This window comes from Cobetia sp. 1AS1 (assembly GCF_029846435.1).
Classification (GTDB): Bacteria; Pseudomonadota; Gammaproteobacteria; order Pseudomonadales; family Halomonadaceae; genus Cobetia; species Cobetia amphilecti.
Genome location: NZ_JARWKU010000002.1, coordinates 288357 through 402534 on the forward strand (window position 1 = coordinate 288357; position 114178 = coordinate 402534).

General features: G+C 62.7%; 98 protein-coding genes, 3 tRNA genes and 2 pseudogenes (1 of these 103 running past the window's edge). 62 read left to right on the plus strand and 41 right to left on the minus strand.

What is annotated here, in order from left to right:
* Positions 1 to 256: 256 nt before the first annotated feature.
* Positions 257 to 1720 (plus strand): sodium-dependent transporter, encoded by a 1464-nt coding sequence (locus QD280_RS05025; RefSeq protein ID WP_279832597.1) that lies wholly within the window; start codon positions 257 to 259, stop codon positions 1718 to 1720.
* A gap of 143 nt (positions 1721 to 1863) precedes the next feature.
* Here the strand turns inward: QD280_RS05025 and lapB are convergent, their stop codons facing one another.
* From lapB to QD280_RS05040, 3 genes are all read right to left on the minus strand, one after another.
* Positions 1864 to 3042 carry a lipopolysaccharide assembly protein LapB gene (gene lapB / locus QD280_RS05030; protein ID WP_279838504.1) on the minus strand — a complete coding sequence of 393 codons (1179 nt, stop codon included), beginning with the start codon at positions 3040 to 3042 and terminating at the stop codon, positions 1864 to 1866.
* Positions 3043 to 3348 (minus strand): LapA family protein, encoded by a 306-nt coding sequence (locus tag QD280_RS05035; protein WP_054555462.1) that lies wholly within the window; start codon positions 3346 to 3348, stop codon positions 3043 to 3045.
* 242 nt (positions 3349 to 3590) lie between these two features.
* A complete protein-coding gene (locus QD280_RS05040; protein WP_043335630.1) occupies positions 3591 to 3887 on the minus strand; it encodes an integration host factor subunit beta in 297 nt (98 codons plus the stop codon).
* Between the two features lie 269 nt (positions 3888 to 4156).
* Between QD280_RS05040 and QD280_RS05045 the strand changes: the two genes are divergently transcribed.
* Positions 4157 to 4432 (plus strand): succinate dehydrogenase assembly factor 2, encoded by a 276-nt coding sequence (locus QD280_RS05045; RefSeq protein WP_043335628.1) that lies wholly within the window; start codon positions 4157 to 4159, stop codon positions 4430 to 4432.
* On the plus strand, positions 4392 to 5261 hold the full coding sequence (locus QD280_RS05050; RefSeq protein WP_279838505.1) for a hypothetical protein: 870 nt from the start codon (positions 4392 to 4394) through the stop codon (positions 5259 to 5261). The genes QD280_RS05045 and QD280_RS05050 overlap by 41 nt, the downstream gene beginning before the upstream one ends.
* Before the next feature lie 5 nt (positions 5262 to 5266).
* Here QD280_RS05050 and nadB read toward each other — a convergent pair whose 3' ends face one another.
* Positions 5267 to 6973: an L-aspartate oxidase gene (gene nadB / locus QD280_RS05055; RefSeq protein ID WP_279838506.1), complete on the minus strand. Its 1707-nt coding sequence runs from the start codon at positions 6971 to 6973 to the stop codon at positions 5267 to 5269.
* Complete coding sequence (locus tag QD280_RS05060) at positions 6970 to 8274, minus strand: FUSC family protein (protein ID WP_279832608.1); 1305 nt, start codon at positions 8272 to 8274, stop codon at positions 6970 to 6972. The genes nadB and QD280_RS05060 overlap by 4 nt, the downstream gene beginning before the upstream one ends.
* 571 nt (positions 8275 to 8845) lie before the next feature.
* Here QD280_RS05060 and QD280_RS05065 point away from each other — a divergent pair.
* Positions 8846 to 10237, plus strand: a complete 1392-nt coding sequence (locus tag QD280_RS05065; RefSeq protein WP_279838507.1) for a class II fumarate hydratase — start codon at positions 8846 to 8848, stop codon at positions 10235 to 10237.
* A 104-nt stretch (positions 10238 to 10341) separates the two neighbouring features.
* Here the strand turns inward: QD280_RS05065 and glpD are convergent, their stop codons facing one another.
* Positions 10342 to 11844, minus strand: a complete 1503-nt coding sequence (glpD, locus tag QD280_RS05070) for a glycerol-3-phosphate dehydrogenase (RefSeq protein WP_279838508.1) — start codon at positions 11842 to 11844, stop codon at positions 10342 to 10344.
* Positions 11845 to 12448: 604 nt separating this feature from the next.
* Positions 12449 to 13240: a DeoR/GlpR family transcriptional regulator gene (locus QD280_RS05075; RefSeq protein ID WP_107336310.1), complete on the minus strand. Its 792-nt coding sequence runs from the start codon at positions 13238 to 13240 to the stop codon at positions 12449 to 12451.
* Between the two features lie 471 nt (positions 13241 to 13711).
* On the opposite strand from QD280_RS05075, the gene glpK reads away from it, so the two are divergent.
* The 6 genes from glpK to QD280_RS05105 all read left to right on the plus strand — a co-directional run bounded on the left by glpK (position 13712) and on the right by QD280_RS05105 (position 17583).
* Entirely contained in the window at positions 13712 to 15244 is a 1533-nt protein-coding gene (gene glpK, locus QD280_RS05080) for a glycerol kinase GlpK (RefSeq protein WP_131432463.1), read from the plus strand.
* A 2-nt stretch (positions 15245 to 15246) separates the two neighbouring features.
* Positions 15247 to 15969, plus strand: a complete 723-nt coding sequence (locus QD280_RS05085; RefSeq protein ID WP_052384798.1) for an MIP/aquaporin family protein — start codon at positions 15247 to 15249, stop codon at positions 15967 to 15969.
* Positions 15970 to 16185: 216 nt separating this feature from the next.
* On the plus strand, positions 16186 to 16908 hold the full coding sequence (locus QD280_RS05090; protein ID WP_279838509.1) for an aquaporin family protein: 723 nt from the start codon (positions 16186 to 16188) through the stop codon (positions 16906 to 16908).
* Between the two features lie 357 nt (positions 16909 to 17265).
* Positions 17266 to 17342: transfer RNA gene (locus tag QD280_RS05095), tRNA-Val, on the plus strand.
* A gap of 37 nt (positions 17343 to 17379) precedes the next feature.
* Positions 17380 to 17456, plus strand: a tRNA-Val gene (locus QD280_RS05100).
* A 50-nt stretch (positions 17457 to 17506) separates the two neighbouring features.
* Positions 17507 to 17583, plus strand: a tRNA-Val gene (locus QD280_RS05105).
* A 114-nt stretch (positions 17584 to 17697) separates the two neighbouring features.
* Here the strand turns inward: QD280_RS05105 and QD280_RS05110 are convergent.
* From QD280_RS05110 to QD280_RS05130, 5 genes are all read right to left on the minus strand, one after another.
* Positions 17698 to 18747 (minus strand): alpha/beta hydrolase, encoded by a 1050-nt coding sequence (locus QD280_RS05110; RefSeq protein ID WP_279838510.1) that lies wholly within the window; start codon positions 18745 to 18747, stop codon positions 17698 to 17700.
* A gap of 164 nt (positions 18748 to 18911) precedes the next feature.
* Positions 18912 to 19400, minus strand: coding sequence for a GAF domain-containing protein (locus tag QD280_RS05115; RefSeq protein ID WP_279838511.1), 489 nt, complete (start codon positions 19398 to 19400; stop codon positions 18912 to 18914).
* Between the two features lie 218 nt (positions 19401 to 19618).
* Positions 19619 to 20437 (minus strand): MetQ/NlpA family ABC transporter substrate-binding protein, encoded by an 819-nt coding sequence (locus QD280_RS05120; protein ID WP_043335679.1) that lies wholly within the window; start codon positions 20435 to 20437, stop codon positions 19619 to 19621.
* A gap of 159 nt (positions 20438 to 20596) precedes the next feature.
* Entirely contained in the window at positions 20597 to 21250 is a 654-nt protein-coding gene (locus QD280_RS05125; protein WP_107336314.1) for a methionine ABC transporter permease, read from the minus strand.
* On the minus strand, positions 21231 to 22274 hold the full coding sequence (locus QD280_RS05130) for a methionine ABC transporter ATP-binding protein (RefSeq protein ID WP_192837611.1): 1044 nt from the start codon (positions 22272 to 22274) through the stop codon (positions 21231 to 21233). The genes QD280_RS05125 and QD280_RS05130 overlap by 20 nt, the downstream gene beginning before the upstream one ends.
* A gap of 719 nt (positions 22275 to 22993) precedes the next feature.
* Between QD280_RS05130 and QD280_RS05135 the strand changes: the two genes are divergently transcribed.
* The 10 genes from QD280_RS05135 to QD280_RS05180 all read left to right on the plus strand — a co-directional run bounded on the left by QD280_RS05135 (position 22994) and on the right by QD280_RS05180 (position 32813).
* Positions 22994 to 23605, plus strand: a complete 612-nt coding sequence (locus QD280_RS05135; protein WP_054557313.1) for a riboflavin synthase — start codon at positions 22994 to 22996, stop codon at positions 23603 to 23605.
* A gap of 300 nt (positions 23606 to 23905) precedes the next feature.
* Positions 23906 to 25207 (plus strand): NCS2 family permease, encoded by a 1302-nt coding sequence (locus tag QD280_RS05140; RefSeq protein ID WP_192837612.1) that lies wholly within the window; start codon positions 23906 to 23908, stop codon positions 25205 to 25207.
* Positions 25207 to 25752 (plus strand): adenine phosphoribosyltransferase, encoded by a 546-nt coding sequence (locus QD280_RS05145; RefSeq protein ID WP_043335609.1) that lies wholly within the window; start codon positions 25207 to 25209, stop codon positions 25750 to 25752. Before QD280_RS05140 ends, QD280_RS05145 begins: the two co-directional genes overlap by 1 nt.
* 171 nt (positions 25753 to 25923) lie before the next feature.
* Positions 25924 to 26421, plus strand: a complete 498-nt coding sequence (gpt, locus tag QD280_RS05150) for a xanthine phosphoribosyltransferase (RefSeq protein WP_043335607.1) — start codon at positions 25924 to 25926, stop codon at positions 26419 to 26421.
* 1 nt (position 26422) lies between these two features.
* On the plus strand, positions 26423 to 27142 hold the full coding sequence (gene ung / locus QD280_RS05155; RefSeq protein ID WP_279838512.1) for a uracil-DNA glycosylase: 720 nt from the start codon (positions 26423 to 26425) through the stop codon (positions 27140 to 27142).
* 15 nt (positions 27143 to 27157) lie between these two features.
* Positions 27158 to 28360, plus strand: a complete 1203-nt coding sequence (locus tag QD280_RS05160; protein WP_279838513.1) for a glycosyltransferase family 4 protein — start codon at positions 27158 to 27160, stop codon at positions 28358 to 28360.
* A gap of 193 nt (positions 28361 to 28553) precedes the next feature.
* The gene (locus QD280_RS05165; protein WP_279838514.1) at positions 28554 to 29165 is read left to right on the plus strand and encodes a sulfotransferase family 2 domain-containing protein; all 612 of its coding nucleotides are present in this window, start codon (positions 28554 to 28556) and stop codon (positions 29163 to 29165) included.
* Between the two features lie 196 nt (positions 29166 to 29361).
* Complete coding sequence (gene upp, locus QD280_RS05170) at positions 29362 to 29991, plus strand: uracil phosphoribosyltransferase (protein WP_043335602.1); 630 nt, start codon at positions 29362 to 29364, stop codon at positions 29989 to 29991.
* A 121-nt stretch (positions 29992 to 30112) separates the two neighbouring features.
* Positions 30113 to 31399, plus strand: coding sequence for a uracil-xanthine permease family protein (locus QD280_RS05175; protein WP_279838515.1), 1287 nt, complete (start codon positions 30113 to 30115; stop codon positions 31397 to 31399).
* Between the two features lie 190 nt (positions 31400 to 31589).
* Positions 31590 to 32813, plus strand: coding sequence for a glycosyltransferase (locus QD280_RS05180; protein ID WP_279838516.1), 1224 nt, complete (start codon positions 31590 to 31592; stop codon positions 32811 to 32813).
* Between the two features lie 553 nt (positions 32814 to 33366).
* On the opposite strand, the pseudogene QD280_RS17860 reads toward QD280_RS05180, so the two are convergent.
* The 3 genes and pseudogenes from QD280_RS17860 to QD280_RS05195 form a co-directional block, all read right to left on the minus strand.
* Positions 33367 to 33576: pseudogene (locus tag QD280_RS17860) on the minus strand (helix-turn-helix domain-containing protein); the annotation flags it as partial.
* A gap of 183 nt (positions 33577 to 33759) precedes the next feature.
* Positions 33760 to 36030, minus strand: coding sequence for a cache domain-containing protein (locus QD280_RS05190; RefSeq protein ID WP_279838518.1), 2271 nt, complete (start codon positions 36028 to 36030; stop codon positions 33760 to 33762).
* Positions 36027 to 37616 carry a sigma-54 dependent transcriptional regulator gene (locus tag QD280_RS05195; RefSeq protein ID WP_279838519.1) on the minus strand — a complete coding sequence of 530 codons (1590 nt, stop codon included), beginning with the start codon at positions 37614 to 37616 and terminating at the stop codon, positions 36027 to 36029. Before QD280_RS05195 ends, QD280_RS05190 begins: the two co-directional genes overlap by 4 nt.
* Positions 37617 to 38275: 659 nt before the next feature.
* Between QD280_RS05195 and QD280_RS05200 the strand changes: the two genes are divergently transcribed.
* The 10 genes and pseudogenes from QD280_RS05200 (at position 38276) to QD280_RS05245 (ending at position 47431) form a co-directional block, all read left to right on the plus strand.
* Complete coding sequence (locus tag QD280_RS05200; protein WP_279838520.1) at positions 38276 to 39199, plus strand: substrate-binding domain-containing protein; 924 nt, start codon at positions 38276 to 38278, stop codon at positions 39197 to 39199.
* 26 nt (positions 39200 to 39225) lie between these two features.
* A complete protein-coding gene (locus tag QD280_RS05205) occupies positions 39226 to 39900 on the plus strand; it encodes an ABC transporter permease (RefSeq protein WP_199852303.1) in 675 nt (224 codons plus the stop codon).
* Positions 39901 to 40018: 118 nt separating this feature from the next.
* Complete coding sequence (locus QD280_RS05210) at positions 40019 to 40831, plus strand: ATP-binding cassette domain-containing protein (protein ID WP_279838521.1); 813 nt, start codon at positions 40019 to 40021, stop codon at positions 40829 to 40831.
* 154 nt (positions 40832 to 40985) lie between these two features.
* Entirely contained in the window at positions 40986 to 41702 is a 717-nt protein-coding gene (gene mobA, locus QD280_RS05215) for a molybdenum cofactor guanylyltransferase (protein ID WP_107336326.1), read from the plus strand.
* A 515-nt stretch (positions 41703 to 42217) separates the two neighbouring features.
* The gene (mobB, locus tag QD280_RS05220) at positions 42218 to 42817 is read left to right on the plus strand and encodes a molybdopterin-guanine dinucleotide biosynthesis protein B (protein WP_054556297.1); all 600 of its coding nucleotides are present in this window, start codon (positions 42218 to 42220) and stop codon (positions 42815 to 42817) included.
* Positions 42814 to 44271, plus strand: a complete 1458-nt coding sequence (gene glp / locus QD280_RS05225; protein ID WP_279838524.1) for a gephyrin-like molybdotransferase Glp — start codon at positions 42814 to 42816, stop codon at positions 44269 to 44271. The genes mobB and glp overlap by 4 nt, the downstream gene beginning before the upstream one ends.
* Before the next feature lie 163 nt (positions 44272 to 44434).
* Positions 44435 to 45298, plus strand: a complete 864-nt coding sequence (moaC, locus tag QD280_RS05230; RefSeq protein WP_279838525.1) for a cyclic pyranopterin monophosphate synthase MoaC — start codon at positions 44435 to 44437, stop codon at positions 45296 to 45298.
* 1 nt (position 45299) lies between these two features.
* Positions 45300 to 45755 (plus strand): annotated as a pseudogene (locus QD280_RS05235) (molybdenum cofactor biosynthesis protein MoaE); the annotation flags it as partial.
* Between the two features lie 161 nt (positions 45756 to 45916).
* Positions 45917 to 46906 (plus strand): GTP 3',8-cyclase MoaA, encoded by a 990-nt coding sequence (gene moaA, locus QD280_RS05240; protein WP_054556294.1) that lies wholly within the window; start codon positions 45917 to 45919, stop codon positions 46904 to 46906.
* 240 nt (positions 46907 to 47146) lie between these two features.
* Positions 47147 to 47431 (plus strand): hypothetical protein, encoded by a 285-nt coding sequence (locus QD280_RS05245; RefSeq protein WP_043336782.1) that lies wholly within the window; start codon positions 47147 to 47149, stop codon positions 47429 to 47431.
* Between the two features lie 201 nt (positions 47432 to 47632).
* Here the strand turns inward: QD280_RS05245 and QD280_RS05250 are convergent, their stop codons facing one another.
* Positions 47633 to 49213 (minus strand): ribonuclease J, encoded by a 1581-nt coding sequence (locus QD280_RS05250; protein ID WP_279838801.1) that lies wholly within the window; start codon positions 49211 to 49213, stop codon positions 47633 to 47635.
* A 414-nt stretch (positions 49214 to 49627) separates the two neighbouring features.
* On the opposite strand from QD280_RS05250, the gene purU reads away from it, so the two are divergent.
* The 4 genes from purU to QD280_RS05270 all read left to right on the plus strand — a co-directional run bounded on the left by purU (position 49628) and on the right by QD280_RS05270 (position 54978).
* Positions 49628 to 50482 (plus strand): formyltetrahydrofolate deformylase, encoded by an 855-nt coding sequence (gene purU / locus QD280_RS05255; RefSeq protein WP_043336780.1) that lies wholly within the window; start codon positions 49628 to 49630, stop codon positions 50480 to 50482.
* 490 nt (positions 50483 to 50972) lie between these two features.
* Positions 50973 to 52481: a hypothetical protein gene (locus QD280_RS05260; RefSeq protein WP_279838526.1), complete on the plus strand. Its 1509-nt coding sequence runs from the start codon at positions 50973 to 50975 to the stop codon at positions 52479 to 52481.
* Entirely contained in the window at positions 52478 to 53833 is a 1356-nt protein-coding gene (locus tag QD280_RS05265; RefSeq protein WP_279832668.1) for a glycosyltransferase family 2 protein, read from the plus strand. The genes QD280_RS05260 and QD280_RS05265 overlap by 4 nt, the downstream gene beginning before the upstream one ends.
* Positions 53833 to 54978: an HlyD family efflux transporter periplasmic adaptor subunit gene (locus tag QD280_RS05270; protein ID WP_279838528.1), complete on the plus strand. Its 1146-nt coding sequence runs from the start codon at positions 53833 to 53835 to the stop codon at positions 54976 to 54978. Before QD280_RS05265 ends, QD280_RS05270 begins: the two co-directional genes overlap by 1 nt.
* A gap of 18 nt (positions 54979 to 54996) precedes the next feature.
* Here the strand turns inward: QD280_RS05270 and dinB are convergent, their stop codons facing one another.
* Both dinB and QD280_RS05280 read right to left on the minus strand, forming a co-directional pair.
* Complete coding sequence (gene dinB / locus QD280_RS05275) at positions 54997 to 56055, minus strand: DNA polymerase IV (RefSeq protein ID WP_153636234.1); 1059 nt, start codon at positions 56053 to 56055, stop codon at positions 54997 to 54999.
* A 164-nt stretch (positions 56056 to 56219) separates the two neighbouring features.
* Positions 56220 to 57566, minus strand: a complete 1347-nt coding sequence (locus tag QD280_RS05280) for a Na+/H+ antiporter family protein (RefSeq protein WP_279838529.1) — start codon at positions 57564 to 57566, stop codon at positions 56220 to 56222.
* Positions 57567 to 57895: 329 nt separating this feature from the next.
* Between QD280_RS05280 and QD280_RS05285 the strand changes: the two genes are divergently transcribed.
* Positions 57896 to 58513, plus strand: a complete 618-nt coding sequence (locus QD280_RS05285) for a YrbL family protein (RefSeq protein WP_043336773.1) — start codon at positions 57896 to 57898, stop codon at positions 58511 to 58513.
* 130 nt (positions 58514 to 58643) lie between these two features.
* Here the strand turns inward: QD280_RS05285 and bioA are convergent, their stop codons facing one another.
* A complete protein-coding gene (bioA, locus tag QD280_RS05290; RefSeq protein WP_279838530.1) occupies positions 58644 to 59954 on the minus strand; it encodes an adenosylmethionine--8-amino-7-oxononanoate transaminase in 1311 nt (436 codons plus the stop codon).
* A gap of 717 nt (positions 59955 to 60671) precedes the next feature.
* On the opposite strand from bioA, the gene QD280_RS05295 reads away from it, so the two are divergent.
* A complete protein-coding gene (locus tag QD280_RS05295; RefSeq protein WP_043336770.1) occupies positions 60672 to 61055 on the plus strand; it encodes a histone-like nucleoid-structuring protein, MvaT/MvaU family in 384 nt (127 codons plus the stop codon).
* A gap of 233 nt (positions 61056 to 61288) precedes the next feature.
* Here the strand turns inward: QD280_RS05295 and QD280_RS05300 are convergent, their stop codons facing one another.
* Together QD280_RS05300 and QD280_RS05305 are read right to left on the minus strand one after the other, a co-directional pair.
* On the minus strand, positions 61289 to 62113 hold the full coding sequence (locus tag QD280_RS05300; RefSeq protein ID WP_279838532.1) for an anti-sigma factor: 825 nt from the start codon (positions 62111 to 62113) through the stop codon (positions 61289 to 61291).
* Positions 62110 to 62688 carry a sigma-70 family RNA polymerase sigma factor gene (locus QD280_RS05305; RefSeq protein WP_225346982.1) on the minus strand — a complete coding sequence of 193 codons (579 nt, stop codon included), beginning with the start codon at positions 62686 to 62688 and terminating at the stop codon, positions 62110 to 62112. Before QD280_RS05305 ends, QD280_RS05300 begins: the two co-directional genes overlap by 4 nt.
* A gap of 324 nt (positions 62689 to 63012) precedes the next feature.
* On the opposite strand from QD280_RS05305, the gene QD280_RS05310 reads away from it, so the two are divergent.
* The 5 genes from QD280_RS05310 (at position 63013) to QD280_RS05330 (ending at position 67581) form a co-directional block, all read left to right on the plus strand.
* Entirely contained in the window at positions 63013 to 63897 is an 885-nt protein-coding gene (locus QD280_RS05310; protein ID WP_043334090.1) for an NAD(+) kinase, read from the plus strand.
* A gap of 16 nt (positions 63898 to 63913) precedes the next feature.
* Positions 63914 to 64990 carry a metallophosphoesterase gene (locus QD280_RS05315; protein WP_279832686.1) on the plus strand — a complete coding sequence of 359 codons (1077 nt, stop codon included), beginning with the start codon at positions 63914 to 63916 and terminating at the stop codon, positions 64988 to 64990.
* A gap of 327 nt (positions 64991 to 65317) precedes the next feature.
* A complete protein-coding gene (locus QD280_RS05320; RefSeq protein ID WP_279838533.1) occupies positions 65318 to 66223 on the plus strand; it encodes a rhomboid family intramembrane serine protease in 906 nt (301 codons plus the stop codon).
* Positions 66224 to 66361: 138 nt separating this feature from the next.
* A complete protein-coding gene (locus tag QD280_RS05325; RefSeq protein WP_131432440.1) occupies positions 66362 to 66637 on the plus strand; it encodes a DUF1315 family protein in 276 nt (91 codons plus the stop codon).
* Positions 66625 to 67581, plus strand: a complete 957-nt coding sequence (locus QD280_RS05330; RefSeq protein WP_279838534.1) for a DUF2797 domain-containing protein — start codon at positions 66625 to 66627, stop codon at positions 67579 to 67581. Before QD280_RS05325 ends, QD280_RS05330 begins: the two co-directional genes overlap by 13 nt.
* A 151-nt stretch (positions 67582 to 67732) precedes the next feature.
* Here the strand turns inward: QD280_RS05330 and QD280_RS05335 are convergent, their stop codons facing one another.
* Positions 67733 to 69328: a RimK family protein gene (locus QD280_RS05335; protein WP_347881953.1), complete on the minus strand. Its 1596-nt coding sequence runs from the start codon at positions 69326 to 69328 to the stop codon at positions 67733 to 67735.
* Positions 69329 to 69496: 168 nt separating this feature from the next.
* Here QD280_RS05335 and QD280_RS05340 point away from each other — a divergent pair, with 168 nt between their 5' ends.
* From QD280_RS05340 to pepN, 6 genes are all read left to right on the plus strand, one after another.
* Positions 69497 to 70138, plus strand: a complete 642-nt coding sequence (locus QD280_RS05340; RefSeq protein WP_279838535.1) for an N-acetyltransferase — start codon at positions 69497 to 69499, stop codon at positions 70136 to 70138.
* Positions 70139 to 70216: 78 nt separating this feature from the next.
* Positions 70217 to 70705, plus strand: a complete 489-nt coding sequence (locus tag QD280_RS05345) for a YajQ family cyclic di-GMP-binding protein (RefSeq protein WP_279838536.1) — start codon at positions 70217 to 70219, stop codon at positions 70703 to 70705.
* Positions 70706 to 71006: 301 nt separating this feature from the next.
* A complete protein-coding gene (locus QD280_RS05350) occupies positions 71007 to 71849 on the plus strand; it encodes a S1-like domain-containing RNA-binding protein (protein ID WP_175089419.1) in 843 nt (280 codons plus the stop codon).
* Between the two features lie 162 nt (positions 71850 to 72011).
* On the plus strand, positions 72012 to 73223 hold the full coding sequence (locus QD280_RS05355) for a glycerate kinase (RefSeq protein WP_279838537.1): 1212 nt from the start codon (positions 72012 to 72014) through the stop codon (positions 73221 to 73223).
* A 324-nt stretch (positions 73224 to 73547) separates the two neighbouring features.
* Complete coding sequence (locus QD280_RS05360; RefSeq protein ID WP_225996323.1) at positions 73548 to 73973, plus strand: YbaN family protein; 426 nt, start codon at positions 73548 to 73550, stop codon at positions 73971 to 73973.
* A gap of 99 nt (positions 73974 to 74072) precedes the next feature.
* The gene (gene pepN / locus QD280_RS05365) at positions 74073 to 76724 is read left to right on the plus strand and encodes an aminopeptidase N (RefSeq protein WP_279838538.1); all 2652 of its coding nucleotides are present in this window, start codon (positions 74073 to 74075) and stop codon (positions 76722 to 76724) included.
* Between the two features lie 172 nt (positions 76725 to 76896).
* Here the strand turns inward: pepN and QD280_RS05370 are convergent, their stop codons facing one another.
* The 10 genes from QD280_RS05370 to QD280_RS05415 all read right to left on the minus strand — a co-directional run bounded on the left by QD280_RS05370 (position 76897) and on the right by QD280_RS05415 (position 87549).
* On the minus strand, positions 76897 to 77184 hold the full coding sequence (locus tag QD280_RS05370; RefSeq protein WP_043334097.1) for a hypothetical protein: 288 nt from the start codon (positions 77182 to 77184) through the stop codon (positions 76897 to 76899).
* Between the two features lie 61 nt (positions 77185 to 77245).
* Positions 77246 to 79453, minus strand: coding sequence for an EAL domain-containing protein (locus QD280_RS05375; RefSeq protein ID WP_248377271.1), 2208 nt, complete (start codon positions 79451 to 79453; stop codon positions 77246 to 77248).
* Between the two features lie 233 nt (positions 79454 to 79686).
* A complete protein-coding gene (gene nth, locus QD280_RS05380) occupies positions 79687 to 80322 on the minus strand; it encodes an endonuclease III (RefSeq protein WP_043334098.1) in 636 nt (211 codons plus the stop codon).
* An 88-nt stretch (positions 80323 to 80410) separates the two neighbouring features.
* Positions 80411 to 81121: an electron transport complex subunit E gene (locus QD280_RS05385; protein ID WP_043334099.1), complete on the minus strand. Its 711-nt coding sequence runs from the start codon at positions 81119 to 81121 to the stop codon at positions 80411 to 80413.
* Complete coding sequence (gene rsxG, locus QD280_RS05390) at positions 81114 to 81893, minus strand: electron transport complex subunit RsxG (RefSeq protein WP_279838539.1); 780 nt, start codon at positions 81891 to 81893, stop codon at positions 81114 to 81116. The genes QD280_RS05385 and rsxG overlap by 8 nt, the downstream gene beginning before the upstream one ends.
* Complete coding sequence (rsxD, locus tag QD280_RS05395; RefSeq protein WP_153636224.1) at positions 81890 to 82930, minus strand: electron transport complex subunit RsxD; 1041 nt, start codon at positions 82928 to 82930, stop codon at positions 81890 to 81892. The genes rsxG and rsxD overlap by 4 nt, the downstream gene beginning before the upstream one ends.
* 91 nt (positions 82931 to 83021) lie before the next feature.
* Positions 83022 to 86021, minus strand: a complete 3000-nt coding sequence (rsxC, locus tag QD280_RS05400; RefSeq protein WP_279838540.1) for an electron transport complex subunit RsxC — start codon at positions 86019 to 86021, stop codon at positions 83022 to 83024.
* Positions 86021 to 86659 carry an electron transport complex subunit RsxB gene (rsxB, locus tag QD280_RS05405; protein ID WP_043334101.1) on the minus strand — a complete coding sequence of 213 codons (639 nt, stop codon included), beginning with the start codon at positions 86657 to 86659 and terminating at the stop codon, positions 86021 to 86023. Before rsxB ends, rsxC begins: the two co-directional genes overlap by 1 nt.
* 1 nt (position 86660) lies before the next feature.
* Entirely contained in the window at positions 86661 to 87242 is a 582-nt protein-coding gene (rsxA, locus tag QD280_RS05410) for an electron transport complex subunit RsxA (RefSeq protein WP_043334102.1), read from the minus strand.
* Between the two features lie 16 nt (positions 87243 to 87258).
* Positions 87259 to 87549 (minus strand): hypothetical protein, encoded by a 291-nt coding sequence (locus QD280_RS05415; RefSeq protein ID WP_279838541.1) that lies wholly within the window; start codon positions 87547 to 87549, stop codon positions 87259 to 87261.
* A gap of 29 nt (positions 87550 to 87578) precedes the next feature.
* On the opposite strand from QD280_RS05415, the gene QD280_RS05420 reads away from it, so the two are divergent.
* Positions 87579 to 88085, plus strand: a complete 507-nt coding sequence (locus QD280_RS05420) for a DUF3465 domain-containing protein (RefSeq protein ID WP_043334103.1) — start codon at positions 87579 to 87581, stop codon at positions 88083 to 88085.
* A gap of 125 nt (positions 88086 to 88210) precedes the next feature.
* Here QD280_RS05420 and metG read toward each other — a convergent pair whose 3' ends face one another.
* Positions 88211 to 90262: a methionine--tRNA ligase gene (metG, locus tag QD280_RS05425; RefSeq protein WP_279838542.1), complete on the minus strand. Its 2052-nt coding sequence runs from the start codon at positions 90260 to 90262 to the stop codon at positions 88211 to 88213.
* A 248-nt stretch (positions 90263 to 90510) separates the two neighbouring features.
* Between metG and QD280_RS05430 the strand changes: the two genes are divergently transcribed.
* Both QD280_RS05430 and QD280_RS05435 read left to right on the plus strand, forming a co-directional pair.
* Positions 90511 to 90984 carry a TerB family tellurite resistance protein gene (locus tag QD280_RS05430; protein WP_052384628.1) on the plus strand — a complete coding sequence of 158 codons (474 nt, stop codon included), beginning with the start codon at positions 90511 to 90513 and terminating at the stop codon, positions 90982 to 90984.
* A gap of 397 nt (positions 90985 to 91381) precedes the next feature.
* The gene (locus QD280_RS05435) at positions 91382 to 93001 is read left to right on the plus strand and encodes an alkaline phosphatase (protein WP_279838543.1); all 1620 of its coding nucleotides are present in this window, start codon (positions 91382 to 91384) and stop codon (positions 92999 to 93001) included.
* Positions 93002 to 93205: 204 nt separating this feature from the next.
* Here QD280_RS05435 and QD280_RS05440 read toward each other — a convergent pair whose 3' ends face one another.
* Complete coding sequence (locus QD280_RS05440) at positions 93206 to 93883, minus strand: cell wall hydrolase (protein ID WP_279838544.1); 678 nt, start codon at positions 93881 to 93883, stop codon at positions 93206 to 93208.
* Positions 93884 to 94502: 619 nt separating this feature from the next.
* On the opposite strand from QD280_RS05440, the gene QD280_RS05445 reads away from it, so the two are divergent.
* From QD280_RS05445 to QD280_RS05460, 4 genes are all read left to right on the plus strand, one after another.
* Positions 94503 to 95216: an RNA pseudouridine synthase gene (locus QD280_RS05445; RefSeq protein ID WP_159055855.1), complete on the plus strand. Its 714-nt coding sequence runs from the start codon at positions 94503 to 94505 to the stop codon at positions 95214 to 95216.
* Positions 95217 to 95378: 162 nt separating this feature from the next.
* A complete protein-coding gene (gene apbC, locus QD280_RS05450) occupies positions 95379 to 96215 on the plus strand; it encodes an iron-sulfur cluster carrier protein ApbC (RefSeq protein ID WP_276315243.1) in 837 nt (278 codons plus the stop codon).
* Positions 96216 to 96340: 125 nt separating this feature from the next.
* Entirely contained in the window at positions 96341 to 96907 is a 567-nt protein-coding gene (gene dcd, locus QD280_RS05455; protein ID WP_043334107.1) for a dCTP deaminase, read from the plus strand.
* A 327-nt stretch (positions 96908 to 97234) separates the two neighbouring features.
* Positions 97235 to 99220, plus strand: a complete 1986-nt coding sequence (locus tag QD280_RS05460) for an autotransporter domain-containing protein (protein WP_279838545.1) — start codon at positions 97235 to 97237, stop codon at positions 99218 to 99220.
* A 153-nt stretch (positions 99221 to 99373) separates the two neighbouring features.
* On the opposite strand, the gene purN is transcribed toward QD280_RS05460, so the two are convergent.
* Together purN and purM are read right to left on the minus strand one after the other, a co-directional pair.
* Positions 99374 to 100150 carry a phosphoribosylglycinamide formyltransferase gene (purN, locus tag QD280_RS05465; protein ID WP_054556275.1) on the minus strand — a complete coding sequence of 259 codons (777 nt, stop codon included), beginning with the start codon at positions 100148 to 100150 and terminating at the stop codon, positions 99374 to 99376.
* Positions 100147 to 101229, minus strand: a complete 1083-nt coding sequence (gene purM / locus QD280_RS05470; protein WP_054556274.1) for a phosphoribosylformylglycinamidine cyclo-ligase — start codon at positions 101227 to 101229, stop codon at positions 100147 to 100149. The genes purN and purM overlap by 4 nt, the downstream gene beginning before the upstream one ends.
* A gap of 312 nt (positions 101230 to 101541) precedes the next feature.
* Here purM and QD280_RS05475 point away from each other — a divergent pair, with 312 nt between their 5' ends.
* The 3 genes from QD280_RS05475 (at position 101542) to QD280_RS05485 (ending at position 103966) form a co-directional block, all read left to right on the plus strand.
* On the plus strand, positions 101542 to 102651 hold the full coding sequence (locus QD280_RS05475) for an AI-2E family transporter (RefSeq protein ID WP_043334110.1): 1110 nt from the start codon (positions 101542 to 101544) through the stop codon (positions 102649 to 102651).
* 40 nt (positions 102652 to 102691) lie between these two features.
* On the plus strand, positions 102692 to 103390 hold the full coding sequence (hda, locus tag QD280_RS05480) for a DnaA regulatory inactivator Hda (protein WP_043334111.1): 699 nt from the start codon (positions 102692 to 102694) through the stop codon (positions 103388 to 103390).
* A gap of 102 nt (positions 103391 to 103492) precedes the next feature.
* Positions 103493 to 103966 (plus strand): phosphate-starvation-inducible PsiE family protein, encoded by a 474-nt coding sequence (locus QD280_RS05485; protein ID WP_107336345.1) that lies wholly within the window; start codon positions 103493 to 103495, stop codon positions 103964 to 103966.
* Between the two features lie 111 nt (positions 103967 to 104077).
* Here QD280_RS05485 and QD280_RS05490 read toward each other — a convergent pair whose 3' ends face one another.
* The 3 genes from QD280_RS05490 to QD280_RS05500 all read right to left on the minus strand — a co-directional run bounded on the left by QD280_RS05490 (position 104078) and on the right by QD280_RS05500 (position 106676).
* The gene (locus QD280_RS05490) at positions 104078 to 104977 is read right to left on the minus strand and encodes a hypothetical protein (RefSeq protein WP_279838546.1); all 900 of its coding nucleotides are present in this window, start codon (positions 104975 to 104977) and stop codon (positions 104078 to 104080) included.
* 203 nt (positions 104978 to 105180) lie between these two features.
* Positions 105181 to 105618 (minus strand): secondary thiamine-phosphate synthase enzyme YjbQ, encoded by a 438-nt coding sequence (locus tag QD280_RS05495; RefSeq protein WP_279838547.1) that lies wholly within the window; start codon positions 105616 to 105618, stop codon positions 105181 to 105183.
* A 149-nt stretch (positions 105619 to 105767) separates the two neighbouring features.
* Positions 105768 to 106676: a LysR family transcriptional regulator gene (locus QD280_RS05500; protein WP_043334115.1), complete on the minus strand. Its 909-nt coding sequence runs from the start codon at positions 106674 to 106676 to the stop codon at positions 105768 to 105770.
* 718 nt (positions 106677 to 107394) lie between these two features.
* Here QD280_RS05500 and QD280_RS05505 point away from each other — a divergent pair.
* From QD280_RS05505 to QD280_RS05515, 3 genes are all read left to right on the plus strand, one after another.
* Positions 107395 to 109416 carry a TonB-dependent receptor gene (locus QD280_RS05505; RefSeq protein ID WP_279838548.1) on the plus strand — a complete coding sequence of 674 codons (2022 nt, stop codon included), beginning with the start codon at positions 107395 to 107397 and terminating at the stop codon, positions 109414 to 109416.
* 441 nt (positions 109417 to 109857) lie between these two features.
* Positions 109858 to 110319, plus strand: coding sequence for a flavodoxin domain-containing protein (locus tag QD280_RS05510; RefSeq protein WP_043334117.1), 462 nt, complete (start codon positions 109858 to 109860; stop codon positions 110317 to 110319).
* Between the two features lie 69 nt (positions 110320 to 110388).
* Complete coding sequence (locus QD280_RS05515) at positions 110389 to 110805, plus strand: hypothetical protein (RefSeq protein ID WP_052384630.1); 417 nt, start codon at positions 110389 to 110391, stop codon at positions 110803 to 110805.
* 140 nt (positions 110806 to 110945) lie between these two features.
* Here the strand turns inward: QD280_RS05515 and ppnN are convergent, their stop codons facing one another.
* Positions 110946 to 112358, minus strand: a complete 1413-nt coding sequence (gene ppnN, locus QD280_RS05520) for a nucleotide 5'-monophosphate nucleosidase PpnN (RefSeq protein WP_277876238.1) — start codon at positions 112356 to 112358, stop codon at positions 110946 to 110948.
* Positions 112359 to 112374: 16 nt separating this feature from the next.
* Positions 112375 to 112674 (minus strand): hypothetical protein, encoded by a 300-nt coding sequence (locus tag QD280_RS05525; RefSeq protein ID WP_043334118.1) that lies wholly within the window; start codon positions 112672 to 112674, stop codon positions 112375 to 112377.
* A gap of 307 nt (positions 112675 to 112981) precedes the next feature.
* On the opposite strand from QD280_RS05525, the gene QD280_RS05530 reads away from it, so the two are divergent.
* A complete protein-coding gene (locus QD280_RS05530; RefSeq protein WP_043334148.1) occupies positions 112982 to 113923 on the plus strand; it encodes a LysR family transcriptional regulator in 942 nt (313 codons plus the stop codon).
* 242 nt (positions 113924 to 114165) lie between these two features.
* Positions 114166 to 114178: the beginning of an acetyl-CoA hydrolase/transferase family protein gene (locus QD280_RS05535; protein ID WP_279838549.1), read on the plus strand. The gene runs 1724 nt beyond the window's last position; the window shows 13 of its 1737 coding nt (coding positions 1-13); its start codon is at positions 114166 to 114168; its stop codon lies beyond the right edge, outside the window.

Genomic DNA, 114178 nt, shown 5'->3' on the forward strand with positions numbered 1-114178 from the left:
GGGGAGGTTGCTTGTCAGGCCAGGGAGGCAGGAATCGTTTCAAATGTTACCAATTTGAAACATCCAATGTAGAGTGATTGCCGTCGTGTGGTGATGGCGTTTTCGCAGAGGAATTCTGAAGGAATCGTGGTGATTTTCGATGGGAATCGCGGACGAACCTGCTTCATATCAGTAAAATGGTCTGTGTGAGCACCCAAGACGGCCAGGCGTTGCGTCGATCACCACTGGCTCACAACAATAACTCGTAAGGTATTCCATGACGGCAAGACAGCAACCCAAGAATCTCTGGATCAGTCGCTGGGGCTTCATCCTTGCAGCTACCGGTTCCGCGGTAGGGCTGGGCAATATCTGGAAGTTTCCCTATATCACCGGTGAATATGGCGGGGGCGCCTTCGTGCTGGTGTATCTGGCCTGCATTCTCGCCGTGGGCGTGCCCGTGATGATGGCGGAGATCGCCTTCGGGCGGCGCGGGCGCGGCAGCCCCATCGAGGCGATTGCCAATCTGGCGCGTGAAGCGGGGGCCAGTCCGTTGTGGAAGGTCTTCGGCTGGATCGCGATGCTGGCCGGCTTCATGATCCTGTCGTTCTATGTCGTGGTGGCGGGGTGGTCGTTCAGTTACCTGTGGAAGATGGCCAGTGGCGCGCTGTCCGGGCACAGTGTCGCGGAGCTGGGCGCCATCTTCGAGGCCGGCAACGCCAACCCCTGGGCGCTGGGTGGCTGGGCCACGCTGGTGACGGTGGTGACGATGCTGATCGTCGGGCGCGGGGTGCAGGAAGGCGTCGAGAAGAGCGTGCGCTGGATGATGCCGGGCATGGTGATCATGCTGCTGATCATGATCGGCTATGCCCTGACCTCGGGCAACTTCTCGGCAGGCTTCCACTTCCTGTTCGATTTCGATGTCACGCGCTTGAGCAGTGAAGGGGTGCTGGCCGCGCTGGGGCATGCCTTCTTTACCCTGTCGCTGGCCTCCGGTGCCATCCTCACTTACGGCTCCTACCTGCCGTCGGGCACTTCCATCGCCCGCACCACCTTCACGGTGGCGATCGCCGATACCCTGGTGGCGCTGATGGCGGGACTGGCGATCTTCCCGATCATCTTCGCCAATGGCATGGACCCGTCCTCCGGGCCGGGGCTGATCTTCATGAGTCTGCCGGTGGCCTTCAACCAGATGCCCTTCGGGCAGCTGTTCGGGGTGCTGTTCTTCGCCATGCTCTCGATCGCCGCCCTGACCTCCGCCATCTCGATGATCGAGGCGACCGTCGCCTGGCTGAGCGAGAACCGCAACATGAGCCGCACCAAGGCCTCGTGGCTGGCCGGCAGCGTGCTGTGGCTGGTGGCGATGTTCGCGATGCTGTCGTTCAATCTCGGCGCGGACTGGACACTGGCCGGCAAGCACTTCTTCGACTGGCTCGATTATCTGACCTCGCGCTGGATGATGCCGATCGGTGGCATCGCCATGGCGCTGCTGGCCGGGTTCGTCTTCAAGAGCAGCATGCTGCGCGATGAGCTGAATCTGAGCGATGCCGGCTATCGTCTGTGGCTGTTCATGATTCGCTATGTCAGTCCGGTCTGCATCCTGGCGATCTTCGTCGATGCCCTGGGCGTCGCAGAGCTGTCATTCGGCGACTGGCCGTATTTCGTGGCCGTCATCCTGGCAGCCTGTCTCGTGGGCGAGCTGCTCTCGCCGCGCCTGCGCGAGCGTGCCGCCGAGCAGGGCTGATATGATCGGTAGCGTCAGTTCGATAGCGCCAGCCCGCTAGTCATCAAAGCGGCATGAAAAAGCCCCCTGCAGCGTGCTGCAGGGGGCTTTTCGTTCTGATGTCTGTGGTCTGTCTGCTGGTATCTGTCTAACAGCTGGCGCCGTTACTCGCCTTCCAGACCGGTGATCGGCTTGACAGTGCCCCAGTGACGACACTTCGGACATTGCCAGAGCAGCATCGAGGCTTCGAAGCCGCAGCGATGACAGCGATGGCGAGGACGCGCCTGGATCAGTTGCTGGGTATGACGCTTGAGCAGATTGAAACGCTCGGTCTCGCGCTCATCGGCATCCAGCAGGTAGAGATCGAGTAGGTAGTCGACGCCGCGCAGGCTGGGGTGACGATGCAGTTGCTCGCTGGCGAAGCTGGCAGCGGCCTCGACGCCCTCGCGGCGCTCGATCAGTTGCGCAAGGCTGATTACCGTCGTGGTGTAGGGCGCGCGCTCGACTTCCTGATGCAGCAGGCGTACCAGGCTGCTCTCGTCATCCAGCATGCGAAAGGCGTTGCCCAGTGGCTCGAGGATGATGGGGGTGAAGCCGGTGTCCTGACGTGGAATGCGCTGCAGCAGGCGGATGCACTGCTTGTAGTTGGCATGATCGAATTCGATCTCGGCCAGCATCCAGTTGGCGCGTACGCATTTCTCGTCGGTGGAGAGCGCCTGCTTGAGGCGCTTGCGGGCCATCGCCTGACTGCCTTCGGCGATATCCAGCGCGGCCAGTTCGCAGTGCCAGTGAGCCGCCGCGCGGCGGATGCCGCCTTCCTGGCGCAGAATTGCGTGGGCGACTTCGAGTGCGGCCTCCCATTCGCGTTCCCGCTCGAGGAGGTCGATCAACAGGCGGCGGCCGGCACGCCGATGGCTGTCGTGCTGCGCTTGCTTGAGGAGGGTTTCCAGCAGCTTCTCGGCGCGGTCATAGACGCCGCTGCGCATGAAGTCGCGGGCCAGTTCCAGCTGGACACGCTCTCCCTGTTCGCTATCCAGGGCAGGGCGGGCCAGCAGGTTCTGGTGAATCTTGACGGCACGATCGACTTCGCCGCGACTGCGATAGAGATTGCCCAGCGCGATGTGGGTATCGACGGTGTCGCTGTTGACTTCCAGGGCCTGAACGAAGGTTTCGATGGCACGATCAGGCTGCTCGTTGAGCAAATGATTGAGGCCGACGAAGTAGTCGCGGGACAGGGTGGCAGGAGCCGGTGCTTGTTCATCGGGGCGACGATCACGCCGCCCCAGCCAGAATCCGATGGCGATGGCCGCCATCAGCAATCCCAGCAATATCAGATCAGGCATTTATGCCACTTCCTTGATCTCCTGGATGCGCAGTTGGTCCAGTTCCTTGCGTTGCTGCTGGTTGCGACGCTGGGCACGGGTCAACAGCGTGCGCAGGCGCAGGTACATGCCGGTCATCGCGACCATGCCAAGCACGACGCCGACGGCCAGCGAGAACAGCAGCCACATGGAAAGGGACGCAGCAGGCAGCTCTACCCAGATGAGGTCGAGGGGCACGGCTTGCTGGTTGTGAACGGCAAAGAGAATACCGACCAGCAGGACGATCAGCAGGATCACGGCCAGAACGAGACCTTTTAGCCAACGCATAACGGTTTCCTTGTCATGAAATGCAGTCGTGAATCATCTGGGAGCGAGTGTATCACTGCCCATCGCGCGAGTCTTGGCGGCGACGCCGTGAGGTGGGTGGCTGTCGTCTCTGGCATGACGGCTTGAGCAGATGTCGGCCGGCGCTGAGCCAGCCGGCCCCGTCACGCCGGGTCTTCCTCTGCGGGCAACGCTGTCAGTCAGCCGCGCCGTCGTCTTCAGCACTGTCATCAGTCGCGCTATCGTCAATACCCCAGGGCGCGACTGGCATCGACCTGCTCGCGCAGCTCCTTGCCGGGCTTGAAGTGGGGGACGAACTTGCCATCCAGGTCCACCGGCTCACCGGTCTTGGGGTTGCGCCCCAGTCGTGGCTCACGGTAGTGCAGCGAGAAGCTGCCGAAACCGCGAATCTCGACGCGACCGCCGTGGGCCAGGGCGTCTGTCACATCATCGAGGATGATGCGAACCGCGGCCTCTACATCCTTTAGCGACAACTCAGGCTGTCGCATGGCTATCTGTTCGATCAGCTCGGACTTGGTCATCGGATCTCTCCATGCCTGCACCTTTCTCGCGAAAGGCGTTCGTGATGCGGCAGCCGGGCGACCTCTTGTCACCGGACAGGCACACGCATCCTTGTGATTGTTATCTCCTCAGCATAATGGGCAAATCCTGAGAAAACAACGCACTAGGGACATCATTGCCGATCACGGCACGGATTGCCAATTCCTGCCCGAGCAACGGGTCAACGGATGCCGCTGACGCCCCCCTCGGGTATACTGCGCGCATTGATGTGACGACTGAGGTTCAGGCAATGGAAGATGTGATTCGCAAGCGGCTTCATTGGCATTCGCGTCGCGGCATGTGGGAGCTCGATCTGCTGCTGCTGCCGTTTCTGGAGCAGCGTTTCGACGCCTTGAGCGAAGACGACAAGGCGCTCTATGTGCAGCTGCTGGCCGAAGAGGACCAGGACCTCTTCGTGTGGCTGATGAAGCGCGACCCGTGCGGCAATGCCGAGTACCAGCGCCTGATCAACATGGTGATCGCCAATGCCGAGAATGGCGAGCGCGATCAGTTCAAGGGTCTCTAGACAGGCGTTCGCGACCCACGCCAGCCTGCGCGTCGGGCTGTTGGCGGCGAGTCTCGCCTTGTGGGTCTGGCTTGCCGAGCTGGCGACTGGCCAGTTCGTTGTCAGTACCTGGTGGACCTGTCAGTGGCAATATCTACGCAATGCCCTGCCTTTCGAGGCGGGGCATTGTGCGTTTGAGGGGCTTGCTCAGCTGCCGGATGGCGTCATGGCGCTGCTGAGCGTGATGGGGCTGGGCTGGCTGCTGCAGGCCGTAGAGCTGGTGTCGTGGTGGCGCCAGGCTCGGCGGCGCCTCAAGGACCCCGAGGCGCGAGTCTGGCTGGCCCTAGGGGGCAGCCTCTGCGCCGATGCGGCGCTTGCCCGTGGTGGCCAGGCGCCAGTGCCGGTGAGCCAGACTGAAGTCGAGATCGAAGCCAGCGACACCCCGCCTGCGTCAGATGCGCGCCATCGTCACCCGGAGATGCAGCTCTGCTGGTGGTGGGCCGATGATGCCTCACGCAGCTGGCAGCCCGTCAACGTACGCTGTCTGTGGTGCTCACCACGCCTGATCGGGCTTGAGATCTCGCCGCAGGGTTTCGGGCCACAGGGCATGGGGCCACAGGGCATGGGGCCACAGGGGATGGGGCTACAGGGCTTGAGAGCGCAGGGCGCGGGCCAGCAGCACCTGAAAACCCAGCGGCTATGGCTGTGGCCGGATAGCGCCTCCAGCGAAGACCTTCACCAGCTGCGCCTGTGGTTGCTGTGGCCGCCCTTGCCGCATGGCTTGCCGCGTCAGCCGCCGCCATTGGAGACCCTGCGGCGCGTCGCTGCCCAGGGAGACTACCCACGCTGAACCGCTCAGGTCGCGGCAGCGAAGGCCGAGAGACGAATGACGCTATCGCGGGCACGCGGCGCCGGCATCGGGAAGTCGCGGATGAAGTGCAGGCCGCGTGACTCATGACGTTGATGGGCGCTGAGCAGCAGCAGTGGTGCCAGCGTCAGAGCCTGATAGAGCGCAAGATGATCGAGCCCTGCACGCGGCGCTGAAGCTTGCCTGTGCTGCTCGGCCTCCGCCGTTTGCCCCGCCTCCAGCGAGACCCACTGCGCTATCTGCTGCAACGCCTCCCTCAGGCCGTGCTGGCTGCGCTCGATCCCCGCTTGCAGACTCATCAGCTGGCGCAAGCTTTGCAGGCGCGTGCGCGCCTCGTCGGCGCTCAGACGCAACACGCAGCGCCAGACCTGACCATTGTCGGCAAGCTGTGTGAGCAGGGCGGCGTGTTGCGGCATCAGCGAGTCGAGCGTGCTCATCAGGCGTGGCTCGTCGGTGCGGCGCGGCTGTCCCAGCGCTTCACCACAGGCGCGCGCCTGCACCAGGCACTCGAGCAACGAGTTGCTGGCCATGCGATTGGCGCCGTGCAGGCCCGTGCAGGCGACTTCGCCGATGGCCCATAGCCCGGGCAGGTCGCTGGCGCCATCCAGCCCGGTGGCGATGCCGCCGCAGCTGTAGTGGGCGGCAGGGACGACGGGAATCGGTGCATGACGAATATCGATCCCGCGTGCCAGGCAGTGCTCGGCGATGGTCGGGAAGTGATGCTCGATGGCCTCGGCCCCTAGCGCGCTGATATCCAGACAGACATGCTCGAGGCCGTGCGTGCGCATCTCGGCGAGGATGGCACGTGCCACGACATCACGCGGCGCAAGCTCCAGGCGCGGATCATGATCGGCCATGAAGCGATGCCCATCCGGGCGCAGCAGCAGTCCCCCTTCGCCCCGTACCGCCTCGGAGATCAGAAAGGGCGTGCCATCGGGGTCATACAGGCAGGTGGGATGAAACTGCTGGAACTCCAGGTTCATCAGGCTGGCGCCGGCGCGGGTCGCCATCGCCATGCCATCACCGACGCTGGCGCTCGGGCTGGTGGCGTGGGCAAACAAGCCGCTGGCACCGCCGGTGGCCAGCACCAGGTCATTGGCTGCCAGCCATTGGCGCTGGCCCGTACCATCCATCACCCACAGACCACTGGCGCGGCCAGCGTTGACCGCAATGTCGACGGCCAGCAGGTCTTCGAGAATCTCGATGTTCGGGTGGGCTTCTACGTGGGCGCTGAGCGTATCGAGCAGCGCCCGCCCGGTGGCGTCGGCGGCGTGGATGATGCGGCGGCGACCATGCCCGCCTTCACGGGTGAGGTGGAAGGGGTAGCTGGCGTCGGCGTCGGCCGGAGTGAAGGGCACGCCAAGCGCGATCAGCCATTCGATGGCCTCCCGCGAGTGGCCGACGGTGAAGCGCACCGCGCGCTCGTTGCACAGGCCATCGCCGGCAATCAGGGTGTCGGCGACATGGGATTCCACATCGTCCTCGGGCGCCAGCACCGCCGCGATACCGCCCTGCGCCCAGCGGCTGGCGCCCTGTGCCTCACGCGCCGGACGCAACAGCGTGACGTGGCGGGTGCGCGGGCCGGCTGGCAGGCGATTGGCGAGGCTGAGTGCCAGGGTCAAACCTGCCGCGCCGCCACCGACGATCAGCACGTCATGCTGGCTTGCGGGAGTCACTCCGGATACTGAGTTCATGTGTCTTTCCTGGCAGTCTCATTGCCGGCCGAGTCCGGCTGGTGCCTGTCGTGGCGGTCTGGCTCATCGCTGCTGTTGTCACTGATGCTGTCATCACTCGCCGGCGCTTCGCTGACCGAAGAGTGATGCTCGCCAGCGCTGTTCTCGCGCCTGGTGGGGGCTGCCGTATCGCCCGGTGTCGGGTCTTCGGGCAGGAAGAGGCGGCGTGCATCACTGATCAGGCCATGGCCCGGCAGACGGCGTTGCAGGCGCTGGCTCGGCAGACGCTCCAGCAAGGCCAGGCGCTCGCCCAGCGCTTCGGTCAGGCGTGCCAGCTCGCGGTTGAGCCACAGGTAGCCTGCCGGGCTGAACAGCGCGCGGCCGTTGCGGCTCTCGACATTGCGGACATCGGCATAGCGTTGCAGGTCGAAGGGCGTCACCGTCAGTTCGATGCTCTGGCCGGTGCGCACCTGAAAGGCCAGGGTCCCCAGCGCGCGGGCCAGACGATGCTGGGCATCGCGCAGGCCATCCAGCCCCTCGATGAATTCATGCCCCTCGCGGGTGTTCCAGTGGGTTTCCTGCAGCAGCTCGATGGTCGAGATCATGCGGCGCTCGAAGGACAGGATTTCCTCGATGTCGGCACGATTGATACGGCCTTCCTGAGCGACGGCATCGACCAGCCCGCGTTGCTTGACCAGCTGTGCCGAGGTGGCACGCACCAGCGCGAGACCCTCATTGACGCCCTCCCGCTCGGCCTTGGTATGGCCGTGGTAGAGGCGTGCCAGCTTGTCGAGGTTGTCGGCCAGCAGGAAGCGGAAGACATCCGTCGCCTTCTGGGGCAGCAGCACCATGCTGACGACGATGCTGATCAGGGTGCCCAGCACCACATTGAAGACGCGCCACAGCCCGATGCCGAGATCATGATTGCCATCACCGATCACCATCAGCAGCGTGACGCAGAACAGCAGCGAGCTGTAGCCATAGCGATTGCTGAAGGTGGCATTCAGCGCCAGGGCGATGCCGACGATGCTCCAGAAGGGCACCACGCCGGGCAGAGGCTCGGCGACCAGAATCAGGATCAGGCCCCACAGGCCGCCAAGCAGCGTGCCGACCAGACGTTGCCAGCCCTTGTCGATGACACCGCCGACGTGGGGCAGGTTGCCCATGACCATCACGGTGCTGACCAATGCCCAGGAACTGTGCGGCAGGCTGAACAGCTCGATGATGGAAAAGCACAGCGTCAGGGCGACGGTCACACGCAGGATGTGCAGGCGCTGGCGGTGCAGGTAGGTGAAGTAAGGATTGTGCGAGAACCATTTCATGATGCGATCTCCCCTCCGGCAGGCACGAGGAAGTGAGGGATGGTGCGCACCGCACACACGGCGGGTTTCAGCAGCGAAGAGGTGGACATCAGGTTCGCGGTCATTCCGTCGACAGGATTCAAGAGGCGTGGCCAAGGGGGCCATGACCATGGTGGAAGCGCTGCACAGTGTAACCGACCCCTCAAGGTCGTCCCAGAGGCTTTCAGGCCCTTGCGGCGCACTGTGGTGCTGCGCCCTTGCTCTGCGAATGCTACTGATGGCGCTCAGGGCAGAGACCGGAGGGCGGTCATGAGAGCCCGCTTAAGAGAGATCGAGCAAGAGAGGGGAGGTAAGAGGGGCAGGCAACGAGAGATGCGTACAGAGAGCGCGCCATCAAAGGGAAAGATCGAAAAATGGCGATTGTTATTGATAATCACTCTCATTAAGTGGCTTGATTGGTATCCTGTGCGTCCCCAAGTGATCATCAGGGGATTGAAGCTGGCGATCAGGTCATCGATCACGTTATTGCCAGCCGCCCACCAGTGACGCCAGCCAGGTGCGACGTCATATGCAACAGCACAGGGAGACAAGCATGAGCAGCCAGACCCGCCGTGAACGCGACAGCATGGGTGAACTCGAAGTGCCGGCCAGCGCACTCTATGGCGCCCAGACTCAGCGAGCGGTCGACAACTTCCCCGTCAGCGGCCAGCCGTTGCCTGCTGCCTTCATTCGTGCCGTGGCGCGTATCAAGCTGGCTGCAGCCGAGGTCAACCGTGACCTGGAGCTGCTGGATGACGTGCGTGCCGAGGCGATCATCAAGGCGGCGCGTCAGATCATCGACGGCGAGCATGCCGATCAATTCCCGGTCGATGTCTTCCAGACCGGTTCCGGCACCTCGACCAACATGAACGTCAACGAGGTGCTGACGCAGCTTGCCAATCAGCATCTGGGCGACAAGGACGTGAGCGTCGGCGCCAACGACCACGTCAACATGGGCCAGTCGAGCAATGATGTCATCCCGACGGCCATTCATCTGTCCGCCGTCATCGCTGTCTCGGACACCCTGTTGCCGGCGCTGCGCCATCTGCATGAGGTGATCTCACACAAGGCCTCTGAGGTGGACGACGTCGTCAAGACCGGTCGCACTCACCTGATGGATGCGATGCCGATTCGCATGAGTCAGGAGCTGGGTGCCTGGCAGGCGCAGGTCGGGCAGGCCATCGAGCGCATCGAGCAGGTGCTGCCGCGCCTCGAGCGCCTCGCCCAGGGCGGCACCGCCGTCGGCAGTGGCATCAACGCGCATCCGGAATTCGCCGAGCGCATCGCCGACCGCCTCTCGCACCAGACCGGCCATGCCTTCCGTCCCGCCGAGAGCTTCTTCGCGGCGCTGTCCTCCCAGGATACGGCAGTCGAGCTCTCCGGCCATCTGCGTACCTACGCCGTGGCGATGATGAAGATCAGCAACGACCTGCGCTGGATGAATTCCGGCCCGCTGGCAGGGCTGGGCGAGATCGAGCTTGAGGCTCTGCAGCCGGGCAGCTCCATCATGCCGGGCAAGGTCAATCCGGTGATTCCCGAGGCGGCCGCTCAGGTGGCGGCGCAGGTGATGGGCAATGACGCCACCATCGGCATCGCCGGGCAGAGCGGCAACTTCCAGCTCAATGTCATGCTGCCGCTGATCGCCAACAACCTGCTGTCCTCGATCACGCTGAGTGCCAATGTCAGCCGCCTGCTGGCGGACAAGGCCATTGCCACCTTCAACGTGCGTCAGGACAACATCGAGGCACCGCTGGCCAAGAACCCGATTCTGGTCACGGCGCTCAATCCGGTGATCGGTTACAACGAGGCGGCGCGAGTGGCCAAGGTGGCCTATCAGGCCGGGCGTCCGATTCTGGATGTGGCCGAGGAAGAGACTGAGCTGTCACGCGAGGAGCTGGAGCGTCTGCTCGACCCGGCCAAGCTGACGGCGGGCGGTATCCAGTAAGTCGTCAATACATGACCTAAAGTCTCGCCTGTCCCTGAACGAAAAGCCCGCCCCTCCTTGCCGGAGGGGCGGGCTTTTTTTGCTGTTGGCTCAGCCGGTTTTCATCAGGCGGCGCGTGCCAGCAGGCGTTCCTTGAGGTAGTCGCCGATGCGCGTCTTCTGCTCATCGCTCAGGCGCAGCGTCAGCTTGGTGCGGCGCCAGACGACGTCCTGCACCTCACGCGCCCATTCGTGCTCGACCAGGTAGTCGATCTCGGCGGCGCTCAGGCCTGCGCCGAAGTCCTCGCCCAGCTCCGCCTCGCTCTTCTTGCCGTCGAGGAAGTGCAGGCACAGGCTGCCGTAGCTTGAGGCGAAGCGTCGGGCGCGTGCTTCGCCGAGGAACGGGTAGTCGCGCTGCAGCTGGCGGGTGAAGGCTGCGCGGCTCTCGATGTCCCCTCCTGGCAGGGCCTTCTCGTGGGTCCACGGCTCGCCCATGCTCGGCAGCAGCGGCTTGAGGTCTTCGAGTGCCGATTCGGCCAGCTTGCGATAGGTGGTGATCTTGCCGCCGAAGATGGACAGCATCGGTGCGCCGCTGTCATCCAGATGCAGGGTGTAATCACGCGTCATCGCGGACGGGTCTGCCGACTCGTCGTCGCACAGCGGGCGCACGCCGGAGAAGGTCGAGACCACGTCCTCGCGGCTCAGCTTGCGCTTGAAGTGATGGTTGACCACCTCGAGCATGTAGTCGGTCTCATCGCTGGAGCAGGCCACCTCGGAGGGGTCGCCTTTGTAGCGCACGTCGGTGGTGCCGATCAGGCTGAAGTCTTCCTGATAGGGCAGCACGAAGACGATGCGCTTGTCCTTGTTCTGCAGGATGAAGGCACGATCGTCGGTGTTGATGCGCGGCACGATCAGGTGGCTGCCCTGGATCATGCGGATGCCGTAGCGCGGCGTGCGTTCGGTGGCGCCCTTGATTAAGGACTCCACCCAAGGGCCTGCCGCATTCACCAGGGTGCGTGCGCGGCGGATGAAAGTCTCGCCGCTGCTGACATCTTCAAGTGTCAGCTCCCAGTGGCCCTCGACATCACGGGCGCCGACACAGCGGGTGCCCGTCATGATCTCGGCGCCTTGCTCGCGCGCCTGCAGTGCATTGGTGATGACCAGACGGGCATCATCGACCCAGCAATCCGAGTATTCGAAGCCTTGGTTGATCTCGCTGACCAGCGGGCTCTGCTCGCCGAACTTGAGGCCCTTGGAGGCTGGCAGGGTCTCGCGCTTGCCGATGTGGTCATACAGGAACAGACCCGCGCGAATCATCCACGCCGGACGCAGATGCGGCTGGTGCGGCAGGATGAAGCGCAGCGGCCAGATGATATGCGGTGCCTTCTTGAGCAGTACCTCGCGCTCCTGCAGTGCTTCGCGCACCAGACGGAATTCGTAGTGTTCCAGATAGCGCAGGCCGCCGTGGATCAGCTTGCTGCTGGCGGAGGAGGTCGCACTGGCGAGGTCATTCTGCTCGCACAGGGCCACGCTCAGGCCGCGGCCGCTGGCATCGTTGGCGATACCGGCGCCATTGATGCCGCCGCCGATGATGAAGAGGTCAAGAAGTGCATCGTTGTCGCGGGACATGGGCTGCTCCTGCTCGTGCCCGGCGCTACCGGGTGGGGCGAATGAGTCTGCACCGGCAAGGTGCGCGATAATAGGTTTTCGAAAGTGAACATAGCTTAGCAAAAGTCGAACATCAAGGGGATTCTTCTGTGCTGATGGCTTTCGAAAGTGATCATTTGGGCGAGTGTCTGGCAACCGAGGATTGCCTGATATTCAACCTGTTGTCTTGCCGGTGTTTTTTCTCAGTCTCTGATCATGGCGTGACATTTTCATGAAGCGCCTGGCTGTCATGTTGCCGCGCGGGCGGCGCAGACGATGCCCGCAGTGACTGATCAAGCGTCATGACGGGTTATACGGAGACGAAGCGGTGCCGCTGGGCAGCGGACAGTCAGCAGCTGGGTAGCTTTCGTGATATGCGAGGTTGCATCGGTGCAAAGGGGGCAAAAGGGGCAAAAGGGGGAAAAGGGGCGAGGGGGAAGAAGGAAAGGGGCAAGAAGGAAAGGGGGCGAGAGCCGGGCCAGGCTGCATGTCGGCGTATTGCCTGGTCCCTTGATTGCGCGATGACCTGATTGCGCGATGACTTGTTGGTGAAGCGACTAGTGGGTTGGGTGGCGCATCCTGGTGCTCAAGCGTCGCCAGTCTCACCCGGCGACTCGTCACCGGCGACATGCAGCGCGACTTCGTGCTGACGCATCAGGGTCAGGATGCTTTCCGGGGGCTGGATATCGGTGAAGAGCGCATCGAGCTGACTCAGGTTGCCCTGGCGCACGACCGCATTGCGCTGGAACTTGGAGTGATCCGCGATCAGGAAGACTTGGCGTGAGTTGTGGATGATCGCCTGAGCGACACGCACTTCCTGATAGTCGAATTCCAGCAGCGAGCCATCTTCATCGATGCCGCTGATGCCAATGATCCCGAAGTCGACCTTGAACTGGTTGATGAAGTCGATGGTGGCCTCGCCGATGATGCCGCCATCGCGGGAACGCACCATGCCGCCGGCCACGATGACATTGAAATCCTCCTTGTGCTGGAGGATGGCCGCCACGTTCAGGTTGTTGGTGATGACCTCAAGCCCGTGGTGATCACACAGCGCCTCGGCCACCATCTCGTTGCTGGTGCCGATGTTGATGAACAGCGAGGCGTGGTCAGGAATCTGCCTGGCCAGGGCGGCCGCCATGCGCCGCTTGGCGCCCAGGTTCAATGTCTTGCGGGTGCTGTAGGCGGTGCTGACGGTACTGGACTCAAGCCCCGCGCCCCCGTGCACGCGCTTGAGCGCGCCGGCCTCGGACAGCTGATTGAGGTCGCGACGAATGGTCTGCGGCGTGACCTCGAAGTGACTGGCCAGCTGCTCGATGGAGGCATATCCCTGACGCGTGATCAGTTCGACAATGGCGCGATGGCGCTTTGGCTGCATCATCCTGCTCTCTTGTTGTCAGCGGCTTGCGGATCGTGAGTTCACTTCATGTCAGGAAGCGCGCATCACGGTTGCCGTTGGGGAGTGGGGTCGTCCAGTGAGGGTACATCCTAATCCAACAGGGGGGCGTCAGTGCAATTTGACGAATGGCGTCAAGGTGTTGCGAAGCTGCAACAGGCCATGTCGGCGCATTGGGCATGAGACCAAGGTACAATGATATTGATTGGTAATACGTTTGTGATAGCGCGCATTTGGCGCTAACGTTTGCAGCGATATTCGAAGACGAACATTTCGTGTTCGGTTGTGATGGTTCAAGAGGAAGTGTTCTCGCTGCGCCTGCCAAGCGCGAAGAGGACAAAGCCAACCCGCTTTCTCCTGTCGCCCACACATGATACCCGAGCCAATATAGTGAAGTACCGCAGTCTCCGCTGACGTGTACTCTCAGAAGCAGCCTCGAAGCCAAGGACAGCCATAATGTCTAGCCCCAAGCCAGAGAAAGACTCTCGCGTCGATGGACCCACGCGCATTCTCGCGATCGACCAGGGTACCACCAGCTCCCGCGCCATCCTGTTCGATCGTGAAGGGACGGTGACAGGTCTGGCCCAGGAAGAATTTCCGCAGCATTTCCCGGACAGCGGGTGGGTCGAGCACAACGTCGATGATATCTGGGGATCGGTGAAGCGCACCGTGCGTCAGTCGCTGATCAATACCAATGTCGGCGCCGAGCAGGTGGCCGCCATCGGGATCACCAACCAGCGTGAGACCACCATCGTCTGGGACCGCGAGACCGGCGTGCCGGTCTACAACGCCATCGTCTGGCAGGACCGACGCACCCACGAGTACTGCCGTGAGCTTTCCGATGCCGGTCATGGTGACATGATCCAGCAGAAGACCGGTCTGCTGATCGACCCATATTTCTCCGCGACCAAGCTGCGCTGGATTCTCGAGAACGTCGAAGGCGTCCGCGCACGTGCCGAGAAGGGCGAGCTGGCCTTCGGTACCGTCGACAGCTACCTGATCTGGAAGCTGACCGCCGGCAAGCGTCACGTCACCGATGCCACCAACGCCTCGCGTACCTGCCTGTTCAACATCGTCGATCAGTGCTGGGACAGCGAGCTGCTGGAGCTGTTCGGTATCCCGGAAAGCCTGCTGCCGCAAGTGCTGGACTCCAGTGATGATTTCGGCACCACCGATCCGCAGCTGTTCGGTGCGGCAATGCCGATTCGCGGCGTGGCCGGTGATCAGCAGGCGGCGCTGGTCGGTCAGGCCTGCTTCACGCCCGGCATGAGCAAGAGCACCTATGGCACTGGCTGCTTCATGATCATGAACACCGGCGAGAAGATGGAGCTGTCCCGCAATCGTCTGCTGACCACGGTGGGCTATCGCCTCAATGGCAAGCCGACCTATGCCATGGAAGGCAGCATCTTCGTGGCGGGCGCAACCGTGCAGTGGCTGCGTGATGGCCTGAAGCTGTTTTCCGATGCCTCCGAGACCGAACCGCTGGCGCGTGCGGCCAAGGCCGACCACGGCGTCTACATGGTGCCGGCCTTCACCGGCCTGGGGGCACCGCACTGGGACCCGCAGGCGCGTGGCGCGATTCTGGGGCTGACCCGTGGCACCGGCATCACCGATATCGTGGCGGCCGGCCTGCAGTCGGTGTGCTATCAGACGCGTGACCTGCAGGAGTGCATGCTGGATGACGTGGCCATCAACTGCGCGAATCTGCGCGTGGATGGCGGCATGGTCAGCAACAACTGGGTGATGCAGTTCCTGTCTGACATGCTGGGCGTGAAGGTGGATCGTCCTCGCGTGCTGGAAACCACGGCGCTGGGCGTCGCGTATCTGGCCGGCCTGCATATCGGCTGGTATGAAAGCCTGGATGAGATCAGCGAGCTGTGGCACTGCGAGCGTACCTTCGCGCCGGAAATGGCGGAAGAGCAGCGTGAGCGCCTCTACGCCGGCTGGCTGGAAGCGGTGGAAAGAGTGAAAAGCGACGGAGGCCACTGAGCATGTGGACCGATGTCATGACAGGCGAGTTTCTCGGCTGTCTGTTCCTTATCCTGTTCGGCGGTGGTGTGGTCGCCAATGTGGTGTTGTCTGACACCAAGGGCAATGGTTCCGGCTGGATCGTGATCACCACCGGCTGGGGCTTTGCCGTGATGATCGGCGTGTTCGTGGCCGTCTCGACCGGTTCGCCCCAGGCGGACCTCAATCCGGCGGTGACGCTGGCCAAGTATCTGCTCGGGGTGCATGCCACCCTCATGGATGTGGCGCGACATGTCATCGCGCAGATGCTCGGTTGTTTCGCCGGTGCCGTGATGGTGTGGCTGGCCTATCTGCCGCACTGGAAGCGCACCAGCGATGCTGGCCTCAAGCGGGCGGTGTTCTGCACGGACCCGGCAGTCGAGTGTCGTCTGGGCAACATGCTCAGCGAAGTGATCGGGACCGTGGTGCTGATCTTCGGTATCGGCGCCATCGTCGGTTCCGGCACCATCAGCGCTGGCCTGCTGCCGTATCTGGTCGGCATGCTGGTGTGGGCCATCGGCCTCTCGTTGGGTGGTGCGACCGGTTATGCCATCAACCCGGCACGTGATCTGGGCCCGCGTATCGCGCACTCCTTGTTGCCGATCCACGGCAAGGGCGCCTCCGGCTGGGGGTATGCCTGGGTGCCGATCGCCGGCCCCCTGGCGGGTGCCTTGATCGCGGCCTCGATGTGGCATCTGCTGCTGTAACAAATCCTTGCCGCAATCCGCTGGAGCAGCCCCCTGCACCTGTGGCACTGTAGCCTGACTTCGCCCCGTCCCTCGACGGGGCGAAGTCATTTCGGGTCTCCGCCTTTTCTCGCCATCCCCCGGCGATAGCACCACTCCATCGTCATGGGGCGCGTTCGTGCGGGCGAGAAGTGGCGGTAGACGACTGACAGGGGGCAAGTGGCGGAGGTCATCAAGATGTGGACTGACGTCATGACGGGCGAGTTTCTGGGCACTACCTTCATGATTCTGCTGGGAGGTGGCGTGGTCGCCAATGCGATGCTCAGGGGCACCAAGGGAGCGGGTTCCAGCTGGTTGATGATCAATGCCGGCTGGGGATTTGCCGTGATGGTCGGGGTGCTGGTCTCGACCTCGACGGGGTCGCCCTACGGCGATCTCAATCCGGCGGTGACGATCGCGAAATACCTGCTGGGCGTGCATACCGACGAGCTCAAGGTCGCCGGGATGATGCTGGCGGAGCTGCTGGGCTGCTTCATGGGGGCGGTACTGGTGTGGGCGGCCTATTATCCGCATTGGGAGGTGACCCGAGACCCGCTGCGCAAACGCGCGGTCTTCTGTACTGATCCGGCAGTGGCCAACAAGGCGGCCAATGTCATCAGTGAAGCGATCGCGACGGTGGTGCTCATCTTCGCCATCGGCAGCATGGTCGACAGCGCGCTGATCACCGATCAGGCGCTGCCGTATCTGATCGGTGTGCTGGTCTGGGCGATCGGCCTGTCACTGGGTGGGCCGACCGGCAACGCGATGAACCCGGCGCGTGACCTGGCGCCGCGTATCGCGCATTGGGTGTTGCCGATTGCCGGCAAGGGCAGTTCGGGCTGGCAGTATGCCTGGGTGCCGATCGCCGGACCCTTGCTGGGGGCCGTGTTGGCAGCTGTGCTGCGTCGGGTCTTCCTCTAGCCGTCGAGGTGCCGCAGCCAGTCATTGTCGTGTCCGTGCGCTGCCAGCCAACCTTGTGCCATTCGGCAAGAGTGGCTGGCGGCGTAGGGCAGAGCAGGGCAGGGCAGATCAGATCAGACCGGGTGAGTTCTTTTCAGGCCTGGCCGCGATGACGTGCCTCGCTTGCGTGCCGCACGCGCGGCCGATCCGTGCCCGCTCTGTGTCCGTTCTTTTTACCTGATCATGGCAAGGCGGAATGGCGAGAAAATTTTTTATCATCAGGGGGTTGCATCAAAACGGGAATTGCGTAGAATACGTCCTCGCTGACAGGGCAAAGCACTTCGCATCACACTGCTTCGCATTTCAGCATGCTGACATAGGACCATAGCTCAGTTGGTTAGAGCGCCACGTTGACATCGTGGAGGTCGGCGGTTCAAATCCGCCTGGTCCTACCAGCATCGGCACTGATGGCAACATCACGCCACTTGATTCAGGACCATAGCTCAGTTGGTTAGAGCGCCACGTTGACATCGTGGAGGTCGGCGGTTCAAATCCGCCTGGTCCTACCAAGCCGTTCCTCGGTATGTTTCAAGTGTTCCTGTGTCATCTGCCACACTTCAGGACCATAGCTCAGTTGGTTAGAGCGCCACGTTGACATCGTGGAGGTCGGCGGTTCAAATCCGCCTGGTCCTACCAGATTCCAGAAAACGCCCGACTCATCGAGTCGGGCGTTTTCGTGTGCGTGTCCTGAAAATCTGACGCGGGATTAGTGTGTGGCGGCCGCGTGACATCTGGCGCGAGTGGCGCCGCTCAGGCAAGCGTCTCGTCGAGGAATTCGCGTGCTTCCTTGAGGGCGGCATTGGCAGCGCTCAGCAGCGGAGCGAAACCGACGAACACATGCGGCATGTCCGGCCACAGGCTCAATGTGACGGGCGAGCCGCAGTCCTGCGCCTGAGTGGCGTAGCGACGGCTGTCATCGAGCAGGATTTCCGCCTCGCCGCACTGGATCAGCGTTGGAGGCAGGTCAAACAGATTTCCCTCCAATGGCGAGATGCGCGGATCGCTCATGTCGGTGCCGTCCTGCACATAGGCCATGCTCACGAAGGGCAGCAGATTGGGGTCGAGGATCGGGTCCACCTCGGCCTTGCGCGACAGCGAGGCGCTGCCCCAGCTGAGGTCCGTGGCGGGCGAGAAGGCGATTACCGCATCCGGCAGCCGCTCACCTGCGCTCTTGAGCGCATTCAGGGCCGCCAGGGTGAGGTTGCCGCCCGCACTGTCACCGGCCAGCAGCAGGTGGTCCTGCGGGTATTCATCACACAGCCAGCGCCACGCGGCCAGCACATCCTGCAGGCCGGCCGGGAAGGCGGCCTCTGGCGCGAGGCGGTAATCCAGGGTGTAGGTCTCGGCGCGTGCCGCTCGGCCCAGACGGCTGGCCAGAGGGCGATGGCCGGCAGGTGAGCCTGCGATCCAGCTGCCGCCATGCACATACAGCAGGCGACGCGGGCGCGCTGATGCGTCATCGGGTGCCGGCAATACCTCACAGACACGCTCTCCCTCGCCACCCGGCACCATCGCGAGGCGCGGTGTCACGCCGGTGTCGAGAATGCTGGCGTCGGCGGCGAAGTAAGCCTCAAGCAGGGTGCGCTTGGCGCCGAGGTCATTGCCGGTGCGCGCCGTGAAGGCCTTGATGCGCTCAAGATGCTTGATGACCTGCTCAAGGCCGGCATGCGCGTTGTCGTGATTGTGCAGCGAGGCCTCCGCGTGTGGGGGCGGCGAATCCGGGGAGGAGGGCGATGTAGAGGATGATATGGAGGGCGAAGTAGAGGGCGACGAGGGATGAGATGGCGACCGGGATGACATGTTTGGCTCCTGTCGGGTGCGAGAGCTCTTAACCTGTCATCTCGTACGGGGCTGTGCAAGGCCAGAAAGGCCACAACGCAAACCGCCCGCCGTGCGAGTGGCGCGGCGGGCGGCAGAGCGTGATGCTGACGTTCAGGCTGTCTGTCAGGCGAGCGCTCAGTTTGTCAGGCAGGAACGCTGTCGAAGTCGCTGGAGGCGATGAAGATCTCGACCAGGCGCTCGATGCCGGCCTGATCCTCCTCGTCGAAGCGCTCGGGCCTCGGGCTGTCCAGGTCCAGCACACCCCACAGCACTTGCTGGCCGTCCTGCTCGATGAGCACCGGGATGACCAGCTCGCTGCGCGAGGCGGCGTCACAGGCGATATGGCCCGGGAAGGCGTGTACGTCCGCGACACGCTGGGTGGTGCGCTCGGTGGCGGCGGCGCCACACACGCCCTTGGTGAAGGGAATCGGGTGGCAGGCCGGCTGACCCTGGAACGGCCCCAGGTGCAGGACCTGCGGCTGACGTTGCACATAGAAACCTGCCCAGTTGAGGTTCTCCACCGTCATGTTGACGAAGGCAGCCGTCTGGGAGGCGTTGGTCAGCCAGTCGCGGGTATCGAGGATGGCGTCCAGCTGGCGAGCCAGCAGTGAATAGTCGGGGCGAGTGGCCATGAGGGCTCCTGAGGGATAGGTAAGGTGGCGAGATGGCGCAAGAATGCGGTCGCGGGTCGCCTGTTTCAAGCGTGCCCTGCGCGCGTGTCTTCTCGCACTGCGCCGGCTGCTGGGCGTGATGAGATGCGTGATGAAATGAGTCATCCGCCGGATGCAAAAGCGCCGACCAGTGGTCGGCGCTTTGCGTTCAGGCATCTGTCTATGACGTGGGGCGAGGCTTACTTCCAGCCCGGCACCGCTGCGCCCTTGAACAGCTCTTCGGCCTTGGCTTCGACTTCCGGCGTTTGATAGGCCTTGACCAGCTTCTGCACCTTCTCGCTGTCTTCATCGCCCTGACGCACGACGATCAGGTTGACGTACGGAGACTCGGCGCCTTCACGGATCAGCGCGTCTTCCGGCTTCAAGCCAGCCGGCTGGGCGAAGGTGTTGTTGATGAAGGCCAGGTCGACGTCCGGCAGGATGCGCGGCAGCTGGGCAGCCTCGATTTCCTTGAACTGGTAGTCATGCGGGTTCTTGGCGACGTCGATCGGGGTCGCTTCGAGGTTGCCCTTGTCGGTCAGCTCGATCATGCCCAGGTCGTGCATCAGGATCAGGGAGCGGCCTTCGTTGGAGGGATCGTTAGGCAGGGCGATGGTCGCGCCGTCCGGCAGTTCGCTGATGTCTGCGTACTTCTCGGAGTAGGCACCGATCGGGTACACGAAGGTCTTGCCGGCGCTGGCGAACTTGTAGCCACGCTCACGCACCATGGATTCCATGTACGGCTGGTGCTGGTAGGCGTTGGCGTCCAGAGAGCCATCGGCCAGTGCGGCGTTGGGAGACACGTAGTCGGTGAACTCGGTGATCTCGACGTTCAGGTCGTACTTTTCCTTGGCGATCTCGGCCGCGACCTTCATCACTTCGGTTTCCGGACCTGCGACGGTACCCATCTTGAGGGTGTTCTCGTCGGACGCGTCGTTGCCGCAGCCTGCCAGCAGGGTGGCGCCGAGCAGGGTGGCAGCGCCGGCAAGGCGCAGCGGGGAAGAAAGCGTGGTCAGCATGTTGCGCATCGATGTTCTCCTTGTGATCCGACGTGACCGGCGGGGTCCGCGGGATGTTATGAGTGACGGCTCATGGTGATGAGTCGTCACGATACCGAAAGCCGTGTGATTTGTAGATCGAACGCCACTTCCAGGTAAGTCACCGCTCATGGGCGACGCTTACTTGTGGTTCGACTTGCGCACCAGATGGTCGCCCAGGCTCTGGAAGCCCTGCACCATGACGACGAGGATGACCACGGTCACCAGCATCACCATCGGGTCGAAGCGGTTGTAGCCGTAGCGTATGCCGAGATCCCCCAGACCGCCGCCACCGACGGTGCCGGCCATGGCGGAATAGCTGATCAGCGTCACCACGGTGATGGTCAGGCCATTGATGATGCCGCCGCGTGCTTCCGGCAGCAGTACCTTGGTGATGATCTGCATCGGTGTGGCGCCCATGGCCTGTGCGGCCTCGACCAGCCCCGGGCCGACTTCATTCAGCGCGCCTTCGATCAGGCGGGCGACGAAGGGAATCGAGGCGATGGTCAGCGGCACGATGGCGGCGTTGGTGCCGATCGAGCTGCCCGCGATCAGGCGCGTCAGCGGGATGATCGCCACCATCAGGATGATGAACGGCACCGAGCGACCGATGTTGGTGATGATGCTCAGCACGCTGTTGAGTGCCGGGCGCGCGAGAATCTGGCCGGGGCGCGAGGTATAGAGAGCCACGCCCAGCGGAATGCCGAGTGCCGCGGAGATCAGGCCTGCCACCGCGACCATGTACAGGGTCTCGAGGGTGGAGGACAGGACGAGTTCAAGCAGTGCGGGTGACATGACCGAGCACCTCCACTTTCAGGTCGTGGGATTCGAGATAATCGAGCGCTTGCTGGGTCTGGCGGCTATCGCCCATCAGTTCGGCGATCATCAGGCCCAGGGTGCGGTCCTGAATGGATTCCACCTTGGCCTGCAGGATGCTGACATCCACCTGGCATTCACGTGCCAGACGGGAGATCAGCGGAGTGGAGACGGCGTCGCCGCTGAAGGCCAGGCGCACCACCGGGTGGGTGTGCGGGCCGGCCGTGGCTTCGAGGCGCTCGACCAGCGCACGCGGCGGCTCAAGCTCCAGGAAGTCATTGAGGAACTCGCGGCCAAGGCGGGTCTGCGGTGCGGTGAAGAAATCGCCCACCGAAGCCACTTCCACCAGTTCACCGCCGCTGATCAGGGCGACCTGATCGCAGATGCTCTTGACCACTTCCATCTCGTGGGTGATCAGCAGGATCGTCAGGCCCAGCTTGGTGTTGATGTCCTTGAGCAGCTCAAGGATGGAGGCGGTGGTCTGCGGGTCGAGGGCCGAGGTGGCCTCGTCACACAGCAGCACCTTGGGGCGGCTGGCCAGCGCACGGGCGATGGCCACACGCTGTTTCTGACCCCCGGACAGCTGGGCAGGGTACTGGCCGGCCTTGTCGCTCAGGCCGGTCAGCTCCAGCAATGGCTCGACGCGCTTTTTGATCTCGTCCTTCGAGATGCCAGCCAGCTCCAGCGGCAATGCCACATTGGCGAAGACCGTGCGTGAGGAGAGCAGATTGAAGTGCTGGAAGATCATGCCGATCTGGTGACGAGCGCTGCGCAGGGCGGACTCGTCGAGCTCGGTCAGTTCCTGGCCATCGACGACGACGCTACCGGCGGTGGGGCGTTCGAGCAGATTGACGCAGCGAATGAGGGTCGACTTGCCGGCACCGGACAGGCCGATGACACCGGTAATGGCGCCCTGAGGAACCGTGAGGCTGGCATCCTTGAGCGCGACCACGGCCTTGTCACCACTGCCGTAAGTCTTGGAGACGTTCTTGAGTGTGATCATGGGGGTCCGAGTGGTTAAGGCACCAACCGGATTGCGGGCGAAGGTCTGTAGAGGACAGAACGTTCTGCCGGCGTCTGCGCACATGGCAGACAGCGAAGAGGGGAGCGATCCAGTGGGGAGAAAAAAGACCACCCAAGACGGGTGGCCATCAACGCTGGACACACCCTTTTAGCAGAACTTGCACCCCGTGAGACCAGCTCTCGTGGTGGGCGCCCGCAATCCGGGTACAAATCGGCGCCAAACAGATTTGAGGCGCATTCTATCAGTCACCTTGGGGGTGTCAACGACTTTGGTCTTGCGCTGGACGTTTATTCGAACTGTCGTTCGATATGGCAATTCGGCGATACGCTCTGTAAGCCATTTCTTACAAGACTCTTGTCGTGACGCGGGTTTCAATCGCCAGCGACGGCTTTCCTGTCTTGACGGTCAGTCGGGCATGAGTTGCGGGCTGCTCTGCGTTCGCGGTTGCGGTCTTGCTCGTCTGTTGCGGGATGCGGGATGCGGGATGCGGGATGCGGGAGGCGGGAGGCGGGAGGCGGGAGGCGGATGGCGATGGCGGCAGCGCCGCGCACCCCCGCGGCAGACAACCCCAGCATGTCGACGGCTAGTCCACCATGCTAGGATTTCGGCTGGGCATGCCGGTCATCTCGCTGCTGCATGCCGTCCCTTATTCATGGCTTCTCGACAGCAAGAAGCAGCAGTGCAAGGAAAGATCACGCATGTTCACGGGTATCGTACAAGGCATGGCGGAAGTGGTGGCCATTGAAGAACGCACTGACTTTCGCACGCATCAGGTCCGGTTGCCGGCGGGACTGGAGGCGGGGCTGGAGCTGGGGGCCTCGGTGGCACACAACGGTTGCTGTCTGACCGTGACCGCGCTTGAGGGTCAACTGGCCAGCTTTGACCTGATGCGCGAGACGCTGCGTCTGACCAATCTGGGCGAACTCGAGGTGGGCAGCGTCGTGAACGTGGAGCGAGCGGCACGCTTCGGCGACGAGATCGGCGGACACTCGATGTCCGGGCACGTGATGGCGATGGTGACCATCGATGCCATCGAGGCCACAGCGGACAATCGTCGTATCTGGTTCCAGGCGCCGGCCGAGCTGATGCGTTTTCTGTTCGACAAGGGCTATGTGGGACTCGACGGTGTCAGTCTGACGATCGGCGAGGTGCAGGGTACGCGCTTCTGCGTCAATCTGATTCCCGAGACGCTCGAGCGCACCCTGATGGGCGTGCGCGCCGTCGGTGATCAGGTCAACCTTGAAGTCGACCCGCAGACCCAGGCGATTGTCGAGACCGTCGAGCGGGTCATGGCCTCCCGTCTGGCATGAGGCTTGCAGGTCTGCAGCGGATCAACTCACTGGCAGGACGCCAGAACCCGTCTGACTGGTCAGGAAATATGCCGGGAATGCTCGATTCGCTGCAGACCTTTGGGTACCATGTTGCGCCTTTCGATGCCCTGCCGCTGGCGGGGCATCGTGGTTCAGGCAGGCTGAACAGGGGAAAAGCTTCATCCGACGCCCTGTGCGGCATACCTGTCCGAGCGAGTTCGTCTTGATCTGCTGATTCTGACAATCACCGACCACTGCGCCTTGCCGGACAGGCACTGCTCAAGGATAGGGGCTACCTCAATGCTGGAACGTCTTTTCAAGCTCTCCGAGCACGGTACCAATGTGCGTACCGAAGTCATCGCAGGATTTACCTCCTTCCTCGCGATGGCCTATATCATCTTCGTGGCTCCCTCGATGCTGGCCTCCACCGGCATGGATCACGGTGCCGTGTTCGTCGCGACCTGTCTGGCGGCCGCCATCGGCTGTCTGGTCATGGGCCTTTACGCCAACTACCCGATCGCGCTGGCGCCGGGCATGGGGCTGACGGCCTTCTTCACCTATACGGTCGCCGGCCAGATGGGCGTGCCCTGGCAGGTCGCGCTGGGCGCGGTCTTCCTGTCCGGGGTGAGCTTCTTCCTGCTGTCCGCCTTCAAGATTCGCGAGTGGATCATCAATGCCATTCCCGCCTCGCTGAAGACCGGCATCGCCGCGGGCATCGGCCTGTTCATGGCGATCATCGCCCTGCAGGGCAGCGGCATCGTCGTCGACGCTCCCGGCACGCTGGTCACGCTGGGCGATCTGTCCTCGCCGGCGGCCATGTATGCATTGCTCTCGTTCTTTTTGATCGTCGCGCTGTCCTACCGCAAGGTGATCGGTGCGGTGATGATCGGCATACTGCTCGTCACGCTGCTGGCGACCCTGACCGGCAACAACGATTTCCATGGCTTTGCCTCGATGCCGCCGAGCATGCTGCCGACGCTGGCGGAACTTGATATCGCCGGCGCCTTCAATCTGGGCATGGTGTCGATCATCTTCGCCTTCCTGTTCGTCGATCTGTTCGACACCTCGGGCACGCTGATCGCCGTCTCCCAGCAGGCTGGCCTGACCAATGAGCGTGGCCACCTGCCGCGCTTGGGACGGGCCTTGATGGCAGACTCCAGTGCCACCATGGTCGGCTCTGTCATGGGCACCTCGAACGTGACCAGCTACATCGAATCCGCCACTGGCGTGGCCGCCGGCGGACGTACCGGCCTGACGGCCGTCGTCGTTGCCGGCCTGTTCCTCGTCAGTCTGTTCCTGTCGCCGCTGGCAACCTCGATTCCGGCCTTCGCCACTGCCGGTGCGCTGCTGTATGTCGCCTGCCTGATGACGGGCGGCCTGGCACGCATCGACTGGAACGACATTACTGAAGCGGCACCGGTGGTGATCGCCACCCTGGTGATGCCGCTGACCTACTCGATTGCCAACGGGATCGCGCTGGGCTTCATCAGCTACGCCGTGATCAAGCTGTTCTCCGGCCGTTATCGTGATCTGAGCCCGGGGCTGGTGATTCTCGCCATCCTGTTCGCCTGCAAATACCTGTTCCTCGACGGAGCCCTCTAATGAGCATCTACAGCGACTACATCAAGTCTGTCATCCGTACCGTGCCGGACTGGCCCCAGGAAGGCGTCAATTTCCGTGACATCACGCCGGTGCTGCAGAACTCCGCCGCGTTCCGCAAGCTGATCGACTCCTTCGTGCACCGCTATCAGGAGATGGAAATCGACGCCATCGCCGCCATCGATGCGCGTGGCTTCATCATCGGTGCTCCGCTGGCCTACGAGCTGGGCTGCAGCTTCGTGCCGGTGCGCAAGAAGGGCAAGCTGCCGTTCAAGACCATCAGCGAGACCTACTCGCTGGAATATGGTGAGTCCACCGTCGAGCTGCACTCCGATGCCTTCCGTGAAGGCGATCGCATCCTGGTGATGGATGATCTGATCGCTACCGGCGGCACCATGCTGGCGGCCTGCAAGCTGATCGAGCGCACCGGTGGTGTGGTCGTCGAGACGGCAGCCATCATCGATCTGCCGGAAATCGGCGGCTCCGCGCGCATTCGTGAAGAAGGCCACAGTGTCTTCGCGGCGTGCAGCTTCACCGAATCCGAGTAATGCCGGCTTGATGCGATGGCCCTGTCTTCTGGCAGGGCCATCGTCGTTGCTGCGGGCAGCGAATCCGAGGCCCTTGTCCGCGCTCCGGCGTGGCTGAGTGGATCTTCCCCTTGTGCGGTGGCGCGCCAGCCACCATGCTTTCCTTCTGTTTCGTCATTGCGAGTGACCCACATGTCTTCCGAACGCTACCACGACCACTTCATCGTCTCCTGGGACCAGCTGCACCGTGATGTGCGCGCGCTGTGTCACGACCTCAGTGGTCGCGACTTCAAGGGCATCATCGCCATCACTCGCGGTGGCCTGATTCCGGCCGGCCTGATCGCCCGCGAGCTGGGTATCCGCCACATCGATACCGTGTGCATCAAGAGCTATCACGACCACATGGAGCAGGGTGGTCTGGAAGTGGTCAAGGGCGTCGACCACGACGGTGACGGCTGGCTGCTGGTCGATGACCTGGTCGACACCGGCAATACCGCACGTGCGGTGCGTGACATGCTGCCCAAGGCGCACTTCGTGACTGTCTATGCCAAGCCGGAAGGTCGTCCGCTGGTCGATGGCTTCATCACCGAAGTGCCGCAGAACTGCTGGATCCAGTTCCCGTGGGACATGGGCATCGCCTACGTCGAGCCGATCGCCGAGCAGCTCAAGAAGCAAGAGAGCGATAGCTGACATGCCGTTGGAGACTGCCGCGACTGGCCGCTCCGAGGTGTTGCCTGCCGATTGGCAGGCGCATCTTGGCCAAGAGTTTCAGGCTGACTACATGCAGCGCCTGCGCGACTTTCTGCGCGCCGAGAAAGATGCCGGCAAGGTCATCTATCCGCACTCCGATGACTGGTTCCGTGCCTTCTGGCTGACGCCGCTCTCCAACGTCAAGGTCGTGATCCTCGGGCAGGACCCGTATCATGGCCCGGGCCAGGCGCATGGACTGTGCTTCTCGGTACGCCCCGGTGTGCGCCCGCCGCCTTCGCTGAAGAACATCTACAAGGAACTGGCTACCGATGTCGGCGTCGAACCCGTCGATCACGGCTTCCTGGAAAGCTGGGCGAAGCAGGGCGTCTTGCTGCTCAACAGCGTGCTGACCGTCGAGCAGGGCAAGGCCGCCTCACATCAGAAGCAGGGGTGGGAGCAATTCACCGACCGCGCCATCGACGTGATCAATCAGCACTGTCAGGGTGTCGTCTTCCTGCTCTGGGGCAGTCATGCCCAGAAGAAGGCCCGCGCTGTGGACACCCAGAAGCACCTGGTGCTCCACGCGCCGCACCCATCCCCCCTCGCAGCGCACCGCGGTTTCTTCGGCTCTCGCCACTTCTCGCAAGCCAACGCTTGGCTGGAAGCACGTGGGGAAAAGCCGATCGACTGGCAGTTGCCGCTGCTTAATGACCGAGTGTGAAGACGAGAAAGCACATTGACACATCCGACATTGCAAGGGCCTCGTGCGGGGCATCTCATCAGCCTCAAGAATCTGGGCGGGGCTGAGCGGACCTTTACCAACTTCTTTCGTATGGCCGCACGCGAGCGAGACCATCATGTGCTGCTGCAGACGCCTGAAATTCATCCGATGCTGCAGCCTGAATATGCGGACTTTACAGGTCGGGTGCACGACATAAAGCGTTACTGCGGCATCAAGCTCCCTCGGCAGCTGCCCTGGCTCCGCGATACCTGCCAGGCGCGCATGCTCGATGACGAAGAGGTGCAGGCAATCGTGGTGTGGAACAAGCTGCGTAACCATCCGCTGCATTTCCCCGATCACATCAGCCTCATTCACTACGAACATGGCTCTGCCTGGTTCGTGGAGCCCACCTCTGATATCACGGACTATCTCTCGCGCCTCGATGGCATCATCTGCAACTCCTTTGCGGCCAGTCGCATGTTGCAGTTGTCACTTGGCATCAGTGAGTCCTTGCCATGTCGGGTGGTGCGCAATTCCATCGTACTGCCGCAGGTGACCTCCGCTCATCCGGACGAGCGGTTCAGGGTCGGGTTCGCAGGTCGTTTGACCGGGCTCAAGGCACCGGTGATCGCTATCGAGGCATTGCGAGAGCTCAAGGCGAGTGTCCCCCATGCGGAGCTTTGGATCGCTGGCGAGGGGATATTGGAAGATGCCTTGAAGTCACTGGTCGTGAAATGGGGGCTCGAGGAGAGTGTTCACTTCTGTGGTCTGTTGAGTGACATGAGCGACTTCTATTCCTCCCTCGATGCCTTCGTGTGCCCTTCCTGGCGTGAACCCTTCGGTAATGTGGTGCAGGAAGCGCTGGCGCATGGTGTGCCCGCCATCGTCGGTAATGTGGATGGATTGCCGGAGCAGATTTCCCCGGGAGTCAATGGTGAAATTCTGTCGCCAAGCAGGCCCCGCGAATCGCTGGCTGTCTATGGCGAGGATTTCATTACCGGTCCGGACAGAGTCTATAGCCCGGAGCAAGACGCCATCGTGGTCGCACAGGTGCTCGAACCGAGTGAAATCGCTCAGGTGCTGAAGCAATGGGCAGCAAGTCCGCAGCAGCGCAGAGAGATGGGCGCAGCTGCACGCGCGATCATTGCGCAAGATTTCTGCCAGCAGAAATACTGTCAGGGTATAGGCGACTTCATTGCTGAAGTGGTGGCTGGGTAACCATTGCTGGCGATATTGGCCTCAGGTCAGCCACCTTCATGGCCGGCCTGTCTTGCCTCGCCATTACCCTTTGACGAGCGTACTGAAGTTTCCTTGCACTTTATTCCGGTAAGCTGAAGCCACAATGGATTTTTCGTACATTGGGGGCTGTCATCAGTGACAGGTGACGAACCACAAGAACAGGGTTGATATCATGTGGCGAAGCAATGACTTTCCTTATCGCAAACACTTTACACGTAACAAGTGCATCTTCATTCATATTCCCAAGGCTGCCGGAACATCGGTCCTCGCCGCCTTGGGGAAGGCGAAGGAAAAAGGGCGAGATCATGTCTCCTGGCAGGTTTACAAGAAAGCCAGTTCCAGAAAATTCGCCCGTTATTACAAATTCACCTTTGTCAGAAATCCCTACGATCGTGCTCTGTCAGCGTATCGCTATATATTAAGTGGTGGCAATCAAGGCAAGCAGGATCTCGCCATCGCCAAGGAGATGGCAGAGTATTCAGATTTTGATGATTTTGTTGCACGTGGTTTGTGGCAAGGCGCTTTTCGTAGTCACCTCCTGTTTCTCTCGCAGTCCTCTTTTGTCATGGATGGAAACGAGACCTTGATGGTGGATTTTTTGGGGCATTTCGAAACCCTGGACAAGGATTTCCAGCAGGTTGCCAACAAGCTGGGTATCAGCAGTGAGATTGCACATCGCAACAAGGGAAGTGTCGAGGCGGGGGCCGGCATGACAGCGGCGACCCGCGAGAAGCTGGCCATTCTCTATGCACAGGATTTCGTCAACTTCGGTTACACGCCTTGAATGAGTGGCAGGCGGGGGGTCGCCAGTCCATTTGCGGCGCTTCCTCCGCTGTAACCTGAAGGCGAGAGCCTTAACTTGTAAGCCTGCTTCCGCTAGAATGCGCTCAATTTACCAGCCTCCCCGCTGCTATCGTCCGAGCCGGCGGGGGTAGTGCTGCGTATCGTTTGCACCATCTTCTGTCCCAAGAGGTATTTCCATGAGCGTCCATGCCATCAATCATCCACTGGTCCAGCACAAGCTCGGCCTGATGCGTGCAGCAGGCATCAGCACCAAGAGCTTCCGTGAGCTGGCCAGTGAGGTCGCCAAGCTGTTGACCTATGAGGCAACCCAGGACCTGGAGCTGGAAACTACCACCATTGATGCCTGGAGCGGCAACGAGCTGGACGTCCAGACCATCAAGGGCAAGAAAGTGACCATCGTCCCGATCCTGCGCGCCGGCCTGGGCATGCTGGATGGCGTGACGGACCTGATTCCCCCGGCACGCATCAGCGTCGTGGGCCTGTACCGTGATGAAGAGACGCTGGAGCCGGTACCGTATTTCGAGAAGTTCGTGTCAGATCTCGACGAGCGTCTGGCCATCGTGATCGACCCGATGCTAGCGACCGGCGGTTCCATGATCGCTACGCTGGACATGCTCAAGGCCAAGGGCTGCCAGCAGATCAAGGTCATCGTGCTGGTCGCGGCGCCTGAGGGGATCGCCAAGGTGCAGGAATCCTACCCGGACATCGAGATCTACACCGCCTCCGTCGATGACCGCCTCGACGAGAACGGTTACATCGTGCCGGGTCTCGGCGATGCCGGTGACAAGATCTTCGGCACGCGCTGAGCGCCCGCCAGAGATGACAACGCCCTGCGCATCTGCGCGGGGCGTTTTTGTATCTGTCTGACCTGTCTGAGCAGTCAGGATCAGGCGGTTGACTCCTCCGCCCGTGAAAAGAAGTGCTGCCATGTCGTCTTCATCACCGTCCTCTGATACCTCCTCTCCCCATGCGTCGTCTGCCCATGTGCCCTTGCCGGAACAGGAAGGCTTCTCGCTGACGACGCTCATCACCGGCGCGCAGATGCTGTTCGTCGCCTTTGGTGCGCTGGTGCTGGTCCCGCTGCTGACCGGGCTTGATCCCAATGTCGCCCTGTTCACGGCCGGTGTCGGCACCCTGGTCTTCCAGTGCGTGACCAAGGCCAGCGTGCCGGTCTTCCTCGCCTCATCGTTTGCCTTCATTGCGCCCATCCAGAGCTCGGTCGCGAACTTCGGCATTCCTGCCACCATGGGCGGTTTGTTCGTCGCGGGCCTGGTCTATGTATTGCTGGCGCAATGCATTCGCCTCAAGGGTGTCGGCATCGTGCATCGCCTGCTGCCGGCCGTCGTGGTCGGTCCGGTGATCATGGTCATCGGTCTGGCGCTGGCACCGACGGCAGTGCAGATGGCCACCGGCGAATTCAGCGACAACATCTCGCATGCCCAGGCGCTGACATTGTCATTGGCCAGTCTTGGCGTGACGCTGGTGCTATCGATCTTCGGGCGTGGCATGTTGCGCCTGGTGCCGATCCTCGGCGGTATCCTGACGGGGTATGGGCTGGGGCTGGTGATGGGGGTGATCGACCTCTCGCCGGTGCATGCCGCTGAGTGGCTGGCGCTGCCAAGCTTCACTGCGCCGACCTTCGAATTTTCCGCCATTCTGTTCATGATTCCTGTCGCCATCGCGCCTGCCGTCGAGCACATCGGCGACATGGTGGCGATCGGCTCGGTGACACGGCGTGACTACCTGAAGAAGCCGGGGCTGCATCGCACGCTGCTCGGTGACGGCCTGGCGACGTCGGCGGCGTCACTGTTCGGTGGTCCGCCCAATACCACCTATTCCGAAGTGACCGGCGCGGTGATGCTGACCCGCAATTTCAATCCGCGCGTAATGACGGTCGCGGCCTGTGTCGCGATCTCGCTGGCCTTCATCGGCAAGGTCGGCGCTGTGCTGCAGACGATTCCCACGCCGGTGATGGGCGGCATCATGTGCCTGCTGTTCGGCTCGATCGCGGTGGTCGGCATGAACACGCTGGTGCGCGCGGGGGATTCACTGACCGCACCGCGCAATCTGGTGATCGCCTCCTTGATCCTGGTGTTCGGGATCGGCGGCATGCAGGTCGGTGGTGGTCAGTTCACGCTGCAGGGCGTGAGCCTGGCCGCCATTCTGGGCATCGTGCTCAACCTGATCCTGCCGCCGGCGAAAGAGGGAGAATGATTACCATTTGATGAGTGGTCGCAGGGAACATTCCCGCGAATGACGGTTCAGATAAATGCAACTCCCGTGTGCTGAGCGACTGGCACATGTGAGTTGCATTTTTCGTTTTCCCACCAGACGCCAGTTATCGTTTTCGCATGTCTTGCACGTGACACAAGGCGGTACTGGCGGACCTTCGAAGGAGTGATGCTTGCGTACCCTGGTCGTAGTGAGAAGCCTGAAAATGGGCGGCATGGAGCGAGTGGCGGTCAATCTTGCCGACAGTCTGGCCGCGAATGACCACGAGACACATATGGTCATCTGGCGCGGTCGTGATCAGGTGCTGGAGCCGCAGGATGCCAGCGTCCAACAGCACATCGTGCCGATTCAGCAGCGCGTCCAGCGTTCCGTCGGCGGCGCCCTGACGACACTGGCGTCACGTCTGGTGCTCAATCCCGTGATCCGTCGCTCCAATTTCGTGTGGGTCGGCAAGGCCGGTGGCGAGGAATTCGCCTCCTGGCTCGAGGAATTCGAGCAGAAACACGGCAAGGTTGACCGCATCATCTTCCGTGGCCTGGGAACCTTCGAGCAGGTGTGGGGATTCAAGGATTCCCGTGCACGTTACGTGCTGGAAAATCGCGTCAACTTTAGCGGCCCGCAGTGGAAGCAGCGCATGTTTGCCCGCTGCCTGCTGGAGGACAAGCATCTGGTGGCGGTGTCCGAGGATGTGGCGCAGGGGGCTCGTGACATTGCTCACCAGCACGGGGTGACACCGGCGCATATCGAGACGATCGTCAATGCCTGTCCGATCACCCGGATCCGCGAGCAGGCCGCCATGGATGAGCCGGATATCCCCGCTGAGCCCTTCATTCTCAATGTGGCGCGTCTGGTGCCGCAGAAAGATCACGCCCTGTTGCTCGAGGCCTATGCCCTGGCCAATCCGAAGGAGCCGCTGGTGATCGTGGGGGCGGGCAATTGCCGGGAAGCCCTGGAAGCCCAGGCTGAGAGGCTTGGCATCGCCGAGCGGGTGATCTTCGCTGGTCAGCGTGACAACCCCTATGCCTGGATGCGTGCCGCCAAGCTATTTGTGCTCAGCTCGCGTGTCGAGGGCATGGGTATCGTGCTGATGGAGGCGCTGGCCTGCGGCACACCGGTGGTCTCGGTGGATTGCCGTGGTGGAATACGCGAGATCCTCAAGGGCGAGCTGGAACACGCCATCGCGCCGCATTCCGCCGAAGGCCTTGCGCGACGCATGAACGAGTTGTTGGCAGAGGAGGGCTATCCGGTGCGCGAGGAATGGTTGGCAGATTTCTGCCCGCACACCATGGTGGAGCGTTTCCTGGCCGAGCCGGCCACCAATGACCCCTGTGATGAGGCGCGCGAGCAGTCGCCTGATGCTGCGGGCCAGCCTCACTCCCGTGCTGCAAGAGGCTAGCGACGCGCTTCACGCCCACTCGGCCGAGCTGGCTTGGGACTTACTGGTCAAGGGCGTGCTGGCCAGGGCCGAGCTGGCAGGGCCGAGCAGCTCTCGAGCGAATGCCTGCCTAGCGACTCTGTGCGATGCATAGCCACTGGCAGTCTGGGGCCTCGGCAGCGTCGGAGGCCTCGTGGTGGGTAACTTCACGGTTGGCGACTTCAGAGGGCACGAGGTCATGGTTGGCGGCTTGTGACGCCTCAGGCTTGCGCCAGTGCAGTTGATAGCGCTCCCCTGCATGCAGTCGCGCAGCATCACCACATTCGAGAAGTGCCTCCTGGCAGGCCGCCGTCGCGGGGAACTCGATGCACAGTGCGCCGTGCGTCACCAGCACCAGGCTGTCATGCGCGGCCTGCAGATAGGCGCTGCACTCCGGTGCGAGGCTGCCCAGCTCGATCTGGGGCTGTGGCGATGTCTGCCGGGATTGATCAATGCGTCGCAGCGTGAGCCCCGGTCCACAGCCCGCGATCGGCTCATGCTCGCTGTCACGCAGGATGCGTGGTGGTTCGACGGGTATCTCATCGCTGAAGAAGTCGCTCAGCGAGATCGGAAATACCTCGAGAATCTTGTTCAGCGAGCTGACGGAAGGGCTGACCGCGTTCTGCTCGACCTGCGAGATGGTCGAATTGGTCACCTGGGCGCGCTTGGCCAGTTCGCGCTGAGAGAGGCCATGACGCGTGCGCAGTTCGCGCAGCCGCTTGCCCAGCGTGCGAGACGCTGCCATCTCCCCATCGTCAGTGGGCTGATCTGCCTTGCCGGCAGTGAGAGGTTCGGGGGCAGTAGGGGAGCTATCGTGCGACATCAGTGGTGCCTGATTGAGTGAGCATGCGCGCAGGCTAGCACGCGGGTGGGAGTGCGTGGCAGTGCGCCTCGCCACGGCCAGGTGAGTTCATTTGTTGTGTGTGGCTCAAGGCGAGCGACTGCTGCCACCGGCGCTGAGCGTCTCGAGCAGATGGCGCCCTTGATCATCCTCATGATGCCGGCGTGCGATGCACGGCAGCCACAGGCAGAAGGTGGCGCCGCCACCGGGCGTATCTTCCAGCCATAGCCTGCCCCCCAGCTGGGTGATCAAGCCCGATGAGACCGACAGCCCGATGCCCGAGCCATTGGCGCGGGTGGTGAAGAAGGGCGTGAAGATGCGCGACTTCAGGTGCTCGGGCACGCCAGCGCCGTGATCGATGACGCGTATCTCGACTCCCGCCACGGGGGCGAGCTCCGCTGTTGGCACTGAGGCTGACGCTGGCGCTGAGACTGACGTATCCGGACGGCTGTTTGGCTCGCCATTCATTACGGCCAGCGCTGCATCACGATCACGGCTGGTGATGCACAGCGTATCCGGCGCAGGCGCCATCTCGATGGCGTTGATCAGCAGATTGACCAGCACCTGGGTCAGTTGCGCGCGATCGGCCTCGATCAAGCGGGTCGCCGCCAGCTCATGCTGCAATTGATGGCCGTGATGGTCCAGCGCGTGCCTGACCAGCACCTCGACACTGTGGATCGCCTCGTCGGGATGAATCTGGCTGAGGTGAGGCGCGCCGAGTGACGGCGTCAGTGAGTTGCCGTCGCCAATGTCGTTGGAGACGAGCGGGTCGCGTGCGTACTGACGCAGGTTGTCGACCAGCGCGCGAATGCGTTCGACCTGATGAATGATGGTGGCGATTTCCTCGCGCACCGGCTCGGCCTGTTCACCGAGTATCACCTCGATCAACTCGACATGACCCAGAATCACCGCGGCGGGGTTGTTGATCTCGTGGCCGATACCCGCCGTCAGCTCGCCCAGTGCCGCCAGTTTCTCGCGGGTCAGCAGGCGCGCACGCGCTTCGCGCAGCAGGCGAACGTGCTCCTCCAGCGCCTGACTGCGTTCGCGCAGCGTGGCGGTCTGGGCGCTCAGATCGCGGGTGCGATCCTCCACCTGAGCTTCCAGCGTCTGGGCCGCGAGCTGTATCTCATGGCGGTGCGCTTCCAGTCGCGCCAGCATGGCGTCGAATTCCTCGGCCAGTTCATCCAGCTCATCACCGTGCCGCTGCGCCGGCCCAAGAGAGGACAGCGGGCCTATGCGCAAGCCCTCCTGTGAGGGGGTGTCACGCACCGCATGCACCACACGGCGAATCTGTCGGATCGGCTGCATCAGACGCTCGATGCTGCTCCACACCAACAGTACCCCCAACAGGCTGACCGCGATCAGCACCAGGCTGATATGCGTCAGCGTCTCGCGATAGAGTCGCGCGTAGGGCGCCTGCGGATAGCCTGCGTAGATCATGCCGATCCGCTGGCCATCCAGGGAATCCAGCGGGGCATAGGCGGCCACGAACCAGTCACGAACCACGAAGGCACGATTGATATAGCGCTCGCCATTGCCGATCACCTGACGCTTCACCTCCAGCGAGGCGCGCGTGCCCAGCGCGCGCTCGCCGCTGGCGTCGGTGACATTGGTGGCGATGCGAACATCATCGAGAAACAGGGTGATGGTGCCGGTGCCATCTTCCGGCAGAGTGCCGGGGCCATAGAGCAGATCTCGGATCTCATCGACCAGACGCGGATCACGGTTGAGCAGGCGGCCCGCATCCAGCGCGCCCAGCAGCTTGCCCTCGCCATCGAGGATGGGCACCAGCGCCCGCAGCAGCATGCCGCGGTTTTCCTCGCGACGGGCACTGGGTTGTGCGTAGGGCGTCTGGCGCAGCGCAAGGCGCGCGCGCTCGGCAAGGGCAGGGTCCAGCGTCGCCAGCGAGTCGCTGGACAGCATGTCGAGGCCATCCAGGCTTTCGCCGCGCGCCAGTTGCGGAATCAGCGCGGCGACGCCGGGCGTCTGTCGCAACTGCTCGGTGGGCAGCCAGCGCAGCCAGTCGGCATTGAGGGTGTCCCGCATGGTATCCAGGCGCGGCACCAGCCGTGGTAACAGCTGCGCGGTCTGCTCATCGGGTGCCACCAGTTGACGCAGGTTACGACGCATCGCCTCCAGGCCATCACGCAGGCGCTGATGCTGGCTCTGCAGCGTGCGGCTGGCGACATCAAGATCGCTGCGCACGTTCATGTACAGCTGGCGGTCGGTATAGGCCGTGGTCCAGTAGGCGGTCAGGCCGACCAGCGCCAGCATCAGCGCCAGCAGCGGCGCCAGTGTCAGCAGCAGCAGCCTGCGCCGCAGCGAACCGGCGAAGTAATGGCGCAGGCGCTTGATCATGCGCTGCCGTCGGCTCCGTAGGGAGCGGCGGACGTGGCGGCAGGGGCGGGTTGATCGCTCTCAGCGCCGCTCTCAGTACTAATCTCAGTACCACTCTCAGTGCCATTCTCAGCGCCGCTGTCCTCGCTGACTTGCTGCTCGGCGCGCCAGGTGGTCAGTTTGCGATCCAGCGTCTTGCGCGAGATGCCCAGCTGGCGGGCGGCGGCGGACTTGTTGTTGGCATGTCGCTCCAGTACCGCGCACAGATGGGCCTTTTCCACCGCATCCAATGACCACTCGAGTGGATAGCCGCTGCTGGTGGCCTCTTCCTCGATGGAGGTGGTCGCGTCTCCGCTGTCATCCCATGCCGGGTGGCTTGATGCCTGTTCGGCCTGACTGTCGACCGGCAGGGTATCGCCGGGCAGGCGGCCGAGCAGCAAGGCGCGCTCGATGACGTTCTTGAGTTCCCGCACATTGCCGGGCCAGGAATAGTGGCACAGGCGAGTGAGATCAGAATGCTGCCAGGGCACGGCGGGGAGGTTGAGCTCACGCGACAGTTGGCGCGAGAAATGCTGGGCCAGCGCCGGGATGTCCTCCGGGCGCTCGCGCAGGGCCGGCAGTGTCAGGCTCAGCACGTTGAGGCGATAGTAGAGGTCTTCGCGGAAGCGGCCCGCGGCCACCTCCGTCTCCAGTGTGCGGTGAGTGGCGGCCACGATACGCACGTCCACCGCCTGTTCCTGCTCGCCGCCGACGGGGCGCACGCGGCGCGTCTCCAGCACTCGCAACAGCTTGGCCTGCATTGCCAATGGCATCTCGCCGATTTCATCCAGGAACAGCGTGCCGCCATCGGCGAAGCTGAACAGGCCATCACGGCCACGGTGCGCGCCGGTGAAGGCCCCCTTGAGGTGGCCGAACAGCTCGCTCTCCAACAGCTCCGGGCTGATGGCACCGCAGTTGACCGGCACGAAGGCGCCGCGCCGACCGGACAGGCGATGCAGATCACGCGCCGCCAGCTCCTTGCCGGTGCCGGACTCCCCCAGAATCAGCACCGGCGAGGGCGCGGGAGCAACGCGCGCGATGATATGCGCCAGCTCCTGCATGGCAGGGCTCTCGCCCTTGAGGCTGGCCTCTTCCTGCTGATGGCGGGCATTGTCGCGCCGGAGCAGGAAGTTTTCCCGCGTCAGCTGGCGGCGCTCAAGGCAGCGGTCCAGCGCGGCCTGCAACTGTTCGAGACGAAACGGCTTGATGATGAAATCACAGGCTCCGGCCCGCAGTGCGCGCACAGCGGTCTCGAGATCGGCGTAGGCGGTCATGAAGATGACATCGCTGACCGAAGAGGGCGCAAGCGCCTCATCCCAATCCAGGCCATCACGTCCCGGCAGGCGAATGTCGAGCAGGATGAGGTCGAAGTGCAGGCGCGAGCGCAGGGCTTCGGCCTGCTCGACACTGTCGGCACATTCGATCAGCGCGAAGCGCGAGGACAGTGCCTTCTCCAGATAGCGGCGCATGCCGGGCTCGTCATCGACGATCAGTACCGAGGCGGTGGGGAGGGGGTCGCTGCCGCTACGCCGGGTCTCACGGGGTGTGGAGGGGGCGTGGGCAGTCATGGCGTTCCTCGAGTCAACAGGGCAGTAATGGTCGCAGGGGAGATCATCTCTATCATGCGGGCATTGTGGCGTGCTGCTCACTGGTAATCTAGCGCTGGATGCCACATTGCGGCCTCTTTCTGCTTGTGCTGGCCACAGGCAGGGCCTTGCAGCCTTGTCAGCACGCGGCGCTGGCGGGCAGGGTTGGCAGGCTGTCCCGTTGCGCTACGCAAGGCCCGGCGATGACTCGGCAATCGGGTCGTCATGGGCCAGTGGTGGTCATGCCTGGAGTTATTGTCAGTATTTTCTCGGCCATTCCGGCAATGCCATTCCCGCAGTGCCATTCCGGTAGCGCCATTCGCTCCAGTCGATATAGCGACGTCATCAGGGCGACAGGGCGTCAGGGCGACAGGGCGTCAGGGCGTCAGGGCGTCAGGGACGATAGGGACGACAGGAGGCGGGTACCGGCAAGTCTGCCTGCTGGAGAGGATTCCGGTATCATCGCCGGCTGTCTTGCGTGCCAGCCCATGTATCAGCGCTGTCTGGCAAAGCCTTGAAAGCCTTTATCGGATCGTCCGTTTCGTCACCACAGCGCTTTCGGCATGTCGTTTGCAGAGTCAGCATTCACGTTGATGTCATCAAGACCGTCACGCCAGAAAAATATTCAGGGAGCACCACCCATGCCGCAAAGCCATACCTTGTCTTCTCGTCGCCTGCTGGCCACCCTCGCAGGCCTGTCATTCGGTGCGCTGAGCATTCTGCCGGCCCAGGCAGCCGACGACATCATCCGTCTGGCTACCACGACCAGTACCTACAATTCAGGCCTGCTCGATCACCTGCTGCCGGAGTATGAAGAAGCCCACGATGTCACCATTCAGGTCATCGCGGTCGGTACCGGCAAGGCGTTGCGCATGGGCCAGGATGGCGATGTGGATCTGGTGATGACTCACGCCCCGGGCGCCGAGCGCAAGTTCGTCGATGCCGGCTACGGTGTCGAACCGCATGGCGTGATGTACAACGACTTCGTGCTGCTCGGCCCCGAGGCGGACCCGGCGGCCATCGACGGCATGCAGGATGTGGACGCGGCACTGGGCAAGATCGCCGGCGCCAATGCCGGTTTCATCTCGCGCGGCGATGACTCCGGCACCCACAAGAAGGAATTGGCCCTGTGGCAGAGTGCCGATGTCACCCCTGACTTCTCCGGCTACAAGGCCGTCGGCCAGGGCATGGGCAAGGTGCTGAGCATGGCCAGTGAGCTGCAGGACTACACCCTGAGTGATCGTGGTACCTGGCTTGCGATGGAAGACAAGCTCGAGCTTGAGATTCTGGTCGAGGGCGATGCGCGCCTCTTCAACCCCTATCAGGTGATTCTGGTCAACCCGGCCAATCATGATGGGCTCAATACCCGTGGTGCGCGTGAGCTGGCCCAATGGCTGATCTCCAGCGAAGGGCAGCAGGCAATCGATGATTACCGTCTCAAGGGCAAGGCGCTGTTTCATGCCAGCCATGGCGAGACCGGCTTCGATGCTCGCCAGACAGCGGATCGCGCCTCTGAGCGCGCGCCGGTGAAGGCGCAGGGCGCACAAGCTGAGCCGCGTTCGTGAGCTTGTGGCAAACCACACAGGAGGCCATGAGCCTCCTGCTGAGCATGGATGGCGCGCTGTGGGAGATCATCGGCGTGTCGTTTCGTGTCTCGTTGATGGCGATGTTGATCGCGGTGCCACCGGCACTGTTGATCGCCTTCGTGCTGGTTCGCTGTGCCTTCCCGGGGCGCTGGCTGTTGATCTCGCTGATCAATACCCTGATGGCCGTCCCCACCGTGGTGGTGGGGCTGCTGCTGTTCATCCTGCTGTCGCGCGCTGGCCCGCTGGGTGACTGGCATCTGCTGTTCACCCAGCCGGCGATGGTGATCGGGCAGATTCTGCTCGCACTGCCGATTCTGGTGGTGATGCTGCATGCCGCGCTGGCGGGCGTCGACAAGCGTGCCTGGGAAACGGCCTTGCAGCTGGGGGCGTCGCGCCGGGCGGCGCTGTGGCGGCTGGTGATGGAGGCCCGTTTCGGCGTGATGGCGGCGTTGGTGGCCGCGTTTGGTAGAATCATCGCTGAAGTGGGTTGCGCCATGATGGTGGGTGGTAACATTGCCGGTTTCACGCGCAATATCACCACGGCCATCGCGCTGGAAACCCTCAAGGGCGAGTATGCCCAGGGGGTCGCCCTGGGCATGGTATTGCTGGTGTTGGCACTGGCGCTCAATCTGATGCTGGGCCTGTTGCGCGGTCGCGGTCAGCTGGTGGTGCAGGCGTGACCTGCGGCCTCGCCGCCAGTCACGTTCTGCTCCCGCAGCCTGCAAGCCGCCTGCCTGCCAGTTGAGACAAGCACACCAGCACTGATCGCGTCAGGCTGAATCGTCGTATGGAGTCATGATGTTCCCCCCTAGTTCTTCGTCCTCGTCTGTTCCCCCGGGCGACCCCTCCTGCCCGGTGGCGGGGACTGGCTTCGCGCAAGCCGCGCCGCCTGCTGCCCAGGTACTCGCTGCCGACGCAAGCGTTGCCCCTCTGTTGCGCGTGCGCGGCCTCGAATATCGCTTGCCGCCTGCGGCGCAGGCATCCGGCGAGGGCGCCGAGGCGCAAGGGCGCCTGTTGTGGCATGTGGCGGCGCTGGATTGGGCGCCGACCCCGGCGTCCGGCTGGGTGCACCTCAAGGGCGACAACGGCAGCGGCAAGACCACGCTGCTGCGCGTGCTGGCCGGCATGCAGCCAGCGACAGGCGGCAAGCTTGAATGGCAGACCCGTGACGCTCATCCGGTGCGCTACCTGCACCAGCAGCCGTATCTGTTCGACACCAGCGTGGCCGGCAATCTGGTGCTGGCGGCTCGCTGGCAGCCCGACAGTGGCTCTGCCGGCCAGCAGCGCGATCAGGTCGAAGAGATGCTGCGCTGGAGCGGGCTGAGCGATCAGGCCCGTCAGCCGGCTCGCTCTCTGTCGGGTGGCGAGCGTGCCCGCCTGGCATTGGCGCGCGCCTGGTTGTCACGTCCGCCGGTGCTGTTGCTGGATGAACCTGCCGCCAATCTGGATCAGGCCGCCGTCGAGCAATTGGCGCTGCGGCTGGAGCAGATGTGCCAGCAGGGGTGTGCGGTGATCCTGTCCTCGCATCAGGACAATGCCTTGAGTCAGGGCTCGAGTGCGCGCTGGACGCTGAGCGCTGCCAGCCTGCACACTGAGCCCACAGCGGGCTGAGTCGTCTTCAATGGGCTGAGCCTTCAGTGCAAGCACCTCAAGCTTCAGGGCTGAGAAGGCCTTGTGCATCAGCCGCTTGCACTGGATGCCCTGCCAGCAGCCCTGCTGCATGCCATTACCTGCGCCTATGCGCACTCGACCGGGATACGCCTTCATGCCGAGCTCCAATCACACCTCTGACGCCACGCCACTGCCGAGCGATGCCGAGCAGCTCAAGGCCTCGCTCACGCCCGCCAATATCACCGGGGTGGTGCTGGCCGGTGGCCAGGCGCGGCGCATGGGTGGCGTCGACAAGGGACTGGTCATGCTCAATGAGGTGCCGCTGGTGGCGCATGTGCTGGCGCGCCTGACCCCTCAGGTGGGTGAACTGCTGATCAATGCCAACCGCTCGCACGCCGAATATGCTGCTTATGGTCATCCACTGGTCGAAGACAGCGAGCAGGGCTACCACGGCCCCCTGATGGGCATGGCCAGTGCACTGGCGGCAGCGCGGACGCCTTGGGTGATGATGGTGGCCTGCGATGTGCCGCACCTGCCCAATGAACTGGTCGAGACGCTGAGCGTGGCGCTGATCGACCATGCCAACGGCGATCATCTGGAAGGCTTCACTGTCGAAGGCGGGCACGCTGGTGATGCCGGGCCTGCGCTGCTGGCCGTGGCGGCAGACGAGTTCCGTTACCATCCGGTGATCTGTCTCATGCACCGTGGCCTGCTGCCCTCGCTGCAGGCGGCGCTGGCCGCTGGCGAGCGCAAGATCGACCGCTGGTTCGATCAGCACGTCTGGCTCAAGGTGCAGGCGGGCAGCGAGCAGGACTTCGCTAATCTCAATACCCTTGAAGAATGCCGTGAGATGGAAGCCGGCTCGCGCTGAGCGTGCTTCTTTCCTGACGTCCTTTGCGTGTCATCCGTTCCCGTTTGCACGCCCAGGGTGTGTCATTGTGATGCAGATGGTCATCGCCGGGTGCGTCTCTTCAGGAGTATGGCGGGTTATTGTCTTTGCCTGTCCGGTCTTGATGGCCTTTACGTTGCACCTTGAAAGTGTCGTGTCTGGCGGTTCTGGCGGGTGTCTTGCCACTCTGCGTCGTTGTCCCCATTGAACCCTTGTTCATATCGAGCCGTTGCCCATTGAAATGAGCGCCGTGCGTGTTCACCTTCATGGCATCCGCTCAGCCCGCATTGTCATCGTCATCTTTTCCCTTGCGGGTGCGGGAGCGCTGCGGTGAGCCCGTCGACAGGCCGCCATACGCCGGAATCATCAAGAGAACCTTCATGCCTGAGTCTTCTTCCACGACTGACCAGCGTGCAGATACCGCTGTCAGTGCTGAACATTCCTCCCCTCGCAGTGATGATCCCACGCCGCGTGGTGATATTTCTCATGAAGTCGGGATGTCGCCCGCCTGGCAGGCACGTCTGGCGGCGTCAGCGTGTCCGCTGCTGGGCATTGCAGCCTGGAGCGGCACCGGCAAGACCACGCTGCTCGAGCAGCTGCTGCCCGAGTTGAGAGCGCGCGGCCTCCGCGTCGCCGTCATCAAGCATGCGCATCATGCCTTTGATGTCGATACGCCGGGCAAGGACAGTCATCGTCTGCGAACGGCCGGTGCCGTGCCGATGCTGGTGGCGTCTGCCAAGCGCTTTGCGCTGATGATGGAGACGCCGGACCAGGCGGAGGCCGATCTGGAGCAACTGGTGGCGCAGCTCGAGGGGCTGGAGGTGGACCTGATTCTGGTCGAGGGCTTCAAGCAGTGGCCGCTGCCCAAGCTTGAGCTGTACCGCGAGGCCGTGGGCAAGCCGCTGCGAGCCCCAGAGGACCCCTGGATCCATGCGCTGGCGACACCGGCGGCGCAGCTGCCGCCTCGTGATGATGTGCCGCAGGACCTCAAGCGGCTGGACCTTGACGATCCTCAGGCGCTGGCCGCCTGGATCGCCGCCTGGCCGGTGCATTGGCGTCTGGAAGGCGGCAAGCCGCGTGGCGAGGTGGGCGCATGAGCCTGTCGTGTTTCGATCCGCGTTTCGGCGAGCGCATGCTGAGTGTCGATGAAGCCTTGAGCGTGCTGGGGGAGAGCCTGGCGGGCGTGATGCGCACGCCACGCAGCGAGCGTGTCGCCCTGGCGCAGGCGCCCGGACGTGTGCTCGCCGAGACGGTCATCTCGCCGCTGGATGTTCCGGCACAGACCAACGCGGCAATGGATGGCATCGCGCTGGCGCGGGCTTCATTGCCAGACGCGGCGAGCGGCGAGCCCCTGAGCGATCGCGGCGAATTGAGCGATCACTGCGAGTTGAGCGTGATCGGCAGCTCGCTGGCGGGCCATCCCTGGACGGGCCGAGCACTCGCCGCGGGGGAGGCCATGCGCATCACGACCGGCGCGGCCCTGCCCGCAGGCGCCGATACCGTCGTCATGCAGGAGCAGCTCGAGTATCGCTCCGCGCAGGGCGAGGGCGAAGGGCTGGGCGAGGGCTTGGTCGATGGTGACGCAGGCGAGCGGGTGGTGATCGAGGGCGTGACCAGCATTCGCCGTGGCCAGAATGTGCGTCAGGCCGGAGAGGATATCGCGCGCGGCAGCCAGGTGATGGCGCCGGGCCAGTGGCTGACGCCCGCCGCCGTGGGCGTGCTGGCGTCGCTCGGGCTCGCCGAGGTCGCTGTCTATCGGCCGCTGACGGTGGCGATCTTCTCCACCGGTGACGAGGTCACGGCCCCCGGCGAGACACTGCCGGCCGGCGGCATCTATGACGCCAATCGCTTCAGCCTCGTGGCGCTGCTGCGCGATCAGGGCATCGAGGTGCTGGATCTCGGCATCCTGAGCGATGACGAGGCGAGCGTGAGTGCTGCCCTGCGTGATGCCGCGACGCGTGCCGACATGGTCATCACCTCCGGCGGCGTGTCGGTGGGCGAGGCCGATCACGTGCGCAGTGCCCTCGCTGCCTGTGGTGAGCTCGCGCTGTGGCGTATCGCCATGCGTCCGGGGCGCCCGCTGGCGTTCGGCATGTTGCGTGCCACTCCCGCCGCCGCCGAGTCGTCATCTGGCCAGGTGCCGTTCTTCGGCTTGCCGGGCAATCCGGTGGCGACCATGGTCACCTTCCTGCAGTTCGTGCTGCCCGCGCTGCGCCTGTTGTCGGGCCAGCAGCGGTTGGCGAGGGTTGAGGCGAAGGATGAGGCGAGCGCCTCCGCGACGACACTGGCACAGTGGCAAGCCCCGCGCCTGCAGCTGATCGCTGGCGAGACGCTGCGCTCACGTGCCGAGCGTGTCGACTATCATCGCGGCCAGATCGTGCTGGATGACCAGGGGCGTCAGGTGGTGATGACCACGGGGCGGCAGGGCTCGGGTATTCTGACCTCGATGTTGCTGGCCGAATGCCTGATCGAGATTCCCGCCGGCTGCGCCACGCTTCACGCCGGTGAGCCGGTCATGGTGCAGTGGCTGGGCAGTCGCGGCATCGTCTAGGCGATGCCCGCCCAGTGGTCATGCCAGCTGATTCATGAAAAGATAGTCTGCTAATTTCTTGGCCAGTCCTGTCCATCAGGGCTTGCCTGCCTGCTTCTTCAGGCATTGGTATTTCAGAGATTGCCGCCAGTCAGGCGCACCCGATACGGATACGAGACAGCTCATGAGCCTTACTCATCTCAACGCACGCGGCGAAGCCCATATGGTGGATGTTGCGGACAAGCAGGAAACCCGCCGCGAGGCGCGAGCCAGCGCACGCGTCAGCATGCTGCCTGCCACGCTCGCCCTGCTCGCCGAAGGTGGCTTGCCCAAAGGGGATGTGCTGGCGACGGCGCGTATTGCCGGTATCCAGGCGGCCAAGCGCACTCATGAGCTGATCCCGCTCTGTCATGCCTTGATGCTCTCCAAGGTGACGGTCGACTTCACGCTGGACAGCGCCAACAGCTGTGTGGAAATTCAGGTGCTGTGCCGCCTCAATGGGCGTACCGGTGTCGAGATGGAAGCGCTGACGGCGGCCTCGGTGGCGGCACTGACGCTCTATGACATGTGCAAGGCGGTCGACAAGGGTATCGTGATCGGCGATATCCAGCTCGAGACCAAGACCGGTGGCAAGAGTGGTGATTGGCAGCGTCCGGACGAAGCCGCCGCTGTCGAGCAGACGCCGGTTGAGCCAAGCCGGACTGAACCAAGCCGGACCGAACCAAGCCGTGCTGCAACAGCTGAGCCCATCGAAGCGACAGCGGGACAGGCCGCTCCGGCGGCCCGCGGTGATGCCACCGTGCGGGTTCTCTTCCTGGCGGAACTGCGGGAACGCCTGGACCTCGACTGTCTGGCGCTGAACCTGACGACGCTGTCCGAAGCGACGGTCGGGGGCTTGAAGCGCACCCTGGCGCTGCGTGACCCTCAGCTTGAAGCGCTCAATGACACTCGCGTGCTATGCGCCGTCAATCAGGACATGGTGCGCGATGACCACCCATTGAATGCCGGTGATGAAGTCGCCTTCTTCCCACCGGTGACGGGGGGCTGACATGACCCAGGTCGCAAACGAAGCCTCGCGGGCCTTTTCGGTCAGCATTCAGGCCAGCGATTTTGATCTGCGTGTCGAGCAGGACGTCCTGACGCGTGGGCGCGGCGACATTGGTGCCGTGGTGTCCTTCACGGGACTGGTGCGTGATTTCAATCAGCGACCGGATGTCGTCGCGCTGACGCTGGAACACTATCCCGGCATGACGGAGCGCAGCCTCGAGCGCTTGATCATAGAGGCGCGCGAGCGCTTCCCGCTCACCGGGGTGCGCATCATTCACCGTGTCGGACGGCTCGAGCCCGGCGACAATATCGTGCTGGTGCTGGTCGCCAGTGCGCATCGTCAGGCGGCCTTTGCCGGCTGTGACTTCCTGATGGACCACCTCAAGTCGCGGGCGCCTTTCTGGAAAAAGGAGCACACCGCCACGGGAGATTATTGGGTGCGGGAACGTTCGAGCGATCGCGAGGCACTCGAGCGCTGGCATCCAGAGTCCGCGGTGACGGCAGAGGGTGAAGCGGTATCCCCCTTTGTCGAGCAACACAAGGCTGATGACTCATTGGCCGAGGCCAGCAGCGAAGAGAGACAATCATCGCTGGCAACACCCAAGTTTTCGGGAGAGTCATGATGGAAACCCTGGTCGATGACTTCGGTCGTCGCATCCGCTATGTTCGCCTGTCAGTGACGGACCGCTGTGATTTTCGCTGCGTCTATTGCATGAGCGAAGAGATGACCTTTCTGCCGCGCGACGAGGTCTTGAGCCTCGAAGAGATCGCGTTGCTGGCGCGCGCCTTCGTGGAACTGGGGGTCGAGAAGATTCGCCTGACCGGCGGGGAGCCGCTGGTGCGGCGTGATATCGGCAAGCTGGTCGATGAAATCGGCGCGCTCGAGGGGCTCAAGGACTTCTCGATGACCACCAACGGCGCGGGCCTTGCCAAGCACGCCGCGCAGTTGAAGGCCGCCGGCATGTCACGGCTGAATATCAGCCTTGATTCTCTGGACCCGGAGCGCTTCAAGGCGCTGACGCGTACCGGCGACCTGAACAAGGTGATCGCCGGCATCCGTGCTGCGCGCGAGGAAGGCTTCCGCATCAAGCTCAATGCGGTGGTGCTGAAAGGGCGCAATGATCACGAAGTGGTGTCGCTGGTCGAATTTGCGCGTGAGGAAGGGTTGGACATCAGCTTCATCGAGGAGATGCCGCTGGGCCAGGTCTCGGATCACGGGCGTGACGAGACCTTCTGCTCCAGTGATGATGTCCAGGCGCGCATCGAGACGCGTTATCCGCTGATTCCCACGCTTGAAGACAGTCTGGGGCCGGCCCGCTATTTCCGCATGGCGGACAGCGAATCACGGGTGGGATTCATCTCACCGCACAGTCATAACTTCTGCTCGACCTGCAACCGCGTTCGCGTCACGGTAGAGGGGCGTCTGTTGCTGTGTCTTGGCAATGAGCACTCGCTTGACCTGCGTGACATCATGCGTCGCCACCCGGGTGACATCGAGCCGCTCAAGGCCGCGATCATCGATGCCATGCACCTCAAGCCCGAGCGTCATCACTTCACGACGGACGGTGATGTCCAGATCGTTCGCTTCATGAACATGACGGGAGGCTGAGTCCTTTTTCGTCATCAAACGTGACGCTCATGTTGATCGAGCCATTCTGGATAATTCACAGGCGCTGACAAAAACCCCGCTATCAAGCGGGGTTTTTGTTGGTCTATCCTATGGAAACACTGCCTTGCTTTTGACAAGGCTTGTTAGTTCATATTTTGCGCTTATACTTTGCTGCATTATCACATCCAATGCGATGACTCGCAGGGATTCCAGCTCAGTGCATATGGTGGAGGTAGCGAAATGACAGCCGATTCTCTCGAAAAGATCGCTCGTAACAAGAATGTTGCTCGTGCAGCAGCGCGTCAGCTGTCCATGGAACAACTGCACAAGCTCTCCGAGGTCATCAATGAGGTGATCGAGCAGAAAGCCGAAGAAGACGAGCAGCGCCGCGAAGAAGAAATCGCCAAGGAGCGCAAGCTTGCCGAGATTCGTGATGCGATGATCGAAGCTGGCCTTTCCGTGGATGATCTGGTCAGTGATCAGCCCAAGCGTCGTGGCCGTCCGCCGAAGAACAAGTCCGTTTGAGACCTTCGGCCTGACGCCATGGAGGTGGCTGAAGCGCCTGAGATCGAGATTGCAAGTCGGCAATCTCGCCATCACCAGTCCCTGAGCGCCTCCCAGCAGCAGAAAAGCCCGCCCGGTATTTCCCGGGCGGGCTTTTTCATGCGCTGCTTTGTGCAGGGCAGTGAGCTCAAGGCGGCCATCACTTCAATGATGGCGCGACACTCACTCCTGATTCATGGCCATGATATGCAGGAAGAGCACCGGCTCATGGCGCAGGTGGTTGCGCAGCCAGCGATTGATGCGGCCATCGAGTTGCTGCTTGAGTTCACGTTCATTGCTGGCATCCAGGCCTGCCAGGGTGTCATCCAGCCACTCGGCGAAGCTGTCTTCATCTAGGCTTGAGGTGCCGCTGATATCCAGCATCAAGCGGCCGATGCGAACCCAGCCGGCCTCCTGCAGCGTGACGGGCAACGCCAGCGAGACGCTGCCATGCCGGCCGAGACGCGCGCGGGCACGGCGGTCCATGGAATCCAGCGGACGCACCTTGTCATGCTCGATGATGCGCTCGTGCAGTGTCAGGCGTTTCTCCACCGACAGCCCCTGAGCATCGAGGCGAATCACGTCACCATTGACGGGAATCAGCGGTGCCTCGATGCCCAGGGACTGTGCCACCTGGGTGTGAGCGAGCTGGTGGCGATATTCGCCATGCACCGGTAGCAGGCGTACCGGTTTCAGCCAGCCATAGAAGGTGCGCAATTCTTCCTGCGCCGGGTGCCCGGAGGCGTGGAGGTCCGGGAACTGCTTCTCTTCCATGATGCCGACGCCGAGGCGTGTCAGGGCGTTGTGCAACTTGCCGATGGCCAGCTCATTGCCGGGAATCGCCTTGGAAGAGAAGATCACGGTGTCGCCGGCAGCCAGCTCGAAGTCAGGATGGCGGGAATTGGCCAGGCGTGACAGTGCGGCGCGCGGCTCGCCCTGGCTGCCGGTGGCGATCACCATGACCTCTTCCGGGGGCAGGTAGCCCAGGTCCTTCACCGGTACCAGCGGCGGGAAGTCTTCCAGATAACCGAGACCGCGGGCGACGCGCACCATGCGCTCCATCGAGCGACCCAGCAGCGTGATGCGGCGACCATTGCGTGCGGCGGCGCGCCCCAGTGCCAGGATGCGGGCCAGGTTGCTGGCAAAGCAGGTCACGACGACGCGTCCACGACAGCCGGCCAGCGTCTTCTCCAGTGCGCGTGCCACCTCGCCCTCGCTGCGCGAATGACCCACCAGCGGCGCATTGGTGGAGTCGCCGACGACCAGATCGACCGGTGCCAGTGCCTGATAGCGCTCCGGATCGGTGGGCTCGCCTATCAACGGCTCCGGGTCCAGCTTCCAGTCGCCGGTATGCATCACGCGATATTCCGGCGTGACGATCAACAACGAGCAGCTTTCCGGAATGGAGTGGGTCAGCGGTAACAGTCGCAGTGCGAAGGGGCCGGATTCGAAGCCTTCATCCACCTCGATGATCTGCAGGCTGGAGGTTTCCAGCTCGCGCTCGGCAAACTTGGCGCGCAGCAGGCCAGCCGCCAAGGGCGTGGCGATGATCGGGCAGCGCCATTTCGGCCACAACCAGGCGACCGCGCCGATGTGGTCTTCGTGGCCATGGGTGATCACCAGCATCTGCGGGCTGATGCCCAGGCTTGCCAGGGACTCGATATCCGGCACCTGCAGCGGACCTTCCGGCAGGTCCTGGCGAATCATCATGCCGCAATCCACGGCAATCCAGTGATCCTGATAACCATACAGCGTCAGATTCATGCCGATCTCGCCGCAGCCACCCAGCGGTAGCAGGTGCAGCGGCGGACGTTGTCTCTGACGGACTTGAACGCGGGGTTTCAACATGGATGTCATGCCATCTATAAAATGTGGCTCAACTATACGGGAATCCCGCGAAGCGCCACAAATGGCGCTGTTGTCCGGTCGCGTCGATTCGAGAGCGGCCCAGCCGTTCGCACGACGCCTTGAGGTGGGCCGGCGTGATGGCCGCTGATCGCAATGTCGTATTGACCATATGGACAGAATCGGGGTGCAGCACTGTTTCAGGCCGCGTGATCAGCTACAATAGCCCACCTTTGCCGAGGGGCTGCTTACGGGCGGTGTCATGATTCCTCGCGCAGGCCGGCGCTTCGCCGGCTGAACATCATTCCCGCTATCACAATGGTTGAACTTACGATGTCTCACGCCTATCGCCTGGTGGTGTCCTGCCCTGATCAGGTCGGAATTGTTGCCCGAGTTTCCACTTTCATCGCCGAGCAGGGCGGGTGGATCACCGAAGCCAATCAGCATTCTGATCTTGGCGCCGGTCGTTTCTTCATGCGCTATGAGATCAACCCCGAGACCATCGGCCTGAGCGCCGCTGAGCTCGGCAAGCGCTTCGCCCCGATCGGTGAAGAGTTCGGCATGCAGTGGCGCGTGCATGACACCGCCGCCAAGAAGCGTGTCGTGCTGATGGTCTCCAAGGACTCCCATTGCCTGGTGGACCTGCTGCATCGCTGGCAGTCCGGTGATCTGGATTGCGAGATTCCCTGCGTCATTTCCAACCACGACGACATGCGTTCGCTGGTCGAATGGCACGGCATTCCGTTCCATCACGTGCCGGTCGACAAGAATGACAAGGCGCCGGCCTTTGCCGAGGTCGAGCGTCTGGTGGAAGAATCCCGGGCCGATTGCATCGTGCTGGCGCGCTACATGCAGATCATTCCGCCGAGTCTGTGTGAGCGCTATGCCGGTCGCCTGATCAACATCCACCATAGCTTCCTGCCTTCCTTCGTGGGCGCCAAGCCGTATCACCAGGCCTTCGGGCGTGGGGTCAAGCTGATCGGCGCGACCTGCCATTACGTGACCGAAGAGCTGGATGCCGGCCCGATCATCGAGCAGGACATCCACCGCGTCACTCACTGCCATACCGCCGAGGAACTGGTGCGCATCGGTCGTGATGTCGAGCAGAAAGTGCTGGCGCGCGGGCTGCGCTGGCACCTGCAGGATCGCGTGCTGATCCACGGCAACAAGACCATCGTCTTTGCCTGAGCCACGCTTGCTCGGCGCATGAGTCTGTCATCGACCTGAGGTCGTGACGAAGAAGCCGGTACCTGTTTCAGGTGCCGGCTTTGTTGTTTGCGGGATGGGGTGGGCGCCTGGTTGCCAGTGAATGCGTCGAGCAGGGCGGTATCGTCAAGGCGCGCAGGCCAAGGGCATGACTGGGAGGCCATGCATTGGGGGGCTTGACGGAGGGAGAGGTTCAACGAGGAGAGATTCAATAGTCCATCAGGTTAAATGCAATTTGCGTCAAACTTTTGTGTCAGTTTTATCAGTCTTTGTCATTAGATAGATGTGTGTTTGACGACATGAGGGTATGAAACCACTGCTCAAAAGGCCGATGTTGGCAATCCACCATGAACTCCATTTCATGGTGTCAGTCCCATGGGGTTGATTCTGCACCAGTGTTTCATCCGTGATGTCTCATGCTTAAGTATGGGCGCGCGTGGTGGGGCGAAGACTGACCTCACGGGATTTTCTGATGTACATAGCCATTGTTGGCCGTCCTGCGGCTGCAAGTAGTGAGCACTCAAGTGATGGGCATTCGCAGATAGAAGAAAGAGAGTGGGCGGTCGAGCCACAGGGTCTGCTGGCGATGCTCGCGCAGCGAGCGCCACATCGCGCCTCGCCCGCCGCTGCGACTGAGGTTTCTGCGGGCTGCCAGTGTGATGCCATCCATCTGGCGGTTCAGCCGGCGGGGTATCTGACGCTGCAGGAGGCAGAGCGCTTGCTGAGCGATATCCGAGCCACGGCGTCAGGTGCGCTGATACCCGTGATCGTGACGGGGGCGAGCTCTCCCTCCATCGAGGCACTGGCCAATCAATGGCCGGGCAGCCGTCTGCTTGATCTGTCAGATGTGGTGAAGCGCCTGGAGGCCTCGGCGTCAGCTGAGCAACACGAGGCTGGGCTGTCGGCGAGCGCTGAGCGTCTGTTGCGCTGGTGGCGCCTCTATCCCGACCATGTCCTGCAGGTCTCTCTGTCACCTGCACTGATGGCCGGTTGTGAATGGCCTCTGTTGAGTGCATGGGGCATGACTGCCAGCGAGCAGCACGATCTGCTTGCGCTGTTCGCTCAGCGTGGCTGGGCCCGCGAGGCGACGCTCATGACACGCACGCGTCATTGCCGACAGTGTCGCAGCGTGCACCTCAACTATATCGATGTCTGTCCGCGTTGCCGCCATCTGGATCTCGTGCCGCTCGATGGGCTGCACTGTTTCACCTGCGGTCATGTGGACCGCCTTGATCACTTCACGCATGACGAACGACTCATCTGCCCGAAATGTCATGTCCGGCTGCGGCATATCGGGGTCGACTATGATCGACCGCTGGAATCGCTGGCCTGCGGGAAATGCGATCTATGGCTGGTAGAGGGCGAGGTGGAAGTCCAGTGCATGGATTGCGGCCAGTTGCAGCAGCCCGGAGAGCTGATCCAGCAACGTGTTGCCTCGCTGGCGCTCAGCGAAGCCGGGCGTCGCGTCGTTGCCTTGCCGCGCAAGGAAGGCATGCCCGAGCAGATGGTGGGACAGCGAGTCTCACGCGCCGAGCTTCATCACATGCTGGACCTGCTGGTGACGCTCGCCCGTCGTCATGCCCACCGCCATCTGCTGATGGTGATGTCCTCCGGCGCCCTTCCTTCACGCTCGGTGGCGTCTCCGCTGTCGGCTTCATCGCCGGCTGCGTCATTGAGCGCCATGGCCCAGCGTCTGACGAGCCTACTGCGTGATACTGACCTGGTCTGTGAATACGACGCCGGCCATTGGCTCTTTCTACTGCCCCATACGCCCCGTGAACACTTTGTGGATATCGCACGCCGCATCAAGTCATTGACCGACCTGGCAGAGGACGACGCGGGGCTGAATATCGCGCTCGAGATGCATGAGCTACCCAGCGAGCGCTGCACAGGCAAGGCGCCATACTGGCTGGCGCAATTGCTGGACGATCAGGCGTCTGGTCAACCGAGTGGCAAGATGCCATCCGAGGCCGAGGCATGAGAGAGCTGGATATCTTTGTCTCGCAGGTATTGATGGAAATGCATTGGGTCAGTGGCTCGATGCTGCATTCGCCGTGGGTGGCGGTATCCATTCTGCCCTTGTTGATTCTCTTCGAACTGCCACTGGCCGCCATCGTGATTACTGGCATGGTCGGCCATCTGCGCGATCGCGGCTGGGGCAGCACTCATGATGCCAGGGTCATGCCCGAGCGCTATCCCTCCGTCAGCTGCCTGGTGCTTTGCTATTCAGAGGGCGAGGGGGTGACCGCCAGCGCCGAATCCTTGTTGCATCAGGATTATCCCGGCCACGTCGAGGTGATCATGGTGATCGATGGCGCCACGGCCAATCACGAGACGTTGGCGGCTGCTCGACGTCAGGCCAGTGCCTTTCGGCAGCATGCCAACCGTACTCTGCGGGTGGTGCCCAAGTGGCAGCGCGGGGGGCGGGTCTCGTCACTCAATACCGGGCTCGGGCTTGCCACCGGTGAGCTGGTGTATGCATTGGATGGTGATACCGGCTTTGCCAGTGACATGGTCACGCGCAGCGTGGTGGTGTTCGAAGACCCCGATGTACTGGCGGCGGCCGGCAACTTGCGCATTCGTAATCGCAAGGTCTCGCTGGCAACACGCCTGCAATCCCTGGAATACCTGCTGTCGATCGAATATGGCCGTACCGGGCTGGCGCGCTGGAATCTGATCAACAACATCTCGGGGGCCTTTGGCATCTTCCGCACCGATATCGTGCGTCAGGTCGGCGGCTGGGACACCCACACCGCGGAAGACCTGGATCTTACCTTGCGCCTCAAGCAGTACCAGCGTCGGCATCCACATATGCGACTTGCGTTCATCCCCGAGGCCGTCGGCTTCACGGATGGCCCGGAAACTCTGCGCAGTCTGGCGAGTCAGCGCATGCGCTGGGAGGGCGATCTCTATTTCATCTACCTGCGCAAGCATTGGCGCGGCATGCGGCCGCGCTTGATGGGGTGGCCCGGCACGCTGTTCACGATGACCTACGGATTGGTGCAAAGCGTGGCACTGCCTTTCCTGATCGGTGGCTATGTCATCTGGTGGTATGCCACCCAGCCACTGGTGCATGCGGTGTCGATCAGCGTGCTGCTCTATCTCATCTATCTGCTGCTGTGCAGCTGGTACGCGCTGGCCGGGCTTTGCTGTGTCAGTCGCGATATTCCGGTCGCGCTCAGGAACATGGTCTGGCTGCCGGTGCTTCCGTTCTACCAGCTGAGCATGCGTCTGTTGGCACTGGTCGCGATTCTCAATGAAATGCTGCGTCGCAGCCACGAAGAAACCAGCATGGCCCCGTGGTGGGTCCTGCGCCGAGGAAAACGCTTCTGATGGATATTCGATTTGACCCGGAAAAGTCTCGTCACCCGGACCAGCAGTCCGGGCTGAAGGTTCCCTACGCCAAGGCCAGGCGGGGCGGAGGGCGCTGGCGCTGGATAGGGCTGATGGCTCTGGTGCTGGTGCCGGTGGTGGCCTTTTCCTGGTATGCGCTGCGCGACCGCTTGCTGCTGTCGGCCCCGGCGGTACTGACGCACGAGCCGCTGGTGATCACCAGTCCGCGTGATGCGCGTGTCATGGATGTGCCTCAGCGTGCCGGCCAGCGCGTCAAGCAGGGCAGCCCCCTGTTCGTGCTCGAGGATGGTGAGCTGGAGGCCGATCGCACCGCACTCAAGGAGATTCTGGCCACGCTGCCCGCCAAGGGCGCACAGCAAGAGAGCGAGTCGCTGGTCGATACCGCTCGCCAGCGGGTCGATAACGCCGAGGCCTCATTGCGCTTCCAGTCCGGGCTGACTGACAAGTTCGATGACTTCCGTCGCCAGGGTGAGGTCCCCCTGACGGACCTCGCCAGTATCCACGTGGCTCGTGCCAGTGCTCAGGATCAACTGTCGGGAGCGCGTGAGAACCTGCTGCTGCAGCTGCGCGAGAATACGCGCTCCGAGCTGGCTGGTCCGGTAGTTCAGCGCCGTCAGGACCTGACCCGCCAGCTGGCGCGTATCGAAGCCAGCATCGCGGCGATGTCCTTGATGGCGGCTCAGGATGGCCTGTTGGCCAAGAGCTACGTGCAGCCCGGTCAGCAGGTGAGTGCTGGCGAACCTCTGGGCGTGCTGGTGCCTGCCAATGCGCCGGAACTGCATGCCTATTTCTCGCCGAAATATGTCGGCAAGGTGGCTGTCGGGCGAGTGGCCGAGGCGCATTTCGCGGATGGCCGCAGTGTATTGGCGCGTATCGTGGCGCCGCCGGAGCTGACCCAGAAGCTGCCCTCACAGCTGGCGGGCCCCTTCGATGCCAATCAGGCGATGCTCGAAGTCAGGTTGCGCCCCCTCGAAGCCATCGACGTTCAGCATGATGTGGAAGGTCTGCCGCTGGAGATTCGTCTGCGTTCTCCCTCGGCGCTCTGGGGAGATTGGGGCGATGAAGGTGAAGCGGATACCACTGCGGCAGAGCGCTCTTCGCCCGAGGCGAAGGCGGAAGCATGACCGCGAACGAGCAAGGCGCTAGAACAATCCCAGCTGCTGGGCGTCCTCGCGGGCCTTGAGGCGCACGCCGACGCCCAGCAGGCGGACAGGGCGATGCCCGCGTTGCCAGGCTTGCTCCATCAGCAGGGCGAAGCTGTTGGCGCTCGGCAGCGTGGTGGTCGAGGCGGGGAGCAGGCTTTCCAGCGTGGTGCTCTCGAAGTTGTTGAAGCGGATCTTGACGAACTGCTTGGCCAGCACCGGCTGGTCATGGCGGGCGTGACGGCTGGTCAGGCGTTCGAGCAGGGCGGGCAGGCGCTCGAGGCAGGCTGGCAGGTCGGGCAGGTCGTGATCGAAGGTGTGCTCGACACTGATCGACTTGCGCTCGCGCTCGACACGCACCGGTCGCTCATCGATGCCGTGCGCCAGTTCGTGCAGGCGGGTGCCGAACTTGCCGAAGTGCTCGGCCAGCGTCGTTAGCGGCGTGGTGCGCATGTCCTCGCAGGTGGTGATGCCCAGGCGTGTCAGACGCGCCAGCGTCGCGGGGCCGACCCCATGCAGCTTGCCGACGGGCAGCTGGCGGATGAAAGCGTCGCTGGTCTCGGGCGTGATCACCGTCAGGCCGTCGGGCTTTTCCCAGTCACTGGCGATCTTGGCCAGAAACTTGTTGGCGGCCACGCCAAGGGAGAGGGTGATGCCGGTGCGCTTGAGCGCCTCTTCCTTCAGCCAGCGTGCCATCCAGGTGGCGCTGCCCTGAAAGTCAGTCACGGCGCTGACATCCAGGTAGGCCTCATCCAGCGAGAGGGGCTCCACCAGGGGCGTCAGTTCATGGAAGAGTGCCTGGATCTCGGCGGAGACGGCGCGGTAGCGCTCGAAGTCCGGTGGCACCAGAATCAGCTGAGGACACAGGCGCAGCGCGCGGGCAGTCGACATCGCCGAGCGTACGCCGAAGGCACGCGCGGGATAGTTGCAGGTGGCGATGACACCGCGTTGCTCGGTGCGGCCACCGATGGCGATGGGCACCTCGCGCCACTCGGGATGGCGGAGCATCTCGACGGCGGCATAGAAGCAATCGCAGTCGGCGTGGAGGATCTTGCGCATGCGCGCATCATGCTAAAAGACTGGATGGCTGTCCAGTAGCTGTGCCCATTCATTGCGCCTGAGCCGGCTCAGCAACGACAACGCCCGACAGGGAGGAAGGTCCTCTCTGTCGGGCGTTGGCATGTCTGGCATCTCGCTTGGGCGCGAGACTGTCGCTCAGCGGATTACAGCGTCATCGCGGCCACCCAGCCGAACACGATCAACGGGATGTTGTAGTGGATGAAGGTCGGCACCACGCTGTCCCAGATGTGGTCGTGCTGCTGATCGACATTCAGGCCGGCCGTCGGGCCGAGGGTCGAGTCAGAGGCCGGTGAACCGGCATCCCCCAGCGCGGCGGCGGTGCCGATCAGCGCGACGGTAGCCAGCGGCGAGAAGCCGAATTGCAGCGCCAGCGGTACGTAGATGGCGGCAATGATCGGAATGGTCGAGAAGCTGGAGCCGATGCCGAGGGTGATGAACAGGCCGACCATCAGCATGACCAGCGCGGCCAGCGGCTTGTTGTCACCGATGATGTGGAAGGAGGCGTCGACCAGGGTCTGGATATCGCCGGTGGCCTTCATCACGGAAGCGAAACCTGCCGCCGAGATCATGATGAAGCCGATCAGCGCCATCATGCGCATGCCGGACGTGAAGAGGTCATCCGCTTCGTTCCACTTGAACAGGCCACCCAGCGAGAGGATGGCGAAGCCGACCAGGCCGCCGAGAATCATCGAGCCGGAATACAGCTGAATGCCGAGGGCGGCGATGATGGCGACGCCTGCCATGATCAGGCCGCTCTTGGACGGCGTGTGCATGGGCGTGTGGTGCGGTACGTTGCTGGACTTGATCTCGCGGGTCGCGTAGTCACGCGGCTTGCGGTAGGAGACGAGCAGCGCCGTCAGCAGGCCGAGGAACATGCCGCCGACCGGAATCGCCATCGCCATCGGCACCATGCCGCGGGTCACGTCGAGACCGAGCGACTGGCCGGCCTCATTGATATTGGCCAGCAGGATGTCGTTGAGGAAGATGGAGCCGAAACCGACCGGCAGCAGCATGTAGGGCGCGGTCAGGCCGAAGGTCAGTGCACAGGCCACGGCACGACGATCCAGGCGCAGGCGGTTCATGGCGACCAGCAGCGGCGGAATCAGGATCGGGATGAAGGCGATGTGGACCGGAATCAGGTTCTGGGAGGAAATCGCGACCAGAGTCACGCTGCCCAGCAGGCCGTACTTGATGGCCGTCTGGCGGCGCGGCGTGCTTTCGCCATTGAGCAGGCCGATCAGGCGTGCGGCGAGCAGGTCCGGCAAACCGGAGCGAGACAGGGCGACGGCGAAGGCACCGAGGGTGGCGTAGGCCAGCGCGACCTTGGCGCCGCCACCGACACCGTCATTGAAGGCGCCGAGCGTGTCGGTCAGAGACAGACCGCTGAACAGACCGCCGACCAGGGCGCCGGCGACCAGCGCGAAGACGACCGAGACGCGAGCCAACGACAGGCCGACCATGACCAGGACGGCCAGAATTACCGCATTCATGCGAGTACCTCTATGTGGGGTTGTGCCAGCTTTGGGAGTGTTGCGGACAGAGCGGGCGAACTGTGGGTGCGTGGCCACCCGATCCCGGGGCAATGCCTCGCATGACGTGTACATTCGTGACGAATGCCTGCTGTCGCAGTGTTCCTGCGGCTTCCTCCTGAATGCCGTCAAAAACGGCGCATTATCTTACCAGAAGGGCAACGCAAGCTGAATGGCCGATGAACGTGGGCGCTGCCAAATGGCACAAGTTGGCGTGCCATGACGGCTTTTTGTAGAATGCCACGCTGCCCGGCGGCTGCAGTCGCAGGCGTTATTCAACAGGAGTGCGCATGCTGGAGCTGGAAAATGCCCGCGTCATCGGCATGGGAAATGATCGGCGTGTCTATCAGGACCCGAACGACCCCCATCGCTGCATCAAGGTCCCGCGTTACCCTGACAAGGGCAGCCGCCAGAATGAACGCGAGCAACGCTATTTCGAGGGCCTGGTCAGACGTGGCATGCGCGACTGGTCCTATGTGCCTGCCTACCACGGCAGTGTCGCCACCGCCGAGGGACTCGGGCTGGTCTTCGATCTGATTCTCGACAGTGACGGCTCCACGTCACGTCGACTGCGCGAGGTGCATCTTGAGACCCCCGAGCGCCTGAGCGCCGAGGTGCTGGTGAGCGAGCTGGCCAATCTCTATCGCTATCTCGAGAAACGCTGGTTGATTCCGTCTGATCTCAATGATCGCAATATCGTGGTCCAGTTCAGCGACGACCAGCCGCCCAGATTGTGGCTGATCGACGGTATCTCGAATCCTGACTTCATTCCGCTGGCGACCAGTGTCGCCTGGCTGGCGCGGCGCAAGGTCGCGCGTCGTTATCGTCATTTCCTCAAGAAGCTGGTCAAGGGTGGTCAGCTCTCGCCAGAGGATTATCAGGCACTCGAAGCCCGCCTGTGGGGGTGAATGCCTCTGATGGTGATAGCTTTCGAGAATGGTGACGCTCGAGAGTGACTGCCCCTGATGGTGCTTGTCTCTGATGGCAATCGCCTTTGATGAACATCGCCAGGGGCAGTCGTGTTGTGTATCAGTGCAATCAGTGTTCCAGGGTCTCGAAGTAGCTGGTCATCGCATGGGTGATCTGGCGCAAGTCCTGCGGCGAGGTGATATAGGCCGGCATGGTATAGAGCCAGCGACCGAAGGGGCGTAACCAGACACCCAGTTCACGGGCATGGGCCTGAGCGCCTGCCAGACTGCTGGCATCGTGCACTTCTATCACCGCCGTGGCACCCAATACGCGTATATCGCGAATGGCGGGGTGGGAGAAATCCAGCAGGGTATCGCGCAACAATTGATTGAGCCCGGCAATCTTGCCCAGATAATTCTCTTCCTCGAATACCGCGAGACTTTCCAGTGCTACCCGACAGGCCAGCGGATTGCCCATGAAGGTCGGGCCGTGCATGAAGGCGCTATTGGCATCCTCGCCATCAAATGCATGGAAGATATGACTCTGGGCCAGGGTGGCGGCATGTCCCAGATATCCCCCCGTCAGTCCCTTGGAGAGCACCATGATGTCGGGAGAGACATTGGCGTGTTCACAGGCAAACATCTTGCCGGTCCGACCGAAACCGGTCGCGACTTCATCGAAGATCAATACGATTCCGAACTCATCACATAACTCGCGCGCCGCCTCGAGATAGTAGGGCGAGTACATGTTGAGGCCACCTGCCGCCTGCAAGAGAGGCTCCATCAACAATGCCGCTATCTCATGCTGGTGTGTTTCCAGACAGGCGCGCAATGCGCTGATATCGTCTGCTACCTCGTCACGACTGGCGCTGAAACCGACAGTCGGTGCCGGTGCGAAGTGATGTCTGGGCAGGAAATCGGCGAACAGGGAATGCATGCCTTCTTCGGGGTCACACACTGCCATGCAGCCCGCCGTATCGCCGTGATAGGCCTTCATCAATGACAGCATGCGCGTCCGTCCCCGCGTGTCATCGCGGTCTTTGCGCTGTTGCTGATATTGCACTGCCATCTTCATGGCGACTTCCATGCCCACCGAGCCGCTATCCGAGAAGAAGACATGATTCAGGCCCTCGGGGGTGACGCGCACCAGCGCATCGGCAAGCTCTTTGGCCGGTCGATGGCGAATGCCGCCCAGCATCACATGGCAGAGTTCTGCCGCTTGCTGCTGAATGGCCGCGACGAGACGCGGGTGTCCGTAGCCATGGATCATGCACCACCAGGAACATGTCGCATCCAGCAGTGTCTCACCTCCCGCCAGTGTCATGCGGGCTCCCGTGCCGCCGACCACCTCCAGTGGCGCTGGCATGTCCTGCATCTGGGTATAAGGGTGCCAGAGAGAAAGTGAGTCCGTATCGCGGGTCGGCATCTGGGAGAATGGCATGAAGTGTCTCTGCGAGTGGCGGGAGAGTGGAATGGCTTGATGACGGCTCAATCTTTGTCAACTTTGACCATTCTATCAGGTTGACGGTGTTTTTGAAGTGACGCTTTCTGGAGAAAGTGTTGCATTTTGCACCACTATTAGTTCGCTACCTGCTTTAGTATGAACTTCTGTTGTTCGTTAATGTGCATGCTTTTCGAGGTGCGCAGGCAATGACAGCCCTACATCGAAAGTCTGCAATCTGACGCCGCCACGCCAACGGGAAAGTGGTTGCATAATACTTCCTTGTGGGTTGTTGTCATGAATTGTGCATATCCCGTGAATATTGGAGGTCCAGTGATGGCGGGCCCTCAAGCCCGATATCAGGTCGTGGTAAAGACGTCTTCGTGTTGTTGCAGAGACACTTTTGGCAGGCCTGTCTTCAGTTGTGACAGGGGATAATGAAGTGCCTGGGCAGTGAGTACTGTTTTTTTGCTGGCTATTGCATTGATCGGAAAGATTGCATACTTTGGAAACATGTTATTTAAGACTTCACCTCGCAGTTGACTCGGTCTATAATCGCCCTTGATCTGGTGTGGGCGCTTAACTGTCCCGAGTGTCCTGCACAAGTCTTTATGAAAACGCGCTGTTAAACATGTACGGCAGATGAATATCGCCGAGCCTCTTTCAGCATCGTGTTTTCGTGACTCAACTGTCTGTCCCGACATCCTGGAGATACTCATGTCCCTGTTGACTGATTTCATGCAGAAAGAGCAAGAGCTCAAGAAACTTCAAGAGCAGCTGGAAAGCCTGCGCAATGATGACCGTCTGAAGAACGAACTCGAATTCAAGGACAAGCTGGACGCACTGATGGGCGAGTACGGCAAGTCCACTCGTGACGTCATCACCCTGCTGGATCCGAAAGCGTCCCAGGCGCCGGCTGCTGCCGCACCGGAAAGCAAGACCGGTGGCGTGCGTCGCAAGCGCAAGCTGAAGGTCTACAAGAACCCGCACACCGGTGAAGTCATCGAGACGCGTGGTGGCAACCACAAGCAGCTGAAAGAGTGGAAGGAAGAGCACGGTGCGGAAACCGTCGAATCCTGGCTCGAGCGCACTGAAAGCTGAGCACTGGCTTTGTTGCCAGCTAGCTAGCTGACGCTGCCAGACATGAAAAAGCCCCGCGATTGCGGGGCTTTTTCATGTCTGGCGTTTGACTGACGCTAGACGACGGACTCCCTCTTTTGAGCAGGCCTTGAGCAGACCGATAGGGCGCTTTCCCGTGAGACTTGCTGTGAACTACAGCGTCAGAAAGCGCCACTATCGGCAGCCGTCATGCCCGAGGGCTACCTCGAGGGCTATCAGCTATCACGCTGATTGAGGTCCACCAGGCGACCGATGGCGAGAATCTTGCCCGTCGGTTTGCCGGTCGGCGAACCGCCTTCTGGCTCCAGTGTCATCTCCAGCAGCTGGCCCGGGCTCATGCTGCCGATCTGCTCGGCGCTGAGTTCGATGCCCGCAATCGGGTCGACCAGCCCCAGTGAGCGCGGCCCTTCTTGCGGGTCGGTCAGGGTCCACAGTTCGATGGCGCGATCCGTCGGGCGCTCGATGGAGACCTTCGGTGTCAGCTGCAGGCCACCGCTGGGCGTGACATTGGCCACCCAGGTCGGCGTGCCCGGGTCTTCCAGTGTCTGCAGGATAGCGACCATGCGTTGCGCGTCGCCGTCAGGCGCCTGGGTAGCCATCTCCGGTGATGTGCCTTCCAGCGGCGCGCTGGGAGAGAAGGGCCCCATCTGCATGACCAGCGCCAGGGCGAGACCTGCCCCCAGACCCAGTCCGAGGCCACCGCCGAGCCAGCGCAGTAGCCAGGGCGCCTTGGTAGAGGTGCTTGCCTGACCTGCGTCATGTCGAGCGGCGTCATCGCGGGTGGCGGAGGACTGCTTGAGGCGCACCAGGTTGGCGTCGATGCGCTTCCATAATGAGTCGGAGGGGGGCTCCGGCGGCAGGCGATCACTCACGCTCAGCCAATGTTGCTGCCAGCGCAGGGCCATGCGTGCGGCATTGTCATCGCGCTCGATCCAGGCGCGCACTTCGGCCTCACGCTCAGGGTCCAGCAGCCCGAGGGCATGCTCACCCAGCAGCAGGTTCTGTTCTTCGGGAGATTCGGGAATCAGGGGGCTATTCATCGTGACAGGCACTCCTGCAGTAGCTTGAGACCGGCGCGGATGCGTCCCTTGATGGTGCCAAGCGGTGCGTTCAGCTTCTCGGCGATCTGTTCGTGTGTCAGTCCCTTGAAGAAGGCCAGCAGAATGGGCTCGCGTCGCGGCACTTCCAGCTCACCCAGGCAGTCGCTCAACTGATGGGCCGTCTGGCTGTCATCGGCCGCGGTTTCCGGGTTGGCGAGCAGATCGGCCAGCGTGTCGAGCGCATCGCTGTCGCCGCGAGGCGTCCGCCCCTGGGCGCGCAGCTGGTCCAGAGCGCGATAGCGCAGGATGGTAAACAGCCAGGCGCGACCATTGCCGAGTTCTCGGCGGTACTGGCCCGCATTGGACCACAGCTTGATGAAGGCGTCATGGACGGCATCTTCCGCCTGGTCGCGGCTGTTCAACAGGCGCATGGCGAGCGCCAGCATGCGGCCCGATTCAAGATCATAGAGGCTGCGGAACGCGGCCTCGTCTCCGCGTGCACAGGCTTCTATCGCACTGGCGTGGTCAAAGCTTTCCGCGTCTGGCGGACTGACTGACGGCTTCTGTGCTGGCATGGGGCGGCCGGCTCCTTTGGCAGGGGGTCCATTGATCAGCTGACGGTAAGTGCACCGCCGAGGAATGGCAAGTTGCATGATAGAGGCCTTTGTTCGGGAAAGAATCAACGCCCGTGACGATCGGGATGGCGGTGCGTCAATTGCGGGGGGATAGTCAGGTAACGTCCAGCTTCCCGCCTTGGATGTTCGTGGCCGGTTTTCAAACGTGTCTGAGCGTGGCGTCAGCCGGTCACCTCACATCCGATGGGAAAAGCGCGGCGCGGCTGCATTGCTGCTCGCGCGGTGAGTCCGCATAATGGCCGGCATGACAGCCTGGGAGGCGTGATGAAGCAGCAATTCAATACGATCGGCGTGATTGGCCGACTGGGCAGTGCCCAGGTGGTGGATACGCTCAAGCGCTTGATTCGCTTTCTGGATTCCCGTGGCCTGGCCATGGTGATCGAGGAACGCACTGCCACGCTGCTGCTGGACCACGGTCTGCAGGTGGCCAGCCGCCGTCAGATGGGCGAGCAGTGTGATCTGGTGATCGTGGTCGGCGGCGATGGCAGCCTGCTGGGCGCCGCGCGCGCGCTGTGCCGCAGCGGCACGCCCGTGCTCGGCGTCAATCGTGGGCGACTCGGCTTTCTGACCGACATTCGCCCCGATGAGCTCGAGGAAAAGGTGGCCGAGGTGCTGGGCGGTGACTATCTCAGCGAGCAACGCTTCCTGCTCGAGGCCGAGGTTTACCGCGAAGGCGAGCGCATCGGGGCGGCCGATGGCCTCAATGATGTGGTGCTGCACCCCGGCAAGGCGGCGCGCATGATCGAGTTCGAGCTGTTCATCGATGGCCAGTTCGTCTACTCCCAGCGCTCGGATGGCTTGATCGTCGCCACGCCGACCGGCTCGACCGCCTATGCGCTGTCCGGTGGCGGCCCCATCGTGCATCCGCGTCTCGAGGCGATCACCCTGGTGCCGATGTTCCCGCATACCCTTTCCAGCCGTCCGATCGTGATCGATGCGGCCAGCGAGATCATCCTGCATATCAGTGCCAGCAACTCGACCTATCCGCATATCAGCTGCGATGGCCAGACACAGGTGGTGGCCAAGCCCGGGGATGTGCTCAAGATCCGGCGCAAGAGTGAGCGTCTGACGCTGATTCATCCGCTGGAGCACAACTATTTCGAGATCTGTCGCACCAAGCTCGGTTGGAGCAATCGCCTCGGCGAATGACCTCAAGGCTCACAGCATGCAAGCATTCGTGGCGCCACAGGATGGCTATGACCTTATCGGCGATGTACACGGCTGCGGCGCCACTCTGGCGACGTTGCTGGAGACGCTCGGCTATCACATCGTCGATGGCGTCTATCGCCACCCGACCCGCAAGGTCATCTTTCTCGGCGATATCATCGATCGTGGTCCGCGCATCCGCCTGGCGGTGCAGCTGGCCAGCAGCATGGTCAATGCCGGCGAAGCGCTGATCGTGATGGGCAATCACGAATACAACGCCCTGGCGTATTGTCGGCGCTCACGGCCGCGTGCAGGCGGCGAGCATCGTGATTTCCTGCGCTCGCATACCTCACGTCACAACCGCATCATCCGCGAGACGCTTGACCAATATCAGCATCATCCCGATGAGTGGGACGAGGCGCTGCGCTGGTTCATGCGCATGCCGCTGTGTCTGGAGCTGCCGCCGCTGGCCCCCGGCCAGAGCGGGTTGCGCGTGGTGCACGCCTGCTGGGACGAGCCACTGGTGCGTACCTTCCTGGAGCGCTACCCCGATGGCTGCATCGATGAAGATTTCCTGCATGAGTCCATCGAGCACGACAGCTTCGCCTATCGCGTGCTGGACCGCATGACGCGCGGCGCGAACCTGCGCTTGCCGGAAGGGGTCGAGATCCATTCCGGCGATGGTTTCACGCGCCGAAGCTTCCGCACGCACTTCTGGGCACGTGAGCCCCGCACCTACGGCGATGTGGTCTTCCAGCCCGACAACCTGCCTGGTGAACTGGAATCACGCTGGTTGAGTGAGCAGGAGCTGGCCAATCTGCCTTACTACGGGCCAGAGCAGCCGCCGCTGTTCCTCGGGCACTACTGGTGCGAGGGCTTGCCGGCGCTGCCGGCCCCCAACATTGCCTGCCTGGATTACAGTGCGGTCAAGTTCGGGCGCCTGGTGGCGTATCGCTTCAGTGGCGAAGCCACGCTGGATGCCACCAACTTCGTCTGGGTGCCGGTACCGCGTGAGCCTTCCCGACGTCCCGTGCCGGAAGAGCTGTCCCGCGACACCCTGTCGAACCAGTCTTTCTCCAATGGCGCCAGTCAATAGCACTAGTCAGTAGCACTGGCCATTGGCACTGCTCAATAGCACTGGTCATGGGTACGCCCCAATAGCGTCAGTGATGCTGGCGGCGAATGGCGATTGTTTTTTACAATCACGTGTCAGTGAACCAAAGCTCGATTGCGCACTCTGAGTAAGTGTTCCCTTGAATGATCCTTGCTCAGTCCGGTGCCCCCCACCGGGCTTTTTTTATGTCTGTCATAAAGCCAGACGCCTGCGGCGCTGTGGTAGATTTTCACAGGCTGGTCTGACTTCTCCTTGTTTATCAACGTGTACTGAGTCTGTTCAGTCGCGTGTCATCTTCAGAGGCATAGCATGTTCAAGGTTCTGACGCTGCCCGAATCCTTCGACAGCCGCCCCCTGCGTGAAGCCCTGTGGGCCGAGAAGATCGGTCACCAGATCACCCTGAGCCAGGCTCGCCCGACAGAGGCTGTGTCTGGCGACGATGCCGAGAGCCACGAGGGCGGCCAGGAGCTGTGGCTGGCTGACCCCGAGCAGCTGCCGCGCGTCATCGCGATGCTCGAGCGCCAGTCACGCGGTGAACCGTTGCGGGATGCCTCTGCGGGCGCCACGACGCGTGGCACCGCCAGTTCTCAGTCCGTCATCGCCCTGATGCGCCAGACGCCGTTGACCTGGCTGGTCGGTCTGGCCTGCTGCGTCACGGTGCTGTTCCAGTATGCGCTGGGTCAGGCGGCGGTATTCGAGTGGCTGGCCATCGTGCCCTTCGAGCTTGTCGGCAGTCAGCACATCGCGCCTGAGCCACTGTCCGTGACGCTGGCGGGGGAGTGGTGGCGGCTCTGGTCGCCGTCGTTGATGCACTTCGGGGTACTGCACCTGGTGTTCAACCTGCTGTGGCTGTGGGTGTTCGGGCGCCAGATCGAGGCCATCGATGGCGGTTGGCGCTTCGCGCTGGTCGTGGTGCTGAGCGGCGTGGCGGCCAATCTGGCGCAATACGCCACCGGCAGCGTGCTGTTCGGTGGGCTGTCGGGGATCGACTTCGCCGTCATCGGCTATGTCTTCATCGCCGCGCGCCGCCGCCCCGCGCTGGGCTATCAGATGCAGCGCTCGCTGATGATCTTCATGCTGATCTATCTGGTGCTGTGCATGACACCGCTCTCGAGCGCCATCGGTCTGGGCGCCATCGCCAACGAGGCGCATCTTGGCGGCCTGCTGACCGGTCTGCTGCTGGGCTGGCTGCTCCCCAGGCGCAGCGCGGCCTGAGCGTTGGCGCTTCGGCCCAAGGGATGCCACCTCTGGAAATGACACTGCGCGAAACGACAATGCTAGAATGGCGGCCATCCCCAGTGACTCCGATGGTCCGCCTTCGGCAGTCGTGGACCCGTATCAGGAGAGTATGTGATGAGCAACATGTCCTTTGACGGCATGGTCGAGCAGATGACGCCGACCATCTACGAGAGCCTCAAGCAGTCCATGCAGCTGCGCAAATGGCCGGATGGCCGCGTGCTGACCCAGGAGCAGGTCGAGCTGTGCATGGAAGCCGTCATCAAGTACGAAGCGCACAACAACGTGCCGGCCGAGTCGCGTGTCGGCTTCATCGACAACGGCACCTGTGGGCCGCGTGATGACGACAGCACTGCAAGCGATGAGCCGGAGCAGATCAAGTGGGTCAACTGACGCTGGATGATGCCCTGAGTGCGGATGAAACCTCTGGTAAGGTTCAGGATGCGGCGCCCATCACGCTGAGTGGCAACCTTCACAAGATGTCCATCGTGCCCGCCGGTGAGGCGCTTGCGATCGATACCTCGTTTGATGCGCCGTCGGTCACGCGCGAGCCGCTGGCGGCCAACTATGGCCTGCGTCTGGGCGAGATCACCCAGCCGCTGAATGCCTATATCGGTCACAAGGTGCGATTGAGCTTCACCGGTCAGATCCACTGCAGCCATTGCGGTCGCAAGACCAAGAAGAGCTTCGCGCAGGGGCATTGCTATCCGTGCTTTCGCAAGCTGCCGCAGTGCGATGGCTGCATCATGAAGCCGGAGACCTGCCACTACGCCGAAGGCACCTGCCGTGATCCGCAGTGGGGTGAGGAGCACTGCTTCCAGCCGCACATCGTCTATCTGGCCAATTCCTCCGGCCTCAAGGTCGGCATCACGCGCAAGACCCAGATGCCGACGCGCTGGTTCGATCAGGGAGCCATCCAGGCGCTGCCCATCGTCGAGGTGTCCAATCGCCTGCAGTCGGGGCTGGTCGAGGTGCTGTTCAAGCAGGCGCTGAACGACCGCACCAACTGGCGCGCGATGCTCAAGGGCGATGTGGCAGAGCTGGACCTGGAAGCCGAGCGGGATGCCTTGCTAGCCCAGATGTCAGAAGGCCTGGCGGCGCTGCAGGCGCATTGCGGTGAAGGCGCCATCCGGGTGCTGGACACCACGGCGCTGGCCTTCGAGTTTCCGGTGCGCACCGCGCCGACCAAGGTCACCTCGTTCAACTTCGACAAGACGCCAGTGGTGGAAGGCGTGCTCGAAGGGCTCAAGGGCCAGTATCTGATTCTCGACAGCGGCGTGATCAATCTGCGCAAGTTCACCGGCTATGAGATCGAGGCTCAGCTCGGCGAGCAATGAGCCGCGGCTGAGCCATAGCCAAGAGCACAGCACCGCACACACGACAGCGCCCACGCTCCTTCATGGAGGGTGGGCGCCGTTGTTTCAGTGCCTCTAGTTTCTAGTTTCTGGTTTCTCGCTGCTTGCTACAGGCTTGCAGACTCGAGGCGTGTCAGCCCAGCACGGGCTGGCGGCGCGCCTGCATACGGGCCAGAAATACCTGCATCACGCGCCGGTAGAGCTCGCGTCCCAGCACCACATCCTCGACGCCGGCATCCAGATTCGGGTTGTCGTTGACCTCGATGACCACCACGCGGTCCTCCAGCTGTTTCAAGTCGACGCCGTAGAGGCCGTCGCCGATCAGACGCGTCGCCTTCAGGGCCGCCTTGATCACGGCCGCTGGCACCTCGCTCGGGTCGACCGTCGCGAAGCCGCCGGAGCGGGTGCGCGCGCCGCTGTGGTCGTAGATCTGCCAATGGCCACGCGCCATGTAGTAACGGCTGGCGAACAGCAGCTTGCCGTCGAGCACGCCGATGCGCCAGTCGAACTCGGTCGGCAGCCACTCCTGCAACAGCAGCAGGGCAGAATCATGGAACAGCCGCTCAGCTTCGCGCACCAGTGTCTCGGGGCCATCGATCTTGACGATGCCGCGGGAGAAGGCACCATCCGGCACCTTCATCACCAGCGGGTAGCGCATGTGCTGACCGCGCTCGGCCAGCTGGCGCAGTTCGCCCCGATGAATCAGGCGACCCTGCGGGGCACTCAGGCCGCGTGCCTTGAGAAGCTCATGCAGGAAGACCTTGTTGGTGCAGCGCAGGATCGACTGGCTGTCATCGATCACCACCAGCCCTTCGTGCTCGGCACGCTTGGCCATGCGATAGGTGTGGTGATCCAGACTGGTCGTCTCGCGGATGAACAGGCCATCGAACTCGGCCAGGCGGCCTTCATCGCGCCGGGTGATCAGGCTGACATCGATGCCCAGGCGCCGTCCTTCGCGGATGAAATGCTTGAGCGCGGTACGGTTGGACGGTGGCAGCGCCTCGTCCGGGTCGACCAGCATGGCGAGATCGAAGCGGTAATGGCGACGTGCCTTGGGCGTGCGCCACACCTTGCGCGAATGGCGATTGAGCGCTTGGGCGAAGCGGTCTTCATCCGCCGCTGCCAGGTGGCTCAGGGATTGTGGGCGCACCCGCTTGAGCACCCAATGATCGCCACGGCCTTCAAGACGCACCTCCAGCAGCGGACAGGGCAGACGTTCGAACAGCTTGAGTGCGAGACGCGCAAGCGCCGGGTCTGCGCTCTCGCCGAAGGTCAGCAGCAGGTCGAGGCGTGGTGGCTTGCCAGCCCCATGCGTCACGCCTTGCGGGGCGGGCAGGGCGCCCTTGCGTGTCAGCTCCTCGAGCAGCACGCGGGTGCCGCCCAGCTCCATGTCGATCAGCGACTTGCGTGACAGCTGATTGAGGGTCTCCACCGACGGCAGCGCCTTCTGGCCGCGCGCTTGAGCCAGCAACGAGACGTAATAGCCGATGCCCAGATAATCCAGTCCGCCACACAGGTTGATGACGTGGGTGGCGGGCTGCGGCGCATCGTCGGCGCGCTGGGCTGGCGCATCGCTTGAGAGTTCGGAAAGAAAGTCATGGGCGCTGATGACATCATCACTGGGATAGAAGGCGCGCCAGTCAGAAACACGGTCAACCACGATACGCAGGCGGGACATTGCGAAGCCTCGCAAGGCGGGCACCGAAGCGGTGCCGAATGCGCGCATCATGAGAAACAATCCCCGTCATCGCAATAGGCTGGAAAGTGAAATAATTTCATGCAAAGAGACCAAGACAAGACGCGCCTGCATGCCCAGAATGCAGCGCATTGCTACTGCCCCGCGACACGCTGATCCTCGGACGGCGTCAGGGCGCTGACAGGCGGGAGAGCCTGCACCATGACCCCCATTCTGCGCCCGGCCATCCGGGCCGATCTCGACGCTCTGGTAGAGCTCGAGGAAGTCAGTTTCGACAGCGACTGGTTCAGTCGTCGTCAGCTGTCCCATCTGATTCTGCGTGCCCATGCCCGTACCCTGGTGATCATCCAGCCCGATGACGATGTCATACCGACCACTCCGGCGGTGGACGATGTCATGGCCGCGCTATGGCCGGCCGGCAGCGTCGAGCGCGATGACGCCACGCCGCTGCGCAGCGTGCTCGGCTACGGCACCGTGCTGTTTCGGCGCAATTCACGCCGGGCGCGACTCTATTCCTTCTGCCTGCATCCGGAATCGCGTGGCCGCGGCCTTGCCCAGCGCATGCTGACATCGCTTGAGCAGCTGGCCATCGCGCAGGGCTGTACGCAGTTCGATCTTGAGGTGCACACCGGCAATGGCGCGGCGATCGCGCTCTACGAGCGTCACGGCTTCGAGAAGTGTGGTCGCCTGCGCGATTACTATGCCGATGGGGCCTCCGCCTGGAAGATGCGCAAGGCATTGACGCTGGATTCACCGGCGCCGGTGGCTGAGGAACTCGCGGCCGGTGATGCCGGTGAAGCGCACCCGGGGTCGCCCCCAACGGTGAATGCCGGCGCCGCCTGAGCCAGGGGCATGGCGCGCGTGGCCCCCATGGGCTAGGATGCGCTGTTTATTCTTCATGGCTTCAAAGGAATCGCTCCCATGCCGTCATTCGATATTGTCTCCGAACTCGACAAGCACGAAGTTCAGAATGCCGTCGATCAGGCCAATCGCGAACTCGCGACGCGCTTTGACTTCAAGGGCGTGACTGCCAGCTTCGAACTTGAGAAGGAAGAGAACGTCAATCTGGAAGCCGATGCCGATTTCCAGTTGCGTCAGATGATCGAACTGCTCAAGGGCCGTCTGATCGCGCGCGGCATCGACGTGCGTTGTCTGGAAGAGAAGGACGCCGACACCGCTGGCGTGCGTGCCCGTCAGCAGCTGGTGCTGCGTCAGGGGCTGGACCAGCCGACCGCCAAGAAGATCGTCAAGGCGCTCAAGGATGCCAAGCTCAAGGTCCAGGCGCAGATCCAGGGCGAGAAGGTCCGCGTCACCGGCAAGAAGCGTGATGACCTGCAGGGCGCCATGGCGCTGCTCAAGGGCGATGAGAGCCTCCGGCTGCCGCTGCAGTTCAACAACTTCCGCGATTGATCCAGCGCGCAAGCGACTGGCGATTGCCATTCTCAGCACCGTTCGCTATCGGCGTGCGGTGCTGTATTCGTTTGATTCGCTGATTTGCGATTTCGTGAGAGTCACTGATTAGCATGTTTTCTGGATCAACAGATTCACTTTGAAAGCGTCATGTCTCGTCGCTGGCGCTACGCTTGTCCAGCTCGGTGCTTCACTCGAGACGACCGGACGCGTCGCTTTCAAAGCGTTTCACCCTATTCGTACGTAATATCTGCGCCATGCGGGCCGCTTCGGCACCCGACAACGCGCAAAGAGAGGTTATATGTCTGCTCCGCTCGCTATCGGCCAGCGCAACACCCTGACGATCACCAAGCGGGTCGGCTTCGGCGTCTTCCTCGATGGTGGGGATCGCGGGGAAATCCTGCTGCCGACGCCCTTCATTCCGGCGGGGGCCGACATCGGTGACGAAGTCGAAGTCTTCGTCAGTCTGGATGATGAAGACCGCCTGCTGGCCACCACGCGCTATCCGCGTGCCATGGTCGGCGAATTCGCCGCGCTCAAGGTGGTCGAGGTCAATGACATCGGCACCTTCCTCGACAATGGCCTGGGCAAGGACCTGCTGCTGCCCTACGGCGAGCGCAAGCGTGAGCTCAAGGCCGGCCAGTTCGCCATGGTGCACGTCGGTCTCGACAAGCACAGTGACCGCATGGTCGCCTCGATGCGTCTGGATCGCTGGCTCGACAAGACTCCGGCCACCTACGCGGTGGGCCAGGAAGTCTCCGGTCTGGTCGCTGCGCGCACCGACCTGGGCATGAAGATCATCATCGACAACGCCCATTGGGGCCTGGTGCACCACGACCGTATCTTCACGCGTCTGCGCATCGGCAACCGTCTGCGTCTGTGGGTGTTGAAGAATGACGGCAACGGCAATGTCGATCTCACGCCGCAGGCGCCGGGTCCGGCCGGCCATCAGCAGCTGGCGGACCGCATTCTGGCCGCGCTGGAAGCCAGTCAGGGCGTGCTGCCGCTGGGCGACAAGAGCGAACCGGAAGCCATCAGCGAAGCCTTCGGTGCCAGCAAGGCCAACTTCAAGCGCGCCATCGGTCACCTGAAGCGCGAAGGCAAGGTCACGCTGGCGCCCACCGAGACGCGTCTGGTCAAGTAAGCGCCACTGTCAGCCTGAAACGCAAACTGCCACCCTCGGGAGACCGACGGGTGGCAGTTTGCGTTTCAGGCTGCCGCATGGCACCAATGACAGCGTATCATGGGGGTATCTTGCGCTGAGTCGCCCCCATTCGCTCCTTCACTTTCGACAAGGAATGTCTGCATGACTGTCTCTGCTTCTGCTGCCTCCGCTTCTTCTGGTCCCTCAACGTCTGCTGGTTCGCCGCGTCTGTTGATTGCTCCTGACAGCTTCAAGGAGGCGCTGGCAGCCAGTGATGCCGCCGAAGCCATGGCGCGTGGTGTTCGCCGGGTATTGCCCGAGGCACAGATCGATCTCTGCCCGCTGGGGGATGGCGGTGAGGGCACGCTGGCGGCGTTGTTGGCGGCGGCCAGTGAAGCAGACCCCATCGAGGCGCGCAGCGCTCAGGTGCGTGATCCGCTCGGGCGTGACGTCACCGCCCAGTGGGGCTGGCAGCCGGGTAGCCGCACGGCCATCGTCGAGCTGGCCGAGGCCAGTGGTCTGCATCTGGTCAGCCCTGATGAGCGCGACGCGCGTGTCGCCGACACGCATGGCGTGGGTGAGCTGATCCTGGCGGCGCTGGACGCCGGTGCCGAGCGGCTGATCGTCACGCTGGGCGGCAGCGCCACCAACGATGGCGGCAGCGGCATGCTGCGCGCGCTCGGGCTGCGTCTGCTCGACGCTGATGGCAATGAGCTGCCCGCAGGTGGCGCGGCCCTTGCGCGTCTGGCGAGCCTGGACGTCACTGCGCTGGACCCACGCCTGGCCAACCTCAAGGTGTCTGCCGCGGTCGATGTCGACAACCCCCTGTGTGGTCCGCGCGGCGCGAGCGCCGTGTTCGGCCCGCAGAAGGGCGCCGCTGCCGCGGTGGTCGAGGAGCTGGATGCGGCACTGGGCCACTTCGCGCGCCTGAGCGCGGAAGTGCTGGGCGCAGACCAGCAGCAGTTGGCCGGTGCAGGGGCCGCAGGCGGCATGGGCTACGCGGTGGCGGCCTGGTTGAATGGCGAGTTGCGTCCGGGCATCGAGCTGGTGATGGAGCGCCTCAACGTGAGTGAGCGCCTGGCGGGCTGTGATCTGCTGATCACCGGGGAAGGCGGCCTGGATGGCCAGAGCCTGGGCGGCAAGACCCCCATCGGTGCCGCGCGTGCCGCGCGAGCCGCCGGGGTGCCCGCCATCGTGTTGGCGGGGCGACTGGCCGAGGGCTGGCAAGCCGCCCATGATGAGGGGGTCAGTGCCGTCTTCACGCTGTGTGACAGTGCCATGCCGCTTGAGCAGGCGCTGGCGCGCACCTCGGAGCTGCTGACTGACCGCTGCGAGGCCATCATGCGTCTCTGGCAGTTGGCGCAACGTAGCTGATCGCAGCCCGGCTGATCGCAGCGCGGCTGATCGCAGCCCGGCTGATCGCAGCGCGGCTGATCGCAGCCCGGCTGATCGCAGCCCGGCTGACCGCAGCTAAACCACGCCCGGCTCGACGGATTGCGGCATCGAATCCGGCCGCAGACACCGGCCCACGGCCCCCATGGCGGGGGGCGTGGCCTTTCGCGATATCGGCAAGCCCGTTACCATGCACGCAGTTGCTATCAGGCGGACAGTCAGAAAGTACTTTTCCCATGAATGACTTGGCGTTTGACTGATAGCAGGAAGCACACGGTGTGTGACCGCAGGTGGTGAGGAACCGACATGATGATCTTTCGGCGCATGAAGCGTATCTGCTGGCTTGGCCTGGCCTGGTTGTTCTTCGGCATCGGCTTCGCTGGCATGTTTCTGCCGCTGCTGCCCACCACCGTCTTCATGCTGCTGGCGCTGGCCTGTGCCAGCCGAGGTTCCCCGCGCTTTGCGCGCTATATCCGGGAACATCCCCAGATCGGGCCGACGCTGGTGGCCTGGGAGCGCGAACGCGCCATTCCGCTGCGCGCGCGCATCATGGCGGTCAGCATGCTGGCCGTCTCGATGCTGATCATCCTGTTTACCGTCTCAGTGCTGGCCGTCAAGGTCTCGCTGCTGGTCTTCCTGTCGCTGTTGGCACTCTGGCTGGCCACGCGCCCGGAGCCCAAGGGCGAGGGGGCGAACCTTGCCGTCAGTGGCGAATCCCTTCCGCGCGAATGAGCGCTTCATCGCGGGCAGGTGAGGTGTCTGCTCCCTCGCTGTCCGCTGTCTTCCTGCCGTGAGGAGTCCTCTCCCGCGGCGCTGATTGCGGAGTCTTTGATGTCACAACCTGCAGCGATTCATCTTGCCGATTATCAGGCACCCGCCTGGCGTGTGCTGGACACCCGCCTGACGTTTGATCTGGCACCGTCCGCGACCCGTGTGACGACCGTGCTGACCCTCGAGGCCAATCCCGATGCTGCCGTGGGCAGTGATGCCACGCCGCCGCTGGTGCTCAATGGCGAGCATCTGACGCTTGAGTCCGTGCGTGTCGATGGGCGAGCGCTGGCCAGTGATGAATACAAGCTCGACGAGACTCACCTGACCTTGGCCGGCCTGCCGGCCAACTGTGAGCTCGAGACGGTGGTGGTGATCGACCCGGCCGCGAATACCGCGCTGGAAGGGCTTTATGTGTCCTCGGGCATGTTCTGCACCCAGTGCGAGGCCGAAGGCTTCCGTCGCATCACCTACTACCCGGACCGCCCGGACGTGATGTCGGTGTTCACCACCACCATCATCGCCGACAAGGACAGCTACCCGATCCTGCTCTCCAACGGCAATCCCGTCGAGCGTGGCGAGTACGAGGGCGGTCGTCACTTCGTCACCTGGCAGGACCCGCATCCCAAGCCGTGCTATCTGTTCGCGCTGGTGGCGGGAGACCTGGTCAAGCATGACGACAGCTTCACCACCATGAGTGGCCGTGACGTCGCTCTGGAAATCTGGGTCGAGCCGGAAAATCTCGACAAGACCCAGCACGCCATGAACTCCCTCAAGGCCTCCATGAAGTGGGACGAGGAAGTCTACGGTCGTGAATATGATCTCGACATCTTCATGATCGTCGCGGTCAACGACTTCAACATGGGCGCGATGGAGAACAAGGGCCTCAACATCTTCAACAGCGCCTGCGTACTGGCCAACCCCGATACCACCACCGACGCCGCCTTCCAGCGCGTCGAAGGGGTGGTCGCCCATGAGTACTTCCACAACTGGTCGGGCAACCGCGTCACCTGCCGGGACTGGTTCCAGCTGTCCCTGAAGGAAGGCTTCACCGTCTATCGCGATCAGACCTTCTCCGCCGACATGAACTCGGCGCCGGTCAAGCGTATCGAAGACGTCGCCATGCTGCGTACCGCGCAGTTCGCCGAAGATGCCGGCCCCACCGCACACCCGGTGCGCCCGGCGTCCTATATCGAGATTTCCAACTTCTACACTCTGACCATCTACGAGAAGGGTTCCGAAGTGGTGCGCATGGTCGCCAATCTGCTCGGGGAAGAGGCCTTCCGCCGTGGCAGTGACCTCTACTTCGCGCGCAACGATGGCAGCGCCGCCACCATCGAGGACTTCATCAGCGCGATGAGCGAAGCCTCCGGCCGCGACTTCAGCCAGTTCATGCGCTGGTACTCCCAGGCCGGAACGCCGAACATCGCCGCCAGCGGCACCTTCGATGCCCAGGCAGGCACCTATTCCCTCACGCTGCGTCAGTCCACGCCGCCTTCACCGGGGCAGGCGGAGAAGCTGCCGCTGGTGATTCCGGTGCGCATGGGGCTGGTCGGCGCCGATGGCAGCGATCTGACGCTGACCCTCGACGGCGAAGCGCTGGGCACGGAAACCGTGCTGGAGCTGACCGAAGCCGAGCAGACCTTCGTCTTCACCGGCCTTGCCGGCGCTGCCGAGCCGGTGCCGTCGCTGCTGCGTGGCTTCTCCGCGCCGGTCAAGCTGGCCTTTGACTACAGCCGTGAGCAGCTGGCCTTCCTGATGCAGCACGACAGCGATGGCTTCAACCGCTGGGATGCCGGTCAGCGTCTGGCCATGGCAGCGCTTGAAGACCTGATGGCGGCCTGGCAGCGGGGCGAGCAGGAGGCCCAGCTGGATGAGCGCCTGCTGGCCGCCTATCGCTTCCTGCTCCAGAGCGAAGCTTCCGATCGTGCGGTGCTGGCCGAGATGCTGACGCTGCCCTCGGAGGCCTATATCGCCGAGCAGCAGAGTGTCGTCGATGTCGATGCCATCCACTGGGCGCGCAAGACCGCCAAGGCGCAGCTGGCCAGTGCGCTGCGCGATGATTTCGTGGCGCTCTATCACGCCAATGCGCAGCAGGGTGACTACGCGCCGACCTTCGAGCAGATGGCGCGTCGCAGTCTCAAGAATGCCGCGCTCAGCTATCTGATGAGCATCGAGGACGAGGAGGGCGTGCGTCTGGCCCAGGCTCAGCTGGCGGCGGCCCACAACATGACCGACGTGCGTGCCGCGCTGACGATGCTGGTGCACTCCTCACGCACCGACCTGGGTGACCCGGCGCTCAAGTCCTTCGCCGAGCGCTGGTCGCATGATCCGCTGGTGATGGACCAGTGGTTCTCGATCCAGGTCACGCGTCCGCAGGCCGATGTGCTGGACCGCGTGCGCTTCCTGATGGAGCACCCGGCCTTCTCGTTGACCAACCCCAACAAGGTGCGTGCATTGGTCGGCGCCTTCGCCGGCCAGAACCGCGTCAACTTCCACCGTCTCGACGGCGAAGGCTATCGTCTGCTGGCGGATGTGGTCATCGAGCTCAATCGTCTGAATCCGGAAATCGCGGCGCGCATCATCACGCCGTTGACGCGCTACAAGCGTTTCGATGCCAAGCGTCAGGACTTGATGAAGGCTGAGCTTGAGCGTATCCGTGGCGAGAAGCTCTCGAACAACCTGTATGAAGTCGTGGAGAAGGCACTGGCCTGATCCTCTGATCTGGCCCTTGAAGACAGACGGCAGTCATCGCGCGCATGGTGATGACTGCCGCTGACATGAAAAAGCCCCTGTCGAATGGCAGGGGCTTTTTCATGTCACGAGCCTGGCGCAAGTCCCGTCAGGGCATCGCGTACACGGTCATCGCTTTCAGGGGCATCGCGCGTCAGGCAATCATCCAGCCCAGGAAGGTCAGGCCGATGAAGGTCATCAATAGCCCGCCGATGATGGAGCCTCTCAATAGCGACGTGATGCCCTTGAAGAGCAGGTAAAGTCCCAGAATCAATCCCAGCAGGCTGAACAGCGAAGTGCTGAGCCCTAGCTCACCAGTGAGGCCATTGAAGAATCCCGATAGGGCATCATCGAAGTTGGCGAAGAAACCGCCCAGACCTTCGACGATGAAGCGAATGGCAGCACCCAGTTGCGTGCCGATCCAGTTGAAGAAGTCTTCCATAACGCATGATGTCCAGACAGAAAAGAGGCCCCAGTGTGCCATGAAAGACGCGGATGCGCTGTCATCCGAGCTGATACTTGGCGGTGAATGCCTCGATCGCCATCGGCTTGTCCATCAGATAGCCCTGCAGGGCATCACAGCCCATCTCCAGCAGCAGTTCGCGCTGCCTGGGGGTCTCGACGCCTTCCGCCACCACGCACATGCCCAGCTCACGCCCCAGCTGCACCATGAAGTTCACCATGCGGCGGTTCATCTCGTCGTTCTCGAGATCATTGACGAAGCTGCGGTCGACCTTGAGCTCATCGAAGGGCAGGTGCTTGATGTAGGTCAGGGAGGAGAAGCCGGTGCCGAAATCATCCAGTGACAGGCGCAGGCCCAGCGAGCGCAGCTCGTGCATGCGTGCGACCGTGGCGGGCATGTCGGTGGCGAAGACGTTTTCGGTCAGCTCCAGCTGCAGATATTGCGGGTCAAGCGTGTGCTGGCTGAGTGCCTTGGCGACATTGCCGACGTAGTGAGGGGAGTCCAGCTGCTTGACGCTGACATTGACCGACAGATAGATCTTTGCGAAGGCGGTGCCTTTCTGCCAGTCCTCCAGCAGCTTGCAGGCCTGCTCCAGTACCCAGTCGCCGAGGCTGTCGATCAGCTGGCTCTTCTCGGCCAGCGGAATGAATTCATAGGGCGAGATATTGCCGAGCTTGGCGTGTCGCCAGCGCAACAGGCACTCGGCGCCGACCAGCTTGAGTCCCCGATCGAATTGCGGCTGCAGTTCCACGTAGAGCTCTTCATTCTCGATGGCGCGGCGCAGATCATTTTCCAGCTGCACGGCGCGCTCAAGCTCCACGCGCATGCTGGGATCAAAGCGGACGGTCTGATTGCGTCCGGCTTCCTTGGCGCGATACATCGCGATATCCGCGCGCCGGATGAGCTCCTCCGCACTCAGATGGCGATCATGGAACATGATGCTGCCCAGGCTCGCCGAGCTGTGATGTTGCAGCGGCTGCGACTGTGGGCCCAAGAGCGAATACGGCTGGTTGAGCGCCTGCTGCAGGCGCTCCATCAGCTCATCCAGTTCGCGACAGGCAGTCTGTGGATCATGGCTCAGGGGCTGAACCAGGATGACGAACTCGTCCCCGCCGAAGCGCGCCACCAGGTCGCTGTCACGCACCGTGGAGCTCAGGCGATGCGCCACCTCGATCAACAGATGGTCGCCGGTGGTATGCCCCAGTAGGTCGTTGATCTTCTTGAAGTGGTCCAGATCGATGAAGATGAGCGCGCCGTGGGTGTCACGGGCGTCGGTGATGATGATGGCCTGCTGCAGGCTGTCGATCAGGGTGGCTCGGTTGGCCAGCTTGGTCAGCGAGTCGAAGCGGCTGTGCTGGTGCAGCAGGGCCTCTGATTCGACGATACGCGTGATATCGGTGATCGAGCCAATCATGCGTAGCGGATTGCCTTCGCTGTCCCGCTCGATGACATCGCCCTTGTCGATCACCCAGACCACATCGCCACCGCGGGTCAGCATGCGGTGGCGGTGATAATAGGCCGTCTTGCCCGCCATGCAGTCCTGGATGGCGATCATCGTCTCGGGCTTGTCCTCGGGGTGCAGCAGGCTTGCGAATTCTTCCAGGCTGTTGCTGAGCTCGCTCTCCGGGATGCCCAGAATCTGTGACCAGCGGCGATTGTGCGTCACGGAACTGGTCAGGATATTCCAGTCCCAGAAGCCTTCCAGCGAGGTGTCATAGATGTGGTCGATCTGGCGGGTCTTGCGCTCATGCTCACGGACTTCGGTGGTGATGTTGTGCGCCAGAACGGCGACCAGCGGCTGGCCGTGAATGTCATGGAAGGGCTGCTTGATGGAGCGGAAGTGGTTGACCTCGCCGGTGGTGCCGTCGGTGGCATCCTCGAAGACCGTCTCGCGCTCGAATCTGCTGAGCACCTGCTCCACGCTGCGCCTGAAGAAGTGGCTCTGCTCGGTATTGCCGGTGTAATGGCTGTCATCGCGCCCGATGATGTCCTCGCGCGAGGTGCCATAGAATTCGGTCAGGGTGCGATTGGCATAGCGAAACAGCCCCTTGGCATCCTTGATGAACAGGATGTCGGGGTGGGTGTCGACCAGGGTGCGCAGCAGGTGGTTCTCGGCTTCCAGTGCCTCGAGACGTGACGACATCTCCTGCAGTCGCGAGTGCAGGCAGCTGTCATCAGGCTGGCGGGAATCGTCGGAGCCTTCTGGGCGCGGAGAGCGGCGATCCCCGGCATCGGAAGGTGCGGTCATGGCAGGTTCCTGAGGCGACGGTCTGTGCGCTCAGTCTACGTTGCCGCTCGGTTGAATAGGCGGGGAGGCGAGGTTCATGCTCAATCAACGATCATGCATGCAGGCCACGCAGGCAGGCCACGCAGGCAGTCTACGCAGGATCGGGGCTTACGCCAGGCGCCTGGTGATCAAGTCCCAGTCATCAAGCTGTTGCTCACAAAGTCCCAGACATCAAATCCTTGAGGCTTGCGGCGTTACAGGTCGACCTTGTCCTTGTACTCGCAGAGATCTTCGATGATGCAGCTGCCGCAGCGCGGCTTGCGTGCCACGCAGGTATAGCGGCCATGCAGGATCAGCCAGTGGTGGGCATCGACCAGAAACTCCTTGGGCACATGGCGCATCAGCTTGTGCTCGACCTCCAGCACGTTCTTGCCCGGGGCGATGCGCGTGCGGTTGGAGACACGGAAGATGTGCGTGTCCACCGCCATGGTCGGCTGGCCGAAGGCGGTGTTGAGCACCACGTTGGCGGTCTTGCGGCCCACGCCGGGCAGCGCTTCCAGCGCCTCGCGAGTCTGCGGCACCTCGCCACCATGCCGTTCGATCAGCATGCGGCAGGTCTTGATGACGTTCTCGGCCTTGGTGTTGAACAGGCCGATCGTCTTGATGTACTCCTTCAGGCCCTCGACGCCCAGCGCGAGGATGCTCTCCGGCGTATTGGCGACCGGATACAGCTTCGCCGTGGCCTTGTTGACGCCCACATCCGTCGCCTGCGCCGACAGCAGCACCGCGATCAAAAGCTCGAAGGGCGTTGACCAGGCAAGCTCTGTGCGTGGCTCAGGATTCTCGTTGCGCAGTCGGGTGAAGATCTCGAGGCGTTTCTGGGCGTTCATGATATCTCGGGTACGGCGGTAAGGGCTTGGGAGCAGGCGTCGTCGACACAGGCCGTCAGGCAGCGGGCTGACAGCCTGTGTGAGGGGCTCAGGAGATGGTGCCGGTCACGCGTACACGACGCGATACCTTGGGCGCATCAGCGTTGGCTGCCTTGCGGCGCTGCTCGAGACGCTCATCGATGGTCTTCTTGCCCGCGATGATAAGCCCCATGCAGAAGAAGGCGCCCGGCGGCAGCACCAGGAACAGGAAGGAGTAATCCGGGAAGATCGTCAGCTGCCAGTCGGCGGCCATCGGCCCGACGAGCAGTTCCATGCCGGCAAACAGCGTGCCCTGGCCGAACAGCTCACGCATGCCACCCAGCAGCACCAGCACGGCCATGAACCCCAGCCCCATCATCAGGCCATCGGTGGCCGCCGGCAGCACGGGATGCTTGGCGGCGAAGGCATCGGCACGCCCGAGAATCGCGCAGTTGGTGACGATCAGCGGAATGAAGATGCCGAGAATCTGATATAGCTCATAGGTGTAGGCCTTCATCAGCAGCTCGGCACAGGTCACGAAGGACGCGATGATCATCACGAAGGCCGGCAGGCGCACTGCAGAAGGCACCAGATTGCGGATCAGCGACACCGCCACGTTGGAGCCGATCAACACCAGCAGCGTGGCAAGCCCCAGCCCGATGGCGTTGACGACGCTGGCGGTGACGGCCAGCAGCGGACACAGGCCCAGCAGCTGCACCAGCGCCGGGTTGTTGTCCCACAGACCGTCGCGGCTGATCTTGCCAAGCGAGATATCACTCATGAGGTTCGTCTCCGCCGTGTTCAGAAGGCGCTGATGGCGTGAGCGTGCCATCAGCGGTGGGAGCTTGCGTACTCTGTTGGGCCTTGGCAGCGCGGCGGGTCGCGGTCAGCGTCTCGCTGTCGCCGGCCAGCAGCGCCGTGCGGTGCGCCATGAAGTAGATCAATGCCTGACGAACGGCACCCACCACGGCGCGCGGGGTGATGGTTGCACCGGTGAACTGGTCGAAATCACCGCCATCCTTGTTCACCTTCCACTCCACCGAGCTGAGCGTCTGGTCATCGAATTCGTGAATCCAGTCGGACTTGCGCGCTTCGATCTTGTCGCCCAGCCCGGGGGTCTCGGCGTGCTTGACGGCGCGCACTCCGGCCACGCTGCCATCGGCACGGATACCGACCAGCAGGCGGATATCGCCGCTGTAACCCTTGCCGGTCACCACCGGCAGCAGCACCGCGACGGTCTCGCCATTTCGGGTGGCGCGCCAGCCGGTATCGGCGCTCTCCAGACCCAGCACCTGAGAAGGCGGCAGGGCGAAGGCCGCGTCGAGCAGGTCATTGTCGTGCAGCGACGGCGGGATGATCTCGGCCAACGCCGCGCTCTGGGCGGCACGCTCGTTGTCGGCGATGGTCTCGGCGGTGGTCATCTGGGTCACGGCGACGACGCCTGCGGTGACGACGGCGAAGACCGCCAGGCCCAGCGCTGCCCGCGCGATGGTGTGCTTCAGACCCTGCGCGGCCTGGGCTTGCTGTTCGGGCTGATCAGGCGTCAGGCTCATGCCTTGTCCTCCAGCTTGATGCCGCGACGGGCCTTCTTGTGACCATAGCTGCGTGGCTGGGTGTAGTAATCAATGAACGGCACGCTGAAGTTCATCAGCAGCACCGCGAAGGCGATGGCGTCAGGATAGGCGCCGAAGGTGCGAATCAGGTAGATCAGCACGCCGATGCCGACGCCGTAATAGAGCTTGCCCTTGTTGGAGGTCGCCGCCGTGACGGGGTCCGTGGCGATGAAGAAGGCGCCGAAGATCGCCGCACCGCACAGCAGGTGGAACAGGGGGCTGGCGTGCTGCTCGCCATCCACGAAGGCGAAGATGGCGGAGATCACCGCCAGGCTGCCCAGCATCGCCACCGGGATATGCCAGGTGATAAGGCGACGCGCCAGCAGCACCAGGCCGCCGAGGCCCCAGGCGATGGCCGTCTGCTGCCAGGCCAGCAGGTTGGCGGCAGGCAGCAGGCTCGGGTCTGCCCAGAACTCGCTGCTGGAAAGCTCGCCCTTGTTGCGGAAGGCGTCCAGCGGCGTGGCGCCGGTCAGGGCGTCTGGCGTGGCGATCACACCGAAGAACTGCTGCAGGCTGTCAGCGAAGCCGAGTGCGAAGCCATCCGGGGATGACCAGCGCGACATCTCGACCGGGAAGGAGATCAGCAGCAGCGCGTAGGCGACCATCGCCGGGTTGAACGGATTCTGGCCCAAGCCACCGTAGAGCTGCTTGGCGACCACGATGGCCGCGATCACGCCGGTCAGTACCAGCCACCAGGGCGCCAGCGGCGGCAGCGACACCGCCAGCAGCACGCAGGTCACCAGCGCCGAATTGTCCTTGAGGAAGAAGCTGACCGGACGGCCACGCAGCTTGAGCAGCAGCGCCTCGAGGGCGACACCCGCCAGACAGGCAAAGACGAGGTTGAACAGCACACCCCAGCCATAGTGCCAGCACAGCACGGCGATACCCGGCAGCGTCGCGGCCAGCACCCAGGCCATCACGCGCGAGGTGGCGGTTGGCCCGTGGGCATGGGGGGAGCTTGCATGCATCAGGCTCATGAGACGGTCAGATCCTTGCGGTAAATGGGCAATGACACGAGGCGTGCTTCAGGATGAGTCGCCGTTGGCGCGGTAATTGGGCTCAGGTCACTCATTGGGCGTCCACCAGTGCCTGCACCTCGGCCAATGACTCGCGGGCGTGTTCCAGATTGCGGCGCGTGCGGTCGACCTTGGTCGCCAGGCGCTGACGGTTTTCGTCATCCGCCTCGCTCAATGCGGCCTCTGCCTTGCGGTGGGCCGCCTCGGCCGCCTTGACCGCGATGCTGACCTGCTTGTGACGCTTGGCGAGGTTCTCGGCGCGTGATGCCTCGATCTCGGCCTGAGAGAGCGTCACGTTGCTGGCCATGCTGCCGCGCCCGACAGAACCCGCGGCGGGCTTGGGCGCCTCGGGAATCAATTCTCCCGCGCCCTTGGCGGCAGGCGTCGCGTCAGTGCTGCCAGCTTGCGCGCTGTTGAGGCGTACCTCGGCGGCGCGCAGGTTCTCCTGGGCCGTGGCCAGCAGAGTCTGCAGGTCCTCGATATCGCCTTCGCCACTTTCGCTGGCGCGGGCCAGGGCCTTTTCGGCCTTCTTGACCGCGATATTGGCTGCGGCGCGCGCCGTCTTGAGTGCCTTGATATCGGCGCTGGGTGCCGCAGCTGCCGGCGCAGCAGCATTGGCAGAAGAGCCAGCCGCACCTGTATCAGTGGTTTGAGCAGAGCCAGCCGCAGCGCTTGCCACAGGGCCTTTATCAGCGCCTTGAGCAGCGCCAGCGGCGTCGGTCGCCGCCTTGAGATCGCCTTCAGCCTTGGCCAAACGGGACTTGGCATCCGTCACGCTGGCCTCGAGGGCGGGGATGTCACCCTCACCGCTGTCCTGGGCGGTCTTGAGGGCCTTCTCGGCCTTCTTGACCGCGATATTGGCCGCGGCACGCGCCGTCTTGAGCGCCTTGAGATCGGCTGCCGGGGCAGCCGCGCCTGTCGCGGAAGTGCTGGCCGCCGCAGGGGCAGCTGACTCGCTGGCCTCGCTGGCGGCCTTGAGGTCGCCCTCAGCCTTGGCAAGGCGCGCCTTGGCATCCGTCACGCTGGCCTCGAGGGCGGGGATGTCGCCCTCACCGCTGTCCTGGGCGGTCTTGAGGGCCTTCTCGGCCTTCTTGACCGCGATATTGGCCGCGGCACGCGCCGTCTTGAGCGCCTTGAGGTCGGCTGCCGGGGCAGCCGCGCCTGTCGCGGAAGTGCTGGCCGCCGCAGGGGTAGCTGACTCGCTGGCCTCGCTGGCGGCCTTGAGGTCGGCTTCGGCCTTGGCCAGTCGCGCCTTTGCATCCGTCACGCTGGTCTCGAGGGCGGAGATATCGCCTTCACCGCTGTCCTGGGCGGTCTTGAGGGCCTTCTCAGCCTTCTTGACGGCGATATTGGCCGCGGCGCGCGCCGTCTTGAAGGCCTTGATGTCGGTGGCCGGTGCCGGCTGGACAGCGGCGGCCGCTGTGGTGGCTGTGGCTGCCGAGGCCGAGGTCGTGTCTGCGGCGGCGCTGGCATCGGCGCGGGCGGCGGCGGACTTCTGGGCCGCCTGAGCGCGCTGCTGGCGCTTGGCTTCCTTCTCGGCTTCCTCGCGCGCCATGCGCGCCTGCTTGAATTCGAAGCGGTGACGCGCGCGTTCGGACTTGCGCGCCTCGTGCTGGGCACTGCGAATCTCGCCCTTGGCGAAGCGGTAATACTGCACCAGCGGAATCTGGCTGGGGCAGACATAGGAGCAGGCGCCGCATTCGATGCAGTCCGCCAGATTGTAGAGCTCGGCCTTGTCGAACTCGCGTGCCTTGGAGAACCAGTAGAGCTGCTGCGGCAGCAGCTCGGCCGGACAGGCCTGCTCGCACATGCCGCAACGGATGCACGGCTGCTCGACCGCCGGTTCCGGCAGTGACTCGGGAGAGGAGGCCAGCAGGCAGTTGGTGGTCTTGATGATCGGCAGGGCGTCGCTCTCGAGCGTGAAGCCCATCATCGGCCCTCCCATCACCAGACGTGCGATACCCGTCGGCGCAGGCGCCGCCAGACGCAGCAGGTCTGCGATGGAGGTGCCCAGGCGCGCCTCGACATTGTGCGGGTGCTGCAGCGCCTCGCCGGTCAGGGTGATGACGCGCGAGATCATCGGCTCGCCGAAGCACACCGCACGCTGCACGGCGCGCACGGTGCCCGGGTTGTGCACCACCACGCCGACATCGGCGGGCAGGCCACGGCTGGGCACTTCGCGGTCCGTCAGCAGCTTGATCAGCTGCTTCTCGCCGCCGGAGGGATACTTGGTCGGTACCACCACGACTTCGAGGCGTGAATCCAGCGGCGGCAGGCGCTTGTCGGCGCGGCGGGCGCGAATCGCCTGTTCCAGCGCGATGACGGCCTCGGGCTTGTTGTCTTCGATGCCGATCAGGATGCACTCGGGGCCGATCAGGCTGGCGAGAATCTCGAGCCCTTCGATCAGTGCTTCCGGATGCGTGCGCATGGTCAGGTCATCGGCGGTGATGTAAGGCTCACACTCCGCCGCGTTCAGAATCAGGGTGTCGATGGCGTGGCGCTCACGCACCCGCGCTTTTACCGCCGAGGGGAAGCCGGCACCGCCCTGGCCGACCACGCCGGCGTCCTGCAGGCGCTGGATCAGGTCCTGGGCTTCCTGCTGACGCCAGTCGCGCCAGGCTTCCAGGCGCGCCCATTCATCGATCTCACCCTCGCGCTCGATCACGATGCACAGGTCTTCCAGGCCCGAAACGTGGGGAATCTGGCGCGGCTCGATGGCGGTGACCACGCCGGTGATGCTGGCATGCACCGGGGCGGAGATCATGCCCTGGGCGCGCGCGATCAGCTCACCCGTCTTGACGCGCTGGCCGATCTCCACCAGTGGTTGGGCGGGCGCGCCGATATGCTGGCTGAGCGGCAGCACCACCTCACGGGGCAGCGGGGCAGCCACCAGCGGGGCGCGGTTGGAGAGCGCCTTGTGCTCCGGCGGATGGATGCCGCCGTGGAAGTCGAACACGCGCGGCGTGCCCTGACCCTTTTGCGTATGTTCCGCCTCCGCCGTGGCAGAGGAGCGTGAGGAAGTCACCATGGATTTGAGTAACGACAGAACCATCAGGCGACATTCCTTGCAGATGTGGCAGTAGAATCGGCGGCATCGGTCACGATCAGATTGCCGCTGAAGCGGGCATTGTCGCGGGTCGGGCCCGCCGGTTGCGGCCAGTGCCAGCTGCGCACGTCAGTGGCGACCGGCACCATGTCGATGCAATCGACCGGGCAGGGTTCGACACACAGGTCGCAGCCGGTGCATTCGTCAGCGATCACGGTGTGCATGTGCTTGGCGGCACCGAGAATGGCATCGACAGGGCAGGCCTGGATGCACTTGGTGCAACCGATGCACTCGTCCTCGCGAATCACCGCCACCTTGGGCGTGTTGTCGCTGTCGCCATCCAGCGGCGTGGCCTCACGGCCCAGCAGGTCGGCCAGCGAGGCGATGGTGCTCTCGCCGCCCGGCGGGCACTTGTTGATCTCGTCGCCTTCGGCGATGGCCTGGGCGTAGGGCTTGCAGCCCGGATAGCCGCACTGGCCGCACTGGGTCTGCGGCAGCAGCTGGTCGATCTGCTCGACGATGGGGTCGCCCTCGACCTTGAAGGCCACGGCGGCGAAGCCGAGCAGACCGCCGAAGACGACGGCCATGGCCACCAGTGCGACGATGGCGGAGATCAGCGTATGGTCGTTGAAGAATTCGAGCATGTCAGATCTGCACCAGTCCGGAGAAGCCGAGGAAGGCCAGCGACATCAGGCTGGCGGTGATCATCGCGATGGCCGGGCCCTGGAAGGGACGCGGCACATCGGCGACGGCCAGGCGCTCGCGCATGGCGGCGAACAGTACCAGCACCAGCGAGAAGCCGACGGCCGCGCCGAAGCCGTAGAGTGTGGCTTCCATGAAGCTGGAATTGCGGTTCAGGGTCAGCAGCGCCACGCCGAGTACCGCACAGTTGGTGGTGATCAGCGGCAGAAAGATGCCCAGCACCTGATAGAGCAGCGGGCTGGTCTTCTTGACCACCATCTCGGTGAACTGCACCACCACGGCGATCACCATGATGAAGGCGATGGTGCGCAGGTACTCGAGCCCCAGCGGCGCGAGGATAAAGTGATAGGTCAGGTAGGCGCACATCGACGACAACGTGAGCACGAAGGTGGTGGCCAGCGACATGCCCATCGCGGACTCCAGCTTGTTGGAGACACCCATGAAGGGGCACAGGCCGAGGAACTGCACCAGTACGAAATTGTTGACCAGGATGGTGCTGATCAGGATAAGAAGGTATTCACTCATCAGGGGCGTCGCTCGGTCAGGGTGTTTCGAAGGCGCTTCCGTACTCGCGGCATGCATGAACCGGCACTCGCAGGCGATCAGGGCTGTTGCTGCCGCAAGCTGTCAGGAAGCTGCAGGGCAGGGGATCGTCGAGCGCGGCGGTATTATACGCAAGATGCTGCTGGCCGACAGCCTGTAGCGTGGCAAGCGAGGCGTAGTGTTGCCAGCATGAGACGACCATTGTTTCGCGTTTTGCTTGGTTCTTGAAGTAATAAAGAAGAATTCCTTTATTACTTTTATTGATTATGGCGTGATCTGAGACTTTCACGTCATCCGGGGTGGCACAAGGAGCGGGATATGCGCAGGACAGGAACACGCGGCCGTCGGCCGTTATGGGTCATCATCCTGGTGGTGGCGATGGCGGGCATCTCGCAGCTGACGGGCAATGGCAACTTCTCGCTCTCCCAGCTGTGGAATGACTTCCAGTCGCCGCAGGCCGAGGCGACGCAGGGGGAAGGCGCTTCCTCGGCAGACGAGAGTCGACTCAGGCGCGCCATCAGTGCCCAGCAGAGTGATGTGCAGGTGCGGGGCGTGGGCGAGGTGACGCGTCTGCTCAGGGATGATCTCAAGGGCAGCCGTCATCAGAAGTTCCTGATCCGGGTCGCGGGCGGCACCACCATTCTGGTGGCGCACAACATCGACCTCGCGCCCCGCATCGACAGTCTTCAGGTCGGTGATCGCATCGGCTTCTACGGGGAATATGAGTGGACCGACAAGGGCGGTGTGATCCACTGGACGCATCATGATCCCGGTGGCCGTCATGTGGATGGCTGGCTGGAGCATGCCGGTCGCCGTTACGAGTAGCCGTCCCGCCGGCCGGATGTGACGCATGAACGACAACGCCCCGCCAGAGAGTCTCTGGCGGGGCGTTGTGCTGAAGAGGCTTCAGTTGGGCTGAATCAGCGCAGCATCAGTGCATCATCAGTGGATCAAGTGACGCGCTGACCCGGCTTGGCGCCGGTGTGCGGCTCCAGCAGGTAGATGCCTTCGTCGTCACCGGCGGCCAGCACCATGCCCTCGGACACGCCGAAGCGCATCTTGCGCGGCGCCAGGTTGGCGACCATCACCGTCAGACGACCTTCCAGCGCTTCCGGCGCGTAGGCGGACTTGATGCCGGAGAACACGGTGCGCGTCTCGCCACCGATATCCAGCGTCAGCTTGAGCAGCTTGGCCGCCTTCTCGACGTGCTCCGCCTTGACGATCTTCGCCACGCGCAGGTCGGTCTTCATGAAGGTATCGAAGTCGATCTCGTCGGCGATCGGGTCGGCGTCGAGCGGGCTCGGCGCGGCCGCGGCTTCTGCCTTGGCGGTGCCGTCCTTGATCTTCTGCTCCTCGACCAGCACTTCGCGCGAGGCTTCGAGCATCTTGTCGATGCGCTCCGGCTCGACGCGCGTCAGCAGCGGCTTGAACTTGTTGATCGCATGATCGGTCAGCACGCTTTCACGGCTGGCCCAGTCGAGGCTCTCGAGGTTCAGGAAGTCGCGTGCCTTGTCGGTCAGCTCCGGAATCACCGGCGCCAGATAGACCATCAGCTGGCGGAACAGGTTGATACCCACGGAGCAGACGTCGAGCACTTCCTGCTCGCGGCCGTCTTCCTTGGCCATCGCCCACGGCGCCTTGTCGGCGATGTAGGTGTTGGCTTCATCGGCCAGCTCCATCACCTTGCGCATGGCGCGCGCGAATTCACGGGCTTCGAAGTCCGCCGCGATGCCTTCGCCAGCGGCGATGAAGCGCTCGACCAGCTCCGGCTCGGCGCAGGTCGCGGACAGCTTGCCGTCGCCGAACTTCTTGACGAAACCGGCGCAGCGGCTGGCGATGTTGACCACCTTGCCGACCAGGTCGGAATTCACGCGGGCGGTGAAGTCGTCGAGGTTGAGGTCGAGGTCATCGACGCCGGAGGTCAGCTTGGCGGCGAAGTAGTAGCGCAGGTATTCCGGGTTGAGGAACTGCGCGTAGGTGTCGGCCTTGATGAAGGTGCCGCGCGACTTGGACATCTTGGCGCCATTGACGGTCACGAAGCCGTGGCAGTTGACGCCGGTCGGGGTGCGCATGCCGGCACCTTCCAGCATCGCCGGCCAGAACAGGGCGTGGAAGTAGACGATGTCCTTGCCGATGAAGTGATAGACCTCGGCGTCGGAATCGGCCTTCCAGTAGCTGTCGAAGTCGATGCCCTGCTTCTCGCACAGGTTCTGGAAGCTGGCGAGGTAGCCGATCGGCGCGTCCAGCCACACATAGAAGTACTTGCCCGGCGCGTCGGGAATCTCGAAGCCGAAGTAGGGCGCATCGCGGGAGATGTCCCACTCGGCCAGACCCGCCTCGAACCATTCCTGCAGCTTGTTGGAAATCTGGCTCTGCACGCGGCCGCTCTTGGTCCACTCCTGCAGGAAGTCGGCGAAGTTCGGCAGCTTGAAGAAGTAATGGGTGGACGTGCGCATTTCCGGCGTGGCGCCGGAGATGGCCGAGACCGGATCGATCAGCTCGGCCGGCGTGTAGGCCGCGCCGCAGGCTTCACAGTTGTCGCCGTACTGGTCTTCGGTCTTGCACTTCGGGCAGGTGCCCTTGATGAAGCGGTCGGCGAGGAACAGGCCCTTGACCGGATCGAACATCTGCTCGATATCGCGTGTGGCGATATGGCCGGCATCGCGCAGCGCCAGATAGATGCGCTCGCTGTGGGCGCGGTTCTCCGGCGAGTGGGTGGAGTGATAGTTGTCAAAGCCGACGCCGAACTTGGCGAAGTCGGCCTGATGCTCGTCACTCACACGCTGGATCAGCTGCTCGGCGGTGACACCTTCCTGCTCGGCACGCAGCATGATGGCGGTGCCGTGGGCGTCATCGGCGCACACGTAATGGCATTCGTGGCCACGGCTTTTCTGGAAGCGTACCCAGATGTCGGTCTGGATGTACTCAAGCAGGTGACCCAGGTGGATCGACCCATTGGCATAGGGCAGGGCACTGGTAACCAGAATCTTGCGCGCTGACATGAGGCCTCGTCTTGACGGTAAAGGGCGCCTGCTGCGCAGTGCGCAGCGGCTCGCCGGGATGACTCGTGATAGGGGCGAATGCATCGCCCCGTCGGGATGGGCGCTACTATATCGCGAAGGTGCGGGCGGCGCGAAGGGCGCGTCGCGTCACTGGCAACGCTGGCGTGCGCAACTGCGAGGTTGCAACCCGTGCCGCTGCCCTCATGAAGGATTCAAGGACACTACATTTTCCGTTCCTGGAGGTCAGCATGCCAGCACAGCTATCCGTCGCCGGTCAGATCAATCGTCTCATCCGCCAGGTGATGATGCCCGGCAGCAACGCCCGTCCCAACGAGGAGCCCGGCCCGGAACTCGCCATGGCCGTGCTGATGTTCGAGGTGGTACGCGCCGATGACCATCTCGATGTGCGCGAACGTGAAGCCCTGGCGCGCCAGCTGGCCGAGCGCTTCTCGCTGGGGGATGAGGAACTTGCCAGCCTGCTGACCCAGGCCGAGCAGGATGCCGAGCAGGCCACGGACCACTACCGCTTCGTCAAGCAGCTCAACGAGCACATGAGCCTTGAGGAGCGCAGCGAGCTGATCGGCATGCTCTGGGAGCTGGCCTACGCCGATGGCGAGCTGGACCCGCAGGAAGAGCATCGCATCCGCCGTCTTGCCGGCCTGCTGCATGTCAGCCACAGCGAGTTCATCCGCACCAAGCTGGCGGCACAGCCAGACACCTGATCCGTCAGGAATTTTGGGAAGGGTGTCCCTGCCCACCCCTTAGGCACACTCCCCTATTACGACACCCCCAAACATGACGCCCCCGTTGCCAATGGCAGCGGGGGCGTCGTGTTTGCGACTTCGGGTCGCAGTGTCGTCTGTCATTGAAATGACATCTTTATGTCATCCTTTCGTCATGAATTGTCCTGTAGCCGGGCCATTGATATGGACGGCTCTGCTTGCGTCGTCAATAGTGAAGCGCATGCTCCAGTTGGCACCTTGGGTGCCGCCATGTGAGCAGATCGCGATTCATTTCTGACCAACAAGCGCTCCGTTCGAACACAGACGTACAGACTTGCACGAGTATCGTATGTGCCCGGGTAACACGGATGCCAACAACGATAAGGGAACACGGAAGATGACCATGATGATGCCTCATCAGAAACGGCAAGGACGATGGTGTCGAAAAGGGTGGGCCGTCGTTGCGCTGACGGGAAGCATGAGCTGGATGCCGCTGGCCAATGCGGCAGAGATCAAGAATGTCATTCTGATGATTGGCGATGGTATGGGGCCCCAACAGGTTGGCATGCTGGAGACATACGCCAATCGTGCGCCGGATTCGATATATCAGGGGCGTTCGACGGCACTCTACCAGCTGGCGAAGGAAGGCGTGGTGGGCGCTTCATTGACTCACCCTGAAGATGCCGTGGTAGTGGATTCGGCCTGTTCAGCGACTCAGCTCTCGACGGGTATCTTCACCGGGGGCGAGGTGATCGGCATAGATTCAGAGGGTAATCGGGTGGAAACCGTCCTCGAGCTTGCCAAACGAGTCGGCAAGGCCACCGGATTGGTGTCCGATACGCGCCTGACCCACGCGACTCCGGCGGCCTTCGCCGCCCACCAGCCGCATCGTTCACTGGAAAATGCCATTGCCGAAGACATGCTCATGACCGGGCCGGATGTCATGCTGTCGGGAGGGTTGCGTCACTTCGTGCCACAGTCCGTCAGTGAGCCGGGGGAAAGCGCGGGCAGCGTCGAGACGCTGATGCAAGGTGCCTGGTCGCCAACCTCCAAGCGCAAGGATGAACGAAATCTGCTCCAGGAAGCTGCAGATCAAGGCTATGGGCTAGCCTTTACGCGTGACCAGATGGCCGCACTCAATGGCACCAAGGTATTGGGGCTATTCGCCAACTCGGGTATGGCGGATGGTATCAGCTATCGAGATAGCCATGATGACCCACAGCGTCAGCAGCCGACCCTGCATGAGATGACCCAGAAAGCACTGTCAATGCTGGAACAGGATGATGATGGTTTCTTTTTGATGGTCGAGGGTGGCCAGATCGACTGGGCCGCGCATTCCAATGATGCGGGAACCATGCTCAATGAACTGATCAAGTTCGATGAGGCCGTGCAAGGTGTCTATGACTGGGCGCGAGAGCGAGACGATACAATAATCCTGGTAACGGCCGACCATGAGACGGGAGCATTCGGCTTCAGTTATTCCAGCGCCAATTTACCGGCAGCGCAGAAGAAATCAGGCCCTGCATTCGCAGATCAGGATTACGCTCCCAATTTCAATTTTGGTGACTTCTCGATTCTGGACAGTCTCTACGAGCAGAAGCAGACCTATTACGAGCTGCTCAGTGATTTCGAGGCACTACCGCAAGGTGAGCGCACACCGGCGCGCTTGATGGCGGCTGTCAATGGCAATAGTGACTTCCAGATTACCGAAGCCCAGGCAGCTGAAGTACTGGCCAACAAGCCCAACCCCTATCATGTGGATGGACATAGTTACCTCGGGGTCAGCGAGGTGCCGGCAGTTCACGACTTTGACGCCTTCTTCCCCTATAACGATCGCGGCAACCTGCTGGCGCGGGCATTGGCGACACAGCAAAACACCGTCTGGGGGACTGGTACGCACACCCATACGCCAGTCAACGTCTTTGCATGGGGGCCAGCCAACGACATCTTGCCGGTCTCGTCCATCCTGCACCATTCCGAGATAGGGCAGTATCTGAAGACAGTGGTAGCGAAGTAGTCGGACTCGGCCCATTACTGAAGATTGAGTGATGATATGAGCCAGAAGGCCCCTGATGAGTGAATCATCAGGGGCCTTCTGGTTTGTCTGATTCCTGTACGGTCTTTCCGTCACGGTCTTGTACGCGACATGGCGCTGACGTGCGGCATGTCAGGCAACTTGCTGGTGATGGTTCTACCCGTCATGCCCTGGTGAAAGGGTGAATCAGTTGCGATAGAACAGGTGCTGACCGATGCGCGCGGTGCGCACGAAGCGCTTGGCCCAGTAGGGCGTGGCGTAGCGGGCGTGGAAGTAGAGGGCGCCGTCGGTGACGTCTTCCAGTTGATGGTTGAGCGCCTGACGGGCCAGGTCGCGCGCTTCGGCGTAGGCGGCGGGTTCGCGAATGCGGTCTGAGCGCCCGTCACACCACCAGGAGAACTGGCAGCTGCCGCTTTCGCCGCCCTGCTTGACCACGCCGCACAGGCTGTCGGGGAAGCGCGGGTCGGCGGCGCGATTGATCACCACATTGACGATGCCCTGCATGCCGCTTCTGCCTTCGCCCTTGGCTTCCCAGTAGGCGGCGCGCGCCAGGCAGGTCAGCGGGTCATCCACCGGTCGCTGGCCGTTGGGGTCGATCGCCTTGGCGCCGGCCTTGCTGAGCAGCAGGCTCTCCGGCACATCGCTTTCGCCTTGCACCAGCAGGCTTTCCAGCCGTTCGGCCTTGACGGCTGCCTTGGCCGCGGTAGTCGGGGCGGCAGGCGCGTCCGAGGCGTGCGGCGCGGAGCAGCCCGCGGCCAGCGTCAGGCCGAAGATCAGTACCAGATGACGAAGCGTGCGTGCACTGCTGATGGCGTAGCGCCGAGTGTGAGTCAGTGGGCGGCGCGATGTGGGAGATAAACGCATGCAAGATACCTGTGAACGTGGCCTGGGAAGCGCAGCAAGGCGGGATGGCGCGCAGGGTCAATCCGGGTCGATCGCACACCTTCGGTTGGCGAGTCACTGACGGAGACTGAAGCGTTGGCCACCGGCTTCCTCGGTGGCGACAGTCGACGCGCAAGCGCATCAGTTTGCCTGACCCTGACCTTGTATGGTCCAGAGTGAGCTTCAACGCAACTCTGACGCTTTGCCGCGCAAAGGGTTCCGCAAGTGTCATCACGCGGTTGCGTGGCGGTGGCGCGGGTAGCGCATCGCGCCTGCCAGCGCATGATCAGGCGGGTCAGAGGCAGCCGGATCGCTTGCGCCAGAGGGGCGGATGACCAGGCGTAGTGGATCAGATGCGCTGGCGGAGAGCGTCAAAGGACCTGGTGATGAGCATCATATGATCTGCTCAAGCGCGCCGCGCCGATTTCTGGCCACGCAGCCTAGCATCTTCAGCGCGTCTCGTCCGTGCCATCCTCGGCGCATGCCGTTATCATGGCGGGCTAGCCTTGATGACCCTGTCAGGCTGTCCCACTTCTTTTTATCTGCGCTTCTGCGTGCTGCTGCTCTGCCTGTTGCCTGCGTCGCTGCCTCGAGAGTCCCCATGACCGAACCCGTCCGTCTTTCCAAGTTTCTGGCCCATCAGCAGGGCATCTCGCGCCGTGAGGCCGAGCATCTCATCGCCAAGGGGGTGGTACGTGTCGCGGGCGAGATCGTGGAAGCGCCTTTCTTCAAGGTCACCGATGAGGAAGTCACCGTCGATGAAGGCGCCAGCATGGCACCCATCGAGCCGCTGACCCTGGTCTGGTATCAGCCGCCGGGCACGCCGCTGCCGGACCCGCTGACCCTGCGTGACGGCGCGCCGCGCAGTGCGCTCGACAACAGCGGTGCCGACTGGCTCAAGGTGCATTTCCTGTCCCAGCAGCCGCTGGCCGAGCTCGGCGAAGACGAATCCGGTCTCGCCGTGTGGTCACAGAACCGTGGCGTGATCCGCAAGCTGGGCGATGACCTGGACCAGCTGGAGCAGGAATACGTCGTCGAGGTGGAAGGGACACTGGATGACGAAGGCCTCAAGCGTATCGGCTTCGCGCTGTGCGCCGACATCCGTGGCCGCAAGCCCAAGGTCAGCATCAGCTGGCAGAGCGACACCCGCCTGCGCATCGCCATGAAGCGGGTGCCGGTGGGGGGTATCCGCGGCGCGGTCGAGGAGCAGGGCCTCAAGGTCATCGAGGTGCGTCGTCTGCGTCTGGGCGCGATTCTGCTCGGCCGCATGGCGCCGGGCGAGTGGCGCTTCCTGCCGGTCGACGTGCGCTTCTGAGACGTGCGCTTCTGATTTGCTCCCAAGGCCATGGCTTCCTGAGGCATGGCTTCCATGGACATGCTTCATCGGCTTGGCCCGTGTAGCGGTGGCAGGCATACTGTGCCCATCGTGTTCCACGGCTTTTTTCGCTGACAGTTCAGACGCCTGCGCGCCACGTTCATCGCGCCGCGCAGGCCGTCACAGGAGTTTCAAGGTATGGAAGGTATCAAGCACATTGTCGCGGTCGCTTCCGGCAAGGGTGGCGTCGGCAAGTCCACCGTCACCGCCAATCTGGCGCTGGCATTGGCGGCGGAAGGTCTCAAGGTCGGCCTGCTGGACGCCGACATCTATGGCCCGAGTCAGGCGCAGATGTTCGGCGTGCCGACCGGCCAGCGTCCGGAAATGGCCGGTGAGCAGGTCTTCAGCCCCATCGAGGCGCATGGCATCAAGACCATGTCGATGGCCTATCTGGTCGACGTGAAGGACCCGATGGTCTGGCGTGGCCCGATGGTCGCCGGTGCCTTCCAGCAGCTGCTCAACCAGACTGCCTGGGGCGAGCTTGACGTGCTGCTGATCGACATGCCGCCGGGCACCGGTGACATCCAGCTGACCCTGTCACAGAAGGTGCCGGTCTCCGGCGCCGTCATCGTCACCACGCCGCAGGACATCGCACTGCTGGATGCCCAGAAGGGCATCGAGATGTTCCGCAAGGTCAAGGTGCCGGTGCTGGGTGTGGTCGAGAACATGAGCACTCACACCTGCAGCCAGTGTGGCCACAGCGAAGCGGTCTTCGGCGCGGGCGGTGGTGAGCGTATCGCCGATGAGTACCAGACTCGTCTGCTGGGCCAGCTGCCGCTGACCCTGAGCATTCGCGAGAATGCCGATGGCGGTCGCCCGAGCGTGATCGCTGAGCCGGACGGCGAAGTGGCCGCGAGCTTCCGCGCCATCGCGCGTCAGGTCTCCGAGTCTCTGGAAAGTGCCGGCGCAGACGAAGGCCCGAGCATCAGCTTCAGCTGAGCCCGACACGCCAGGCGCTAGCCGCGCGTGCCGAGGTTTCCAGCGACACAGCGGGCCGGTATCATGCTGGCCCGCGTTTCATGGCGCTCACGCGTCTCTCCCCATCAGTCAGTCAGGTACGCTCGATGAGCATCAAATCCGACAAGTGGATCCGTCGCATGGCCGAAAGCCACGACATGATCGAACCCTTTGAGCCCGATCAGGTGCGCTTTCACGATGAGCGCCGTGTGATTTCCTACGGCACTTCCAGCTACGGCTACGATGTGCGCTGCTCGGATGAGTTCAAGGTCTTCACCAACATCCATTCGGCGACGGTGGACCCCAAGCACTTCGATGAGAAGAGCTTCGTGGACGTGAAGGGTGACTCCTGCGTGATTCCGCCCAACTCCTTCGCGCTGGCCCGTACCATCGAGTACTTCCGCATTCCGCGTAACGTGCTGACCATCTGCCTGGGCAAGTCCACCTACGCGCGTTGCGGCATCATCGTCAACGTGACGCCGCTGGAGCCGGAGTGGGAAGGCCACGTCACCCTCGAGTTCTCCAACACCACCAACCTGCCGGCGCGTATCTACGCCAACGAAGGCGTGGCGCAGATGCTGTTCCTCGAGTCCGATGAAGTCTGCGAGACCAGCTACAAGGATCGCGGCGGCAAGTATCAGGGCCAGCGTGGCGTGACTCTGCCGCGTACCTGATACCCCTTGCTGCACGCTTGGGTATTGCGTTTACGCAAGTGACCTGCACGCGGCAAGACAAGAGTGTGGCAAGCCAGGAGCGCCTCCTTCGGGAGGCGCTTTTTTTTGTGTCTGCTTGTGCCTGCTCGTGGCGACGTGTGACGACGGTGGCAAGAGAGACGCCGATGGCAGGTAGCGAGAACGTGACACGCTCACAAGGCGCTGAGTCTTAGCCGGAAGTTGAACAAAACATGTGATTCAATCACTCGTTTTATTGCCTATGCTTGTCTGCAGGCCACCCCCAGAGTGGCTGCAGGACGGATACCTCCCACAAGCAAGGGGCACGCCATGCCATCGCGTTCACATCGCGCTGTATTCCCGCCGGCCAGCACCAGCGGCCTGGTCCGACGTTTCACCCTCAGCGGTCTCGCCCTCGCCATCAGCACCACCTTGCTGGCGACTCCCGCGCAGGCCTATTCCAATCTCTATCTCTTCGGCGACAGTCTGAGCGATTCCGGCCAGTTCCCCGATACCACCCTGGGCGGCCTCAACAGCTTGCGTTTCACCAACCGCAGCGGCCCGGATTACGAGACCTCGGCCTATGGCAGCGTCTCGACCCAGCTGCTGGCCACGGAACTGGGGCTGGCGGCAGAGCCTTCCACCTCGGTGATCTATCAGCTGGCCGGCTTCAGTGACGGCACCAACTACGCGGTGGGCGGCTATACCACGGCGCAGATTCTGGCCTCGGTGACCGACGAGGACGGCTCCGAGGTGGTCATTCCGCCGGGAAGTACCGGCGCGGGCACGGTGCTCAGGGTCGAGGATGGCTATCTGGTCAGCACCGGCGGCAGTGCCGACCCGGACGCCCTCTATTACGTCAACGGCGGTGGCAACGACTTCCTGCAGGGCGTGATCACCTCGCCGGCCACGGCGGTCGCCTCCGCCGGTAATCTGGCCTCCGCGGTGGAGGCGCTGGCAGCGGCGGGTGCCACCACCATCATGGTTTCCAACCTGCCGGATGTCGGCAGCACCCCGGCCGGCCAGTCGGCGGGCGCGGCGCAGGCGGCGGGGACCTCCGCGCTGGTAGGCGTCTTCAATGATGCGCTGGGCGCGCGACTGGCGGCGCTGGATGGCGAGGTCAACATCATCCGCCTGGATACCGTCGGCATTCTCGAGGAGGTGCTGGCATCACCGGCCGAGTTCGGCTTCGCCAGCGACGTGCCGCTGACCCAGGTGTGTTTCTCGGACAGCTGCAATGTCACGCCCTACGGCCTGGGCGGCGCAGCGGAAGACCCCGACAAGCTGCTGTTCAATGATGGCGTGCACCCGACCACCGCCGGCCAGGAGATTCTGGCCGACTACGCCTATGCGATGCTCGCCGCGCCCTCGGTGCTGGGGCTGGCGCCGCAGCTGGGCACGGGCGCGCTCAATGCCAGTCAGCGCAGCCTCGCCGATGAATTGCGTCCCGGTGCGCAGGACAGGCGCTCAGGGGAGGGCGTGCGCGTGTTCGCCATCGGCTCGGCGAGTGGCGGCACCGGCGATGGCGAGACCTCCAGCGGCCAGCAGGGCTTTGACAGCGAGCAGCGCGGTGCGGGTGTCGGCGTGATGCTGCCGCTGGACAACGCACTCGGCCAGGCCTGGGGCGGCGTTGCGGTCAGTCAGCGCAATGCGGACTTCGATGTCGATGATGGCAGTGAGCTTGAACTGGAAGGCCAGGTGTTCAGCCTGTTCGCGCGTCAGCAGCTGGGCAGGTTTGGCGTCCAGGCGGTGGCCAGTTACGGCGACTTCGATTACGACCTCGACCGCCATGTCGCACTGGGTCAGTCATCGCGCACCCTGTCCGGTGAGACCGATGGCGATGGCTTCAGCGCCGAGGCACGACTCGATTATCGCCTCACCGCCGCCGATTCGCTGTGGTACAACGCGCCCTTCGTGGCCTACCGCCATACCGAGTCCGACATCGATGGCTACACCGAATCCGGCTCCGCCGCCAACGCCCTGAGCGTCTCGGATCAGACGCTGCGCGATCGCCGGGTCGAGGCCGGCTTCATGGTCGACCGCGCCATCGCGGAGGGCTTCGGCCTCTACGGTGAGCTGGCCTACGGCAAGCGTCTGGATGATGACGCCGACAGCGCCGAGGTGCGTCTGGCGAGCCTGCCGACCAATGCCTACCGCGCCGAGGATTTGGATCGCGGCAGCGACAACTACCTGCGTGTCGACGGTGGCTGGCGCATGCAGCTCGGCCGCAATGCCATGCTGCATCTGGGCGCCGGTATCGAGACCTGGGATGAGGTGACGGCGCGCGGGGAGGTGGGGGTGAGTTACACCTTCTGAAAGCGAAAGCCATCGAGAGAGAAGTGAAGCTTGAAAACAAGAAGACCCCGCGACATCGGCATGTCGCGGGGTCTTCTGTTTTCAGCGCGCTATCAACTTGCTATCAGCTTGCTATCAGCTCAGTCGGCCTTGCCAGCAAGGCAGCGTCACTGATCAGTCTTCTTCGCCTTCCGGCAGCTCATCGCTGAGCTCTTCTTCCACATCGGCGTGGGAGAGGCGCAGGCCGCCCACCGGCAGGTTGTGGCCGTCGAGCTTGGCCACTTCCCCGTCGAGCTTCAGGCGGCCCTCGAGGAACCAGCGCACCGCGATCGGGTAGATCAGGTGCTCACGCGTGTGCACGCGCTCCTTGAGGCTGGCTTCGTCATCGCCTTCCAGCACGTTGGCGACGGCCTGGATCGCGACCGGGCCACCGTCGAGCTCCTCGGTGACGAAGTGCACGCTGGCGCCGTGTTCCTTCTCGCCGGCTTCCAATACCTTGCGATGGGTATCAAGCCCCGGCCAGGCCGGCAGCAGCGACGGGTGAATATTCATCAGACGCCCGAAGAAGTACTGCACGAACAGCGGCGACAGGATACGCATGAAGCCGGCCAGCACGATGAGGTCCGGTTCATGACGCTCGATCACCTTGATCAGCGCGGCGTCATAATGCTCGCGGGACTCATACTCCTCATGCGGCAGCGCCACGGCATCGACGCCGGCGTCACGCGCACGCACCAGACCATAGGCATCGGCCTTGTTGGAGATGACCGCGACCACGTCGCCGCCCAGCTCGTCGTGTTCCTGTGCTTCCAGCAGCGCCTGCAGATTGCTGCCGCTGCCGGAAATCAGTACCACGACGCGCGGGCGAACCGGCGCATCGTCTGCCTCGAAACCGTTGCCGAAGCCGCCGAGAGTGTCACCGTTGGAGGCGTTGGTATTCGGTTCGATCATGCGGACAGATTCTCCAGCTGGACCTGCTCTTCCATGCCGTTGCGGGCGCGGATGCTGCCGAGGGTGAAGACGGTCTCGCCCTGGGCTTCCAGGTGAGCGCGCGCGGCGGTGGCGTCGGATTCAGCGACGACCACGACCATGCCGACACCACAGTTCAGCACGCGGTGCATCTCGTGTTCTTCGACGTTGCCCTGCTGCTGCAGCCAGTCGAAGACCGCCGGACGCTTCCAGCTGGCGACGTCGATCTCGGCGGTGCAGTCTTCCGGCAGCACGCGCGGGATGTTCTCGAGCAGGCCGCCACCGGTGATGTGGGACATGGCGTGCACGGACAGGCCGCTTTCCTTGAGCAGCGACAGCAGCGGCTTGACGTAGATGCGCGTCGGCGCCATCAGGGCGTCAGCCAGCGGCTGGCCGTCGATTTCCTGCTCCAGCAGAGAGGCATCGGCGACTTCGAGAATCTTGCGGATCAGCGAGTAGCCGTTGGAGTGCGGGCCGGAGGAGGCCAGACCCAGAATCACGTCGCCTGCGCCGACCTTCTTGCCGTCGAGGATCTCGGACTTCTCGACCACACCGACGCAGAAGCCGGCCAGGTCGTAGTCGCTGCCTTCGTACATGCCCGGCATTTCAGCGGTCTCGCCGCCGACCAGCGCGCAGCCGGACTGCAGGCAGCCTTCGCCGATACCGGTGACGACGTCAGCGGCGATGTCGATGTCGAGCTTGCCGGTGGCGTAGTAATCGAGGAACTGCAGCGGCTCGGCGCCAGCGACCACCAGATCATTGACGCACATGGCGACCAGATCGATGCCGATGGTGTCGTGACGGTTGAGGTCCATGGCCAGGCGCAGCTTGGTGCCCACGCCATCGGTGCCGGTGACCAGCACGGGCTGGCGGTAGCCTGCCGGCAGTTCGCACAGGGCGCCGAAGCCACCCAGACCACCCATCACTTCCGGGCGGTGAGTGCGCTTGGCGACACCCTTGATGCGTTCGACGAGGGCGTTGCCTGCATCGATATCGACACCTGCATCCTTGTAGCTCAAGGAAGTCTTGCTGGGCGAGGAGTCCTGGGGGCGTTGCGTCATGTGAGGTTCCTGTCGGTGCGGCCTGGGCGGTGAGACACGATCGATCGCGGGAAAAGAAAGGCGGCTATTGTAGCATTGCGCTTCGCGGCTGACACTGTGCCGATTCACAAAACCGCATCAAAATGTGAAAAGGCCGCCACGCCAGTCATGGCAGGCCTTGTCGCACCTTGGATGGCGCCGGGGGAGGCAATGTCAGACGCGTGAGCGGCGCGTGTCTTGTGGGTGACTCGGCGACAGGCAACAATGGGTGATGCGTGCGCCGTCGGCAGTCAGCCGTCACGAGTGCCCCACGGCTTGTCTCAAGGAGTGAAGATGCAGCGTAAATGGTGGTTGCTGGCCGCAGGCGTGGCCTTCCTCGGCCTGTTGGTGATGCTCGAACCGATTCTGATGCCGTTCTTCATCGGCATGATTCTCGCCTATCTGGGTGACCCGCTGGCCGACTGGCTGGAAGACAAGGGCCTGTCGCGCCATCTGGCGGTCACGCTGGTGTTCAGCGTGCTCTCGGTGGTGTTGTTGATTGCGCTGCTGGTGCTGGTGCCGCTGCTCGGGCGTCAACTGGCGCAGTTGATCAGCTTCATGCCGGTGGTCTTCAACTGGATACGCGAGACGGTGCTGCCGGAAATCCAGTCATTCACCGGGCTGGATTTCAGCGCCGACTTCGATCAGGTCCGCTCGCTGCTGCTGGGCAACTGGAAAGAGACCGGCACCTTCGCCGCCGCGCTTCTGGGCACCGTCTCCAAGTCCGGGCTGGCGATGGCCATCTGGCTGGGCAATCTGGCGCTGATTCCCGTCGTCACCTTCTATCTGCTGCTCGACTGGGACCGCATGAAGGAGAAGCTGCAGGGCCTGCTGCCGCGCCATATGGAGCCCACCGCCACGCGTCTGGCGCATGACTGTGATGAGGTGCTGGGCGCCTTCCTGCGCGGGCAGCTGCTGGTGATGCTGAGTCTGGGCATCGTCTACGCCATTGGCCTGGCGATCATCGGGCTCAAGTTCGCGCTGTTGATCGGCCTGGTGGCGGGGCTTGCCAGTATCGTGCCGTATCTGGGCGTCATCGTCGGTATCCTGATCGCGGCCACGGTGGCCTTCTTCCAGTTCGGCGAGTGGTGGGCGCTGCTGGCGGTCGGTGGAGTCTTCGCGCTCGGTCAGCTGCTGGAAGGCGTGGTGCTGCAGCCGCTGCTGCTGGGCGACAAGATCGGTCTGCATCCGGTCGCGGTCATCTTCGCGGTGATGGCGGGCGGCCAGCTGTTCGGCTTTACCGGCATTCTATTGGCCCTGCCGGTGGCGGCCGTGATCATGGTGCTCTTGCGTTATCTGCATGATCGCTATAAAAACAGTACTTTATATGACCAACAGCGTGATTCTCGCCCCGCGGTGGCAGCAGATCAGCCAGCGCCGCCGGCGGCAGAGGATACCCAGTGATCGAGAGACGAGATCACGGCAACAACAATCAGCATGACGGATGGCAATGACTCAGGGACAGATGGCACTCGGCGTCGGGGTACGTGACGCCGCGACCTTCGACAACTACCACTTCACCTCGACCTCGCTGGCGGAGGCCCTCAAGGGGCAGCTTGCCGACGGTGGGGAGCCCTTCGTCTATCTGTGGGGCGGCGAGCAGAGTGGGCGTAGCCACCTGTTGCAGGCGGCCTGTCATCTGGCGGGCGAGCAGGGCAAGCGTGCCTTCTATCTGCCGCTCAATGAGCTGGGTCACTTCCCGCCGCACATGCTCGAAGGGCTGGACGAGATGGACCTGGTCGCCATCGATGACCTGGATGTGGTGATCGGTCGTCAGCGCTGGGAAGAGGCGCTGTTCCACCTCTACAACCGCCTGCGCGACGGCGGGCGGCATCTGCTGGTCAGCGCCAGCTGCGCACCACGCCTGCTGCCCGTCATCCTGCCGGATCTCGCCTCGCGGCTCTCCTGGGGTGTCACCTTCCACCTCTCGGGGCTGGATGACGCCCAGCGCCTCGAAGCGCTCAAATTGCGTGCACGTGACCACGGCCTTGCACTGCCCGACGAAGTCGCCCGCTACATCCTGCATCGCGGGCCGCGCAGTCTGCCGGGCCTGTTCGCGGCGATGAGCGAACTCGACAACGCCTCGCTCTCCGCCCAGCGCAAGCTGACCATTCCCTTCGTCAAGCAGACGCTCGGCTGGTAGGGCAGCGCCTGCGCGGGCCCGGTGGCCCTATCTTGCCTTCATCACGACCGCGGAACCGATATTGCAGTCTCTTTCCATCATCTCTGTCTGAGGACACGCGGCATGAACAGGTTAGACAAGCATCGGGAGCGCATGCACAAGCAAGCCAACTCGATCGGCAACTTCCTGGTCGAAGGCTTTCACTATCTCGGCCTGTTCGCCATCGGCGGCGCGATTGCCATCGCCTCGGTATCGGCCTTCTTCGAGATGTTCGCCAAGGGCTCGGCCAGCGTCGATGACATCCTGCTGCTGTTCATCTATCTCGAACTCGGCGCGATGGTCGGTATCTACTTCAAGACCAACCACCTGCCGATCCGCTTTCTGCTCTACATCGCCATCACCGCGCTGACGCGCTACCTCATCGGCGATGTCTCCCACCACAAGGCCCCCGATATCGGCCTGCTCTACCTTTGCGGCGGCATCTTCTTCCTCGCCCTCTCGGTACTCGCCGTGCGCTTCGCCTCCTACAAATACCCCTCCAGCAAAGCCATCGACCCGATGGGCGGCACGGTAGGGGACGAGGACTCGACACGATAAGCCCATGTTTCAGTAGCTCCTGGCAACAAAAAAGGCCGCGATCACTCGCGGCCTTTTTAAGGATGATTTTAGTTTTTTATTGATATTGTTTAGATGTTAATTGGCTGTTCATTAGTAGGGTTTGTCGCGATGTTTGTAGATATCATTGAAGCTATCTAATGGTTGAATTTTTTGTGTATGTTTACTTTCATTTATGCCATTGTTGATATAAATTTTTGTTGGTTTAATGTCGTTGAAGTTTTGACTGATTGGTTTTTTTGCTAGTGTTTCCGTTACACTATCAGAACTGTTGATGAGCACTGTCAGTGTCGCCCACCACTCATCGGCTTCTTTCAGATATGCCTTTATAAGCTTGTTGTCTTTTTTTGTTGGCGCGAGCTCTCCCATGAAGTCCAATACTAAAAGATTGTTTTTGATCTTTCTTGCAGCAATTTTGATTTTTATTGAACCAATCTCAGATGAAGTTTCTATCTTTGGATTTTTCCCTATTATAGAGCCGGCTATAGCGCCAAAGCCACCAAAGGTTAAACCACCAATGCTCGCACCTATAATACCACCTGTCATACCAGACGACATTTTTGAGATAGGCGAATCATCAACTTCTAATGCAATCTCTATTATATCTTTTTTATGTAGTTTTATAGTGGAGTTGGTAATGGAGTTGATGAGATAGGCGTGTGTCATATCTTTGTCTACAATAAAAGATATATTGTTCTTATTGTATGTTCTATATGGATTGATGTTGTGTGACCCTATTCTTTCTCTTAGTGCTACTTGTTGGCTAAAGGCGCTCTGCGGTTCTTGATCTTTGTTCATTATGTAGCAGATTGAAGATATAAAGCCTGCTATAAACGATAAAGGCATAGTGTAGTCTTCAGCCGTATCATAATCGAAAATTATAAATATTGTTGGGAATATTACTATGGTAAAAACAAACCCTCCCAATAATGTCATGCTTATGATGATGGCAATAGCCATGCCAATTCCCAGCGGTTTATCTGAAGGCACCATGGAGAGTTTTGTCCTTTTGAGTTTATTTGGCACGCTTGACAAAGAAGCATGTCCTATATTTATTGTCAGATACTGTTGTTTAAGCTACATTTTATTCAGGTTTCGATATTTATAAGATGGTAGCTTTGTTTTCTCTTAGGTGCGTGAATTATAGTTGTTTTAGGAATTGATAGTGAAGCTAAAAGTAGAATTTAGTGGGTAATCTATTCACAGTTTCCACTCAGCGTCAGACACAGCCTGCGGCTGCCGCCGTGGTCGCGGTGTTCACCAAGCCAGATGCCTTGCCAGGTGCCGAGGGCGAGGCGGTTGACGCCGCGACGGGCTTCGACGGGAAGTGTGAGTTGGGTGCCGAGCAGACTGGCGAGCACGTGGGCAGGCATGTCGTCATCGCCTTCAAGCGTGTGGCGGAAGTAGGGCAGGTTGCCAGGCACCAGGCGGCGCAGGAAGGCGTCCATGTCGTGGCGCACGTCGGGGTCGGCGTTCTCGTTGAGGGTCAGCGAGGCGGAGGTGTGCAGTAGCTGCACATGCAGCAGGCCGACACTGACCAGCGGCATCTTGGCCAATGCCTGTTCCACCTCGTCACTGATGAGGTGAAAACCGCGCTTGCGGGCGGAGAGGGTGAGAGTGTCGCGTTGCCACATGAGAAGCCCTGCCTGTCGTTGATTCAGTACATGCTAAACATGACAAGCCAGAACGCAAAAGGCCAGCCCCTGAGGGCTGGCCTTTTTTGCTGCGTGCCGCGCTGATTCATGTCACCGCGAGGGTGAGAGTCAGCGTAGCAATGCCGCCATCAACCGGCAGTGGTGGCGGCTTCGCTGACGGTGCGGCGGGCGGCCTTGGCGGTGACGCGCTCCGGCTCTGACTTGCCGATCTCGCGGGCGAGCCAGTCGGCGAGCATGCGCACACGGGTCGGGATCGGGCCACGCGGCAGCAGCATGCCGATCTCGACCGGCGGGATCTCGCTGCATTCCAGACGCTTGAAGGACTGGCCGTTGCGCTCGCTGAGGGTGTTGACCCAGTCGGTCGGCAGCACGGCGCGAATCAGGCCATCGGCCACGTAGTCGGTGAGGACTTCGAGGTCATCGGACTGGATGTGATTCGGGCGCGGGTCTTCCGGGTGACGCGAGAGGGAGGTGCCGGACACCAGCGGTTCCAGTTCGCCCCACGGCAGTTCTTCCGGGTTCTCGACATGAGAGGCCGCGTAGGCCGCCTGATGCCAGTGGGTCAGCGGGCGGAAGACGTGGGTGCTGCCGGCCAGATGCGGGAAGCCGATCACCAGGTGCGGCTGATTCTCGAGAATCTCGCGACCGTTGTGCCACAGCTTCAGCTTGATATCGACGCCTTCGTGCTCCGACAGGAAGCTGGTCAGCGCGTGACCCAGGAAGTGACGACCCAGCGACGGCGTGGCGTGGATACGGATGGTACCGGTGAGGTCTGACTGGCGGTCTTCGATGGCGCGGTGCGCTTCATCATCGAGATTGGCCATCGAGCGTGCGTAACGGTAAAGGGTCTCGCCGGCTTCTGACAGGCGAATGCCACGATGACCACGCTCGACCAGGCGAGTGCCGAAACGGCCCTCAAGGGCGTCGAGGCGACGGCTGACGGTGGACTTGGGCAGGCGCAGACGTTCTGCTGCGCGGGACAGGCTGCCGAGGTCTGCGACCATCAGGAAGGTGTTGTAGGCGTCGATATCGCTCATCGAATAGGTCCGGTTGTTCAGAGGGTCGGGGTGCGCCGTCAGGGAAACACCCACCTTGTACGGGCCAAACGGGCCCGTTGCAGCGCCAGTCGCTGCACAACGGATTGCCTGTCGATGACCGTGCCCCTCAGGCCGCAGGGGGATGCCCCGGGCAAAGACGCGCTCATCGATCAACAACCGTCACTGCCAGCCGAGCACCTCAGCGCGCGGCGACAGGTCTTGCATCTGCTGCAGATATCCTCAGGGCCGAAGCCATGACAGGGCACTGCCTTGGCGCGACAGCAAGCGCCCTTAATCTGAGCACGCTAACTATATCACTCTGCTCGTAGTGTTGCATCTAAAGTCGCATGCATTGCGCAAATCCGATCTCCGCCGGACGAAACTCTGCCGTGAAGCGAGAAATTTGCGTGGGCCAAGCACTTGTCGAGGCATGTCGGCTAAGACGTCAGTGGCTGGCGATGGTTCCGTATCTGATGACAGACAGGTGATAAAAAAGTGAATTTGGTGGCTGGATGGGTGAAAAAGTGTGCAAATCGGGCCGTTTTTGGCAGTTGAGGCACAATCCGGCGCTGCAAGAGGCGAGAAATGACGCGGCCTGATTGCAGAAGTTGCAGAGCGGCGTTGCAGGAAGTGTTGATGACGCAAATGTGCAAACGCGTGCATTATCTCGTTCGCAAAGAGAATCATTATTATTATTAATCTTGGGAACCCTCCGCTCATGACCGATCGCCTCTCTCCGTGCGTGGCAGCCAGCGCTTCCCGCGCCGTTGCTTTCACTCCGCGTCCGCTGGTGGCAGCCATTGCGCTGCTGTGTGCCAGTACTGCCCATGCAGAGACGCTGCAGATGGACACGCTGCAGATCGAGGACGATCGCCTCAACGCGACCGCGGTCATCGATAGCGAAGAGATCGCGCTGCATCAGGCGCATGATCTCAAGGATGTGTTCCGTGATACGCCGTCCGTCACCGTCGGCGGCACCACCGCCTCATCCGAGATGATCTACGTGCGCGGTCTGGAAGACACCAACCTCAACATCAGCGTCGATGGTGCCAGCCAGAACGGCTACCTGTTCCACCACAGCTCCAGCTTCAACATCGAGCCGGAACTGCTCAAGCGCGCTGAAGTCCAGGCCGGACCGGGCGCCGCCGACAATGGCCCCAACGCCCTGGGCGGCAGCATCAAGTTCGTCACCAAGGATGCCCAGGACCTGCTCGAGCCGGGTGAGACCTTCGGCGGCATGGTCAAAGGCAGCACTGAGTCCGCGGCAGATGCCGTCAAGGGCACGCTGTCCGTCTACGGTGAAGTCGCGCCGAACGCGGGCCTGCTGTTCTCGACCAGCGCACGCAACAGCGATGACTACCGCACCGGCGGCGGTGATGAAGAGGAAGGTACCGGCGGCCATCAGCGCAGCTACTTCGGCAAGTTCAGCCTGCTGGATCAGGGCGCACATAGCCTGCGCATCAGTGCCGAGCACAACGAGGACAGCGGCATCTACTGCACGCGTCCCAACATGGAATGTCAGCCGTTCAACAACGTGAAGGTCGACACCGAGCTGAGCCGCGACACCTATACCGCCAACTATGACTATGAGCCGGGCTCGCGTCTGGTGGACGTGCACACCAACGTCTTCCACACCAAGACCGAGCTGGACCGCACCACTGTCTCCACCGGCGCTGAGCTGAACGCCGATGTCGAGAGCTACGGCGGTGATCTGAACAACACCTTCCGTTTCGGCCCCGAGGACATGAACAACCGCCTGACGCTGGGTAGCGATTACGTCTACGACGAATCCAGCACCGGCAGCTTCGACGAGAAGGCCCGCAACCTCGCGCTCTACGCCCAGCACCGCATGACGCTGGGCGCGGTGGACCTGTCCTTCGGCGCGCGTGTCGATGACTACAAGACCGAATACGCCAATGGCGAGACGCTGGATGACACCGATGTCAGCCCGAACGCGAGCCTCAACTGGCGCGTCGGCGGCGGTGTCGAGCTGTTCACCGGCTACTCCACGGCAGTGCGCGGCAACAAGGGTCGTGAAGCCATCCTGGCCGACGATGGCGTCGGTGTCGGCGAGACGCTGACCGTCGAGCCGGGTCTCGAGGCCGAGACCTCGCGCAGCACCGAGATCGGCGCGCGCTGGAAGGGCAATGACCTCCTCACCCAGCGTGACCGCGCTGGCCTGGAAGTCACCTACTTCGATACCCACTTCGACAACTACATCACCGATGAGACCGTCGGCAGCGAAACCACCATCTACAACATGGAAGGCATCGTCACCAGCAAGGGTGTCGAGGCGCGTGCCACCTACGGCATCGGCGGCTGGGACATGACGCTGGGCTACCTGACCATGGACCTGGAAGACAACCAGGGCGAGACCGTGGTCGACGACATGGGCCTGGGCAACCAGACCGGTGATCGCTGGAGCCTGGACAACCGCTACACCTTCGTTGACCCGCAGATGACGATCGGCTGGACCGTGACCGCCTACGAGCGCCTCACCGACCTGCCGGATGATCAGAGCGAGCGCGCCGGTTACGCCACGCACGATGTCTACGCCAGCTGGGTGCCGCGTGACATGCAGGACCTGACCCTGACTGCCGGTATCTACAACCTGTTCGACAAGGAATATACCGACCAGAACACCTACTTCCTGGAACCCAACAGCGCACGCGGCATCACGACGGGCGCCATCACCAGCCCGGGGCGTGACGTGCGTCTGTCAGTGGCGTATCGCTTCTGATCAGAAGGCTCTGAACCCGCAAGTTCGCACCTGACAGGGATTCATCGCCAGCGGTCGTGATCCAGGCTCGCAACGCAGGATGCTTCACTGGCAAGACCCTCGCAGCGCCATCGTGTTCTTCACGGTGGCGCTGTTTCGTTTGCGGGGTGCTCAGAAGGGGCTGCCTGCGTCTCGCGGCCACGCTGTGCTATCGATTCATCAGACCAGGCCCGCCTGCTGCCTGTGTCTCGCGGCCACGCGGTGCTATCGATTCATCGCACCAGGCCCGCCTGCGTCCCGCAGGCGCGCTGTGCTAACGATTCATCACACCAGGCCCGCCTGCGTCTCGCAGGCGCGCTGTGCTACCATCGCGACCAAATGTCGGAGAGCGTCTGCGCGACTCTTCGCACTGCACTCACGTTCCCGCCACTGGCGGGTGATCGTTCGAATAAGGAAGGATGCATGGCGCTTCTGAAGATTTTTGTCGGCACGATGTATGGCGGTTCACTGGATGTGGCCGAGCAGGTTCAGCCGTTGTTCGAGCAGGCCGGCTACACGGTCGAGGTGCTCGACCAGCCGACACTGGCCGACCTGACTGACGCGCGCCCTGATCTGGCGCTGTTCGTCACCTCCACCACCGGCAGTGGCGATGTGCCGGGCAACCTGACCGGCTTCCTCAATGCGCTGTCTGCCGAGTCCCCGGCGCTGGATTGGCTGCGTTACGGTCTGATCGCCCTGGGCGACAGCTCCTACGGCGAGACCTACTGTGGCGCGGGGCGTCATTTGGATGAGCGTCTGGCCGACCTGGGTGCCACGCGCCACGGCGAGCGCCTCGAGATCGACGCCATGGAAACCTTCATGGCCGACGACGCGGCGCTGCCGTGGGTCGAGAGCTGGATTCCGACCCTGCCGGCCACGGCCTGATCCTGCGGCGGTGGGGTCGCCCGCCGCCTGCTTCTTCTGTTGTCCGTTCTTTCATCGAGACTGCTTCACATGCCGAAACTGAATCCTGATCATCCGCGTGCCCGCAACCTGACGCCGCAGCGCGTCTCCGTGCTGGCGGGTCTGGCGGTGGTAATGGTCGCCAATATTCCGCGTTTCCTGATGAGTGGCGAGAATACGCGTCTGATGCTGATCGTCGGCTTTGCCGTCGCCGTCAGCGCGCTGGGCATCTATATCTATCGCCAGCTGTCAGAGACCGCCAAGGCCAAGGTGCCGACGATGATGCGTCGCCTGCTGGTCTGGCTGGTGGTGGGGCTCGCGGCGATGGCAGCGTTCAACTTCGCCGCGCCGATGCTCAACCGCCCTCAGGAAGGTGCGCTAGAGGTGCTGGTCGATGGCCTGACGCTGGGCCTGCTGGCGCATGTGATCAGCATGTGGATGCAGCGCCGCCGTGGTGAGGAAGGCTGAGCCTCGATACTTGCGGCTCATGAGATGCTGTCAGCAAGATCTTCCCTACCAACAAGAACGCCCCGATCAGCGATGATCGGGGCGTTCTTGTGATGGCTGATGAGGTGACGACACGCCTCAGCGTGCCATCACCGGGCCACTCACTTGCACAGGGTGTAGCAGGGCACGTAATCGCTGCCCGGCAGCTTCATGCGGCCCTGGGCGACGAAGGAGGTGAGCAGGGCGTCGAGACGCTCCATCAGCTCGGCTTCGGCGGTCAGGCGGAAGGGGCCGTCGCGCTCGATCTCCTCGATGCCTTCCTTCTTGACGTTGCCGGCGACGATGCCCGAGAAGGCGCGACGCAGGTTGGCCGCCAGTTCATGCACCGGCTGGTTGCGGTGCAACGCCAGGCCCGACATGTTGGCGTGGGTCGGCGCGAAGGGCTGCTGGAAGTGCGGGGCGATATGCAGGCGCCAGTTGTAGTAGAAGGCATCCTGATGCTGGCGACGGAATTCCGCCACCTCGTCGATGCCACCGCGCATGGTGCGTGCCACCTCGACCGGATTGTCGATGATGATGGTGTAGCGCGAGCGCGCTTCCTCGCCCAAGGTGTAGGCGATGAACTCGTCGATCTGCTTGAAGTACTCGGCGCTGGACGCCGGGCCGGTGAAGATGACCGGGAACGGCAGCTCGCTGTTTTCCGGGTGCAGCAGAATGCCGAGCAGATAGAGAATCTCTTCGGCGGTGCCCACGCCGCCCGGGAAGACGATAATGCCATGTGCGGTGCGCACGAAGGCTTCAAGGCGCTTCTCGATGTCCGGCATGATGATCAGTTCATTGACGATCGGGTTGGGCGATTCGGCGGCGATGATGCCCGGCTCCGAGATGCCCAGATAGCGACCTTCGGTGCGACGCTGCTTGGCGTGCGCGACGTTGGCGCCCTTCATCGGGCCCTTCATGGCGCCTGGGCCACACCCGGTGCAGATGTCGAGATCACGCAGGCCGAGGTGGTAACCCACGTCCTTGGTGTACTCGTACTCCTCGCGGTTGATGGAGTGACCGCCCCAGCAGGTGACCAGACTCGGCTCACGCGAGGACTTCAGCGCCCCGGCGTTGCGCAGGATATGGAACACCGCATTGGTGGTGCCTTCGGTGGTCGTGAGATCGAAACGCGGGGTGTTCTGGATCTCGTTGGCCACATAGACGATGTCACGCAATACGCTGGAGAGATGCTCGCGAATGCCGCGGATCATCTTGCCGTCGACGAAGGCATCGCCGGGCGCATTGTCGAGCTTGAGGCGAATGCCGCGGTCCTGCTGCAGCACCTCGATCTCGAAATTCTTGTGTGCGTTGAGCACCGCGACGCTGTCATCGGTCTGGCTGCCGCAGTTGAGCACGGCCAGCGCACAGCGGCGCAGGATGTCATGCAACCCGTTGGAGGAGGTATCGCGCAGGCGATTGACCTCATCCTGGGAGAGCACTTCCAGGCTGCCTTCCGGCGAGATGATGGTCGAGACCAGCATGGAGCTGGCATCACGTGAATAGGTCGTCGCTTCGCTGGTGACAGAATTCATGACTGTCTTCCTTGTGTCAGGCGCCCACGGTGGTCTGGGCGCGTTTCCGGGCTTCTGCCCAGAGTTCAGCAATGCGCTCGCGGTCGTCCACGCTCATGCTGTCCTGGGCAAAGGCGTGCTGCATCCACTCTTCAAAGGTGGCGTCAAAGTCTTCCGCGACCACATCCTCGGGATCGTAATCGGCGTTTTCCAGCACCAGTTCCACCTGGGGAATCATGTACCCCAGCGGGAACAGGTCATTTTCGGCACAGTCGCTTTCCATGGCGAGCAGCGCCTTGTGAATGGCTTCGCCGCGTGCAGCCAGAGCATCAGACATCTAGAGCATCTCGTGTTTCGGGCCAGTCCGAAGATTGGCCAGGACAGGGGTAAAGCGCCGGGCCCTGGCGCGTCGCCGTGGCGTTGAACACGGCAGACGCAGCCAAGGTGGCAGCTGGCATTGTCCATGATGCTAACACGCGAGAGTGGCGGGGCGCAGCGCTGCGCATGGCGGCCAGCTCTGGTAGAATCATGTGCTTTGCGGGTCGGTGGCACCTGTGCAGACATGGCAGTTGCGTCATGCAGGTCGTCGCCGGCAACACGATGCGCCGAGTCGCGTCCCCCGTTCGTGAGTGGTCAGTGCCTTCATGTTCAACGCCCAGTATTTTCGTACCTTCATCACACTGGTGGAGACCGGCAGCTTTACCCATACCGCGCGCAAGCTGGAGATGACCCAGCCCGGCGTCAGCCAGCATATTCGCAAGCTGGAGCAGTATCTGGGCCGCTCGCTGCTCAATCGCCAGGGACGCAAGTTCTCGCTGACCGCAGCGGGGCGTCGCTGCTATGACTACTCCATCAAGCTGTTCGCCGAGCACACCCAGTTCATGCACTCGCTGGATGATGATTCTCCGGACAGCGGCGAATGTCGCGTGGCCAGTCCCTCAAGCGTCGGGCTGATGTTCTACCCGTTCACGCTGGGCTATCAGCAGCAGCACCCGGGGCTGACGGTCAGCTACAGCTTCGCTTTCAATTCCGAGATCGTGCAGGACGTGCTGGCGGGTCGCTTCGACCTGGGCATCGTCACCGAGCCGGTCAAGCATCCGGACCTGAACTTCGAGCTGTGGCATCAGGAGCCGCTGTGCCTGGTGGTGCCCGCCGATTTCGCCGGCAACAGCCTCAATGAGCTGATGGCGCTGGGCTTCATGAATTACGCCGATGGCGTCAACAATGCCAGTGCCTTGTTGCGTGAGAACTTCGCCGGTGAATTCCGCTCAATGAGCCACTTCCCGCAGCAGGGCTTCACCAACGATATCGGCATGGTGCTGGACGCTGTGGCGCGAGGTCTGGGCTTCACCGTCGTCTCGCGCACGGTGCTGGAGACCTCGCCGTGGCAGCGTCAGGTGCGCGAGATGCCGCTGACCGAAGCCGTCTACGAGAACCTCTACATCGTCACACGTGACAATGCCGAGGTGCCGCGCCGCTACGAGCAGCTGCTGGGTGAATTCCGCCTGCAGCGTCGCAACACGCTCTACGGCTACGCCGATGCGCCGGAAAGCTTCGACAACATGGACTTCGACAGCATGGTGTAACGCCTCGCGTCATCACCTGCGCCTCCCGAAAGCCCGCTCTTCATGAGCGGGCTTTTTCGTGTCTCGCCGCCGCCATCTGCGCCGCGTGCGGCGTCGCCCTTTGTGCACCACCTGGTTCCAGCCGCTGCCGCCGCCTTGCGACCAAGGCCTGATGCGGGGGCGGCGTACTGCGTGGGATGCTGAAAGCCAGCGCCTTGTTTGCTCATTTCGTGGTGTCTTGCCCATCAGGAGGTCCTGCCGTCGTGTCTTCATCCG

What these genes read in the sequence shown, in the direction of transcription:
- QD280_RS05025 (WP_279832597.1), top strand. Translation starts at nt 257, where the DNA reads ATGACGGCAAGACAGCAACCCAAGAATCTCTGGATCAGTCGCTGGGGC.
- lapB (WP_279838504.1), bottom strand. Translation starts at nt 3,042, where the DNA reads ATGCCTGATCTGATATTGCTGGGATTGCTGATGGCGGCCATCGCCATC.
- QD280_RS05035 (WP_054555462.1), bottom strand. Translation starts at nt 3,348, where the DNA reads ATGCGTTGGCTAAAAGGTCTCGTTCTGGCCGTGATCCTGCTGATCGTC.
- QD280_RS05040 (WP_043335630.1), bottom strand. Translation starts at nt 3,887, where the DNA reads ATGACCAAGTCCGAGCTGATCGAACAGATAGCCATGCGACAGCCTGAG.
- QD280_RS05045 (WP_043335628.1), top strand. Translation starts at nt 4,157, where the DNA reads ATGGAAGATGTGATTCGCAAGCGGCTTCATTGGCATTCGCGTCGCGGC.
- QD280_RS05050 (WP_279838505.1), top strand. Translation starts at nt 4,392, where the DNA reads ATGCCGAGAATGGCGAGCGCGATCAGTTCAAGGGTCTCTAGACAGGCG.
- nadB (WP_279838506.1), bottom strand. Translation starts at nt 6,973, where the DNA reads ATGAACTCAGTATCCGGAGTGACTCCCGCAAGCCAGCATGACGTGCTG.
- QD280_RS05060 (WP_279832608.1), bottom strand. Translation starts at nt 8,274, where the DNA reads ATGAAATGGTTCTCGCACAATCCTTACTTCACCTACCTGCACCGCCAG.
- QD280_RS05065 (WP_279838507.1), top strand. Translation starts at nt 8,846, where the DNA reads ATGAGCAGCCAGACCCGCCGTGAACGCGACAGCATGGGTGAACTCGAA.
- glpD (WP_279838508.1), bottom strand. Translation starts at nt 11,844, where the DNA reads ATGTCCCGCGACAACGATGCACTTCTTGACCTCTTCATCATCGGCGGC.
- QD280_RS05075 (WP_107336310.1), bottom strand. Translation starts at nt 13,240, where the DNA reads ATGATGCAGCCAAAGCGCCATCGCGCCATTGTCGAACTGATCACGCGT.
- glpK (WP_131432463.1), top strand. Translation starts at nt 13,712, where the DNA reads ATGTCTAGCCCCAAGCCAGAGAAAGACTCTCGCGTCGATGGACCCACG.
- QD280_RS05085 (WP_052384798.1), top strand. Translation starts at nt 15,247, where the DNA reads ATGTGGACCGATGTCATGACAGGCGAGTTTCTCGGCTGTCTGTTCCTT.
- QD280_RS05090 (WP_279838509.1), top strand. Translation starts at nt 16,186, where the DNA reads ATGTGGACTGACGTCATGACGGGCGAGTTTCTGGGCACTACCTTCATG.
- QD280_RS05110 (WP_279838510.1), bottom strand. Translation starts at nt 18,747, where the DNA reads ATGTCATCCCGGTCGCCATCTCATCCCTCGTCGCCCTCTACTTCGCCC.
- QD280_RS05115 (WP_279838511.1), bottom strand. Translation starts at nt 19,400, where the DNA reads ATGGCCACTCGCCCCGACTATTCACTGCTGGCTCGCCAGCTGGACGCC.
- QD280_RS05120 (WP_043335679.1), bottom strand. Translation starts at nt 20,437, where the DNA reads ATGCTGACCACGCTTTCTTCCCCGCTGCGCCTTGCCGGCGCTGCCACC.
- QD280_RS05125 (WP_107336314.1), bottom strand. Translation starts at nt 21,250, where the DNA reads ATGTCACCCGCACTGCTTGAACTCGTCCTGTCCTCCACCCTCGAGACC.
- QD280_RS05130 (WP_192837611.1), bottom strand. Translation starts at nt 22,274, where the DNA reads ATGATCACACTCAAGAACGTCTCCAAGACTTACGGCAGTGGTGACAAG.
- QD280_RS05135 (WP_054557313.1), top strand. Translation starts at nt 22,994, where the DNA reads ATGTTCACGGGTATCGTACAAGGCATGGCGGAAGTGGTGGCCATTGAA.
- QD280_RS05140 (WP_192837612.1), top strand. Translation starts at nt 23,906, where the DNA reads ATGCTGGAACGTCTTTTCAAGCTCTCCGAGCACGGTACCAATGTGCGT.
- QD280_RS05145 (WP_043335609.1), top strand. Translation starts at nt 25,207, where the DNA reads ATGAGCATCTACAGCGACTACATCAAGTCTGTCATCCGTACCGTGCCG.
- gpt (WP_043335607.1), top strand. Translation starts at nt 25,924, where the DNA reads ATGTCTTCCGAACGCTACCACGACCACTTCATCGTCTCCTGGGACCAG.
- ung (WP_279838512.1), top strand. Translation starts at nt 26,423, where the DNA reads ATGCCGTTGGAGACTGCCGCGACTGGCCGCTCCGAGGTGTTGCCTGCC.
- QD280_RS05165 (WP_279838514.1), top strand. Translation starts at nt 28,554, where the DNA reads ATGTGGCGAAGCAATGACTTTCCTTATCGCAAACACTTTACACGTAAC.
- upp (WP_043335602.1), top strand. Translation starts at nt 29,362, where the DNA reads ATGAGCGTCCATGCCATCAATCATCCACTGGTCCAGCACAAGCTCGGC.
- QD280_RS05175 (WP_279838515.1), top strand. Translation starts at nt 30,113, where the DNA reads ATGTCGTCTTCATCACCGTCCTCTGATACCTCCTCTCCCCATGCGTCG.
- QD280_RS05190 (WP_279838518.1), bottom strand. Translation starts at nt 36,030, where the DNA reads ATGATCAAGCGCCTGCGCCATTACTTCGCCGGTTCGCTGCGGCGCAGG.
- QD280_RS05195 (WP_279838519.1), bottom strand. Translation starts at nt 37,616, where the DNA reads ATGACTGCCCACGCCCCCTCCACACCCCGTGAGACCCGGCGTAGCGGC.
- QD280_RS05200 (WP_279838520.1), top strand. Translation starts at nt 38,276, where the DNA reads ATGCCGCAAAGCCATACCTTGTCTTCTCGTCGCCTGCTGGCCACCCTC.
- QD280_RS05205 (WP_199852303.1), top strand. Translation starts at nt 39,226, where the DNA reads ATGAGCCTCCTGCTGAGCATGGATGGCGCGCTGTGGGAGATCATCGGC.
- QD280_RS05210 (WP_279838521.1), top strand. Translation starts at nt 40,019, where the DNA reads ATGTTCCCCCCTAGTTCTTCGTCCTCGTCTGTTCCCCCGGGCGACCCC.
- mobA (WP_107336326.1), top strand. Translation starts at nt 40,986, where the DNA reads ATGCCGAGCTCCAATCACACCTCTGACGCCACGCCACTGCCGAGCGAT.
- mobB (WP_054556297.1), top strand. Translation starts at nt 42,218, where the DNA reads ATGTCGCCCGCCTGGCAGGCACGTCTGGCGGCGTCAGCGTGTCCGCTG.
- glp (WP_279838524.1), top strand. Translation starts at nt 42,814, where the DNA reads ATGAGCCTGTCGTGTTTCGATCCGCGTTTCGGCGAGCGCATGCTGAGT.
- moaC (WP_279838525.1), top strand. Translation starts at nt 44,435, where the DNA reads ATGAGCCTTACTCATCTCAACGCACGCGGCGAAGCCCATATGGTGGAT.
- moaA (WP_054556294.1), top strand. Translation starts at nt 45,917, where the DNA reads ATGATGGAAACCCTGGTCGATGACTTCGGTCGTCGCATCCGCTATGTT.
- QD280_RS05245 (WP_043336782.1), top strand. Translation starts at nt 47,147, where the DNA reads ATGACAGCCGATTCTCTCGAAAAGATCGCTCGTAACAAGAATGTTGCT.
- QD280_RS05250 (WP_279838801.1), bottom strand. Translation starts at nt 49,213, where the DNA reads ATGAATCTGACGCTGTATGGTTATCAGGATCACTGGATTGCCGTGGAT.
- purU (WP_043336780.1), top strand. Translation starts at nt 49,628, where the DNA reads ATGTCTCACGCCTATCGCCTGGTGGTGTCCTGCCCTGATCAGGTCGGA.
- QD280_RS05260 (WP_279838526.1), top strand. Translation starts at nt 50,973, where the DNA reads ATGTACATAGCCATTGTTGGCCGTCCTGCGGCTGCAAGTAGTGAGCAC.
- QD280_RS05265 (WP_279832668.1), top strand. Translation starts at nt 52,478, where the DNA reads ATGAGAGAGCTGGATATCTTTGTCTCGCAGGTATTGATGGAAATGCAT.
- QD280_RS05270 (WP_279838528.1), top strand. Translation starts at nt 53,833, where the DNA reads ATGGATATTCGATTTGACCCGGAAAAGTCTCGTCACCCGGACCAGCAG.
- dinB (WP_153636234.1), bottom strand. Translation starts at nt 56,055, where the DNA reads ATGCGCAAGATCCTCCACGCCGACTGCGATTGCTTCTATGCCGCCGTC.
- QD280_RS05280 (WP_279838529.1), bottom strand. Translation starts at nt 57,566, where the DNA reads ATGAATGCGGTAATTCTGGCCGTCCTGGTCATGGTCGGCCTGTCGTTG.
- QD280_RS05285 (WP_043336773.1), top strand. Translation starts at nt 57,896, where the DNA reads ATGCTGGAGCTGGAAAATGCCCGCGTCATCGGCATGGGAAATGATCGG.
- bioA (WP_279838530.1), bottom strand. Translation starts at nt 59,954, where the DNA reads ATGCCATTCTCCCAGATGCCGACCCGCGATACGGACTCACTTTCTCTC.
- QD280_RS05295 (WP_043336770.1), top strand. Translation starts at nt 60,672, where the DNA reads ATGTCCCTGTTGACTGATTTCATGCAGAAAGAGCAAGAGCTCAAGAAA.
- QD280_RS05300 (WP_279838532.1), bottom strand. Translation starts at nt 62,113, where the DNA reads ATGAATAGCCCCCTGATTCCCGAATCTCCCGAAGAACAGAACCTGCTG.
- QD280_RS05305 (WP_225346982.1), bottom strand. Translation starts at nt 62,688, where the DNA reads ATGCCAGCACAGAAGCCGTCAGTCAGTCCGCCAGACGCGGAAAGCTTT.
- QD280_RS05310 (WP_043334090.1), top strand. Translation starts at nt 63,013, where the DNA reads ATGAAGCAGCAATTCAATACGATCGGCGTGATTGGCCGACTGGGCAGT.
- QD280_RS05315 (WP_279832686.1), top strand. Translation starts at nt 63,914, where the DNA reads ATGCAAGCATTCGTGGCGCCACAGGATGGCTATGACCTTATCGGCGAT.
- QD280_RS05320 (WP_279838533.1), top strand. Translation starts at nt 65,318, where the DNA reads ATGTTCAAGGTTCTGACGCTGCCCGAATCCTTCGACAGCCGCCCCCTG.
- QD280_RS05325 (WP_131432440.1), top strand. Translation starts at nt 66,362, where the DNA reads ATGAGCAACATGTCCTTTGACGGCATGGTCGAGCAGATGACGCCGACC.
- QD280_RS05335 (WP_347881953.1), bottom strand. Translation starts at nt 69,328, where the DNA reads ATGATGCGCGCATTCGGCACCGCTTCGGTGCCCGCCTTGCGAGGCTTC.
- QD280_RS05340 (WP_279838535.1), top strand. Translation starts at nt 69,497, where the DNA reads ATGACCCCCATTCTGCGCCCGGCCATCCGGGCCGATCTCGACGCTCTG.
- QD280_RS05345 (WP_279838536.1), top strand. Translation starts at nt 70,217, where the DNA reads ATGCCGTCATTCGATATTGTCTCCGAACTCGACAAGCACGAAGTTCAG.
- QD280_RS05350 (WP_175089419.1), top strand. Translation starts at nt 71,007, where the DNA reads ATGTCTGCTCCGCTCGCTATCGGCCAGCGCAACACCCTGACGATCACC.
- QD280_RS05355 (WP_279838537.1), top strand. Translation starts at nt 72,012, where the DNA reads ATGACTGTCTCTGCTTCTGCTGCCTCCGCTTCTTCTGGTCCCTCAACG.
- QD280_RS05360 (WP_225996323.1), top strand. Translation starts at nt 73,548, where the DNA reads ATGATGATCTTTCGGCGCATGAAGCGTATCTGCTGGCTTGGCCTGGCC.
- pepN (WP_279838538.1), top strand. Translation starts at nt 74,073, where the DNA reads ATGTCACAACCTGCAGCGATTCATCTTGCCGATTATCAGGCACCCGCC.
- QD280_RS05370 (WP_043334097.1), bottom strand. Translation starts at nt 77,184, where the DNA reads ATGGAAGACTTCTTCAACTGGATCGGCACGCAACTGGGTGCTGCCATT.
- QD280_RS05375 (WP_248377271.1), bottom strand. Translation starts at nt 79,453, where the DNA reads ATGACCGCACCTTCCGATGCCGGGGATCGCCGCTCTCCGCGCCCAGAA.
- nth (WP_043334098.1), bottom strand. Translation starts at nt 80,322, where the DNA reads ATGAACGCCCAGAAACGCCTCGAGATCTTCACCCGACTGCGCAACGAG.
- QD280_RS05385 (WP_043334099.1), bottom strand. Translation starts at nt 81,121, where the DNA reads ATGAGTGATATCTCGCTTGGCAAGATCAGCCGCGACGGTCTGTGGGAC.
- rsxG (WP_279838539.1), bottom strand. Translation starts at nt 81,893, where the DNA reads ATGAGCCTGACGCCTGATCAGCCCGAACAGCAAGCCCAGGCCGCGCAG.
- rsxD (WP_153636224.1), bottom strand. Translation starts at nt 82,930, where the DNA reads ATGAGCCTGATGCATGCAAGCTCCCCCCATGCCCACGGGCCAACCGCC.
- rsxC (WP_279838540.1), bottom strand. Translation starts at nt 86,021, where the DNA reads ATGGTTCTGTCGTTACTCAAATCCATGGTGACTTCCTCACGCTCCTCT.
- rsxB (WP_043334101.1), bottom strand. Translation starts at nt 86,659, where the DNA reads ATGCTCGAATTCTTCAACGACCATACGCTGATCTCCGCCATCGTCGCA.
- rsxA (WP_043334102.1), bottom strand. Translation starts at nt 87,242, where the DNA reads ATGAGTGAATACCTTCTTATCCTGATCAGCACCATCCTGGTCAACAAT.
- QD280_RS05420 (WP_043334103.1), top strand. Translation starts at nt 87,579, where the DNA reads ATGCGCAGGACAGGAACACGCGGCCGTCGGCCGTTATGGGTCATCATC.
- metG (WP_279838542.1), bottom strand. Translation starts at nt 90,262, where the DNA reads ATGTCAGCGCGCAAGATTCTGGTTACCAGTGCCCTGCCCTATGCCAAT.
- QD280_RS05430 (WP_052384628.1), top strand. Translation starts at nt 90,511, where the DNA reads ATGCCAGCACAGCTATCCGTCGCCGGTCAGATCAATCGTCTCATCCGC.
- QD280_RS05435 (WP_279838543.1), top strand. Translation starts at nt 91,382, where the DNA reads ATGACCATGATGATGCCTCATCAGAAACGGCAAGGACGATGGTGTCGA.
- QD280_RS05440 (WP_279838544.1), bottom strand. Translation starts at nt 93,883, where the DNA reads ATGCGTTTATCTCCCACATCGCGCCGCCCACTGACTCACACTCGGCGC.
- QD280_RS05445 (WP_159055855.1), top strand. Translation starts at nt 94,503, where the DNA reads ATGACCGAACCCGTCCGTCTTTCCAAGTTTCTGGCCCATCAGCAGGGC.
- dcd (WP_043334107.1), top strand. Translation starts at nt 96,341, where the DNA reads ATGAGCATCAAATCCGACAAGTGGATCCGTCGCATGGCCGAAAGCCAC.
- QD280_RS05460 (WP_279838545.1), top strand. Translation starts at nt 97,235, where the DNA reads ATGCCATCGCGTTCACATCGCGCTGTATTCCCGCCGGCCAGCACCAGC.
- purN (WP_054556275.1), bottom strand. Translation starts at nt 100,150, where the DNA reads ATGATCGAACCGAATACCAACGCCTCCAACGGTGACACTCTCGGCGGC.
- purM (WP_054556274.1), bottom strand. Translation starts at nt 101,229, where the DNA reads ATGACGCAACGCCCCCAGGACTCCTCGCCCAGCAAGACTTCCTTGAGC.
- QD280_RS05475 (WP_043334110.1), top strand. Translation starts at nt 101,542, where the DNA reads ATGCAGCGTAAATGGTGGTTGCTGGCCGCAGGCGTGGCCTTCCTCGGC.
- hda (WP_043334111.1), top strand. Translation starts at nt 102,692, where the DNA reads ATGGCAATGACTCAGGGACAGATGGCACTCGGCGTCGGGGTACGTGAC.
- QD280_RS05485 (WP_107336345.1), top strand. Translation starts at nt 103,493, where the DNA reads ATGAACAGGTTAGACAAGCATCGGGAGCGCATGCACAAGCAAGCCAAC.
- QD280_RS05490 (WP_279838546.1), bottom strand. Translation starts at nt 104,977, where the DNA reads ATGGTGCCTTCAGATAAACCGCTGGGAATTGGCATGGCTATTGCCATC.
- QD280_RS05495 (WP_279838547.1), bottom strand. Translation starts at nt 105,618, where the DNA reads ATGTGGCAACGCGACACTCTCACCCTCTCCGCCCGCAAGCGCGGTTTT.
- QD280_RS05500 (WP_043334115.1), bottom strand. Translation starts at nt 106,676, where the DNA reads ATGAGCGATATCGACGCCTACAACACCTTCCTGATGGTCGCAGACCTC.
- QD280_RS05505 (WP_279838548.1), top strand. Translation starts at nt 107,395, where the DNA reads ATGACCGATCGCCTCTCTCCGTGCGTGGCAGCCAGCGCTTCCCGCGCC.
- QD280_RS05510 (WP_043334117.1), top strand. Translation starts at nt 109,858, where the DNA reads ATGGCGCTTCTGAAGATTTTTGTCGGCACGATGTATGGCGGTTCACTG.
- QD280_RS05515 (WP_052384630.1), top strand. Translation starts at nt 110,389, where the DNA reads ATGCCGAAACTGAATCCTGATCATCCGCGTGCCCGCAACCTGACGCCG.
- ppnN (WP_277876238.1), bottom strand. Translation starts at nt 112,358, where the DNA reads ATGAATTCTGTCACCAGCGAAGCGACGACCTATTCACGTGATGCCAGC.
- QD280_RS05525 (WP_043334118.1), bottom strand. Translation starts at nt 112,674, where the DNA reads ATGTCTGATGCTCTGGCTGCACGCGGCGAAGCCATTCACAAGGCGCTG.
- QD280_RS05530 (WP_043334148.1), top strand. Translation starts at nt 112,982, where the DNA reads ATGTTCAACGCCCAGTATTTTCGTACCTTCATCACACTGGTGGAGACC.